Below are 115,343 nucleotides of genomic sequence, written 5' to 3' on the forward strand. Positions count from 1 at the left end.
GTGAGGGCCGGACGCTTTGCGACGATGGTCTGCTGCTTCTTGGCGTTCTTGATCAGGGCGCCCAGCTCTTTGGCGGACAAACCACTCAGGTCAATACTCATCAACTACTCCGGAATCTAAAAAGAACGGCGGGGTGTGGCCAGTCCCTGGCATCGGCAACAGCATACATTCTCATTTGCCGCATGCACAGCCAGTAGGAATAATCAATGGAAATGGGACAATTAAATGCCGGGGTCTTTCACCCGGCATCCGTCATCATTTCGCAAACTTCGCCATCAGCCCGGCGCGGTCCAGGCTTTCCGCTTCACTGGCCGTGCGTGCACGGTATTCGAACGTGCCGGCAGCCAGGCCACGTTCGGACACCACCACGCGGTGCGGCACGCCGATCAGTTCGATGTCGGCGAACATGTTGCCCGGGCGCAGGCCACGGTCGTCCAGCGCCGCATCCAGACCGGCAGCCTGCAGCTCGGCGAGCAGATCGGCGGCGGCAGCGGAAACGCTTTCGTCCTGCTTCGGGTTGATCACGCACACCACCACCTGCCACGGCGCCATCGCGTCCGGCCAGATAATGCCCGCGTCGTCATGGTTCTGCTCGATCGCCGCAGCGACGATGCGCGAAATACCGATGCCATAGCAGCCCATGGCCATGACCTGCGCCTTGCCGTTTTCATCGAGCACGGTGGCATTCAAGGCCTGCGCATACTGGCGACCGAGCTGGAACACATGGCCCACTTCAATGCCACGGGCCACGCGCAGTTCCCCGCCGTCGGCGGCGCGGTCGCCTTCCTTCGCGTTGCGGATATCGGCCACTTCCGGCTCGGGCAGGTCGCGGCCCCAGTTGACGCCGGCAATGTGGAAACCGACTTCATTGGCGCCGACGACAAAGTCGGCCATCGCTGCAACGTCGCGATCGGCCACGACGCGGATCGGCTGGGCGGGATTGAGCGGGCCCAGGAAGCCCGGCTCGCTGCCCAGGTGCGTGGCGATTTCCGCTTCACCGGCCATGCGGTAGCCCTGCAGGCCGTCCACCTTGCCCAGTTTGATTTCATTGACGTCGTGGTCGCCGCGCACCAGCGCCAGCACGAAGCCGGCCTCGGTCATTACCGCGATGGACTTCACCGTGCGCGAAAGCTCGATGCCGAGCAGGGCGGCCACTGCTTCGCAGGTCTTCTGGGTGGGGGTTTCCACCTTGCGCAGCGCCTCGCCGGCGGCCGCACGCGGGCCGGGGGCTGCGGCAACGGCCGCTTCCATGTTGGCCGCGTAGTCCGAACCGGTGGAGAACACCAGCGCGTCTTCGCCGGAGTCGGCGATCACGTGGAATTCCTGCGAGGCGTCGCCGCCGATCGCGCCGGAATCAGCCTGCACCATGCGGAAGTCCAGGCCCAGGCGGGTGAACACGCGGGCGTAGGCGGCCTTCATGTTCTCGTACTCGCGCACCAGGCACTCGTCGTCCAGGTGGAAGGAGTAGGCGTCCTTCATCAGGAACTCGCGCGCGCGCATCACGCCGAACCGCGGGCGGATCTCGTCGCGGAACTTGGTCTGGATCTGGAAGAAGTTGACCGGCAGTTGCTTGTAGCTGGACAGCTCCTGGCGCGCGAAATCGGCCGCGGCCTCTTCAGCGGTGGGGCTGTAGCAAAACACCTGGTCCTTGCGGTCCTTGATCTTGAGCAGCTGCGGTCCGAACTTTTCCCAGCGGCCGGTGGCTTCCCACAGCTCCTTGGGCTGGATGGTCGGCACCTGAAATTCCACGGCGCCGGCATTTTCCATTTCCTCGCGCACGATGCGCTCGACCTTGCGCAGCACGCGCAGGCCCAGCGGCGACCAGATGTACAGCCCCGAGGCCAGCTTGCGGATCATGCCCGCGCGCAGCATCAGCCGGTGGCTGGTGAGCTCGGCATCGCTGGGGGTTTCCTTGGTGGTACGCAGGTGGAACTGGGAGAGGCGCATCGTCGGCTTCGCTGAACGGCGGAAACCTATATTCTGACACGACCCTCCCGTGTATGGCCTGTCAGGCCGCCGGCTTGCAGTACGCCTTGATGGCTGCTTCAGCCAGGCCCTTCTGGGCCGTGCGCTGGTCCGCGTCCAGCGCCTTGTCGGGCTTGCCGTCGCCGTCGGTGTCCTGCATCACATCGCCCTTGCCGTTGAGCAGGGTCAGGTTGTTGCGGGCATTGGTGCAGTCGGTCGACTCGGCGGGGGCCGCTGCCTTGGCCGTGACGGGGCCGGCGGCCGGGTCGCGGTTCTGGATCTGGCGCTGCTCGGCCTGCTGGCCGGTGGGCGGCTTCTCGGAATACTGGGTGACGCCATTGGCGTCTTTCCACTTGTAGACGTTTCCGGCGCTGGCCGTAGCGCTGGCGAGCAGCAGGCAGCACACGAGGGGCAGGGCACGCATGGCAACTCCGGGCAGCAAGGGGTCAGGTGCGCGATTGCAGCATTCCCGCCCGGCGCTGGCAAGCCTCCCCCCAAACCGGGCCGCAGCCACTAAACTGGCCGCATGGATCAGATGAAACCCCCGCCGCGCTCGCGCAGCATTTACCTGTTGCCCAACCTGTTCACCACGGCCGGCCTGTTCGCGGGGTTCTACGCGATCATCGCCGCCGCCAATGGCGACTTCGTCAATGCCGCCATTGCGGTGTTCGTGGCGGCGGTCATGGACGGCCTGGACGGCCGCGTGGCCCGGCTGACCGGCACCAGCAGCGAATTCGGCGTGCAGTACGACTCGCTGGCCGACCTGGTGAGCTTCGGCATGGCCCCGGCGCTGGTGATGTACCACTGGTCGCTGTCGTGGCTGAAGTTCGACGACCCGATCATGGGGCGGGTCGGCTGGGCGGTGGCGTTCCTGTATGCGGCCTGCGCGGCGCTGCGCCTGGCCCGCTTCAACACCCAGGTCAGCGTGGTCGACAAGCGCTGGTTCATCGGCCTGGCCAGCCCGGCGGCGGCCGGGTTGATGATGTCGTTCGTATGGGCCTTCGCCGACGGCGCGCTGGGCTGGGACGGCAATGAACTGCGCTACGTGGCGCTGGGCGTGACCCTGATTGCCGCCCTGCTGATGGTCAGCCGGATCCGCTTCTGGAGCTTCAAGGGTGGCGGCGAGAAGGGCCCGCGCGCCGACCGCGTGCCGTTCCTGGCACTGGCGCTGGTGCCGATCGCCATCGCGATCATGGTCATCGACCTGCCGCGCGTGCTGTTCGCGATGGGCGTGATCTATGCGCTGTCCGGCCCGGTCAGCTGGATCTGGCAGCGCACCCGCAAGTCGGCCGAGCCGACCGCGTGAGCGCGCCGGCCGCCCCGCCACTGTGGACCCCCGCCCAGCAGTCCTGGCTGCAGGCGATGGGGTACACGGTGTTCGTGGACGGCAGCGTTGAAGCGGCCCCCGAACCGGTGGTAGAGCTGGGCGCAATACCGGTAGAGCCGGGCCCTGCCCGGCTGAACGAAGCCAATCCCCGTCAGGACGCAATCCCCACCCGCGACCCGGGTCCGGCCACCCCCCCACGCCGCAACGCGCCGCCGGCCGAAGCTCCCGCCGCGCCCACGCCCACCCGCACCGGCACCCGCCGCCCGGCCGTCCGCATGCCGCCGCCGCTGCAGATCGCCCTGCTGCGCGCGTCCGGCTGCAATCCGAACGATCCTGACACCCAGGCGTTGATGGCCAGCTGGAACCTGGACGAGCTGCGCGGCAACGCGGCCGCCAAGCGCGCGCTGTGGCCGCAGTTGAGGGCACTGCGCAAGCGGGGCACCGCGTGAGCGCGGTCAGCTCGCCGCGCCCGCCGGCGCTGCGCGCACTGCGCGAGGCCGATCTTGATGCGGTGATGGAAATCGAACTGCGCGGCTACCCGTTCCCGTGGACGCGCGGCATCTTCGTGGATTGCCTGCGCGCGGGGTATCCGGCGTTGGCGATGGAAAATGATGGGGTGCTGGTCGGCTATGGCGTGCTCAGCATCGCTGCCGACGAAGCGCATGTACTCAATGTCTGCATCGATCCGTACAGCCAGACCCGTGGCCTGGGGCGGAGACTGTTCCGCGCGCTGGTGAAGCTGGCGCGCGACCACGGCGCGCAGCGCGTGTTCCTGGAAGTGCGCCCGTCCAACACGCCCGCGGTGGCGCTGTACCACAGCGAAGGATTCAATGAGATTGGCCGTCGGCCGCGGTATTACCCGGCCAAGGACGGACGCGAAGATGCGCTGGTGATGGCGATGGAACTGGTGGACGACGACATCACGGTGATGCCGCCGTTGTGATCGGCGCAGCCACGCAGGGCGTGGCTCTACCCGAAGGTGGCGACAAACGCCGCCACCCCGATTCCTGATTACAACTTCGCGCGCTGCGCAACCAACCCTTCCAACTGCGTGGTCCATTCGACCAGGCGCACGCGCTCCTGCTCGACCACGGCGGCCGGCACCTTGTCGGTGAACTTGGAGAGCTTCATCGCGCTCTTCTCCTTCTCCGATTCCACCCGGCCGATTTCCTTGTCCAGGCGGGCGCGTTCGGCGCCCAGGTCGACCAGGCCTTCCAGCGGCACCAGCAGCTTCAGCTCGCCGACGATGGCGGCGGCCGCCGGCGGGGTGTCCGCGTCGGCAGCCAGCCATTCGATGCGTTCCAGCTTGAGCAGGAACGACAGCGACGAGGTGAAGCGCGCAACACGGTTGCGGTCCTCTTCACTGCCACCCTGCAGCAGCAGCGAGACCTGCTTGGCCGGCGGCAGGTTCAGTTCACTGCGCACGCGGCGCAGCGCGTTGACCATCGACTTCAGCCATTCCACGTCCGCTTCGGCGCGCGCGTAGTCCCCGGCGAATTCCCCGGCGGTCGGGTAGGCGCGCAGCGAAATGGTGTCCGCGTCCAGGCCCAGGCGCGGGGCGACCTGGCGCCACAGCTGCTCGGTCACGAACGGGGTCAGCGGGTGCAGCAGGCGCAGCAGCGCTTCCAGCACGTACAGCAGGGTGTGGCGGGTGCTGGCCGCATCCTCGGCGTTGTCGCCGTTGAGCGCCGGCTTGGTCAGTTCCAGGAACCAGTCGCAGAACTCGTTCCAGGCGAACTCATACAGCGCCTGCGCCAGCAGGTCGAAACGGTAGTTGGCGTAATGCCCCTGCGCTTCGGCCGACACGGCTGCCAGTCGCGCCAGGATCCAGCGCTCGGCGTCGGTACGCGGTTGCGGCACGCCGTTGAACTGCGCACCTTCGGTGTTCATCAGGGTGAAGCGGCTGGCGTTCCACAGCTTGTTGCAGAAGTTCTTGTAGCCCTCGGCGCGGCTCATGTCGAACTTGATGTCGCGGCCATGGGTGGCCAGCGCGGCGATGGTGAAGCGCAGCGCGTCGGCCCCGTGGGCGATGATGCCGTCCGGGAAATCCTTGCGGGTCTGCTTCTCGATCTTCGGCGCGTCCTTGGGCTTCATCAGCCCGGTGGTGCGCTTGGCGACGAGGTCGTCGATGGAAATGCCGTCGATGATGTCCAGCGGGTCGAGCACGTTGCCCTTGGACTTGGACATCTTCTGGCCCTGCGCATCGCGGATCAGGCCGGTGATGTAGACGTCCTTGAACGGGATCTTCCCGGTGAAGCTGTCGGTGGCCATGATCATGCGCGCCACCCAGAAGAAGATGATGTCGAACCCGGTGATCAGCACCGAGGACGGCAGGTAGCGCTCGAAACCACGCTCGGCCATGGCCTGCTCGTTCGGCCAACCCAGGGTCGAGAACGGCCACAGCTGCGAGGAGAACCAGGTCTCCAGCACATCGCTGTCCTGGCGCAGCACCACGTCCGCGCCCAGCCCGGCGCGCGCGCGCGCGTCGGCTTCGTCGCGGCCCACGTAGCAGGTGCCGGCCTCGTCGAACCATGCCGGAATGCGGTGGCCCCACCAGAGCTGGCGGCTGATGCACCAGTCCTGGATGTTTTCCATCCAGTGGCGGTAGGTGTTGATCCAGTTGGCCGGGACGAACTGGATCGAACCGTTCTCCACCAATTCCAGGCCGCGCTTGGCCAGCGCGTCCATCTTCACGAACCACTGGTCGGTCAGGTACGGCTCGATCACCTGCTGGGTGCGGTCGCCACGCGGCACCTGCAGCTTGTGCGCCTTGGTTTCGACCAGGATGCCCAGCGCTTCCAGCTCGGCCAGGATCACCTTGCGCGCTTCGTAGCGGTCCAGGCCGCGGTACTTCTCCGGGGCGTTGTCGTTGATCGCCGCCACCGGAGTGAACAGGTTGATCATCGGCAGGTTGTGGCGCAGGCCGACCTGGTAATCGTTGAAGTCGTGCGCCGGGGTGACCTTGACCACGCCGGTGCCGAACGCACGGTCCACGTACTCGTCGGCGATCACCGGCACGCTGCGCCCGGTCAGCGGCAGGGTGACGCTGCGGCCGATCAGGTGCGCGTAGCGCTCGTCTTCCGGGTGCACCATCACGGCGGTATCGCCCAGCAGGGTTTCCGGGCGGGTGGTGGCCACGACCAGGTACGGGCGGGTTTCGCGCAGCGTCTCGACGCCGTCGACGTCGCGCTCGACGTGCTCGTAGCTGGCACCGTCTTCCAGCGCGTAGGCGATCGACCACAGGAAGCCGTCTTCCTCCACGCTTTCCACTTCCAGGTCGGAAATGGCGGTCTTCAGCACCGGGTCCCAGTTGACCAGGCGCTGGCCACGGTAGATCAGGCCCTGCTCATGCCAGCGCAGGAACGCCTCGACCACGGCTTCGGACGGCTGCGGGTCCATGGTGAAGGTGCTGCGCGACCAGTCGGCCGAGGTGCCCATGCGGCGCATCTGGCGCTCGATGATGTCGCCCGACTGCGCCTTCCATTCCCACACCTTCTCGATGAAGCCCTCGCGGCCCAGCGAGTCGCGGCTTTCGCCGTTGCCGGCCAGCGCCAGGTTGCGCGAGACCACCATTTCAGTGGCGATGCCGGCGTGGTCGGTGCCCACCTGCCACAACGTGTCGTAGCCGCGCATGCGGTGGTAGCGCACCAGCGCGTCCATCAGGGTCTGCTGGAAGGCATGGCCCATGTGCAGCGTGCCGGTCACGTTCGGCGGCGGCAGCAGGATGGTGTACGGCTCGCCCTTGCCGGACGGCTTGAAGTGCCCGGCCTTCTCCCAGGCGTCGTACAGCGCCGTTTCGAAGGTCTTGGGGTCGTAGCTGGAGGCAAGTTGGGTCATGCGGGGGCAACCAGGAGGCAATGAATAAAGGATCAGGGCGCCGGCCGGCCCGATCAAGGGCGCCGGCACGGGCTTACATGTCGTACTTGTTCAGGGTGAAGTCCAGCGCCTTGTACTGGCGCCAGCGCTCGCGCAGCGGTTCGCGCGCGGCCGGGTCGGCCGGCACCACTTCCAGCACCCGGTCGCAGGCGCCCAGGTACGGGTCGTCGCGCAGGTTGATCACCAGCGGCCGCGACGGGGCCGTGCTGCCGGGTACCGCGATCAGCACCAGGGCTTCTTCCTCGTCGGCGTCTTCCCCGGCGATCTGGTGCGGAATGTAGGCATCGTCGTCGAACGACCACAGCAGCTCGTCCAGCTCCTCGGCCTGGGCCTGGTCGCGGGCCAGCACCAGGGTCTGCAACCCGGCGTCGTTGGCCTTGCGGGCCAGCTCGCAGACCAGGCGCAGCGGTTCGGTCAGGAACCGCGGCTTGGCGATCAGGTAGAAATCAGCCCGCGACATGGGCGCGGCCGGCCTGGTCCAGCAGCCACTGGGTCAGCAGGCCGACCGGGCGGCCGGTGGCCATGCCACGCTTGCCTTCGTCGCTGGCCACGCCGGCGATGTCCAGGTGCGCCCAGCGCTGGCCTTCGGTGAAGCGCGACAGGAAGCAGCCGGCGGTGATCGCACCGGCCCAGCGGCCGCCGATGTTGTAGACGTCGGCGAAGCTGGAATCCAGCATCGGCTGGTACTCGTCCCACAGCGGCAGGCGCCAGGCGCGGTCGAACACGTGCTCGCCGGCGGCCAGCAGCTCGTTGGCCAGGTCGTCGTGCTTGGTCATCAGGCCGGCGGTCTGGTGGCCCAGCGCGACCAGGCAGGCGCCGGTCAGGGTGGCCACGTCGACCAGTGCGGCCGGCTCGAAGCGCTGCGCGTAGGTGAGCGCGTCGCACAGGATCAGGCGGCCTTCGGCGTCGGTGTTGCCCACTTCGATGGTCTTGCCCGACATCGAGGTGATCACGTCGGACGGACGGTAGGCATTGCCGTCGATGGCGTTTTCCACCGCCGGCACCACCACCACCAGGTTCAGCGGCAGCTTGGCGGTGACCGCAGCGACGAAGGTGCCGATGACGTTGGCGCCACCGCACATGTCGTACTTCATTTCCTCGATGCCGCCCTGGGTCTTCAGGTTCACGCCACCGGTGTCGAAGGTGATGCCCTTGCCGACCAGCACGTACGGCTTGGCGCTGCCGCCGTTGTTCCACTTCAGCACCACCATGCGCGGGCGGTTGGCCGAGCCACGGGCCACGGCCAGCAGCGAGCCCATGCCGAGGGCTTCCATGGCGGTTTCGTCCAGGATCTCGGCTTCGGCGCCGGCGTGGGCCTGGGCGAAGGCGACCGAGGACTCGGCCAGGTAGGCCGGGGTGCACAGGTTCGGCGGCAGGTTGCCCAGCTCGCGGGCATGCTGCACGCCGGCGGCGATGGCCTGGCCCTGCAGCAGCGCCTGGGCGTCGGTGCCGGCGATGGCCAGCGTGGCCAGGCCCGGGGCCTCCGGCTTCTTGGTGCCCAGGGTGGCGGTGTAGCGGTAGCTGGCGTGGTCGGCGGCGATCACGGCCTGGCGGATGTTCCAGGCGGCGTCGCGGCCCTTGATCTCCAGCTCGGAGAGGGTGAACAGCGCGTGGCGGACGACCCCGCTCTTCAGCGCCCGGCTGGCGTCGCCGACCGCCTTGAGGTACTGCGGCACGCCGAACTTGGCCGGTTCGCCCAGCCCGACCACCAGCACGCGCGGGGCGGACACGCCGTCCACGTCATGCAGCAGGGTGGTGGCGCCGGTCTTGCCGCTGACATCGCCGCGGGCGACCAAGGCGGCCAGGCGGCCACCGGAAGCGGCGTCCAGGGCCTGTGCCGCCGGGCTCAGGGTCTGGTCGGCGTAGGCGCCGACGATGACGCAGTCGACCTCGGCCGATGCCGGGGCTGCGTGATTCAGGGTAAATTCGAGGGCCATTGATCAGATTCCGTTGGCAAATCCGTACAATCGCGAGCTGTTTACGTCCCGTCAGTAGACTGGGCAGCCACGCGAACGAATCCGAGAGTTTAAACCACCGCCCCATGTCGAAGCTCGATCGCTATCTCCTGCGTGATTTCGTCCAGAGTTTCCTGGCCACCCTGATCGTCCTGCTGGTCGTAAGCGTCGGTGGCGTGCTGGTGGACATCCTCGGCAACATCGCCGACGGCCGCCTCCCGGCCAAGCTGCTGTTCTCCCAGCTGGGCCTCCAGTTCATCGTCTACATGCCGCTGATCCTGCCGCTGGCGCTGATGCTGGGCATGCTGCTGGCGGTTGCGCGGCTGTACCGGGACTCGGAAATGGCGGTGCTGACCGCCATCGGGGTCGGGCCCAAGCGGCTGTTGCGCCCGGTGCTGATGCTGGTGCTTCCGGTGGTAGGGCTGGTGGGCCTGTGCTCGATGTGGCTGGGGCCCTGGGCCGACCGGACCAGCGAGCAGATGATCGAAAGCGCCAACCGCAGCCTGGTCATGGCCGGGCTGGAGTCGGGCAAATTCACCATGCTGCCCAACGGCGGGGTGGTCTACCTGTCCTCGGTGAGCCCGGACGGCAGCGGCCTGGGCCGGATCTTCCTGCAGCGTTCGCGCGGGGACCGGATCGAGGTGGCGTCGGCCGCCAGCGGCAAGATGTTCTTCGAAGGCGACCGCCAGCGCTACCTGCAGCTGGACGACGGGCACCAGATCGAGGGCCCGGCCAACGGTGGACTGGACTACCGCCTGATGCGCTTCGCCCGCAACGACGTGGCCCTGCCCGACGGCGCCGTCACCCGCGACGAGAAAGACCCGGAGTTGCTGCCGACCACCCAGCTGTTCGGCGACGCGCGCCCGGAGGCGCAGGCGCAGCTGCATTCGCGCATCACCCCGCCGCTGATCGCGCTGGCATTCGCGCTGATGACCGTGCCGCTGGCGCGCAGTTCGCCGCGCCAGCAGCGCTATGGCCGCATGATGCTGGCCTTCCTCGCTTACATGGTCGGCATGAATCTCATGTTCATTGGTACCCGCTGGATCGCCGACGGCAAGCTGTCGGGCACGGTGGGGCTGTGGTGGTTGAGCCTGCCGCTGCTGGCGCTGGCGATCTGGATGTACCTGCGTGACGGCAAGCTGTCGCGCCCGCGGAGGACCGCATGAAGCTTCTTCCGATGCGGTTCGACCTGTACCTGGGCCGGGCGGTGTTCAGCACCGTCCTGATCACCTGGGCCGTGCTGGTCGGCCTCGACGTGGTCATGGCCTTCTCCGGCGAGTTCAAGGACGTGGGCAAGGGCGGTTACACGCTCGGCCATGCGGCGGCCGGGGTGCTCTACACCGTGCCGCGCCGGGCCTACACGTTCTTCCCCACCGCGGCGGTGATCGGCGCGCTGATGGGCCTGGGCCAGATGGCCGCGACCTCCGAACTGACCGCGCTGCGCGCGCTGGGGCTGTCGCGCAAGCGGCTCAGCGCCTCGGTAGCAATCGCCCTGTCGCTGATGACCGCGGTGATGGTGGTGAACGGCGAAACGCTGGCGCCGTGGGCCCAGCAGCGCTCGGACAGCATCAAGGCCAGCGCGAAGTCCGGGCAGAGCCTGGCGTCCTCGCGCTATTCCGGGGTATGGGTGCGCGAAGGCGACACCTTCCTCAGTGCGGGCAGCGGCGACGAGCAGCTGTTGCCGGGCGCCGGCACGCGCCTGGTGCTCAACGACGTGCGTCTGTACAAGATTGCCGAAGACGGCAAGATCGCATCGCTGACCCACGCCGAATCGGTGGTGCATGACGCCAGCGGCTGGACGTTGAACAAGGTGCGTCGCGACACGTTCAATGAACGCTCGGCCACGCGCACCACGGCCGAGTCGGAGAAGTGGGATTCGCAGCTGGATGCGGGCGCGCTGGCAACGGGCTTCTCCAAGCCGCGAAACCTGGCCGCGCGCGACCTGCGCACCAGCATCGAGTACCGCAAGCGGAACGGACTGGACGCGCGCGATTACGAAGACATCTACTGGAGCCGCTGGTTCTACCCGCTCAACGTGCTGGCGCTGTGCCTGGCAGCGGTGCCGTTCGCCTTCGGTTCGCTGCGCAGCGGCGGCATGGGCAAGCGGTTGTTCCTGGGCATCCTGTTCGCACTGGGCTTCTGGCTGCTGCAGCTGTTCTTCGGGCGCATGGCCGGCGCGTTGAAGTTCGATTACCGCATCGCGTACGCGCTGCCGCCGATCGTGATGCTGGTGGTGTCGGGGATGTTGTTCCGGCGGAAGTCGGGGTAACCCCGGCCGTTGGCCGGACCACGTACCCCGTTACCGTTTCGGATTGCGTCGCAACCGTGTACCGCTTGCACGGTCGTGCCAGGTAAGACGTTCCCGGTCGACCCAGGCCCACCAGAATCCCAATCCGCCCAGCGCGGTTGAGACGGTGCTGACTGCATAGCGGATCCACAGCTGCCGCACCGTCGGCGCGCTGCCATCGGCGCCCACCACCTGCAAGCGCCACGGCCGCATCCCCAGCGTCTGCCCGCCGCGGCGCCAGCTCATCGTGGCGTACAGCCCGGTGACGACCCAGCAGCACACCCACAGCGCCCATTGCAGCGCACTGAACGGCGCGATGTTCTCCCGCGCCGCATGGCCCACCGCATAGCCGGCGGTGAACAGCGCGCCTGCCAGCATCCACAGCGCGAGCGCGGGGAAGATGTCATACACCAGCGCCAACAGCCGCCAGTGCAGCAGCGCGCTCGGGCGGGGGGTGTCGGTGGCGGCAACGGTCGGCGTGCTCATGCGCCGAGCATACCTGCGTATCCTGTGCGCATGTCCACCCCTTCAACACCCGCCGCGCGCCGCCAGCTGGTGCAGCACCTGCCCGAACTGCGTGCCGACGACGCCGCCTCGATCCGCCACTTCCTCGACGCGATCTGGGCCGAGCAGGGCTTGGCCCGGGCCAGCCTGGACAGCTATCGGCGCGACCTGGAAGGGCTGGCGCGCTGGCGCGACGGCACCGGCGGTGGCCTGGCCGGCATCGACCGCGCCGGCCTGTTCGATTACCTGGCCTGGCGCGCGAAGCACGGCTGGTCGCCGCGCAGCAATGCGCGACTGCTGTCGGCGCTGCGTGCGTTCTACGGCGACGCCCTGCGGCGCGGGCTGCGCAGCGAAGACCCCAGTGCGCTGCTGGACCCGCCGCGGCTGCCGCGGCTGCTGCCCAAGGCGCTCGCCGAAAGCCAGATCGACGCGCTGCTGGCCGCGCCCGACGTGGAGCAGCCACTCGGCCTGCGCGACCGCGCCATGCTCGAACTGATGTACGCCGCCGGCCTGCGCGTGAGCGAGCTGGTGGACCTGCCGGCCAACGCGGTCAACCTGCGCCAGGGCGTGCTGCGGGTGACCGGCAAGGGCAGCAAGGAACGGCTGGTGCCGCTGGGCGAGGAATCCCAGCACTGGCTGGAGCGCTACCTGCAGCAGGCGCGGCCGCAGATCACCGGCACCCGCAGCGTACCGGCCGCCCGCGACGGCAGCGTGCCGCTGTTCCTTGAACTGTCACTGCATCCGCTGAGCCGGCAGCAGTTCTGGGCGCTGGTGAAGAAGTACGCCGTGCTGGCCGGGATCGACCCGGTGCGGATCAGCCCGCACGGCCTGCGCCACAGTTTCGCCACCCACCTGCTCAACCGTGGCGCGGACCTGCGCGCGCTGCAGATGCTGCTCGGCCACAGCTCATTGTCCACCACCCAGATCTACACCCTGGTCGCGCGCGAGCATCTGCAGAAGCTGCACGCGAAGCACCATCCGCGCGGTTAGCGCCGCCTCAGGCGTTGGATTCACCCGGTCGCCAGTCGCGCGCCAGGCTGATGGCGCGGGGCTGGCCAACGCGGGGCGGCTTCGGCGGGGCATCGCCGGTGGGCAGCGGTCGGGCGAGAAACGCCGTGAAGCGGTCGGGGTTGTCGGGGTCGACCAGCCTGTCGGTGGCCACGCGCCCGCTCGGGCCGTCGCTGTTGGTCAGCATTTCCCGCCGCAGGTAGCGCACCACGCTCCATTCGGCGCTCATGCCCGATCCGACCGGCGCACGCGCCTGCAGCGTGTCGAACACCGCTGCCACCACCTCGGACTGACTCCGGGCGGGATCGGCGTCTGCGAGGAGGTCGGCGGTGGCCAGGACTTCCGCGCGCAGGTCCTTCAGCGAATTCAACTGGCCGTTCCAGACCGCATCGGCCAATGCCGCAAGGGCGCGGTCCTGGAACTGTTCGTTGGACGTGACCGAGGTCCTGGAACTGGTCGAGGTGCGCGATGCCAGCGACTCCAGCGATCCCGAGAGGCTTCGCGCCGCCGGCACCGGCGACGGGTTGCTGATGCGGGTCAGCATGTCGTGCATGGACCGGCTGTGTGCCATCGGCGACGCGTTCTGGTACAGCGTCTGGCGCAGGTCGGTGAGGTAGCGGGTGCGGTTGACCAGCTGCGGTTCGGATACCTGGTCCCGCCGCCATGCCTGGGTCAAACGCGCCTCCCGGTTCTGGATCGCCACCAGGGCGGTCCTGAAGCGATTGCCGTCGTGGGGCGAGCGGACACTCAGCTCCACCTTGGCCGACGTGCTGCCAAGCTGTGCCTTGAACCAGAGCAGGGAGGAGGGAATGCGCATGCGGCCGGGAATCGATTCGGGGGAAGGAATCATCGCCGGCCCCGCCGGCGGCGACTTCCAGAAATCCCTCGGCCTCACAGGCTTCGCCCGGGCGGCTGTGCGAGAATCCGCCCACTCTCTCCCGTGGATGTTCAGATGCGTCGAGTTCTTACCGTGGCCCTGTTCGGTGCGCTCAGCCTGACCGCGTGCGCCCAGCCGGCCGCCCCCGGTGCCACGCCGGCCGCCAAGCCTGGCGCCAACGCTGCCGCTCCTGCCGCCGCAGCCAATCCCAATGCCGACCAGACCGTGCGCAGCGCGCTGGCCGGGCTGGACCCGAAATTCAAGCCGGACTACATCGGCGCCGCGCCGTTCCCGGGCTTCCGCGAAGTGCTGGTCGGCGGCCAGGTGCTGTACGTCTCCGACGACGGCCGCTACCTGATGCAGTCGCAGCCCTACGACATCCAGAACCGCGCCCCGGCCAGCAGCGCCGGCCTGCTGGCCTACCGCAAGGCGCTGCTGGACAAGGCGCCGCGCGGCGATCGGATCGTGTTCGCCGCGCCCAATCCCAAGCACACCCTGACCGTGTTCACCGACATCGAATGCGGCTACTGCCGCAAGATGCACCAGGACATCCCGGAACTGAACAAGCTGGGTATCACCGTGGAATACCTGGCCTTCCCGCGCATGGGCCCGGCCAGCAAGGACTTCACCGACATGATCTCGGTCTGGTGCGCGACCGACCGCCGCCAGGCGCTGACCCATGCCAAGCAGGGCCAGCCGGTCGCGCCGAAGAACTGCACCAGCCCGGTGGCGATGCAGTACGACCTCGGCCAGCAGGTCGGCGTGAGCGGCACGCCGGCGGTGTTCGCCGCCGATGGCACCCAGTTGGGCGGTTACGTGCCGCCGGCACAGCTGGTCAAGGCGCTGGAGCGCCAGGCGCGCTGAGCCTGGCACGCCCCGGCGGTTGATACAGGGGCACGCCCCTGCCGTTGTGCAGCCAGCTGGCATTGGAGCTTGCCCGGTCGGATTCGACCGGGGCAACCCGATTGGAAAGCGTGAGAAGGGCGCAGTGGCGTAGCGGCAGGGTGGTCAGGTCGGGCGTGGTTGTCCTGCTGCCGTCGCACCAGGTCGGCTCCCAGCGGCGGGCCGCCTGCCAGTTCCTGATCGTCTTGATGGAAATGGGTTTGAGCAGCGTCCGGATTTCGATTTTGTCCCGGGCGCGCGCATTGCCGAATACAGCGGCCACGCGCAGAAGTACCGTTGGGGTTCGCAAGCTGGGCTACCACACTGGTGAGCAGGGTGGCTCATTATTCGTCGGCAACGCTCGCTGACGACTTCCATGATTCGATCAACGATTACGCCGAATCGCGCCCGAGGCCATGGCGGCCCCGGGCGCGACCTGCTCTTTACTTCAAGCCGTTGCTGATCGTGTTCACCAGCGTGCCCTGGGTGTCATCGCCGCTGAACTCCCAGAAGAACGCGCCGCCCAGGCCCTGGGTCTTCACGTAACCCATTTTCTCGGTGACCATCGCCGGGGTGTCGAAGCTCCAGAACGTGGTGCCGTTGTAGCTCCAGGTGGCGCGTGCATTGGCGTCGGTGAAGATCGGATGGTTGAGGTTCTTCAGCACCTTCCAGTCTTCAATGCCCGCTTCGTACGTACCCGCCGCTGCGCTGCCGCTCTGGTACAGCCCGTTGTTGACGTTCGGCACGTTGGTCCAGCCGCGACCGTAGAAACCGATGCCCAGGTTGAGCTTGCTGGCCGGCACGCCACGCGCGATGAAGGCTTCCATCGCATCGTTGCTGTTGTACAGCTTCGTATCGCCGGTCGACGGATCCGACGGCGAATCGAACAGCGCCGAATGGTGGCCGGTGATCGGGTCGAACGCACCGTGGAAGTCGTACGTCATCACGTTGATGTAATCGAGATAGCCGTGATACGCCGCCGGGTCGGTCACCCGGATCTTGTCGATGCCCGCGCCGACCGCCACGGTCAGCAACAGGCCCGGGCGCACCGCATCGAGCTGGCGGCGGAACTCGGCCATCAGCGCGGTGAAGTTGGCGTTGTCGGCCGCAGTACCGCAGCTCAAGCCGCACGCGACCGGGTACTCCCAGTCGATGTCGATGCCATCAAACACCCCGGCCGCCGCGCCCACGCCACCAGCACCGTCGGTCACCGGCAGGTTGCCTTTGATGTAGGCGTCGATGCACGACGCCACGAAGGCCTGGCGGTTGGCCGGCTGCGCCGCGCTGGAGAAGCCGCGCGACCAGGTCCAGCCACCGAGCGAGATCAGCACCTTCACGTTCGGATGCTTGGCCTTGAGCTGCTTGAGCTGGTTCCAGTTGCCACGCAGCGGCTGGTCCCACGTATCGGCGCTGCCGCTGACGCTTTCACCGGCCTGGAAGGCCTTGGTGTAGTCGGCGAACGCGTCGCCGCCGGCACCGGTGTTCGGGTCCGAAGGCTGGGTGACGCCCACTTCGCAGCGGTTGTTGCGCACGTTGCCGAACGCGTAGTTGATGTGGGTCAGCTTGCTGGCCGAGCCGCTGGTGTCGATGTTCTTGACCCGGTAGTTGCGGCCGTAGATGCCCCACTGGGTGAAGTAGCCGATCACCCGCTTGTTGCCACCGCCGCCACCGCCCGCTGCGGTGGTGACGCTGATCGACGCGCTCTGCGCCGAGGCGTTGCCGGCGTTGTCGCGCGCACGCACCCGGTAGGTGTAGGCGGTGCTGGCGGTCAGCCCGCCGTCGGTGTACTGGGTGGCGCTGGGCGAACCGACCAGGGCGCCGTTGCGGTATACGTCATAGCCGGCCACGCCGCTGCCGCCGCTGTTGTCGGTGGCTGCGGTCCAGGCCAGGTTGACCGTGGTGGCGGTCTTTGAGGGCGAGGACAGCCCGCCCGGCACGCTGGGCGCGGTGGTGTCATTGCTGGCCGCGTTGACGGTCACGCTCACCGTGGCCGAAGACGTCACCGCATTGTTGTTGTCGGTGGCCACTGCCTTGAAGGTGTGGGTGCCGGCCGAGGCATTGGCCCAGGTGACGCTGTAGGGCGCGCTGGTGTCGATGCCGAGCGAAGTGCCGCCCCGGAAGAATTCGACCTTGCTCACGCTGCCGTCGGCGTCGCTGGCGTTGGCGCTCACGGTAATGCTGCTGCCGGCGCTGAAGCTGGCGCCGTTGGCCGGCGAGGTCAGGCTGACGCTGGGGGCCTGGTTGCTGCCGCCGCTGTCGCAGGCGGCCAGGTTGGTGTAGTACGGCGCGCCGGCCGGATGGTCGGGCGGGGCGTTCCAGATGTCCTGGTTGGCCCGGTAGAGGATGCCGCCTTTCTGCAGCGTGCTGCCTGCCAGGTAGATCGCATTGCCGTTCCACTCGGGCACTCCGGTACAGCTCGCGGCAAGCGCGACGCCGGGGGCGAGGGTGGCCGAGGCCAGCGCAAGCGCCAGCAGCCAGCGAGGGGATAACGATGTCACCGTACTGCGCGCAATCGGGTCAGCCATGGTCGTACTCCGATCAAGGGTGGCGCTGGGCGGCGGGGTGCCGCCCAGCGGTGCAGCACGTCCGGGGCCGGTGAGAGGGGTCGGCAACAGCAGTGGGGGCGGACGGGATCCCGCCGGGCGTCGGGCTGGGCGGGTCGTGGCAACGTTGTCATGGATCGGCGGGCCATTCCGTGCGCCAGCGCAAAGTTCGGGCGGCTGGTCGGTGAACCGGGACGGGCCGGCGGCAGCCCGGCAGCGACCACCCGGGGGCGTCGGACCGGTACAATAGTGGGCCCCGTCTCCAACCACGGTTCCCCGGACATGATGGTCCTCGAGGGCGCATCCGCCCTTTCGCCGTTCCGCCGCGAACGGCTTGAAACCCGCCTGCAGTCCCTTGCCGCCGACGTTCGCATCACCGGTGCCTGGCACGTCTACTTCATCCAGACCGAGGGCGAGGCCACGCCGGACCCGGCGATCCTGAGCCGGATCCTGGAAGCCCAGCCCGCGCTGGCACCGCAGGAGGCCGGGGCCGTCACCCGCTTCGTGGTGCCGCGCCTGGGCACGCTGTCGCCGTGGTCGAGCAAGGCCACCGAACTGGTGCGTGGCGCCGGGCAGCCGATCCGCCGCGTGGAACGCGGCCTGCGTATCGACCTGGCCGGCTGGCCGGCCGATGCCGACGCCCGCGAGGCGCTGGTGCGCGCGCTGCACGACCCGATGACCCAGTCGGTGCTGGACGCCGCCGCCCAGGCCCAGGCGCTGTTCACCGCGCCGGCCCGTGGCGAGCTGGAGCGCGTGGCGCTGGACGACCTGGAAGAGGCCAACCGCCGGCTCGGCCTGGCCATGGCCCAGGACGAGATCGACTACCTGCGACAGCGCTTCGGCGAACTGGGCCGCAAGCCGTCGGACGTGGAACTGATGATGTTCGCGCAGGCCAATTCCGAGCACTGCCGGCACAAGATCTTCAATGCCAGCTGGACCATCGACGGCGCGGACAAGCCGCACTCGCTGTTCCGGATGATCAAGAACACCCACCAGCAGACCCCGCAGCACACGCTCAGCGCGTACAGCGACAACGCGGCGGTGGTGGCCGGTTTCCCGGCCGCGCGCTATCGCCCGGACCCGGCCAGTGGCCAGTACCGCAGCGAGCCGGTGGTGGATTCGGCGTTCTGCATCAAGGTGGAAACGCATAACCACCCGACCGCGATCGCTCCGTTCCCGGGCGCCTCCACCGGCGCCGGCGGCGAGATCCGCGATGAAGGCGCCACCGGTCGCGGCGGCAAGCCGAAGGCCGGCCTGACCGGCTTCTCGGTTTCGCACCTGCGCATTCCGACCCTGCCGCAGCCGTGGGAAGCGCCGCGCGCGCTGAACCCGCGCATGGCGCCGGCGCTGGACATCATGCTGGAAGGCCCGCTCGGCGGCGCCGCCTTCAACAACGAGTTCGGCCGCCCCAACCTGCTCGGCTACTTCCGCAGCTTCGAGCTGCCCGAGGGCGAGGGCCTGACCCGCGCCTACGACAAGCCGATCATGCTGGCCGGTGGCCTCGGCGCGATCGACCAGGTCCAGGTCGAAAAGCTCAAGCTGCAGCCCGGCGACGCGGTGATCGTGCTCGGCGGTCCGGCCATGCTGATCGGCCTGGGCGGCGGTGCCGCCAGTTCGGTGGCCTCCGGCGAAAGCGCCGAAGACCTGGACTTCGCCAGCGTGCAGCGCGACAACCCGGAAATGGAGCGCCGTTGCCAGGAAGTGATCGACCGCTGCGTCGCGCTCGGCCTGGACAATCCGATCCGCTGGTTCCATGACGTCGGCGCCGGTGGCCTGTCCAACGCCATTCCCGAGCTGCTGCACGACTCCGGCGTGGGCGGTGTGATCGACCTGGGCAAGGTGCCCACCGACGATCCGTCGCTGTCGCCGATGCAGCTGTGGTGCAACGAATCGCAGGAACGCTACGTGCTCGGCGTGCCGCAGGCGCGCCTGGCCGAGTTCGCCGCGCTGTGCGCGCGCGAGCGTTGCCCGTTCGCTGCGGTGGGCGTGGCCACGGCGGAAGAGCGCCTGGTGGTCGCCTACGGCGCCACCGTCGGCAACATTCCGGCCGATGCGCCGATCGACCTGCCGATGGACGTGCTGTTCGGCAAGCCGCCTAAGATGCACCGCGACACCGCGCACCCGCCGGCACCGCGCTGGCCCGCGCTGAAGACCCACGGGCTGGACCTGCATGAAGCCGGTCTGCGCGTGCTGGCGCACCCGTCGGTCGCCTCGAAGAACTTCCTGGTCACCATCGGCGACCGCAGTGTCGGCGGCCTGACCGCGCGCGAACAGATGATCGGCCCGTGGCAGCTGCCGCTGGCCAACGTCGCGATCACCCTGGCCGGCTTCGACACCCTGGCCGGTGAAGCAATGGGCATTGGCGAGCGCACCCCGCTGGCCCTGCTCGATGCGGCGGCCTCCGCACGCATGGCGGTCGGTGAAGCGATCACCAACCTGTGCGCGGCCCCGGTCGATGCGCTGGAAACGGTGAAGCTGTCGGCCAACTGGATGGCTGCGGCCGGCCACAATGGTGAAGACGCGCTGCTGTACGACGCGGTGCGCGCCGTGGGCATGGAACTGTGCCCGCAGCTGGACCTGAGCATTCCGGTCGGCAAGGACTCGCTGTCGATGCAGGCGCAGTGGCACGACGCCGGCCAGGCACACAAGTCGGTGTCGCCGGTGTCGCTGGTAATCTCCGCGTTCGCCCCGGTGGCCGACGCCAGCACCCAGCTGACCCCGCTGCTGGACCGCGACACCGACAGCGAGCTGTGGCTGATCGGCCTGGGCGCGGGCAAGCAGCGCCTGGGCGGTTCGATCCTGGCCCAGGTGCATGCCGACCACAGCGCGCTGCCGGCCTTCGCCGGTGCCGTGCCGGACCTGGACGACCCGCAGCGCCTGCGTGGCTTCTTCGAACTGATCCGCGACGCCCGCCAGGCCGGCCTGCTGCTGGCGTACCACGACCGCAGCGACGGCGGTGCGTTTGCCGCCCTGTGCGAGATGGCCTTCGCCTCGCGCCAGGGCCTGGACATCACCCTGGACGCCTGGGGCGATGACCCCTTCCGCAGCCTGTTCAATGAAGAACTGGGCGCCGTGGTGCAGATCGCGCGCGAAGACCGCGCCGCGTTCGCCGACCTGGTCGAGCGCCATGCGCTGACCGAATGCGCACAGCGCATCGCGCGCCCGACCACCGCACCGGTGGTGCGGGTCTCGCTGCAGGGCGAAAGCCTGGTCGAGTGGCGCTGGGAAGCGCTGTTCGACGCCTGGTGGTCGGTCACCCACGCCATGCAGAAGCTGCGCGACAACCCGGACAATGCCGACCAGGAACGCGCCGTCGCGCGCAGCTTCACCGCGCCGGGCCTGAAGCCCAAGCTCACCTTCGACCTGTCTGAAGATGTGGCGGCGCCGTTCATCAACACCGGCGCGCGTCCGCGCGTGGCGGTGCTGCGCGAGCAGGGCGTCAACGGCCAGATTGAAATGGCCAACGTCTTCGAACGTGCCGGCTTCGACAGCTTCGACGTGCACATGAGCGACCTGATCGAAGGCCGCGTGCAGCTGTCCGACTTCACCGGCCTGGCCGCCTGCGGTGGCTTCAGCTACGGCGACGTGCTCGGTGCCGGCCGCGGCTGGGCCACCTCGGTGCTGGAGCGCAGTGCACTGCGCGATGCGTTCGCCGCGTTCTTCGCGCGCGAGGACAGCTTCGCGCTGGGCGTGTGCAACGGCTGCCAGATGATGAGCCAGCTCAAGGACATCATTCCCGGTGCCGAACACTGGCCGCAGTTCCGCCGCAACCGCAGCGAGCAGTTCGAAGCGCGCACCGCGTTGCTGGAAGTGGTGGAGTCGCCGTCGATCCTGCTGCGTGGCATGGCCGGTTCGCGCCTGCCGGTGGCAGTGGCGCACGGTGAGGGCCAGGCGGTGTTCGCCAGCCCGGTCGACCAGGCGGCGGCACGCGTCTCGCTGCGCTACGTGGACGGTGATGGCAACGTTGCCAGCCAGTACCCGCTCAACCCGAACGGGTCGCCCGACGGCATCACCGGCCTGACCAGCAGCGACGGCCGCGTCACCATCATGATGCCGCACCCGGAGCGCACGCCGCGCGCAGTGAACCTGAGCTGGCGTCCGGCGGACTGGAACGGTGACTCGCCGTGGCTGCGCATGTTCCGCAACGCAAGAGTATGGTGCGGCTGAGTGCGTGTGATGACGCAGTGAGCACCATGTGAAAAAACCGCCGACGTTGTCGGCGGTTTTTTTTTACGCGCGATTTCAACCCGTGTCGAAGCAACGAGTTACAGCGCGTTACATGCGTGAATGCGTGTGATGAAGAATGCTCACATCGATCTAACAAAACACGTTGATGAATAGTCAGATCTGTGACGACTCTCGCGTTCGCACAGTTTTTGACGTCAAAGTCTTGACGCCACCAAAACCCTGCGTTAACACTGAGGTCTCATTTCGACAGCGTTCAGTTCTGCAGTAACCCCACGGATGGCGCGTTCTCTGTTCGTTGCACACGCCGTTCGGCACTTCACGCAGTAATCCAAAAAATTCAAGCACACGCCCCCAGGGGACGTTGGACCACGGTGTCCGGCGTTGGCGTCGCTTTGCCTAAAACCAGTCCAACCAGGAGTCGCATCGATGAATCGGATTTATCGCAAGGTCTGGAACAAAGCACTGGGGCAGATGGTGGTTGCCTCCGAATTGGCCAGCAGCCAGACCCCGGGCGTGGTGATCGACCAGCGACGGTCTGCCGACGCACGCGGTGCGTCGGTGTTGTCCGCCGCCATTGCGTTGACGCTGGGACTCGGCATGAGCGGCGCGATATCCGATGCGCATGCGCAATCGGTGGAAGTGGGCGGCAACACGAACTGCGTGGTGCTCAACAGCAACGTGATCGACAGCTGCGTGGTTGACGGCAACGCCACGGCGTCCGGCACCAATGCGGTGGCGATCGGCAGCAACAGCACGGCCTCGGCCGCCAACAGCGTGGCACTCGGCGCCGGCTCGCGTGCCGCACGCGCCAACACGGTGTCGGTGGGTGACGCCGGCAAGGAACGCCAGGTGACCAATGTCGCCGCCGGCACCGCCGCGACCGACGCGGTGAACAAGGCACAGCTGGACACGGTGGCGGCGACCGCTGCCGGTGCAACCCGCTATTTCAAGGCCGACGGCGCTGGCGACAACAGCGACGCGGCCAGCATCGACGGTGACGGCGCGCTCGCTGCCGGTGCCGACGCCAACGCCGACGGCGACGGTGCGATCGCACTCGGCCACAACAGCCAGGCGCTGGCCAACGCCACCACGGCAGTGGGCACCGATGCGGTGGCTGCGGGCCTCGGCGGTAGTGCATTCGGCCAGAACAGCCTCGCCATCGGCGACGCGACCGTGGCTGTCGGCCAGAGCGCGATGGCGTTCGGCCTCGGCGATGTCGCGCTCGGTGCGTCCGCCTTTGCCGCCAGCGAAAACGGCGCAGCTACGGCGATCGGTGGCCTGGCCGAAGCCAGTGCCGACGGTGCCACCGCGATTGGTGGCGGCGCATTGGCCATCGGCGCGGGCAGCACCTCGCTCGGCCGCGGCGCCGGCAGCGGCGGCGAAGCCTCGATTGCGGTGGGTGCGTTCAGCACCGCCGTGGCCGACTTCAGCGCGGCCCTGGGCTCCAACTCCGCTGCCGTTGCCGTGGGCAGCGTCGCGCTGGGTGCAGGCTCGTACGCGGATCGCGTCGACACCGTCTCGGTCGGCAACAACAACGGCCTGGAACGCCAGATCACCCACGTCGCCGCCGGCACCGAAGCCAGCGACGCGGTGAACAAGGCCCAGCTCGACGAAGTGGGCGACGTGGCCGCCACCACCGCGAAGTACGTGCAGGTCACCGGCAGCGCCGACAGCGATGCCGGCGCATTTGCCGATGGCGACAACGCCACCGCCGTGGGTGAAGCCACCAACGCACTTGGCAACGGCACCACCGCGCTCGGCAGCGGTGCAACCGCCGTTGCGCAGGACGCCACCGCCGTCGGTTACAACGCACTGGCCAGCGGCCAGAACAGCGCCGCCTTCGGCACCAACGCGCAGGCCAACGGCCCGGGCAGCGTCGCCGTGGGCGGCACCGCCGTGGACGAAGACGGCAACCCGCTGATCACCAACGGCGGGGTGCCGGTCGATACCGGTGCCACCAGCGCCGGCGTCGGCGGCACCGCGGTGGGCGCCAGCGCCGAAGCCTCCGGCTTCGCCGCGTCCTCCTACGGCGTCGGCGCGTATGCGGCCGGTGCGCAGTCGTCCGCGTTCGGTGCGGTCGCCAATGCGACGGGCGACTACGCCACGGCGGTCGGCACCCAGAGCGTGGCCGCCGGTACCAGCAGCACCGCCATCGGTGGTCCGGCCGACCTGATCCCGGGCCTGGGCTTCTTCGTGCAGACCCAGGCCAGCGGCGAAGCCGCCACGGCGGTCGGCGCCGGTGCGATTGCCAGCGGCGACTACGCGGTGGCCAACGGCACGCTGAGCGAAGCCTCCGGCACTGAAGCGACGGCCGTGGGCTACTTCGCCTATGCGCCGGGCGAGGGCGCCTCCGCGCTCGGCGCGGAAAGCTGGGCCAGCGGCGAGCTGAGCACGGCAGTTGGCTTCTACAGCACCGCACGCGGTGCCAACAGCGTCGCGCTGGGTGCCAACTCCACCGCGGTGCGCGACAACACCGTGTCGGTCGGCGATGTCGGCAGCGAGCGCCAGGTCACCCACGTGGCCGCCGGTACCGAAGACACCGATGCGGTGAACAAGGCGCAGCTGGACAGCGTGGCCGCCACCGCCGATGAAACCGCCAAGCGCTTCAAGGCCAATCCGTCGCAGGACAGCGACGTGGGTGCGTTCGCCGACGGCGACGGCGCCCTGGCTGCCGGCGAAGCCAGCAACGCGTTCGGCGCGGGTGCGACCGCGGTGGGTAATGGCGCGTCGGCACTCGGCGATGACAGCGTCGCGGTCGGCCGCAACGTCGCCGCCACCGGCACTGGCAGCGTCGCCATCGGCGGCCTTGGCCAGGCCTACGACCAGTACAACCAGCCCATCGTCGACGGCGATGGCAATGCCGTCACCGTGGGCACCACCGCTGCACAGGACGCAGTTGCGGTCGGTGCCGGTGCGCAGGCCACCGGTGCGCAGAGCAACGCGTTCGGCAACGGCGCACAGGCGCTGGGCGACAACAGCCTGGCCCAAGGCTACAAGTCGCGCGCGACCGGCGACTACAGCACTGCACAGGGCGACAACGCGTTTGCCAGCGGCGTGGAAAGCACCGCCACCGGTGCGTACGCATGGGCCACTGCTGAGAGCGCCACCGCGTTCGGCGCCAGCGCCTGGGCTACCGACGCCAATGCCACTGCGGTGGGCTACGCGGCCTGGGCCGACGGCGCCGGTGCCACCTCCGTGGGCTACAACAGCTGGGCGCGCGGCAGCAGTTCCACCGCACTGGGTCGCGGCGCCTTCGGCTACGGCGACAACAGCGTCGCGGTCGGCTACCAGGCGCTGGGCAACAGCATCAACACCATCGCCATCGGCACCAATGTCGTGGCCGGTGGCGAAAGCGCCATCGGCATCGGTGCCGGCAGCAACGCCAGCGCCTCCAACGCAGTGGCGCTCGGTGCAGGTTCGCGCGCGGATCGTGCGTACACCGTCTCGGTCGGCAACGACGACCAGCAGCGCCAGATCACCCAGGTGGCCGCCGGTACCGAAGGCACCGACGCGGTCAACGTGGACCAGCTGACCGCCGCCACGGACAAGTTCCAGGCCACCGGTGACGGCGTGGCCGTGGCCGGCGGCGCTGAAAGCGTGGCGGCCGGTTCGAATGCCGCCACCGATGGCGACTACGCCACGGCGGTGGGCTCCAGCAGCTTCGCCAGCGGCAGCGGTGCGTCGGCAGTCGGCAGCGGCGCGTTCGCCCTCGAGACCAATGCCACCGCGGTCGGTTTCAACGCGCTGGCCACCACCGCCAATGCAACGGCGAGCGGCGCCAACGCGCAGGCCACCGCCGAGTACGCCACCGCCAGCGGCGCTGAAAGCCTGGCCTCGGGCGAGCAGAGCACCGCCAGCGGTGCGGCCAGCGTGGCCTCCGGCGCAGGCAGCCTGGCCGGCGGCGCACTTTCCGAAGCAGCCGGTGAGGAATCGGTCGCGCTCGGTTACTACAGCACCGCCAGCGGTTCCGGGGCCACGGCAGTGGGCGCGGAAAGCGTGGTCAGCGGCACCCTGTCGGCCGGTTACGGCTTCGCCTCCGAAGCCACCGCCGGCTACACCACCGCCATTGGTGGCTACGCCGCCGCCACGGCCTTCAACGCGACTGCGCTGGGCAGCTTCGCCCAGGCCACCGGGTCGAACAGTGTCGCGCTCGGCGGCGATGCCGTCGCCAGCGGTTCCTACAGTACCGCCACCGGCCAGGGCAGCCTCGCCAGCGGCACCAACAGCGTGGCCGTCGGTGGCGCGCTGTTCGGCCTGCTGCCGACCGAAGCCTCCGGCAACTACTCCACCGCCGTGGGTGGTGGTGCGTGGTCGCCGGGCTTGAACAGCACGGCGCTGGGTAACGCCGCCACCTCCGAAGGCGAAAACAGCGTGGCGCTCGGTGCGGACTCGATTGCCGACCGCGACGACAGCGTGTCGGTGGGCAGCGCCGGCAGCGAACGCCAGGTCACCAACGTGGCCGCCGGTACCGAAGGTACCGACGCGGTGAACCTCGACCAGCTCAACGCGGTCGCCGACGCGGCCGCCACCACCAGCAAGTACTTCCAGGCCAGCGGCAGCGATGCCAGCGACGCCGGTGCGTTCGTCGACGGCGACGATGCACTGGCCGCCGGTGAAGCCAGCAACGCCATCGGCAACGGCGCCACCGCGCTGGGCGCCGGCAGCACCGTGGTCGCAAACGAAGCCACCGCGGTCGGCTTCAACGCCACCGCCACCGCCGACAACGCGGTAGCACTGGGCAGCAATGCCGCCAGCAGCGGCGCCGGTGCCGTTGCAGTGGGCGACCTGAGCAATGCCAGCGGCAACGCCTCGGTCGCCATCGGCGGCGGCGCGCTGTCGCAGGGCTTTGGCGGCGTGGCGATCGGTGCCGGTTCCGAAGCCAGCGGCCTGGCCGCAACGGCGGTCGGTTACGGCGCCTGGGCGCTGGGTCGCGAGACCACCGCGATCGGCAACTTCGCCACCGCTGACGGCTGGGCCGCCAGTGCGTTCGGTGCAGGTGCCACCGCCGGCTTCTTCGGCACCGCCATCGGTACCTACAGCCAGGCCTCTGAAGTCGCCACCGCGGTCGGCCAGGGCACCTTCGCCGACATCGCCGGTGCGGCGTTCGGCGTGCAGGCGCGCGCCGGTACCTACGGCGTGGCACTGGGCAACAACGCAGCGACCGCCGACTCCAGTGTAGCCGTCGGCTTCAACGCGCTGGCCGGCGCCGATGCCAACAGCGCCAGCCAGGGCGTGCAGACCACGGCGGTCGGCAGCGAAGCCTGGGCCACCGAAGACGGTGCCACCGTGGTCGGTTACAACAGCTATGCGCAGGCGGTGAACTCGAGCGTGCTCGGCAGCAACACCTGGACCACCAAGGACGCTGAAAACAGCGTCGCGCTGGGTGCCGGCACGCTGGCCGATCGTGCCAACTCGGTCTCGGTCGGTGCCGCGCAGGCCTGGACCGATGCCGCCGGTGTGGTGCATGACGCCATCGATCGCCAGATCACCAATGTCGGTGCGGGTACCGAAGACACCGATGCGGTCAACCTGGCGCAGTTGAAGGAAGTGGCAGCGGTGGCTGAAACCACCAGCAAGTACTTCCAGGCCAGCGGCAGCGACGACAGTGATGCCGGTGCCTTCGTCGACGGCGACAACGCGCTCGCCGCCGGTGAGGCTTCCAACGCGATCGGCAACGGTGCCAGTGCACTCGGCAGCGGCGCCAACGCCCTGGCCGACAACGCCACTGCAGTGGGCTTCAACGCGCTGGCCACGGCCGAAGGCGCCGCAGCGCTGGGCAGCGAGGCCCAGGCGACCGGCGAGAACAGCGTCGCGGTCGGTAACGGTGCCGCCGCCAGCGAGATCGGTGCCAGCGCCATCGGTGCCGGTGCGCAGGCCTCGGGCGCCTACAGCAGCGCCAGTGGCAGCGAAGCAATTGCGTCGGGCCAGCAGGCCACCGCGAACGGCTTCCGCGCCACTGCATCCGAAGCCGGTGCATCGGCGTTCGGCAGCTACAGCGAAGCCAGCGGCCAGCTGTCCTCGGCACTGGGTTACGGTTCAATCGCCTCCGGCGCCAGCGCCGTTGCGGTCGGTGAGTACAGCGAAGCGACCGGCGATGAGAGCGTCGCCATCGGCGGCAGCACGTTCTTCGGCTTCATTCCGGCGCGTGCGTCGGGCACCGGTGCCGCGGCCTTCGGTGCCGGTGCCTGGGCCACCGACGACTACGCCACCGCGATCGGTTGGAATTCGTGGGCCGACGCCGTCAGTGCCACCGCTCTGGGCGAAAGCGCTACCGCCACCGGCGTGAACAGCGTGGCGCTGGGTGCCGGTTCCAGTGCGGACCGCGACAACAGCGTCTCGGTCGGCACTGCCACTTCGCAGCGCCAGATCACCAACGTGGCAGCGGGTACGGAAGGCACCGACGCGGTGAACCTCGACCAGCTCAATGAAGTGGCCGACACCGCCGAGGAAACCAACCGCTACTTCAAGGCCTCCGGCAGCGGCAACGGCGATGACGTGGGCAGCTACGTCGATGGCACCTACGCCACTGCCGCAGGTGAAGCCTCCAACGCGTTCGGCACCGGCGCTTCGGCCTACGGCAGCGGTTCGCTGGCGTCCGGCCGCTATGCTTCGGCGTCGGGTTACAACGCGTCGGCCACCGCCGATTCGGCCACGGCGGTCGGTGGTGCGCTGTACTACGAAGATGCCAACGGCAACGTGCTGCTGGACAAGGCGACCAGCGCCAGCGGCACCGGCGCCACCGCGCTGGGTGCCGGCGCGCAGGCGGACGGGGCGTTCAGCACCGCCAGTGGCGCGGGTTCCACCGCAGCGGGGGTGCAGTCGTCCGCCTTCGGCTACAGCGCCGAAGCGGGCAGCGACTACAGCACCGCCGTCGGTGCGTTCAGCGCGGCCAGCGGCGTGCGCACCACGGCCGTGGGCTACGGCGCAGAAGCCAGCGGCGATTACGCCACTGCGTTCGGCTGGGGCAGCACCGCCTCCGGTGCGTACAGCATCGCCATCGGCAACAGCGCACAGGCCAGCGGCGCCAACAGCTTCGCCAGTGGCGCCAGTGCCTGGGCCACCGCTGCGCAGACCACCGCGGTCGGACAGCTGGCGTGGGCTACCTCGGCCGGCTCCACCGCCCTCGGCCAGGACAGCTACGCCTACAGCGGCATCAACGCCACCGCCCTGGGCAAGAGCGCCTGGGCCAACGGCACCGGCAGCGTGGCGCTGGGCGCAGGCTCGCGTGCCACCGAAGCCAACGTGGTCTCGGTTGGTGGCGGCAACGGCACCACCGGTCCGGCCACGCGCCGCATCACCAATGTGGGCGCGGCGGTGAATGCCACCGATGCGGTGAACAAGGCGCAGCTGGACAGCGTCGCTGCAACCGCCGATGCGGTGGGGCAGCGCTTCCAGGCCAGCGGCACCGGCGTGGCCAGCGCCAGCGGCACCGATGCGCTGGCGGCCGGCTCGGCAGCCACCGCCAGCGGCACCCGCAGCAGCGCACTGGGCACCGCCGCCACCGCGTCGGCCACGGGCGCCACCGCGGTGGGTGCCGATGCCAAGGCAAGCGGCACCAACAGCACGGTGCTCGGCCGTTTGTCCTCCACCAATGCCACCAACGCGGTGGCGATCGGTAACGGCGCGTTCGTCAGCAACGGCGCCGGGGGTGTCGCACTCGGTGCCGGCGCTGCCGCGTCCGGGGCGAACTCGCTGGCGCTGGGTGCGGGGTCGCGTGCCACTGAAGCCAACGTGGTCTCGGTCGGTGGCGGCAACGGTACCGATTCGCCGGCCACCCGCCGCATCGTCAATGTCGCGGCCGGTCGTGTCGCCGCCGGCAGCACCGACGCGGTCACCGGTGGCCAGCTCAACACCACCAACCAGCGCGTGGGCGCGGTGGAAACCCGGGTCGGCGACATCGACGACCGCATCGGGTCGGTGGAGAACGCCACGGTCAATGCGCTGAGCTACGACGACAGCAGCCGCGGCACGCTGACCCTGTCGGGCATCGAAGGCACCACCGTGGACAACGTCGCCAACGGGTCCATCACCAGCAGCAGCCGCCAGGCCATCAACGGCGGGCAGCTGTTCCAGGCACTGACCGACACCGCCAGCTTCCTCGGCGGCGGCGCCAGCGTCGGCATGCAGGGCGTGTTCGTGGCGCCGAACTACGTGATCCAGGGCAGCACCTACAACAACGTAGGCGATGCACTGGGCGCGCTCGACGCCAAGGTCAGCGACCTCGACCAGCGCATCGCCGGTGGCGGCAGCAACGCGGCACGTGCGCGCACCGCGTCGGTGTCCACCGCCAGCGTGGCGGCCGCGCCCGAAGCGGCTGACACGGCGGCGACCACCGCGGCCAGCGCGGACACGGCCCGCGTGGCCAGTGCGGATGCGCCGGTGGTGCAGGGCACGCCGACCGCGACCAGCTACGGCAGCTCGCAGCCGGTCGCCGCCGCACTGCCGGTCACCTCGGTGGCCATGGGCGAAGGCGCCATCGCCAGCGGCGCTTCGGCGACCGCGATCGGGCAGGGGGCCAGCGCCACGGCCGCCAACTCGGTGGCATTGGGCCAGGGCTCGGTCGCCGACCGCGCCGACACGGTCTCGGTGGGTGCGGTGGGGGCCGAACGCCAGGTCACCAACGTGGCCGCCGGCAGCGCCGCCACCGACGCGGTCAACAAGGGCCAGCTCGATGGCGGGGTTGCCGCGGCCAACAGCTATACCGACCAGCGGTACAGCGCGATGGCCGACACCTTCGACATCTACAAGGGCGAGATCGACGAGCGCCTGCGTCACCAGGACCGTCGCATCGACCGCCAGGGTGCGATGAACGCGGCCATGCTCAACATGGCCACCAGCGCCGCCGGCATCCGGACGCAGAACCGGGTCGGTGTCGGCGTCGGCTTCCAGAGCGGCGAGTCGGCGTTGTCGCTGGGTTATCAGCGCGCCATCAGCGACCGCGCCACCGTCACCCTGGGTGGTGCGTTCAGCAGTGATGACAGCTCGGTGGGCGTGGGTGCCGGCTTCGGCTGGTAACCCGCGCATGCAATGCAAGGCCTGAGGGGGCGGGTCACGGGAACCCTGGCCAGGGCCGGCCGGGGTTTCCGCATGGAGTGTTGGCCTGAACAGTCGTTTGATCCATGACCTTGAAGAGGATTTCAACGTGACCAATAAGCAGAACCTTCGCATCAACGTGCTGGCAGCCGCCGTGCTGTCGCTGTCCGTGGGCGCCAGCGCCTATGCCGCCGGGTTGCCGGTCAAGGAGCCGGCGCGCCAGGCCAGCACCGCCCAGCAGAATTCCGAACGCATCATCGTCAAATACCGCACCGGCACCGCCGCTGCCGCCGACCGTTCGGCCAAGCTGGCCGCGGTGACCTCGGCGGTTTCGCGCGCCAGCCTCGGCGCCACTGCCTCGCGCAGCGCCGCAGCCAGCCCGCAGCTGCTGCGCCGGCTCGGCACCGGGGCGGACGTGATCCGCCTGCAGGGCAAGCTCAGCCAGGCGGACCTGCAGAAAGTGCTGAAGGAAATCCAGGCCGACCCGTCGGTCCAGTACGCTGCCGCCGACGTCAAGCTGCAGCGCGCCGACACGCGCGCCAAGGAAACCCCGCAGCTGGTGCCGAACGACCAGTACTACGCGCAGTACCAGTGGCACCTGCACAGCGCCACCGGTGGTGTGAATGCACCGGCCGCGTGGGACGTGGCGCAGGGCGAAGGCGTGGTGGTGGCGGTGCTGGATACCGGCATCCTGCCGCAGCATCCGGACTTTGCGGCCGGCACCCTGCTGGAAGGCTATGACTTCATCAGCGACGCGGAAACCTCGCGCCGTCCCACCGATGAACGCGTCCCGGGTGCGCTGGATTACGGCGACTGGGTCGAGAACGACAACGAGTGCTACGCCGGTTCGCTGGCTGAAGACAGCTCCTGGCACGGCACGCACGTGTCCGGCACGGTCGCCGAAGCGACCAACAACACGATCGGCATGGCCGGCCTGGCCTACAAGGCCAAGGTGCTGCCGGTGCGCGTGCTCGGCAAGTGCGGTGGCTACCTGTCCGACATCGCCGACGCGATCACCTGGGCCTCCGGTGGCACGGTTGCCGGCATTCCGGCCAACCCGAACCCGGCCGAAGTGATCAACATGAGCCTGGGCGGCGGCGGCGCGTGCGACCCGGCGTACCAGGATGCGATCAACGGCGCCGTGTCGCGCGGCACCACCGTGGTGGTGGCGGCCGGCAACCAGGCCTCCAACGCCTCCGGCTACCGCCCGGCCAGCTGCGCCAACGTGATCGCGGTCGGTGCGACCCGCATCACCGGCGGCATCGCCTCCTACTCCAACTTCGGCGCGGCGGTGGACCTGTCCGGTCCGGGCGGTGGCGGCGGCGTGGACGGCAACCCGGGCGGCTACGTCTGGCAGGCCGGCTACAACGGCCTGACCACCCCGACCTCCGGTGCCTACAGCTACATGGGCATGGGCGGTACCTCGATGGCTTCGCCGCACGTGGCCGCCGTGGCCGCGCTGGTGCAGGGCGCGCTGGCCTCGGCCGGCAAGGACCCGCTGACCCCGGCGCAGCTGGAAACGCTGCTGAAGCAGAGCGCACGCACCTTCCCGGTGACCATCCCGGCCGCGACCCCGATCGGCAGCGGCATCGTCGACGCCAAGGGCGCGCTCGACAAGGCCCTGGAAGAGCCGTGCACCGAGGACTGCGCGCCGGATGCGACGCCGCTGACCAACCGCGTGGCGGTCACCGGCCTGAGCGGCGCCGGCGGCAGCGAAACGCTGTACAGCTTCGAAGCGGCGGCCGGCAAGACGGTGAGCTTCCTCACCTACGGTGGCAGCGGCAACGTCTCGCTGTATGTCAGCGCCGGCGAAGAGCCGTCCGCGACGGACTTCGACGCCAAGTCGGCGCGTCCGGGCAACAGCGAAACCGTGCGCTTCACCGCGCCGGTGGCGGGCACGTACTACATCAAGCTGGTCGGCGAATCGGCCTTCAGTGGCGTGAGCATCCAGGCCGTTCAGTAACGGCCCGGTAATGCCTGCGGGAGCCCGTCCTGTGACGGGCTCCCGTTTTTCTGTCGGCCACCACCGCATGTGGCCCTACGGCGAACTGGTAAAGTCGGCAGGTCGCCAGGAGAGCTTTCGTGAATGCGGTAACCCACGATCTTGCTGAAGAGTCGTCCACCGATGCGGAAGCCCGCATCGTGGCGCTGTTGCTGCGCAACGGGCGGCTGAAGGAAGCCGACCTGGCTCGCGCGCGCCCGCTGCAGCGCGAATCCGGCGGCAGCCTGCTGCCACTGCTGGTGCGGCTGGGCCTGGTGTCCGAACGCGACCACGCCCAGGCCTGCGCCGAGGTGCTGGCGTTGCCGTTGCTGGAAGGCAAGGCGGTGCCCGAAGCGCCCCCCGAATCCCTGCTCGACGCGCTGCCGCTGTCGCTGCGCTTCCTCAAACAATTCCACGCCTGTCCGCTGGCCCTGCACGACGGCGTGCTCGACCTGTGGCTGAGCGATCCGCAGGAGCCCTACACCGCCGACGCAGTGCAGCTGGCGATGGCGGTGCCGGTGCGCCTGCATGTCGGGCTGCGCTCGGAGATCGACGACGTGATCGAGCGCTGGTTCGGCCAGGGCCGCAGCGCGATGGGCGCGATCATCGAAACCGCCGACGGCGAAGGCAGCGCGGTCGACGATATCGAACACCTGCGCGACCTCGCCTCCGAAGCCCCGGTGATCCGCCTGGTCAACCTGGTGATTCAGCGTGCGGTGGAACTGCGCGCCTCGGACATCCATATCGAACCGTTCGAAAACCGCCTGAAGGTGCGCTACCGCGTCGACGGCGTGCTGATCGAAGGCGAAAGCCCGCCGGCCAATCTCACCGCCGCGGTGATCAGCCGCATCAAGATCATGGCGCGGCTGAACATCGCCGAACGCCGCCTGCCGCAGGACGGCCGCATCATGCTGCGCGTGCAGGGCAAGGAGCTGGACCTGCGCGTGAGCACCGTGCCTACCGCACACGGCGAAAGCGTGGTGATGCGCCTCCTCGACCGCGACACCGTGGTGTTCGACTTCCACCGGCTCGGCTTCACCGACGCGTTCCTCCCGCAGTTCCGCAAGGTGCTCGACCAGCCGCACGGCATCCTGCTGGTCACCGGACCTACCGGTTCGGGCAAGACCACCACGCTGTACACCGCGCTGAGCCAGCTCAACACCGCCGACGTCAAGATCATCACCGTCGAAGACCCGGTCGAATACCAGATCGAAGGCATCAACCAGATCCAGGCCAAGCCGCAGATCGGCCTGGATTTCGCCAGCGCGCTGCGCAGCATCGTGCGACAGGATCCGGACATCATCATGATCGGCGAAATGCGCGACCTGGAAACCGCGCGCATCGCGATCCAGTCGGCGCTCACCGGCCACCTGGTGCTGTCCACCCTGCACACCAACAACGCCGCCGGCGGCATCACCCGCCTGCTCGACATGGGCGTGGAAGACTACCTGCTGACCTCCACCATCAACGGCATCCTGGCCCAGCGGCTGGTGCGCAGGCTGGAGCCGCAGCATGCACTGCGTTACCTGGCCTCGCCCGAAGAGATCGAACGCTTCGACCTGCGCAGCCTGCAGCCGGAAGGCGAGATCTACCTGTACCGTGCGCAGCCCTCCGCGCTCGCGCCCACCGGCTACCTCGGGCGCACCACGATCATGGAATTCCTGGTGATGAACGACGAGCTGCGCCGCGCGGTGATGCGCCGCGCCGGCATGGGCGAAGTGGAGCAGATCGCACGCGCGGCCGGCATGCGCACCATGTACGAAGACGGCCTTTCCAAGGCGCTGCAGGGCTACACCACGATTGAAGAAGTGCTGCGCGTGACGGAGGAAAGCTGAGCATGCCGCAGTACCGCTACAAGGCCCTCAACGCGCACGGTGAGCTGTTCGACGGCCAGATGGACGCCGCCAGCGAAGCCGATGTCGCCGCGAAGCTGCAGGACCAGGGGCACCTTCCGATGGAAGCGCGCCTCGCCGGCGAGGGTGGGGCGGGCAGTACCTCGTGGACCGCGCTGCTGCGGCGCAAGCCGTTCGACGGCGCCGCGCTGGTCCAGTTCACCCAGCAGCTGGCCACCCTGCTCGGCGCCGGGCAGCCACTGGACCGTGCGCTGACCATCCTGCTGGAACTGCCCGAAGACGAACGCAGCCGGCGGGTCATCACCGACATCCGCGACGTCGTGCGCGGCGGTGCGGCCCTGTCCACCGCGCTGGAACGCCAGCACGGGTTGTTCTCGCGGCTGTACATCAACATGGTGCGTGCCGGCGAAGCCGGTGGCAGCCTGCACGACACCCTGCAGCGGCTGTCGGACTATCTCGAACGCAGCCAGGAACTGAAAGGCCGCGTGATCAACGCATTGATCTACCCGGCGATCCTGTTGGCGGTGGTCGGTGGCGCGCTGCTGTTCCTGCTCGGGTATGTGGTGCCGCAGTTCGCGCTGATGTACGAAAGCCTGGACGTGGCCCTGCCGTGGTTCACCCAGTGGGTGCTCAACGCCGGCCTGGTGGTGCGCGAGGGCTGGCTGGCGATGATCGTGGTGCCGGCGCTGGCGCTGCTGGTGGTCGAGCGCAAGCTGCGCCAACCGGCCGCACGCCTGGCGCTGGATGGCTGGCTGCTGCAGCGCAAGGGCATCGGCGGGCTGATCGGCAAACTTGAAACCGCGCGCCTGGCACGCACACTCGGCACGCTGCTGCGCAATGGCGTGCCGCTGCTGTCCGGGCTGGGCATCGCGCGCAACGTGCTGGGCAACCGCGCGCTGGCCGCCGATGTCGATGTCGCCAGCGACGACGTCAAGAACGGCAACGGCCTGTCCGCCGCGCTCGGCAAGGGCAGGCGTTTCCCGCGGCTGGCGCTGCAGATGATCCAGGTGGGCGAGGAATCGGGCGCGCTGGATGTCATGCTGCTCAAGACCGCCGACACCTTCGAACAGGAAACCGCACGCGCCATCGATCGCCTGCTGTCGGCACTGGTGCCGGTGATCACGCTGGTGCTGGCCTCGGTGGTCGGCCTGGTGATCGTCGCCGTGCTGGTGCCGTTGTACGACCTCACCAATGCCATAGGCTGAAGGAGCTTCCATGATCCACCGTCGCACCCGTTCCCACTTCGCGTCGCCGCGCAACCAGTCGGGCATGAGCCTGCTGGAAATCATCATCGTCATCGTGCTGATCGGCGCGGTGCTGACCTTGGTCGGCAGCCGCGTGCTCGGCGGCGCCGACCGCGGCAAGGCCAACATCGCCAAGTCCCAGGTGCAGACCATGGCCGGCAAGATCGAGAACTACCAGCTCGACACCGGCAAGCTGCCGGCCAAGCTCGACGACCTGGTCACCCAGCCCGGTGGCAGCAGCGGCTGGCTGGGTCCGTACGCCAAGCCCGCTGAACTCAACGACCCGTGGGGCAATGCGCTGGAGTACCGCGCACCCGGCGAAGGCCAGCCGTTCGACCTGATCAGCCTGGGCAAGGACGGCAAGGTCGGTGGCAGCAGCTACGACGCGGACATCAAGTACGAGTAAGCGCGCTTGGGCCGTTCCGCAGCACCGTGCAGTCCTCGCAGGCGACGCGCCGCGCCGCAGCGTCGGGCCGTGCGCGGCGTTTCGCTGCTGGAAATGCTGCTGGTGGTGGCGCTCATCGCGATCATCGGTGCGGTCACCGCCACGGCCATGAATGGTGGCATCGACGGCATGCGCCTGCGCAATGCGGGCAAGGACATCGCCAGCCAGCTGCGCTACACGCGCACCCAGGCCATTGCCACCGGTGAACGCCAACGTTTCCTGATCGACCCGCAGGCGCGCACCTGGGAAGCGCCCAACGGGCGCCATGGCAGCCTGCCGGCCGCCATCGAGGTGCACTTCCGCGGCGCCGGCCAGGTCGCCGGCGTGGCCAGCGGCAAGGCCGGCATCGCCTTCCACCCGGACGGCGGCTCCAGCGGCGGCAGCATCGAGCTGGGCGTGCGCGACGCGCTGTGGCGCATCGACGTGGCCTGGATCACCGGCGAGGTGCGCTCCGGGCCGGTGCGGGGTGCGCAATGAAACGACAGCGCGGTTACTCGCTGCTGGAAGTGATCGTCGCCTTCGCGCTGCTGGCGCTGGCGCTGACCCTGCTGCTGGGCAGCCTGTCCGGCGCGGCGCGCCAGGTGCACGGCGCCGACCTGCGCACCCGCGCCACCCTGCATGCGCAGTCGCTGCTGGCCGCGACCGGGATCGAGGCACCGCTGCAGGTCGGGCGCACCCAGGGCGACTGGGAGGACGGCCGCTATCGCTGGGACCTGCAGGTCGAACCGTATGTCGACCCGCGCGTCGATACGCTGCAACCGGCCGCGGCCACCCTCGCCACCGGTCCCACCCTGGCCCAGCTGACCCTGCAGGTACGCTGGGGCGAGGGCAATGGCGAGCGCCTGCAGTGGCGGTCGCTGCGGCTGCTGCCCACCACCCCGGACGCAGCGCGATGAGCCGTAGTGCTGCCCGTGGCTTCACCCTGATCGAAGTGCTGCTGGCCACGGTGCTGCTGGTCGGCGGCCTGGCGCTGGCGTTCGCCACCGTGCGTTCGGCGATGAACATCGCCCAGCGCGGCGAGCGCGTGGCCGCGCAGAACGAGCGCATGCGCGCGGTGGAAGGCTTCCTGCGGCGGCGCTTGAGCATGGCCCTGCCGACCGCCGCCGAACCGCCCGATCCCACCCGCGAACCGCTGTACTTCCTCGGCGAACCGCAGCACATGCTGTTCGTGTCCGAACTGCCCGGCTACCTCGGTCGTGGCGGTTCGTACGTGCATGAGCTGCAGGTCAACCGCAGCGGCAATGACCTGCGCCTCGATGTGGCGCTGACCCTGGTGCAGAACGGCGAACGCATCGCCGAAACGCCGCCGCGCCCGCCGGAAATGCTGGCCGACGCCCTGCGCGAGGTGGCGTTCCGCTACCGCGGCATCGACCCGCAGAGCGGCCAGCTCGGCGAGTGGCAGACCCGGTGGGAGGACACCCGGCGCTTGCCGCTGCTGGTGGAAGTCCGCATCGTGCCGCTGCAGGGACCGGCGTGGCCGCCGATGGTCGCCGCGCTGTCGCAGGCGCGCGAGGCACGCCGATGAGGCGCACGCGCGGTGCCGCACTGGTGCTGGTGCTGTGGCTGATCGCGCTGCTCACCGCCGTGGTTGGTGCGTTCGCGCTCAGTGCGCGCATCGAACACCTGCAGCAACGGGTGATCGGCGACGATGCGATCGGCCAGGAACACGCCCGCGCCGGACTGGAGTACGCGCTGTTCCGCATGCGGCCCTCCGCGCTGCAGCCGTCCTGGCAGGCCGACGGCCGCCGCTACCGCTGGGAATTCGACGGCCGCCGCATCGACCTGCGGGTGGTCGACGAGAACGGCAAGATCAATCTCAACCTGGCCGACACCGCCCTGCTCGGCGGTTTCCTGCGCGCGCTGGACGTGGAGCCCGGGCGGGCCCAGCAGCTGGCCGGCGCGATCGCGGACTGGCGCGATCCCGACAACCTCAAGCAACCCGGCGGCGGTGCCGAAACAGCCGACTACCAGGCGGCCGGCCTGCCGTATGGCGCGCGCAACGGGCGCTTCGAGACCCTGGGCGAACTGCAGCGGGTCCTCGGCATGGATCCGGACCTGTATGAACGGATGGAACCGATGCTGACCCTGTACAGTCGGCAGTCGCGTCCGGATCCCCGTTTCGCGGCCGGGCCGGTGCTGACCGCGCTCGGGCTGGACGCCGAACCGCTGCTGGCCGAGCGCGAGCGCAGCGAGGCGGCGGGCGACGAAAACGTGACCGGCGCGCTTGCCAGTGGCAGCGGCACCTATAGTATCGAGAGCCGCGCGACGGACCCGCGCGGCCGGGTGTCGGTGCTGCGCGCGGTGGTACGCATGGGCGCGGCGGGCACGCCCGGAACGACATACACGGTACTTCGCTGGGAACAGGGAATGGCAGCTCGATGACGGTTTGGCGGGACAGTCTGGAACAGGCACGGGGACGGCTCGCGCCCGGCGTGGGCACTGGCCTGCGCTGGTGGCGGCGTTCGCTGCTGGCCTGGTTGCCGCTGCGCTGGCAGTGGGCGATGGGCTGGTCGCAGTCGCGGTTGCTGCTGTCGCGGCATGCCGAGCAGCTGGTGCTGCGCCGCGACACCGCCGAGCAGGTCCAGGCGGTGGCCGAACTGCCGTGGCCGACCGCGCCCGCCGATCTGGAGCGGGTGCTCGACGCGCGCCTGCGCGGACTGCCCCGGCACTGGGTATTGCCGGCCTCCGCGGTGCTGCGCCGCCCGCTGCGCCTGCCGGCCGCTGCCGCGCCGCGCCTGCGCGACGTGGTCGGTTTCGAGATCGACCGGCAGACCCCGTTCGAAGCCAGCCAGGTGCATTACGACGTGCGCGAACTGGGCACGCTGCCCGACGGCCAGCTGCAGGTGGAGCTGGTGGTCATTCCGCGCCAGGCGCTGGAGCAGTGGTCGCAGCAGGCCGGCACCTGGGCGCAGCAGCTGGCCGGGGTGGATGCCGACGATGGCCACGGCCAGCCGCTCGGCGTGAACCTGCTGCCGGCGACCCAGCGCCAGCTCACCCGCGACCCGATGCGGCGCTGGAACCTGCTGCTCGGCTGCGCCGCCGTGGTGCTGTTGGCGCTGGCCGCGACCCAACTGCTGGACAACCGCCAGGCCGCCGCCGAGCGCCTGCGCGAGCAGGTCGACGCGTCCGCGCGCGATGCCCGCCGCGTGGCCGCGCAGCGCCAGCAGCTGCAGGAGCTGGTCGACGGCGCCGCATTCCTGGAAGCCAAGCGCAGCGAGCACGCCAGCACCGTGGAGCTGTGGAACGAACTCACCCGCCTGCTGCCCGACGGCACCTACCTGGAAAAGCTGTCGGTGGAAGGCAACACCCTGCAGCTGATCGGCCTCAGCCGCGAAGCCTCGCAGCTGGTGCCGCTGCTGCAGGACTCGCCGTTGTGGCGCAAGGTCAACCTGACCGGCGTGCTGCAGGCCGACGGTGGGGCCGGTGGCCGCGACCGTTTCACTCTCACCGCCGAGCTGCAGCCGCTGCCCGGCGCACCGGACCCGGCCGCACCCGCCGCTGCCACGCCCGCCCCGGAGGTTGCCGATGGCAATGCCGCCGACACGCCGTGACCGCTGGCTGGCGCTGGGCCTGCTGCTGGCCGCGTTGGCGCTGGCCTACCTGCTGCTGGTGCACCCGTGGTTCACCCGCCCGCTGCTGGACATCAACCGCGACATTGCCGACACGCAGGAGCGCGAGCAGCGCGTGGACGCGCAGCTGCAGCAACGCGGCCAGGTGCAACAGCGGTTGCAGGAGGTGGAAGCAGCCCTGCAGGGGCGACCCGGCTTCCTGCGCGAACCCACCGCCGAATCGGCCGCGGCTGCGCTGTCCAGCCGCCTGCAGGACGCGGTCGCCTCGGCCAGCCCGGGCAACCGCAGCTGCACCATCAGCAACCGCTCGCCGCTGACCGATACCGCGCGCGACGCGCAGTTCCCGCGCGTGGCGCTGCAGGTCCGGCTGCGCTGCGGCGTGCCGGAAATGGCGGCGGTGCTGCACACGCTTGAAACCGGCAGCCCGCGCCTGTTCGTGAACAACCTCAACCTGCTGGCGCAGCGCTTCCAGGCCTCGCCGAATGAAAGCGGCACCGGCCTGGACGTGTCGTTCGAGCTGGTCGGCTACCTCAAACCCGGTGCCGGCACCGAAGCGATTGCCGCTCCGGCTGCGGCAGCGCCCGGCCCGGCCCCGGCCGGGCTGGAACCGGTAGGCTCGGCGATGGCCGCACCGACCGACCCCGGCGTTGCGCAACCGGTTGACGAGGGCACGATCATTGAAGATTGAACTGGCCTCCCTGCGCAGCTGGTGGCTCGGCGGCGTGGTCGCCTGGGCCGCCGCGATCTGGATCGCCACGCTGTTCGGCGTGGGCGGCCGCATCGCGCCGCCCGACGCCGGCGACCGCGTGCCGCCGGCATTGCCCACCTTGGCGCCGGCCGCGCCGGAACGGCTGGCCTCGGCCGAGTCCTACGCCGCCATCGGCGCGCGTCCCTTGTTTGCCGAAGACCGCAAGCCACGGCCGTACCTGCTCGGTGGCAGCGATGCCGGCAGTACGTCCAGCGCGGTCACCCTGACCGGTGTCCTGCTGACCTCCGAATTCGGCATGGCCATCCTCACGACTGACCAGAAGCAGTCGCTGCGCCTGCGCCTCAATGGCGAGGCAGTGAATGGTTGGCAGTTGGTGGCGCTGGAACCGCGCAGTGCCACCGTGAGTGGTCCCGGCGGCACCCAGACCCTGGAACTGGTGACCTTCAGCGGCCAGGGTGGCGAGCCGCCGACCGTGCTGGGAACGGCGGCCGGCGCGGGGCAGGGCAACGGCGTTCGCCCGCCGGCGCCGCCGCCGACCTCCAACCCGATGCCGCGCGTGCCACCGGCCTCCGCGCAGGCCGCCGAAGCGGCTGCGAACGCGGCCGCAGCCGCTGCTTCCGCCGCCGCTGCGGCGCAGACGCCGAACGCGCAGCCGCCCGCGCAGGGACCGAGCGAACAACAGATGCAAGCCATCCGCGCCCGCATCCAGGCGCGCCGCCAGCAATTGCAGCAACAGCAACAGTCGCAGCAGCCGCCGCCAGGCGGCTCCGGCCAAACCAAATAGAGTGAAAGCATGACATTGCGTCTTTTCTCCCTGTCGTTCGCCGTCGCCCTGCTTGCAGGCTGCGCTTCCGTGCCTGCCCCCGAAGTGCAGCGCAATGCGATCCTCACCGGCAAGCACCAGGTCGTGGCCGGCGACGGTTCGCGTGACGGCGTGGACGCGCAGCCGCTGGGCGACGGTGCCCCGCAGCCGGTGATCCGCCGTGGCAGCGGCACCATGATCAACCGCAGCGCGGCGGCGGCACCGTCGCCGGCGTTGTCGCAGGCGAGCACCGGCACCGCCACCTTCAACTTCGAAGGCGAGTCGGTGCACGCGGTGGTCAAGGCGATCCTGGGCGACATGCTCGGCCAGAACTACGTGATCGCCCCCGGCGTGCAGGGCACCGTGACCTTGGCCACGCCCAAGCCGGTGTCTTCGGCGCAGGCGCTGAACCTGCTGGAAATGGTGCTGGGCTGGAACAACGCGCGCATGGTCTACAGCGGCGGCCGCTACAACATCGTGGCCGCCGACCAGGCGCTGGCCGGCACCGTGGCGCCGAGCACCGCACCGGCCGCCAACGCGCGCGGCTTCGAAGTGCGGGTGGTGCCGCTGCAGTACATCTCGGCCACTGAAATGAAGAAGGTGCTGGAGCCGTACGCGCGGCCCAACGCGATCGTCAATGTCGACGGCGGCCGCAACGTGATCACCCTGGGCGGCACCCGCGCGGAGCTTGAGAACTACCTGCGCACGGTGGAGATCTTCGACGTGGACTGGCTGTCGGGCATGTCGGTGGGCGTGTTCCCGATCCAGACCGGCAAGGCCGAGCAGGTGGCCGCCGACCTGGAAAAAGTGTTCGGTGAAGAGAGCAAGACCCCCAGTGCCGGCATGTTCCGTTTCCTCCCGCTGGAAAACGCCAACGCCGTGCTGGTGATCACCCCGCAGGCGCGCTACCTGGACCAGATCCAGCAGTGGCTGGAGCGGATCGACACCGCCGGTGGCAGCGCGCGGCTGTTCTCCTACGAGCTGCGCTACATCAAGGCCAAGGACCTGGCCGAACGCCTGGCCGAAGCCTTCGCCAGTGAAAACGGGCGCGGGGGGCGGAGCTTCGACACCTCGCTGGCGCCGGGCGCGACCATCCAGAACCTGAGCAGCCAGGATGGCACCGGCGGCTCCAGCCTCAACAGCGGTAACGCCAGCACCGGTGGCACCAACCGCACCGGCGGCATGGGCGAAGGCACCATGAGCCTGCCGCAGCGCCAGTCCGGCAACGCCAGCTTCAACCTGGAAGTGCAGGGCGATTCGGTCGGCGTTTCCGCGGTCGAGGAAACCAACACGCTGCTGGTGCGCTCCACCCCGCAGGCCTGGCGGTCGATCCGCGAGGTGATCGAAAAGCTCGACGTGATGCCGATGCAGGTGCACATCGAAGCGCAGGTGGCCGAAGTGGCGCTGACCGGCGACCTCAGCTACGGCGTGAACTGGTTCTTCGAACAGGCGGTGCAGACCGGCAAGACCGAAAGCGGCATCGACCTGCCCAGCGCGCTGGGCCGTTCGATCTGGGGCAGCATTTCCGGCCGGGTCGGCGACACCGGGCTGGGCTGGACCTTCCTCGGCAAGAATGCGGCGGCGGTGGTGACCGCGCTGGACAAGGTCAGCAACCTGCGCCTGCTGCAGACCCCGTCGATCTTCGTGCGCAACAATGCCGAAGCCACCCTCAACGTGGGTACCCAGATCCCGATCAACTCGGTGTCGGTGAACACCGGCGTCGGTGGCGACAACACCTACAGCCAGGTCCAGTACCTGGACACTGGCGTGATCCTCAAGGTGCGCCCGCGCATCACCCGCGACGGCGTGGTGTTCCTGGACATCGTGCAGGAGGTCAGTTCGGCCGGCGCAATTCCGTCCGGTTGCGACCCGACCCGCACCACCTGCAACCCGCCGATCAACACCCGCAAGATCTCCACCGAAGCGGCGGTGCAGAGCGGCGACACCATCATGCTGGCCGGGTTGATCACCAACAACGACGAAACCGGCGCCGACGGCGTGCCGGGGCTGAGCCGGATCCCGGTGCTCGGCGCCCTGTTCGGCAAGAAGACCCAGGTCAGCGGGCGTTCGGAGGTGATCGTGCTGCTCACCCCGACCATCGTGCGCAACGCGCAGGAGTCGCGGAACCTGACCGACGAATACAGCAACCGCTTCCGCGCGATGGAGCCGTTCCCGGCCCGCCCGAAGCGCTGAACCGGCGGCGGCCGCGCGGTTGGCGGCCGCGCCTGCTACGCTGCGGGCACGACGCCGCGCAGAGGGGAAGGGATGGGGACGATCGTGTTGCTGCCGATCGCGGTCGATGACAGCGCCCTGGACCGCTGCCTGGCCGCGCTGGACGCCGGCAGTCCGCCTGGAACGCCGGTATGGCTGGCCGACGACGGCCAGGCCGGGCCGCGCGCGCAGGCGGTGATCGAACACTGGCTGGCGCACACCCCGCTGCGCGCCGAATACACCCGCCGCGCGCGCCCGATCGGCGAAGTCGCCCACCTGGATGAAATGCTGCGCGCCTGCGAAGGCAGCGACGTGGTGGTGCTGGCGCCGGACGCGGTGCCCGCGCCGGGCTGGCTGCAGCAGCTCGATGCGTGCTTCGCCCGCGATGCTTCGATCGGCTCGGCGACGCCGTGGTGCAACGCCGGCGAAACCGCCGCATGGCCGCGACTGGGCGAGATCGATCCGGTTCCAGAGAACCTGGACGCGATGGCCCAGGCCTGCGCGGCACTGCCCAGCCTGCACCCGGAGCTGCCCTCGGCGGTGACCCATGCGGTGCTGCTGCGGGCCAACGCGCGGCGCAAGGCGGGCGGCCTGGACATGCACAGCTATGCCTCGTGGAACGCGGCGCTGGTCGACCTGAGCCTGCGCATGGCCGGACTGGGCTGGCGCAACGCACTGTGCGAAAACGCCTTCGTGGCGCGCGAACGCGAGGCGCAGGCGCAGGACGGCGACATGGAGGCGTTGGGCACGCGCTGGCCGGCCTGGCAGCCGCGCCTGGCCGGGTTCCTGATGGGCGACCCGCTGCTGCAGCTGCGCCAGGACCTGCAGCGCCTGCACCAGCAGGCGATAATGCCGCGTTCCCAGGGCGATCTGTTCGCGTCGCCCGCCCCGCCCCCGGAGTCGTCGGTTTGAATCCCTGCATTGCCGTTGTGATCGTCAGCTACCAGAGCGCCAGCACCCTGGACGCCTGCCTGGCGCGGTTGCGCGCCGCCGCCGAGGTCGCCGAGATCCGGGTGGTGGACAACAATTCCGACGACGGCACGCTGGACATCGTGCAGCGCCATGCCAGCGCGGATCCGCGCGTGCGCTTCATCGCCAACCCGGACAACCCCGGCTTCGCGGCGGCCAACAACCAGGGCGTGGCCGACAGCCATGCGCCGTGGCTGGCCTTCATCAACCCGGACCTGATGGTCGGCCCCGATACGCTGGCGCTGCTGCGCGCGCGCGGGGAGTCGCTGGGCGACTGCGTGCTGGGCGTGGAGCAGGTCGACGAGCAGGGCCAGCCGGATGCGGCGGTGCGCCGTCGCGATCCGGACTTCGCGGCGATGCTGCGCCATCCGGGGCAGGGCGCGCGGCTGGCGATTGCGGCCGATCCGTCGCAGACCCTGCAGGTGGTGCCGGCGCTGTCGGGGGCCCTGCTGCTGATGCCCCGCGCGCTGTTCGAGCGCATCGGGGGCTGGGACGCGGGTTACCGGCTGCATGCCGAAGACCTGGACCTGTGCCGGCGCGCGCGCGAGGCCGGTGCGGTGGTGGCGATCGCCAACGATCTGCAGGTGGTGCATGTGCGCGGGGTGTCGAGCCGGTCGCGGCCGTTCTTCGTGGAGTGGCACAAGCACCGGGGCCTGTGGCGCTACTTCCGCAAGTTCGAGGCGCCGCGCCGCAACCTGGCGGTGCAGGTGGCGGTATGGGGGGCGATCTGGGCCCACGCCGTCGCGCAGGTGCCGAGGCTTCTGCGCTAGGTACCCGCCGATGGTGGGTACATGTTCCCGGGTGCATACTGCCCGGCATGATCATCCAATCGCTGCTCGACACCGACCTGTACAAATTCACCATGATGCAGGCGGTGCTGCACCAGCACCCCGGCGCGCAGGTGCAGTACCGGTTCAAGTGCCGCACGCCCGGCATCGACCTGGCGGCATACATCGACCAGATCAACGCCGAGATCGACCACCTGTGCACGCTGCGGTTCACGGCGGACGAGCTGGATTACATGCGCGGGCTGCGCTTCGTGAAGCCGGACTTCGCCGACTTCCTCGGCCTGTTCCACCTGGACCGCAAGTACATCGACCTGCGTGCGTCGCAGACGGTGCCGGGCGAGATCGAGCTGGACATCACCGGTCCGTGGCTGCACACGATCCTGTTCGAGGTGCCGCTGCTGGCGATCATCAACGAGGTCTGGTTCCGCAACACCAGCACGCCGGATTTCGCCGAGGGCGAGCGCCGCCTGCAGGCCAAGACCGCGCTGCTGCGCGACACGCCGGGCTTCGAGCTGTGCCGCATCGCCGACTACGGCAGCCGCCGCCGTTACTCGCGCGACTGGCATGCGCGCATGCTGCCGATGATGCGCGAGGCGTTGGGCGAACAGTTCGTGGGCACCAGCAACGTGCATTTCGCGCGGCTGTACGGGATGACGCCGCACGGCACGATGGCGCACGAGTACCTGCAGGCATTCCAGGCGCTGGGGCCGCGGCTGCGCGATTCGCAGGTGGCGGCGCTGGAGTCGTGGGCACGGGAGTACCGGGGCGACCTGGGCATCGCGCTGTCGGACGTGGTCGGGCTGGAGGCATTCCTGCGCGACTTCGACATGTACTTCTGCAAGCTGTTCGACGGGGTGCGGCACGATTCGGGCGACCCTTTCAGCTGGGGCGACCGGATGCTGGCGCACTTCAAGGAGCGGCGCGTGGACCCGCGCAGCAAGGTGCTGGTGTTCAGCGACGGGCTGAACATCGAGAAGGTGATGCGCCTGTTCGATTACTTCCGTGGCCGCTGCCAGGTGGCGTTCGGGGTCGGCACGCACCTGACCAACGACCTGGGCCCGACGCCGCTGAACATCGTGATCAAGATGGTCCGCTGCAACGGCCAGCCGGTGGCCAAGCTCAGCGATTCGCCGGGCAAGAGCATGTGCGACGACCCGGGCTACCTGGCGTACCTGCGCCAGGTATTCGAGTTGCCGCCGGAATAGAAAAAATTATTCGAGCGCGTACCGCGCCACGAACAATGCGGCCACCAGCCACACGGCCGGATGCACTTCCCGCCAGCGCCCGGTGCCGGCTTTCAACGCGGCATAGGCAATGAATCCGAACGCCAACCCGTTCGCGATCGAGTAGGTGAACGGCATTGCCAGCGCGCACAGCGCGGCAGGTACGGATTCGGTGAGGTCGTTCCATTCGACATCGACCAGCTCGCGCAGCATCAGCCCGGCAACGAACAGCAGCGCGGGCGCAGTGGCGTAACCGGGCACCATGCCGGCCAGCGGGGAGAACAGCAGGGCGGCGAGGAACAGGGCGGCCACCACCAATGCGGTAAGCCCGGTCCGTCCACCGGCCTGGACGCCGGAGGCGCTCTCGGCAAAGGCAGTAGTGCTGCTGGTGCCCAGCAGGGAGCCGGCGACAATCGCAGTGCTGTCGGCGAGCAGGGCGCGGCCAAACCGCTTCTGCGAACCGGGCAGCTTGAGCAGCCCGGCGCGGCCGACGACGCCATACAGGGTGCCGGTGGCGTCGAACACTTCGACCAGCACGAACACGAGCACGACCTGCAGGAGCACGGCGAGTGGTGCGCCGCCGTCGTGGTGGAGCAGGCCGGGCAGGTCGAGTTGGAGGAAGGTGGGGGCGAGGCTGGGCGGCAGGGAGACGATGCCGTGGTACTGGACGTTGCCGAGCAGCCAGGCGGCACCGGTGACGGCGAGGATGCCGATCAGGATGGCCCCTTTGATGCGGCGTGCTTCAAGGATGGAAATCAGCAGGAAGCCGGCGAGGGCGAGCAGGGGCGGGGCGGTGTTGAGCGGGCCGAGCGCGACCAGGGTGTCGGGGTTGGCGACGATGACGCCGGATTTCTGCAGGGCGATGATGGCGAGGAACAGGCCGATGCCTGCAACAATCGAGGCGCGCAGGGAGGCGGGAATGCCGGCCACGAGCCAGGCGCGCACGCCGGTCAGCGAAAGGGCGAGAAACACGAGGCCGGAAATGAAGACGGCGGCGAGCGCCTGCTGCCAGGGCAGGCCGGCGGCGCCGACGACGGTGAATGCAAAGAACGCATTCAAACCCATGCCGGGTGCCATGCCGACCGGGAAGTTGGCGGCAAACGCCATCACCAGCGAGCCCAGCGCGGCGGCCAGGCAGGTGGCAACGAACACGGCGCCCGGGTCCATGCCGGTGGTGGACAGAATGTCGGGATTGACGAAGACGATGTAGGACATCGTCAGGAACGTGGTCAGCCCGGCCAGCAGTTCGGTGCGCACGGTGGTGCCGTGCTTTTCGAGCTGGAACAGGCGTTCAAACAGTTTCATGGTGGGGGATCCATTGGAAAAGCAGAGCAACAGCAACAGCCCTCGTCTGGGGGCTTCACTGGTTAGGGCCGTCGGGGGTGGGTTTGCGGACGCCGTGAATCCGTCCATGGAGGCTAAGTCGCGGCATCCATGCCGCTCATTCCCCCGCAAACCCACCCCCGCCGACCCTCCGATAGTGCGGCGGTGAGTCGCTGAAACGCGGTAGCGCCGGGCTCTGCCCGGCTGCTCTTTCCAACCGCACGCGACAATTTATCGGGGCGGGCGGCGGGTAGCCCCCGGAGGGACGCTAGAAAACATGGATGTTTTCTAGCAGCCTACATGGACGTATTCACGGCGTGTCCCGGAGCGGGGCTGCCCGACGGCCGCCCCCAGCTCGTATGAATCGAAACGCCGCGCTTTTGCCGTTGCCGTTGTTTCCAACACACAAAACAAAACGGCCGCGCGAGCGCGGCCGTTTCACTGTTACTTCAGCGCCTTGAAGCGCAGGCGCTTCGGGGCGGCGTCGTCGCCCATGCGGCGGCGCTTGTCTTCTTCGTACTCGCGGTAGTTGCCCTGGAAGAACTCCACGTGCGAGTCGCCTTCGAACGCCAGGATGTGGGTCGCGATGCGATCCAGGAACCAGCGGTCATGCGAAATCACGAACGTGTTGCCCGGGAACTCCAGCAGCGCATCTTCCAGCGCACGCAGGGTTTCGATATCCAGGTCGTTCGACGGTTCGTCGAGCAGCAGCACGTTGCCACCCTGCAGCAGGGTCTTGGCCATGTGCAGGCGGCCACGCTCACCACCGGACAGCGAACCCACCAGCTTCTGCTGGTCCTGGCCCTTGAAGTTGAAGCGGCCGATATAGGCGCGCGACTGGATCTCGACACCGTTGATGTTGAGGATGTCCAGGCCACCCGCGATTTCCTGGAACACGTTGTGGTTGCCTTCCAGCGCGTCGCGGCTCTGGTCCACGTACGACAGCTGTACCGTCGGACCGACCACGATCTCGCCCGAATCCGGCTTTTCCTGGCCGGTGATCATCTTGAACAGCGTCGACTTACCCGCACCGTTCGGACCGATGATGCCCACGATCGCACCCGGCGGCACCAGGAAGTTCAGGTCGTCGAACAGCAGGCGGTCGCCGAACTTCTTCGACACGTTCTTGAATTCCATCACCGAGTTGCCCAGGCGCTCGCCCGGCGGGATGAAGATTTCATTGGTCTCGTTGCGCTTCTGGTAATCGACCGACTGCAGCTCTTCCAGGCGGGCCAGACGCGCCTTGCCCTTCGTGCGGCCACCCTTGGCGTTCTGGCGCGACCACTCCAGTTCCTTCTGGATCGCCTTCTGGCGAGCCTTTTCCTGGTTGTCTTCCTGCTTCAGGCGCTCTTCCTTCTGCATCAGCCAGTCGGTGTAGTTGCCCTTCCACGGAATGCCGCGGCCGCGGTCCAGTTCCAGGATCCACTCGGCGGCGTTGTCCAGGAAGTAGCGGTCATGGGTCACCGCCACCACCGTGCCGGTGTAGCGCGCCAGGAACTGTTCCAGCCATTCCACCGACTCCGCGTCGAGGTGGTTGGTCGGTTCGTCGAGCAGCAGCATGTCCGGCTTCTGCAGCAGCAGGCGGCACAGCGCCACGCGGCGCTTTTCACCACCCGACAGCTTGCCCACGATCGCGTCCCACGGCGGCAGGCGCAGCGCGTCGGCGGCCACGTCCAGCTGGTTTTCCAGGGTGTGCGCATCGCCGGCGGCCAGGATCGCCTCCAGGCGCTCCTGTTCCTTGGCCAGCTTGTCGAAATCGGCGCCTTCCTCGGCATAGGCCAGGTACACCGCGTCCAGCGCGGCCTGGGCCTGCAGCACCTCGCCCACGCCTTCCTCGACCGCTTCACGCACGGTCTTGGTCGGGTCCAGCTCCGGTTCCTGCGCCAGGTAGCCGACCTTGATGCCGGCCTGCGGGCGGGCTTCGCCCTCGAAGTCGGTATCCACGCCGGCCATGATCTTCAGCACCGTCGACTTGCCGGCGCCGTTCAGGCCGAGCAGGCCGATCTTGGCACCCGGGAAGAACGACAGCGAGATGTCCTTGATGATCTGCCGCTTGGGCGGGACCACCTTGCTGACGCGGTTCATGGTGTAGATGTATTGCGAGGACATGAGCTCTCCGAAGGCGCAACCCTGCGCCCGTTCCGGCAGGAACAGGAACAGAAGGAAAAAGGATGGCGTCAATTATAGCCGGAAGCGCCGCCAGCCGCCGAACGGCCCGTGGGGCGGGGCTTGCCACTGCCTGAATGGGGCATCATCGAACGCGAAATGGAAACCGTTTCCAGCCGGAAACCGTTCAGATGCCGTCAGCATGATAGGAAGCGTCAATCCACCAAGCGAGGCCAATCATGCGTATGAATCGAATTGTGGTCGGAACCGTGGCCTCGCTGCTGGCACTGGGCAGCATTGCCCCGGCCTTTGCCGACGACCACCGTGGCCGTGGCCACGACAGGCACGAGCGTCACGAGGATCGTCGTGAACGCCATGAAGACCGTCGCGAGCGTCGCGAGGACCACCGCGAGTGGCGCGAAGACCGTCGCGAAGCCCGCCACGACCGCCGCTACTACGACAACCACCGCTACTACCGTCCGGCCCCGCCGCCGCGCGTGGTCTACCGCCCGGCGCCGCCGCGCCCGGTCTACGGCGGCTATGGCTGGGCCCGTGGCCACCGCTACAACGAGTACTACCGCGGCCCGGTCTACGTGGTCAACGACTACAGCCGCTACTCCGTGCGCCGCCCGCCGTACGGCCACCACTGGATCCGCGACGACCGCGGCAACCTGCTGCTGGTCGCCATCGCCACCGGCATCATCGCCGACTACATCATCAACCGGTAATCCCGGGGCAGCCACGCAGGGCGTGGCTCTACCGGCGGGACACGGGTAGAGCCACGCCCTGCGTGGCTGACGCGGACCCCACCCCAAGCGCGCCCTCACCGGCGCGCTTTTTCGTTCCAGCCCCGGTTCCGCCTTACAATCACAGGCCCGCTGTTCCCCCCTTCTGCCTGGAGTAAGCGATGTTCCCGCGTGACGTCCGCATCGAAACCTACGATCCCGAACTGGCCAAGGCCATTGCCGCCGAAACCCAGCGTCAGGAAGACCACGTCGAGCTGATCGCCAGCGAGAACTACACCAGCCCGGCCGTGATGGAAGCCCAGGGCAGCCAGCTGACCAACAAGTACGCCGAAGGCTACCCGGGCAAGCGCTACTACGGTGGCTGCGAATACGTGGACATCGCCGAACAGCTGGCGATCGACCGCCTCAAGCAGCTGTTCGACGCCGACTACGCCAACGTGCAGCCGCACAGCGGCTCGCAGGCCAACCAGGCGGTGTACTTCGCGCTGCTGCAGCCGGGCGACACCATCCTGGGCATGAGCCTGGCCCACGGCGGCCACCTGACCCACGGGGCCAAGGTCAATGCCTCGGGCAAGCTGTTCAACGCCGTCCAGTACGGCGTGAACGAGCAGGGTCTGATCGACTACGACGAAGTCGAGCGCCTGGCCTTGGAGCACAAGCCGAAGATGGTCGTGGCCGGCTTCTCCGCCTATTCGCAGGTGGTGGACTGGGCGCGCTTCCGTGCCATCGCCGACAAGGTCGGTGCTTACCTGTTCGTGGACATGGCGCACGTGGCCGGCCTGGTCGCCGCTGGCGTCTATCCGAGCCCGCTGCCGCACGCCCACGTGGTCACCTCGACCACCCACAAGACCCTGCGCGGCCCGCGCGGCGGCATCATCATCGCCAAGGGCGCCGGCGAAGAGATCGAGAAGAAGCTGCAGTCGATCGTGTTCCCGGGCATCCAGGGCGGTCCGCTGATGCACGTCATCGCGGCCAAGGCCGTGGCCTTCAAGGAAGCGCTGGAGCCGGGCTTCAAGGCCTACCAGCAGCAGGTGGTCAAGAACGCCCAGGCGATGGCCACCACCCTGATCGCGCGCGGCTACAAGATCGTCTCCGGCGGCACCGAAAACCACCTGATGCTGGTCGACATGATCGGCAAGGACGTGTCCGGCAAGGACGCGGAAGCCGCCCTCGGCAAGGCCCACATCACCGTCAACAAGAACTCGGTGCCGAACGACCCGCGGTCGCCGTTCGTGACCTCGGGCCTGCGCCTGGGCACCCCGGCGGTGACCACCCGGGGCTACACCGAGCAGGACTGCGTGGAACTGGCCAACCTGATCGCCGACGTGCTCGACGCCCCGGCCGATGCCGCGGTGATCGCCCGCGTCCGCGACGCGGTCAGCGCCCAGTGCCGCAAGTACCCGGTCTACGGCTGATGTACCTCCCGGCAGCGGCGCCAGGCGTCGCTGCCGGGAACCATGAACCACGTCCCGATTTGTACGCTGGAGTCTTCTCAGGTACCGTTGCGACGCTGCCGTGACCACGGCATGACGTTTTCCTGATGCAAGGCGTTCCATGTACTGTCCGTTCTGCCAGCATGCCGATACCCGGGTGATCGACTCGCGCGTCTCCGAAGACGGCGCGACGATCCGCCGTCGGCGCGAGTGCGAGGCCTGCAACGAGCGCTTCAGCACCCTGGAAACCATCGAATTGAAGCTGCCGGCGATCGTCAAGAGCGACGGCAGCCGCGAGCAGTTCGACGCGCGCAAGCTGCGGGTCGGCTTCGACCGCGCGCTGCAGAAGCGCCCGGTCCCCGAAGACAAGATCGAACTGGCGGTGCGCGCGGTGATGCAGCAGCTGCGCATGTGCGGCGAGCGCGAAATCCCCTCGATCAAGGTCGGCGAGTTCGTCATGAACGAACTGCGCAAGCTTGACCATGTCGCCTATGTCCGGTTTGCCTCGGTCTACCGCAGCTTCGAAGACGTCGCCGATTTCCGCGAGGAAATCGAAAAGCTCGAACGCGAGCTGCCGGCCAGCACCGAACAGCTGCAGCTCCTCGGCGACGTGATCGCCCTGACCAAGAAAAAGAAAGGGTAGAGCGGGGCTCTGCCACGCTGATCCAGGGCTCTGCATTACCATCAGGTAATGAGCACCTTCACCACCCTCGACCACCTGCACATGGCGCACGCCCTGCGCCTGGCCGAACGCGGCCGCTTCACCACCCGGCCCAACCCCATGGTGGGTTGCGTCATCGCCCACAACGACCGCGTGGTCGGCGAAGGCTGGCACCAGCGCACCGGCGGCCCGCACGCGGAAGTGTTTGCCCTGCGCCAGGCCGGTGAGGAAGCGCGTGGCGCCACGGCCTACGTCACCCTGGAACCCTGCGCCCATTACGGACGCACGCCACCCTGCGCCCTCGCACTGATCGAAGCCGGCGTCTCGCGCGTGGTCGCCGCCATGCGCGATCCGTTTCCGAAGGTCGACGGTGGCGGTTTCACCCTGTTGCGCGAGGCCGGCATCGAGGTCGCTGAAGGCCTGATGGCCGCCCAAGCGCGTGAGCTCAACCTCGGATTCCTGTCGCGCTTCGAGCGCGGCCGGCCCTGGCTGCGGGTCAAACTCGCCGCCAGCCTGGACGGGCGGACCGCCATGGCCGACGGCAGTTCCAAATGGATCACCGGCGCCGCTGCCCGCGAAGATGTGCAGCATTGGCGCGCACGCGCCGGCGCGATCCTGACCGGTGCCGACACCGTACTCGCCGACGACCCGCAGCTCACCGTACGCCTGGCCGACACCGAGGTGATCCCGCCGCTGCGGGTGGTGCTGGACTCCCGCCTGCGTTCGCTGGAATGCGCCCGCGTGCGCGAGGGTGGGGCGCCCACCCTGTACCTGCACGACGCATCGGTAAGCGCGCCGGACGCTGCCGATGCCGAATTCGCCAGCGTGCCCAGCGTTGACGGCCGCCTGGACCTGGCCGCTGTGCTGGCCCTGCTGGCCGACCGCGGCATCAATGAAGTACACACCGAGGCCGGCGCCACCCTCTGCGGCGCACTGCTGGCCGGCGGCTGGGTGGACGAACTCCTGCTCTACCAGGCGCCGACCCTGTTGGGCGAACAGGGCCGGCCGCTGCTGACCGGTCTGGGCATCCACGCCATGGAACAGCAGCGTCGGCTGCGGCTGGTAGACCAGCGTCAGGTAGGCGACGACCTGCGGTTGCTGCTGCGTCCTTGGTGAACCCGTCGCACGGAATTACGCCGCAGCCGCACCGAGCGCTGCCAGATGCTGCACGGTCTGTGGATACGCCTCGACAAGCCGGATCAGTGTCGCAGCCTGCGCATTGGGCCGTGCACGCCCCTGCTCCCAGTTCTCAAGGGTCCGCGCGTTGGTCCGCAGGTACATGGCGAAAATCGGTCGCGACATGTTGAGCTTCTCGCGGATGGCGATCAGCTCGGTCGCCGCCAGTGGCGGTAGTTCAGCCAGTTTTACCGCGTGCGTGCGCAGGGTAGCCTTGCCTTCCCGCGCCTGGGCGAGCTCCTCCATGCCCTCGACCAGCTCAGCGAAAATATCTCGTTTCATGTCGGGCTCCTCGCCTTTCGCTCCAGATCCAGCAGCCTCGAAAGAAGCTGCCGTTGTGCCGGATCCAGGTCGTCCTGGATGCCTTTGCCGTACACCGTGAACAACCAGAACTGCGCACCTTCGGGCCACCAGTAATAGATGACCCGCAGGCCACCACGCTTGCCACGCTGGCGGCCCTCGTCAGCACATCGGACCTTCCGCAGCCCACCCGTACCCACGATCAGATCGCCGCGCTCCGGTTGACGCATCAGGCACTGCTGCAGCTCTCGAAAGCCTGCGTCATCAAGGTGATCTGCCCGGTTACGGGCGAATCCAGTCAGTTCCACAAACACGGCATGCATAAGTGTACGTTATCTGCGTATGGTTTCCAGTGAACGATACGCAAGGCTCTGAGTTCGTTCCCGGCCGCGGGTCACATCCATGGCCCGCCGCCGAACGCAGAATTGATCGAAAATCGCAGATCGATAGGCAAAAAAAACGGGCCCCTTGCGGGGCCCGTCGATCAGGGCGCGATTGGGTGCAGCCCGATCAGCAACTCAGAAGCTGGCGCGCACGCCCACCGAGTACTGGGTCACGTCGTCGTAGTACTGCACTTCGCCGACGATGCCCCAGTTGCGGGTGAAGCTGACCTGGCCGCCGACGGTGCCGATCCACACGCCGTCCATGTCGCTGCCGTCGATGTAGCCGGCCTTCAGCCAGGCTTCGGTGGCGCGCGAAGGCTTGCCACGCAGGCCCAGCGAGCCGCGGCCTGCGTTGGTGTGGAACTTCACGGTGTCGGTTTCAACGCCGTCGTCGAACTTGACCTCGTTGTTGATGCGGGTCCAGGCCGCGTCCGCCGTGAAGTCCAGGCGGTCGGTCAACGGCATGTGGTACCCGATGCCCAGCTCGGGCTGTTCCAGCGTGTTCTTGAGGCGGAACGCGCCGATGTCGTCTTCCAGGTGGTAGGTCTTGGAGGTGGTGCTGTAGCCACCAAACACGTAGACCTGCTCGGCGATCGCGAACGAACCGCGGATGTAGCCACCGTCCAGCTTGGGGTTGCTGCCCGGGTTGCTGATCTGCTGCTGGGTCCAGCCGCCTTCGACCCAGGTGTAGCTCATGCTGTCTGCCGCGGAGGCGGCGAGTGGGGCGGCGGCCAGCAGGGCGGCGGCCAGTGCGATGATCTTGCGCATTCGAATTCCTTGGAAAATGAGGTCCATTTCAGCCGACCCATCGTGGGCGGCAGCGCGGCGGTCATCGCCGGGCGGCGCGCATATTAACAAAAGTTTCACAGAAAGCGGCCGCTCAGCCAGCGCTGTTACAATGCGCAGGCCGGTTCGCCGGTATACAAACGTCTTCAGGGCGGGGTGCGATTCCCCACCGGCGGTAGGTGCGCAAGCACGAGCCCGCGAGCGCTTCCGGCCCTGCCGGAAGGTCAGCAGATCCGGTCCGATGCCGGAGCCGACGGTATAGTCCGGATGAAAGAAGACGGTGCCACAGGGCCTTTGCGGCCCTGCGCCCGCCTGTTTGCCTTGCGGCGTTTTTCGCTCACTTTTCGCGGAGAACGTTAGTGTTTACTGGAATCATCGAAGGCGTCGGCCACCTGGCCGCTCGCGATCCCCTTGGCGGCGATGTCCGCTTCACCTTCCATGTTGGCAGCCTGCCGTTCGAGCACGTGCAGATGGGCGAGAGCATCGCCATCAACGGCGTGTGCCTGACCGTGGTCGCCTTCGACGCGACCTCGTTCGCGGCCGATGCTTCGACCGAGACGCTCGGCCTGACCACGCTGGGCCAGCTGGCCCCCGGTGCTGTGATCAACCTGGAACGGGCCATGCGCCCGACCGACCGCTTGGGCGGCCACCTGGTCAGCGGCCATGTCGACGGCCTGGGCCAGGTGCTGTCCATCCATGAGGATGCGCGCGCCCAGCGTTGGCGCTTCGCCGCCCCGGCCGGACTGCTGCGCTATATCGCGAAGAAGGGCTCGATCTGCGTGGACGGGGTCAGCCTGACCGTCAATGAAGTGGACGATGCCGGCTTCGAGGTCGCGCTGATTCCGCATACCGTGGCCAACACCGCCTTCGCCGCCACCGGCGTGGGCAGCGCGGTGAACCTGGAAATCGACCTGGTCGCCCGTTATGTCGAACGTCTGATCGCCCTCCCGGCACAGGAAGCCCGCGCATGAATTTCGCCCCCATCCCCGAGATCCTCGAGGACATCCGCCTCGGCCGCATGGTGGTCATCGTCGACGACGAAGACCGCGAGAACGAAGGCGACCTGATCATGGCCGCCGAGCTGGTCAAGCCGTCGGACATCAACTTCATGGTCACCCACGGCCGTGGCCTGGTGTGCCTGCCGCTGACCCGCGAGCGCGCCGCCGACCTGGGCTTGGCGCCGATGGTGCAGGCCAATACCGCGCAGTTCCAGACCAACTTCACGGTCAGCATCGAGGCCGCCGAAGGGGTCACCACCGGCATTTCCGCCTACGACCGCGCGCACACCATCCGCACCGCAGTGAAGCCCGACGCCAAGCCGGCCGACCTGCACCAGCCGGGCCACATCTTCCCGCTGATCGCCCAGCCGGGCGGCGTGCTGACCCGCGCCGGGCACACCGAAGCAGGCGTCGACCTGGCGATGCTGGCCGGGCTGGAACCGGCCGGCGTGCTGGTGGAGATCCTCAACCCGGACGGGAGCATGGCGCGCCGCCCGGAGCTGGAAGTGTTCGCCCGCGAGCATGGCCTGAAGATGGGCTCGATCGCCGACCTGATCGCCTACCGGCTGGCGACCGAGAAGACGGTCGAGCGCGTCGACGAGCGCGACATCGACACCGAGTTCGGCCCCTTCAAGCTGGTCACCTACCGCGACCGGATCGCCCACGACCTGCATTTCGCCCTGGTCCGTGGCACCCCCGACACCGAGCCGACCCTGGTCCGGGTCCAGGTGGAGAACCCGCTGGCCGACCTGCTGCACTGGCGCCGCGATGATTTCGGCGTGGCCGCCACCGACGCCCTGCGCGCCATTGCCGCCGCCGAACGTGGCGTGATGGTGGTGCTCTCGGCCCCGCGCGACACCAACAGCCTGCTGGCCCGCCTGCGCCAGCAGCCGCAGCCGGTCACCCCGGGCAAGGACAAGGACGTGAGCCAGTGGCGCCGCAACGGTGCCGGCGCCCAGATCCTGTCCGACCTCGGCCTGGGCAAGCTACGCGTGCTCGGCACCCCGCGCCGCCAGATCGGCCTGGCCGGCTACGGCCTGGAAATCATCGACACAGTAACCCCGTGAACCACGGAACCCCGGCGACCTGCCTCCACGGGGTGTCCCAACCGCGTAGCGACACGCCATGCGTGTCCTCGCGGACCCAAACCGCTCGCGTACAGCCGGGCAGAGCCCGGCTCTACGTTAGAATATCCCCCCAAACAGGATTTCCCCCTCGACCATGAGCCACTACGAAGGCGACCTTCGCACCCCCGAAGCGGCCCGTTTCGCCATCCTCGCCAGCCGCTGGAACGCCCGCATCACCGACGTGCTGGTGGCCGGTGCGCGCCAGAGCCTGGCCGGCAACGGCATCGAGGAAGCGGCCATCGACGTGATCCGCGTCCCGGGCGCCTGGGAACTGCCGCTGGTTGCCGCCCGCCTGGCCGCAGCGCATGAACATGCCGCGATCATCGCCCTGGGCTGTGTGATCCGTGGCGACACCCGCCACTACGAACACGTGGCCGATGGCTGCGCCGAAGGCCTGATGCGCGTGCAGCTGGACTTCGGCGTGCCGGTGCTCAACGGCGTGCTGGCCGTGGAACGTGCCGAGGACGCCGAAGCGCGCGCCGGTGGCAGCCACGGCAACAAGGGTGAGGAAGCCGCACTGACGGCGTTGGAAATGGTCAATCTTCTGGAGCAGTTGCCGTGAACAAACCAAACCCGGGCAAGCCCTCCGGCAAGCCAGTCCGCCGCGATGGCATCGACCCCGTGCTGCGCTCGCGCGCGCGCCGTCGCGCCCTGCAGGCGATCTACGCGTGGCAGATCTCCGGCGGCAACGCGCAGTCGGTGATCGCCCAGTTCGCCCACGAACAGGCCCGCGAAATCGCCGACCTGGCCTACTTCGAAGCGCTGGTGCACGGCGTGCTCGACCACCGCAAGAGCTTGGACGAGGCGCTGGATCCGTTCGTGGACCGCGGCATCGACGAGGTCGATGCGATCGAGCGCGCTGCGCTGCGCGTGGCCGCCTATGAACTGCTGTACCGCCAGGACGTGCCGTACCGCGTGGTGATCAACGAAGCGATCGAGTCGACCAAGCGCTTCGGTTCCGAACACGGCCACACCTATGTCAACGGTGTGCTGGACCGCGCGGCGGTCGAGTGGCGCAAGACCGAAAGCGGACACTGAGCCGCGGCCCGGGCATGCCATGTCCCTTGCCGAATTCTCCCTGATCGAACGCATCCGCACGCGCACCCGCGCGCGTGCCGACGTGGTGCTTGGCATCGGCGACGATGCCGCGCTGCTGCAGCCGCGTGCCGGCGAGCAGCTGGTGGTGACCGCCGACACCCTTAACAGCGGCGTGCATTTCCCGGCCGAAACCCCACCCTACGACATTGGCTGGAAAACCCTGGCGGTGAACCTGTCCGACCTGGCCTCGATGGGCGCGCGCCCGTCGTGGTGCGTGCTGGCGCTGTCGCTGCCGGACGCGGAAACGGCGTGGGTGGATGCGTTTGCCGACGGTTTCTTCGCCCTGGCCGACCTGCATGACATCGTGCTGGTCGGCGGCGACACCACGCGTGGCCCGCTGTCGCTGTCGGTCACCGCGATGGGGCAGGTCGCCGCGGGCACGGCACTGCGCCGCGACGCCGCCCAGGTGGGCGACGACATCTGGGTCAGCGGCACGCTCGGCGATGCCGCAGTCGCGCTGCGCGCGTGGCAGGCCGGCACGCTGGACGTGCGCTCCCCGGCCGGAGACGCCCAGGTCGATTACCTGCGCCAGCGCCTAGCCCGGCCCACGCCACGGGTGGCACTGGGCACTGCGCTGGTGGGCATTGCGCGTGCCGCAGTGGACATCTCCGACGGCCTGCTCGCCGACCTTGGCCACATCTGCGAGCGCAGTGGGGTCGGTGCGCAGATCGATCCCGAACAGCTGCCCATTTCCGCAGCCGCGCGCGCCCGCATCGGCCTGGCCCATGCACGCGATGCCGCGCTGCGCGGCGGCGACGACTACGAACTGTGTTTCACCGCTGCGCCCGCACAACGTGCAGCGCTGGCTGAGCTGGCCAGCCGTCTGGCGCTGCCGCTCACCCGTGTCGGCGTCATCGTCGCCGGCAACGGCGTCAGCACCGGCAGTGAATCAACTGGCCCAAGCGGCTACGAACACTTCAACGAGCTGTAACCCAACGGCGCCGCCCCCACGTAGAGCGGAGCTCTGCTCCGCTGCTCTTCACGCAGGCGGCAACACCTTCCCCGGATTGAGGATCCCATCCGGATCCAGTGCCTGCTTGATCGCCCGCATCGCCGCCAGCGTGGCCGGGGTGAACGCCTGGGCCATGAAATCGCGCTTGGCCAGGCCGATCCCATGTTCGCCCGACAGCGTGCCGCCCAGCGCCAGCGTGAGTTCGAAGATCTTCGGCAGCGCGGCGTGTGCGCGTACGTTTTCGTCGGCGTCGTCGGGGTGGTACAGGATGTTGACGTGCAGGTTGCCGTTGCCGGCATGCCCAAAGGTGACGATGGTCAAGGCGTACTGCTGCGCCAGCGCCTGCACCCCGGCGACCAGGTCGGGAATGCGCGACACCGGCACCACCACGTCTTCGTTGATCTTGCCCGGCGCGATGCTGCGCAGCGCCGGCGACAGCGCCTTGCGCGCCGCCCACAGTTTCTCGCGCGCGCTGCCTTCCATCGCCACGTCCAGCGCCAGGATGCCGTCGCCTTCGGCAGCGGTGGCCAGGGCCTGCAGCAGGTAGGGCAGGGTGTCGTGGTCGCCATCGGCTTCGACCAGCAGCATCGCGCCGGCGGGCGGCACCTCGGCGCCGTTCCGGCGCAGCAGCTCCAGGCTGCGTGCGTCCATGAATTCCAGGCGGGTCGGCACCACAGGCTGCGCCATCAGCCGCGACACCGCGGCGGCGGCCGCATTGGCATCGCGGTACAGCACGCGCAACCCGGCCTGGGTCACCGGCAGCGGAGTCAGTTTCAGGATGGCTTCCACGATCACCGCCAGCGTGCCCTCACTGCCCACCAGCAGATGGGTCAGGTCGTAGCCGGTGGCATCCTTGGTGTAGGCGCCGCCGCACTGGATCAGCTCACCGGCACCGGTCACCGCGACCAGGCCGAGCACGTTGTCGCGGCTGGTGCCGTACTTCACCGCGCGCGGGCCGCCGGCATTGCACGCCAGGTTGCCGCCGATGCTGCAGATGTCCGCGCTGGATGGGTCCGGCGCCCAGAACAGGCCGTGTTCCACCAGCGCGTGCTGCAGGTCGCCGTTGAGCACGCCTGGTTCCACCACCGCGCAGCGGTTGCCCGGCTGGATCTCCAGGATGCGGTTCATGCGTGCCAACGACAGCACGATGCTGCCAGTGACCGGCACCGCCGCCCCGGTGGTACCGGTGCCGGCGCCGCGCGCCACGATCGGCACCGCGTGCGCGCGGCAGGCCTGCACGATGGCCACCACCTGCTCGCGCGTGGTGGGGAGCGCAACGCCGGTCGGCAATGCATGCCGCCACGAATTGTCCTGCGCATGCGCGGCCAGGGCAGCCGCATCGGTACGCCAGCCGTCCTCGCCGAGCAGCGCCAGCATCACTCCAACAAACTCAACGTTCACGTAGCGACACGCCATGCGTGTCCCACGTAAAACCTCACCATTCGAACCACCATCAACAATCCTCCAACCGGAACGCATCCCGCAACCAGTTCAACCGCGGCGGCTCGCCACTGGCCTCCACCACATCGAACCGGCACGGCCCGCGCGCCAGCTCCGGGTGCGCCAACAGGAACAGCTGCGCCGCCAGCACCAGCTTGCGCCGCTTGCGCAGGTCTACCGACGCCGCGCCGCCGCCGAAACGTGCATCGGCGCGGTAACGCACTTCAACGAACACCGTGGTGACGCCATCACGCATCACCAGATCCAGCTCACCGCCCTTGTAGCGCACGTTGCGTGCGAGCGGGCTCAGCCCGGCGCCGCGCAGATGGGCGAGCGCAGCGGTTTCCACCGCCGCACCCCGCTGTGCCCGCGCCGTCGCCACGGCACACTCAGTTGCTGGCCACCGGCATCGGGCGGCCGCCGCTGAAGGTCGACCATGCCGGCACCCGCAGCACGTTGCCGTTGCTGTCCAGGAACAGGGTGCCGGTGGCGCCGGCCAGGCCGCCTTCGTTGGCGACCTTGTCCAGGTACGCGCTGATCTTCCACGCGTCGAAGCCGAACGCGAACAGGCGCCCGGCCGCCCCGCGCGCGGTCGGCAGCATCTGCCCGGCGGTGGCGGCCGAGGGCAGGCCGGCCACGCCCCGCACGTTCCAGGCTTCGTTCGGGTAGACGATGCCGTCCAGCGCCACATCTTCTTCCGGCTTGCCGGTGCCCAGCGTGAGCTGGGAGGTGCCCACGCGGGTGGCGCCGCCCACGCCGGCCAGGGCCAGCTGCGGGGCCAGCGCGCGCGCCTGCGGCGCCTTCACCGCCAGCAGCACGCCGTCGACCGCGCCGGCGGCCCGCACCTGCGCGCCGATATCGCCGACCGCATCGTTCACGCCCACCGTCGCCAGCACCTGGCCGCCGCGCTGGGTGAAGCGCTCGCGGAACGCCGCAGCGGTGCGGCGGCCATTGTCGTCATTGCTGTGGATCACCAGCACCTTGCTGCGCTCGCGGCCGCGCAGGAACTCGGCGGCGATGATGCCGTCGTCTTCCGGGGCCAGCGAGAAACCGGCGCTGCCGGCCGGCGGGCTGCTCTTGCCGCGGTTCAAGGCCAGTACCGGCACCGGCAGCTGGGCGCGGCCGAATACCGCGTCCACTTCGTCGCGGCCGAGCGGACCGACGATGAAGTCCGCACCGGCGCCGACCGCCTTGTCGTACGCGGCAATGGCACCGTCCGGGGTGCCGGCGGTATCGATGAACTGAATGTCCGGGCGCTGCCGGCTTTCGCCGTAGTAGCCGCTGAGCAGGCCGTCGCGCACCGGCTGTGCGGCGGTGGCGAGGCGGCCGCTGAGCGGCAGCAGCACCGCCATCTTCACCGGCGGCCGGTAGCCGTCGGCCATCGCCGGCGCACGCTTGCTCGTATCGAACTGGGCCACGCCGTCGCGGTCGAATGGGCGCGGCAGCGGCAGGCCGCGTGCGATCAGTGCGCGCCCGGCAAAGTTGTACAGCGGCTCGTTGGCCGGCAGCGCGGCGGCGCGGGCGCGCAGGGTGGCATCGTCGAGGGTACCGAGCAGCCCGGCAATGGCCTGCTGGTTGTCGGCGCGGGCCTGGCCGCTGAGCGCGGCGTGCGCGCGGGCGCGCTCGGTGGCAGCGCCGATCGCATCGCCGGTGGCCTGCAGCGCGTTGGCGCGGGCCAGCTGCCAGCGCGTGCGCAGCGGGGCGGCCACGGTGTCGGAGGATTCCTTGAGGAAGGTCAGCGCCTGCGCCGGCTGCTTGTCGGCCAGGGCCAGCTCGGCGCTGGTCAGGTGGAAGCGCTGCAGGCTGGCGCCGCTGAGCTGGCGCGCGGTGACCTGGGTCAGCAGGGTGCGGGCGCGGGCATTGTCGCCGGCCTCGTGCCAGGCGAAGGCCGCATCGGCGAGCACCGCGCTGCGCGCGTTGCCGCGCAGCGTGTTGGCCAGCGCCTCCAGCTGCACCGCGGCGTCACGCGGCTTGCCCTGGTCGATCAGCGCCAGGGCCTGGCCCTGCGCCGGCGAATCCGGGGCGCTGGTCAGGCTGGTCGTGGCGCAGCCGGCGAGCAGCAGCAGCGACAACGACAGGGCGGAGATCCGTGCGGCGGGCTTGTTCATGATCAGGTCCATTCGATGGGGTCTCGTACACGTTAGGATTCTACCCTTGACCTGTGAGTGCCGTTGCGATGAGTGCTGTCCCCACGCTGTATGTCGTTGCCACCCCGATCGGCAACCTGGCCGACCTGACGCCCCGGGCCCAGGAGGTCCTGCGTTCGGTGGCCGCGATCTGCGCCGAGGACACCCGCCGCAGCGGCCAGCTGCTGGCCCATTTCGGCATCCAGCAACCGCTGGTGGCGCTGCACGACCACAACGAGGAGGCGCTGGCCCAGCGCATCGTGGCGCGCCTGCAGGCCGGCGAATCGCTGGCGCTGGTGAGCGATGCCGGCACCCCGCTGGTCAGCGACCCCGGCTACCGGCTGGTGCGAGCCGCGCGCGCGGCGGGCATCCGGGTCAGCCCGGTGCCGGGCGCCTGCGCGGCGATTGCCGCGCTCAGCGTGGCCGGCCTGCCCAGCGACCGCTTCACCTTTGAAGGCTTCCTGCCGGCCAAGGGCTCGGGTCGACGCGAGCGCCTGCAGGCCCTCGCGGGGGAAACCCGCACCCTGGTGTTCTACGAATCCTCACACCGCATCGCGGAGTCGCTCGCGGACATGGCTGCCGCATTCGGCGCGGACCGCCCCGCGGTGCTGGCGCGCGAGCTCACCAAACTGTTCGAAACCGTGCTCGACGGTGATCTGGCGGGGCTGCTCCAGCAGGTGGAAGCCGACGACAACCAGCGCAAGGGCGAGTTCGTGGTGATGGTGCAGGGCGCGGCGAACGATGAAGAAGCGCAGCTGGCCGAAGGGCGCCGCGTGTACGCCAAGCTCAGCGAACACCTGCCGCCGTCGACCGCGGCCAAGCTGGCAGCGGAATTGACCGGCGCCCCGCGAAAGGCGTTGTACGGGTCGTAAACGCCAGCTGCTTTCCCATCCGTATCCAGATCCCAACTCGCGACGTAACGGTTCGTAGGTCCGGCCGCTGGCCGGACACCGCGCAACGCGCGGCTCAATATTCCGAAGCCGCAATCCGAACGGTGTTAAGATGTGTTTGGCGAAGCAGGCCAGGCAGTCGCGTCATCCCCGTCAAACGGGATGCCGAGGAAAGTCCGGGCTCCGCAGGGCAAGGTGCCAGGTAACGCCTGGGCGGCGCGAGCCGACGGAAAGTGCAACAGAAAGATACCGCCTACGTTCCCCTCGGGGAGCCGGTAAGGGTGAAATGGTGCGGTAAGAGCGCACCGCGAGTCTGGTAACAGACCGGCACGGCAAACCCCACCTGGAGCAAGACCAAATAGGGTCCTCATGGCGCGGCCCGCGTCGGGACCGGGTAGGTTGCTTGAGCGTCACGGTGACGTGGCGCCTAGAAGAATGACTGTCCACGACAAAACCCGGCTTATCGGCCTGCTTCGTCTCTCTTCTTTCGATATCACCCGTCCGGCGTCTTGAATGCCGGACGGGTGGCTTCGGTATGTTTAAACGTCGGGAATTTGGCCGCGAGCGTCAGGACAGCGGATTCGGATGCTTGAGCCGCGCTGTGCGCGGTGTCCGGCCAGCGGCCGGACCTACGAATTGTTACGTAACGACCGTGGATACGGACACGTCATTTCGTGCAGATCATTTTCGCGCCACGCCCCCCATCCTTCCGGTATTCCGCGGCCGAAATGAACTGCGAAAACGCCTCGCACTACACCACCACGGTGGTGTACGCGTTCACGTCCACGCTGTCCGGCACGTCCAGCAGGAAGCGCTCGAACGTCTTCACGTCGCCGATCAGCTGGGCGTCCTGTTTGATCCGCAGGAAATCGCCGCGGGTGTCCACGAATTCGTTGGTCAGGTACACCTTGTAGTCCGGGCCCGGGGCCATGCGGCCGTCGAAGGCGATCTGAGCGGCGCTGACGCTGACTGCTCCATCCGCCCAGTGCACCGGGTCGCTGCCTCTCAAGGTGCGCTCGAAGCGGGCGCTGTAGTCGCTGTTGCCCATGGCCTCGGCTACGAGCGCGGCGCTCGGCCCGTCGGGGGCGGTCAGGATCGGCAGCAGGTACACGCCGGTCCCGAATCCCACGGCAAGGGTCAGGACGTGGGTGGCAAGCAGCAGGGTCAGTCGGCGATTCATGAGGGCTCCGGTCAGGTAAGGCGCAGTGCGCCGGCGGTGCGGTTGCACCGGTACCGGACAAGAGCGGGGAGGCAGGTGGACGGATGCGCGGGGCGCGCTGCCCGTTCACCCGCCAGCGGGCATCGGCACCGGCGCGTCGGGCCCGACGGTCAGTGCGGTTTCGCCGATGCAGGCGCCGGACGGGTCGAACCGACGCTCACGGATGAACCCATGGCCATCAGCGTCCAGCGCGATCACCGTGCTGGCGCGGGTGCCGTACTCCGGGCTGCGGATGAACGCCGAGGACAACCAGCGCTCGCGTTCCAGGCCGATCCCGGTATCGGGCAGGGTGCTGTCGTCGGCACGGGTCTCGTCGGCCAGTGCCGCCCACAGCGGGGCCAGGTCCTCGCGGCCGGCGTCGATCCAGGCCTGCATCGCGGCGTTCAGGCGCAGTGTCTTCGGCCACGGCGCGTCGAGCGGTCCGTTGGACATGCCGTGGACGCCGGGCGCCAGTGCCTGCTTCAGCAGGGGGTGGTTGCCCAGGAACTGGCAGCTGTCGCGGTCGGCCAGCAACAGGTTGAACGGCGCGAAGATCGCCGCATCGCGGGTGAGCGTGTCCACGAAGTCGGCGGCCGGGGTGGTCGCGCGCAGGTAGTCCGCCACCAGGGCGCCGCGCGACGGGCCAGCCTGCAGCGCCAGCGGGTCGCGCACGTTGGTCACCACGGCCATGCGGCCGCCGGCACCGACACCGGCCCAGGTGCCGCCCGAGCGCAGGTCGCGCCCGGCCAGCAGGCCGCGGTCGGGTGCGGGCCAGGCGGCCAGCGCGGCGGTCGGGCGCTGGTGGAATTCATCGCGGTTGCCGGCCATCAGCAACTGCCAGCGGGGGTGGGCCTTCCAGGCCAGGGCGAGCAGACACATGGCCCGCATTGTGCCGAATCTGCGCAGTCACGGGTTGGTCGCGACCACGCGGCTACTGAATGCGCGCGGAGGTTTCACGCCGCCTCCACAGGCCTGAACTTCCACCCAATCTCAAAAATTGAGACGAAACAGCAACTTGTGGATAAGCCTTGAACAAGTCTCTAAACATTGCTGCAAGCCCTTGATGTCCAAGGCGATTTCCCGTCCGCAAAACTGTTGACAACCCCATGACCGCTGCTAAGGTGGGCAACAGAGGAGAAACCGGGTTTTTTGTGGTTTTTCGTGGTTCAATGTTTCACCGGGCGAAGGAAAGGTGCACGCGTCGTGTTTCAGGGCGAGACGGCCATCACAGTTGACGACAAAGGACGCATGGCGGTTCCCACCGCGCATCGTGACCTGGTCGCGCGCGTGAGCAACAACCGGCTGGTCCTGACCTACAACCCCTTCGAGTCCGGCTGCCTGTGGCTGTACGCCGAGCAGGAGTGGGAGCGGGTCCGCGACGACGTCATGGCCAAGCCCAACACACAGCGCGTCGTGCGCCTGCTGCAACAGAAGCTGGTCGGTTCGGCCGCGCATCTGGAGCTGGACGGCAACGGTCGCATCAGTATTCCGGCCAGCCACCGTGGTGCCGTTGGCATTGAAAAGAAGGCGGTGTTGCTCGGCATGGGCGACAAATTCGAATTGTGGAGCGAGCAGGCTCATCGCGCATTGATCCAGCAGACGTTGTCTGACACGGATCTGGGCGACGGGTTGCTCGATTTGAAGTTGTGAGCCGGGGTGCCCGGGTGCGCGGAGGCGCGCAGACCGGTCACCTTCCGGTGTCGCAGTCGCCGGCGGGCCACCTGCCGGTCCTGTACACGCAGGTCCTGGACGGCCTGAGGGTGATCGAAAACGGAACGTATCTCGATGGCACGTTTGGTCGTGGCGGCCATGCCCGCGGCGTGCTCGAGCAACTCGGTCCCGGAGGCCGGCTGCTGGTCATGGACAAGGATCCCGAAGCGATTGCGGTAGCCGAGCGCGATTTCGCGCCGGACCCGCGCGTGGCGATCTTCCGTGGCAGCTTCGCCGACCTGCTGCACTGGAACGAAACCGCCGAAGGCCTGGACGGGGTCCTGTTCGACCTGGGCGTGTCCTCGCCGCAGCTGGACGTGGCCGAGCGCGGTTTCAGCTTCGGCAAGGACGGTCCGCTGGACATGCGCATGGACCCGGACAGCGGCGAAAGCGCGGCGCAGTGGCTCAACCGCGTCGAAGAGCGCGAGCTGATGGACGTGCTGTGGACCTATGGCGAAGAGCGCCAGGGCCGCCGCATCGCCCGTGCCATCATCGCCCGCCGCGACAAGCAGCCGTTCTCCCGCACCGCCGAACTGGCCGAACTGATCGCCTCGGTGATGCCGCGTGGCAAGGACAAGATCCACCCGGCAACGCGCAGCTTCCAGGCCATCCGCATCCACATCAACCGCGAACTGGCCGACCTTGAAGCCGGCCTGGACGCGGCGATGGCGCGGCTCAAGCCCGGTGGCCGGCTCGCCGTGATCAGCTTCCACTCGCTGGAAGACCGCATCGTCAAGCAGTTCATGAACCGCCACGCCAAGGCGCCGCCGAGCAACCGCCGGCTGCCCGAGCTGGCCGCGTTCGTGCCGACGCTGGACCTGGTCGGCGGTGCCATCAAGGCCGAGGACGACGAGCTGGCGGTCAACCCGCGCTCGCGCAGCGCCGTGCTGCGCGTGGCCGAAAAGCGCGCGGTGGCGGCATGAGCCGCCTGCTGCTGGTCGTGCTGCTGGCCTGCACCATCGCCTCGGCGATCGGTGTGGTGTTCATGCGCCACCGCCATCGGCAGACCTTCGTCGAGCTGTCGCGCGTGGAGCGCGCCCGCGACGAACTGAACATCGAGTTCGGCCGCCTGCAGCTGGAACAGGCGACCCTGGCCGAAGCCACCCGCGTCGACCGTGTGGCGCGCGAGCGGCTGGGCATGAAGTTCCCGGAAGCGGCCGACGTCGTGGTGGTGCGGCCATGAACAAGACCGGCCGCAACCGTGCCCGCAACAGCTTCAACCTGCGCCAGCGCCTGAAGTGGGTCGGACTGGCGCTGGGCCTGTGCTCGGTCTCGCTGGTTGGCCGCGCCGCCTACGTGCAGCTGGTCAACAGCGACTTCTACCAGCGCCAGGGCGAAGCGCGTTACCTGCGCGAACTGCCGATCAACACCTCGCGCGGCATGATCACCGACCGCAACGGCGAGCCGGTGGCGGTGTCGACCCCGGTCGCTTCGATCTGGGTCAATCCGCAGGAACTGATGCGCGCCCCGGACCGCATTCCCGAGCTGGCTACGGCGCTGGGCATGCCGCTCGATGAGCTCTCCACCAAGCTCAGCCAGAAGGCCGACAAGGAATTCATGTACCTGCGCCGCCGGATCAACCCGGACGATGCAGAGAAAGTAGTAGCACTGAAGATTCCGGGCGTGGCCTCGCAGCGCGAGTTCCGTCGCTTCTACCCGCAGGGTGAGGCGATGGCGCACGTGCTCGGCTTCACCAACATCGACGACCGCGGCCAGGAAGGGCTGGAGCTGGCCTTCGACGAATGGCTGCGCGGCAAGGCCGGCGCCAAGCGCGTGATCCGCAACCGCAAGGGCGACACGGTCGAGAGCGACCTGCTGCGCGCCGCCGAGCCGGGCAAGGACCTGACCCTGAGCATCGACCGCCGCATCCAGTTCCTGGCGTTCAAGGAACTGCGCAACGCGCTGATCGAGAACAAGGCTGCGGGCGGCTCCATGGTGATCATGGACGTGGCCACCGGCGAAGTGCTGGCGATGGTCAACCTGCCGACCTACAACCCCAATTCGGTGGGCGGCGCCGCGCCGGACACCCGTCGCAACCGCGCGGTGACCGACCTGGTCGAGCCCGGTTCGACCATGAAGCCGCTGACCATCGCCTCGGCGCTGCAGTCCGGCGTGGTCACCAAGGACACCACGGTCGACACCAACCCGGGCTACATGGCGATCGGCCGCTATACGATCAAGGACGTACCGCGCAACAACGGCGTGCTCAACGTCACCGGCGTGATCACCCGCAGCTCGAACATCGGTGCGGCCAAGATCGCCGCCAAGATGCCCGACCAGGTGTTCTACGACCATGTGCACAGCTTCGGCTACGGCACCTCGCCGCACAGCGGCTTCCCGGGCGAGTCGGCCGGCGTGTTCCCGCGCCCGGCGCGCTGGAGCGGTTCGTCCAAGACCACCATGTCCTACGGCTATGGCCTGAACGTCACGCCGCTCCAGATCGCCACCGCGTACTCGGCACTGGGCAACGGCGGCAAGCTGATCGCGCCGACCTTCGTCAAGGGCCAGCGCAACGAAGGCAAGCAGATCATCGACGAGAATGTCGCGAAAGAAGTCGTGGCGATGATGGAAACCGTGGTCACCCAGGGCGGCGCCAAGCAGGCGGCGGTGCTGGGCTACCACGTGGCCGGCAAGACCGGCACCGCGCGCAAGGCCGGCCCCGGCGGCTACGAGCGTGGCCATTACAACGCGCTGTTCGCCGGCGTGGTGCCGGCCAGCAACCCGCGCTTTGCTACGGTGATCGTGATCAACGACCCGCAGGCCGGCAAGTACTACGGTGGCCTGGTGTCGGCCCCGGTGTTCCACAACGTCATGGAAGGCGCGCTGCGCCTGATGGACGTGCCGCCGGACGATATCGACTCCTGGCTGGCCGCGCAGCAGTCCGGAAAGATGGGCCACGCCGCTGCCTCGCTGCCGACCCCGCCGCCGGCCGAAGCCGTGGTCGCCCCCGACGCCGCCGCCGAATTCGATGCCGCGCTGCCCAGCGCGCACGCCACGTTGCCGCCCGCGCAGGGAGGCACGCAATGAGCCAGATGATGTTGCTTTCGCAGTTGCTTCCCGATGTGGTGCTCAGCCACGACCCGTCGATTACCGGCCTGGTCCTGGACAGCCGCGCGGTCCGCCCCGGCAACGCCTTCGTGGCGATTGCCGGCTTCGGCGCGCACGGGCTGGGCTTCGTCGACCAGGCCCGCGCCGCCGGTGCGGCCGCGATCCTGTTCGATCCGCCGGCCCCGGCCGAGCTTCCGGCCCCGGCCGACGCCATTGCCGTTCCCGGGCTGCGCAGCCGCATGGGTGGCATGGCCGACCAGTTCCATGGCCACCCGTCGCGTGCGATGACCATGGTCGGGGTGACCGGCACCAACGGCAAGACCTCCACCGTGCAGCTGCTGGCCCAGGCCTGGCACCTGCTCGGTACCCCCAGCGGCAGCATCGGCACGCTCGGCGTGGGCCTGTACGGCAACGTGGTGCCGACCGGCTTCACCACCCCGCTGGTGCTGCAGATGCATGAAGTGCTGGCGCAGCTGCGCGACCAGGGCGCGCGTGCGGTGGCGATGGAAGTCAGCTCGCATGCGCTCGACCAGGGCCGCGTGGATGCCGTGCATTACGACGTGGCGGTGTTCACCAACCTCACCCGCGACCATCTCGACTACCACGGCGACATGGCCCGGTACGGCGCCGCCAAGGCCAGGCTGTTCCACCGCGCCGGCCTGAAGGCGGCGGTGGTCAACCTGGACGACAGCTTCGGCAGCGAACTGCTGCGCACCGTCGACGCGGGCGTGCAGCAGATCGGGGTCAGCTCGCGCGGCGCGCAGCACGCCACCCTGCGTGCCGACTCGCTGCGCCTGGACGGCCGCGGCATCGCCTTCGACCTGGTGGTCGACGGCGCGCGCCACCCGGTGCAGTCGCCGCTGCTGGGCCGCTTCAACGTGGACAACCTGCTTGGCGTGGCCGGTGCGCTGTTCGCGCTGGGCCACGCACCGGCCGACATCGCCGTGCTGCTGTCGCAGCTGCAGCCGATTGCCGGGCGCATGAACCGGCTCGGCGGCACCGACGGCCAGCCGACCGTGGTGATCGACTACGCACATACCCCCGACGCGCTGGAACAGGCGCTGTCCAGCCTGCACGGGCACCTGGCCGGGCGCCTGTTCTGCGTGTTCGGCTGCGGCGGCGAACGCGATACCGGCAAGCGCCCGCAGATGGCGGCCATTGCCGAGCGCCTGGCCAACGTGGTGATCGTCACCGACGACAACCCGCGCGGCGAAGACGGCGACGTCATCGTGGCCGACATCGTGGCCGGCCTGGCCCGCCCGGCTGCGGCCACGGTGCAGCGCGACCGCGCCGCGGCGATCGCCACGGCGATCGGCCAGGCGGGCGAGGGCGACATCGTGCTGATCGCCGGCAAGGGCCACGAGCCCTACCAGGAAATCCACGGCGTGCAGTACCCGTTCAACGACACCGAGGTGGCGGCCCGCGTGCTGTCGCAGCGGCATGGGGGCGCACGATGAAGCGCACCCCGCTGTCGCTGATCGCGCATTGGGCCGGTGGCGAGATCCATGGCGAAGACACCGCCATCGACGCCATCAGCAACGACACCCGTACCCTCGCACCGGGCAGCCTGTACGTGGCCCTGCGCGGTGAGCGTTTCGATGGCCATGACTTCGCCGCCGATGCGGTGGCGCGCGGCGCCAGCGCGATGCTGGTCGAACGCCTGCTCGACGTGGCCGTGCCGCAGATCGTGGTCGGCGACAGCGAGCATGCGCTTGGGCGCATCGCCGCCGGCATGCAGCGCGACCGCAGCGCCGCGGTGTTCGCGATCACCGGCAGCAACGGCAAGACCAGCGTCAAGAGCCTGCTGCTGGCGATCCTGGAGCAGGTGGCGCGCGAGCGCGGTGCGGTGGTGTATGCCAACCCGGGCAACCGCAACAACGAGATCGGCCTTCCGCTGGCGGTGATCGACGCCCCGGAAGACGCCGACTTCGCCGTCTACGAGATGGGCGCCGGCAAGCCGGGCGACATCGCCTACCTCACCGACATCGCGCGCCCGCAGTACGCGCTGGTCAACAATATCGCACCGGCGCACCTGGAGCGGATGGGCAGCCTGCAGGGCGTGGCCAGCACCAAGGGCGCGATCTACGCCGCCCTGCCGGCCGACGGCGTGGCAGTGATCAACGCCGACGACGCCTATGGCGCCTGGTTCGAACAGCACGTGGTCGGCCAGCCGCCGCGCAGCCGGGTGCTGCGCTATGCGCTGGACCACAGTGCCGACGTCACCGCGCAGGCGATCAAGCCGGCCGCCGACGGCAGCCAGTTCACCCTGGTCGCCCCGACCGGCGCGGTCAGCCTCACGCTGGCCCTGCCGGGTCGCCACAACATCAGCAACGCGCTGGCCGCGGCCTCGCTGGCGCTGGCCGCCGGCATCGGCCTGGACAGCATCGCCGCCGGCCTGGCCCGCGCCGAACCGGTGCCGGGCCGCCAGATCGCGCACCGCCTGCCCAGCGGCGCGGTGCTGATCGACGACAGCTACAACGCCAACCCCGGTTCGCTGGCGGCGGCCATCGACGCGCTGGCCGCGTCGAAGGACGAGGCCTGGCTGGTACTGGGCGACATGCGCGAACTCGGTCCGGATGGTGAGGCCCTGCACGCGCAGGCCGGCCGCCGTGCACGCGAGGCCGGGCTGAAGCGCCTGTACACGCTGGGCACGCTGAGCACCGCGGCATCGCAGGCGTTCGGCGAAGGCGGCCGCCACTTCCAGAGCCACGACGCGCTCGCCGCAGCGCTGGCTGATGAACTGCATGCTGGCGTGCGCTGCCTGGTCAAGGGCTCGCGCGGCAGCGCCATGGACAAGATTGTGAAAGCGCTGCTGGCGCGAGGAGAGGAAACCCCCCATGTTGCTTGAACTGGCTCGATGGCTGCAGCAGTTGGAGAGCCTGTTCGGCTTGTTCGGCTACCTGACCCTGCGCGGCATTCTCGCTGCGCTTACCGCGCTGTTCCTGTCGCTGTGGCTGGGCCCGGCGATGATCCGCAAGCTGGCCCAGTTCAAGGGCGGCCAGCCGATCCGTACCGACGGCCCGCAGACCCACTTCTCCAAGGCCGGCACGCCGACCATGGGCGGTTCGCTGATCCTGCTCACCATCACCCTGTCGGTGCTGCTGTGGGCCGACCTGCGCAACCGCTACGTGTGGGTGGTGCTGGCGGTGATGCTGTGCTTCGGCGCGATCGGCTGGTACGACGACTGGATCAAGATCGTGCGCCGCGACCCGAATGGCCTGAAGTCGCGCTGGAAGTACCTGCTGCAGTCGATCTTCGGCCTGGCCGCCGGCCTCTTCCTGTTCTACACCGCCGACGTGCCGGCCGCGCTGACCTTCTACATCCCGATGTTCAAGTCGGTGGCGCTGCCGCTGGCCGGGATCAGCTTCGTGGCGATCGCCTACTTCTGGATCGTCGGCTTCTCCAACGCGGTCAACCTGACCGACGGCCTGGACGGGCTGGCGATCATGCCGACCGTGCTGGTCGCCTGCGCGCTGGGCGTGTTCGCCTACGCCTCGGGCAACGTGGTGTTCTCCAACTACCTGCAGATCCCGCAGATCCCGGGCGCCGGTGAACTGGTCATCATCTGCGCGGCCATCGCCGGCGCAGGCCTGGGCTTCCTGTGGTTCAACACCTACCCGGCCATGGTGTTCATGGGCGACATCGGCGCGCTGGCGCTGGGCGCGGTACTGGGCACCATCGCCGTCATCACCCGCCAGGAGCTGGTGCTGGTGATCATGGGCGGCGTGTTCGTGATCGAAACGCTGTCGGTGATGATCCAGGTCGCCTCGTTCAAGCTGACCGGCAAGCGCGTGTTCCGCATGGCGCCGATCCACCACCACTTCGAACTCAAGGGCTGGCCGGAGCCGCGCGTGATCGTGCGCTTCTGGATCATCTCGGTGGTGCTGGTGCTGATCGGCCTGGCCACGTTGAAGGTCCGCTGATGAACGACCTGTCGCGCCAGGCAACCCGCCTTGAAGCCATCGGGGGCCACTTCGACAAGTGGCTGCTGGGCGCGATCATCGCGCTCACCGGGCTGGGCGTGGTGATGGTCGCGTCGAGCTCGATCGCATTGATGAGCAGCCCGTTCTATTACCTCAACCGCCACCTGATCTTCCTGGCGGTGGGTATCGTGCTGGCCGGCATCGCCATGCGCACCGAGCTCAAGAGCATCGAGCAGTACAACCAGATGCTGCTGCTGGGCTGCTTCGCGCTGCTGGTGGTGGTGTTCATTCCGGGCCTGGGCAGCAGCGTCAACGGCGCCCGCCGCTGGATCAACCTGGGCTTCTCCAAGTTCCAGACCGTCGAAGCGGTGAAGGTGCTCTACATCGTGTGGCTGTCCAGCTACCTGGTGCGCTTCCGCGACGAGGTCAATGCGACCTGGCCGGCGATGCTCAAGCCGCTCGGCGTGGCCGGCGCGCTGGTGGTGCTGTTGCTGCTGCAGCCCGACTTCGGTTCCTCGACCCTGCTGCTGGCGATCACCGCCGGCATGCTGGTGCTGGGCGGGGTGAACCTGCCGCGCATGTCGATGCCGATCGTGTTCGGGCTGGTGGCGATGAGCGCGCTGGCGATCATCGAACCGTACCGCATGCGCCGCATCACTTCGTTCTGGGACCCGTGGGCCGACCAGCAGGGCGACGGCTACCAGCTGTCCAACGCGCTGATGGCGGTGGGCCGTGGCGAGTGGACCGGCGTCGGCCTGGGCAACTCGGTGCAGAAGCTGTACTACCTGCCCGAAGCGCATACCGACTTCATCTTCTCGGTCACCGCCGAGGAGCTGGGCTTCGTCGGCACCTGCCTGATCGTGGCGCTGTACGCGCTGCTGGCCGGGCGCGCCTTCTGGATCGGCATGCGCTGCGTGGAAATGAAGCGCCATTTCTCCGGCTACATCGCCTTCGGCATCGGCCTGTGGGTGAGCATGCAGAGCTTCGTCTCGATCGGCGTGAACCTGGGCATCCTGCCGACCAAGGGCCTGACCCTGCCGCTGATCTCCTCGGGCGGCTCGAGCATCCTGATGACCTGCGTGGCGATGGGCCTGCTGCTGCGCGTGTCCTACGAACTGGACCGCGCCGAGCGCCGCCAGGCGGTGCGCATGGGCGCGGCCGACCTGGACGAGGCCGCACCGGTCGAAGCAGCGGCCAGCGCCAGCGCGGTGGCTGCGGCCCTGCAGGAACGCGAGCCGCGCGCCGCCGCGCACCGCGACAGCGCCCCGCGCGGCACCAGCCGCATGCAGCAGCGCATTGAACCGACCCTGGGGAGGATGGGATGAACGCCTCTTCTTCGCAGCGTCCGGTGATGATCATGGCCGGCGGCACCGGCGGCCACATCTTCCCCGGCCTGGCCGTGGCCCGGGTGCTGCGCGCGCGCGGCATCCCGGTGACCTGGCTGGGCAGCGACGGCGGCATGGAAACCCGGCTGGTGCCGCAGCACGACATCCACATCGACACGCTGGCGATCAGCGGCCTGCGCGGCAAGGGCAAGCTGGCCCTGCTGACCGCGCCCGGGCGCCTGCTGCGCGCGGTGCGCTCGGCCGGCTTCCTGATCCGCGACCGCCAGCCGCGTGCGGTGATCGCCTTCGGCGGCTTCGCCTCCGGTCCCGGTGGCCTGGCCGCGCGCCTGCACGGCCTGCCGCTGCTGGTGCACGAACAGAACCGCGCGCCGGGCCTGACCAACCGCGTGCTGTCGCGCTTCGCGCGGCGGCTGCTGACCGGCTTCCCGGGCAGCTTCGCGCAGCGCGAGGAAGCGGTGGGCAACCCGGTCCGCGCCGAAATCGCCGCGATCGCCGCGCCGGAACAGCGCCTGGCCGACCGCCAGGGCCCGCTGCGGCTGCTGGTGCTCGGGGGCAGCCAGGGCGCCCGCGCGCTCAACAACGCGGTGCCGCAGGCATTGGCCGCGCTGGGCGACAGCGTGTCCGTGCAGGTGCGCCACCAGAGCGGCGAAAAGCTGCACGCCGAAGCGCTGAAGGCCTACCAGGACGCGGGCGTCAGCGCGCAGGTGGAACCGTTCATCGCCGACATGGCCGAGGCCTTCGGCTGGGCCGACCTGGTGGTGTGCCGTTCCGGTGCCTCCACCCTGGCCGAGCTGTGCGCGGTCGGCGTGGGCAGCGTGCTGGTGCCGTTCGCCGCCGCGGTCGACGACCACCAGACCCGCAATGCCGAGTACCTGGTCGAGCGTGGCGCGGCCGTGCTGCTGAAGCAGGACGACGCGCTCGCCCCTGCACTGCAGGGCGTGCTGCGCGAGCTGGCCACGAATCCCGGCCGACGCATGCAGATGGCCGTGGCCGCGCGTGCGCTGGCCAAGGTCGATGCCGCAGAGCGCATCGCCGACATCATCCTCGAGGAATCCAAATGAACACCGCTACGCGAGGCCGCGCATGATCCGCCGCCTTCACGACACCAATGACCTGGTGCGCGCTTTCCCGCGCGTGCATTTCGTCGGCATTGGCGGCACCGGCATGAGCGGCATCGCCGAAGTGATGCTGACCCTGGGCTATGAAGTGTCCGGTTCGGACAACGCCGACAACGCCGCGACCCGTCGCCTGGCCAGCCTGGGCGCGCGCGTGATGCGCGGCCATTCTGCGGCCAACGTGCTGGGTACCGACTGCGTGGTGGTGTCCAGCGCGATCCGTGAAGACAATCCGGAACTGATGGAAGCGCGCAGCCAGCGCATTCCGATCATGCAGCGTGCGGCGATGCTGGCCGAACTGATGCGCTTCCGCCGCGGCATCGCGGTGGCTGGCACCCACGGCAAGACCACCACCACCAGCCTCACCGCGGCGGTGCTGAGCGAAGGCGGGCTGGACCCGACCTTCGTGATCGGCGGCCAGCTGCTGGCGGCCGGTGCCAACGCCAAGCTCGGCGGTGGCCAGTGGCTGGTGGCCGAGGCCGACGAAAGCGACGGCAGCTTCCTGCGCCTGAACCCGCTGGTCTCGATCATCACGAACATCGACGCCGACCACCTGGAAAACTACGGCAACGACTTCGGCCGCGTGCAGGCCGCCTTCGCCGAATTCCTGCAGCGCCTGCCGTTCTACGGCCTGGCCGTGCTGTGCATCGACGACCCGGAAGTGGCCGCACTGGCCGCGCAGACCCCGCGCCACGTCATGAGCTACGGCATGAGCAGCAACGCCGACGTGCGCGCCGAGGACGTGGTCCAGGACGGCCCGCGCATGCGCTTCACCCTGCGCCTGCCGGAAGGCAGCAGCCATCCGGTGACCCTGGCCCTGCCGGGCGCGCACAACGTGCTCAACGCCCTGGCCGCTGCTGCGGTGGGCTGGCAGCTGGGTGTGGCGCCGGACGCCATCGCGCGCGCGCTGGAAAGCTTCGCCGGCATCGGCCGCCGCTTCAACGACCTGGGCATCGTCACCACCAGGACCGGTGCGCGCGTGCGGGTGATCGACGACTACGGCCACCACCCGCGCGAGCTGGCGGCGGTGTTCGCTGCCGCCCGTGGCGGCTGGCCGGACCAGCGCCTGGTCGTGGCCTTCCAGCCGCACCGCTACAGCCGCACCCGTGACCAGTTCGACGCGTTCGCCGCGGTGCTGTCCGAAGTGGACGCACTGGTGTTGAGCGAGGTCTACCCGGCCGGCGAAGCGCCGATTCCCGGTGCCGACTCGCGCTCGCTGGCGCGCGCCATCCGCGCGCGCGGCCGCAGCGAGCCGGTCGTGGTCGGCGTAGCGGCCGAACTGCAGAACGTGCTGCCCGATGTCCTGCAGGACGGCGACCTGCTGCTGATGATGGGCGCCGGCGATATCGGCCACGTGGCCCACGTCGTCGCTACCGAAGGTTTTGGCGAGGGCCCTGCCGCATGAACACGCCTGTCTTCCCGCCGCTGCGCGTCACCGATCCGGCCCTGTTCGGCCGTGTCGCCGTGCTGCTGGGCGGCACCTCCAGCGAACGCGAAGTGTCGCTGGATTCCGGTCGCAACGTGATCGAGGCGCTGCGCGCGCGCGGCGTCAATGCGATCGCCGTGGACGGCATCCCGGCGCTGACCCTGGCGCTGGTGGAAAAGCGCTTCGACCGCGTCTTCAACATCCTGCACGGCCACAACGGTGGCGGTGAGGACGGCATCGTGCAGGGGCTGATGGAAGCCTTCGGCGTGCCGTACACCGGTTCGGACGTGCTCGGCTCCGCACTGGGCATGGACAAGATCCGCACCAAGCAGGTCTGGCTGTCGCTGGGCCTGCCGACTCCGCAGTACCGCAAGGTCACTGCCGAAACCGTCCACGCGCACGCGGCCGAACTCGGCCTGCCGGTGGTGGTCAAGCCGGCCAACGAAGGCTCCAGCGTGGGCATCAGCCGGGTTACCGACGACGCCGGCCTGGACGACGCGGTGGCGCTGGCTGCGCGCTACGACGGCCAGCTGCTGATGGAGCAGATGGTGGTCGGCGACGAACTCACCGTGGGCATCCTCGGCGACCAGGCGCTGCCGTCGATCCGGATCGTGCCCAAGGGCCAGTGGTACGACTACAACGCCAAGTACCTGGCCGACGACACCCAGTACCTGTGCCCGGGCCTGGACGGCGACGACGAACTCGAGATCCGCCGCATCGCGCTGGAGGCGTTCCGCGCCGCCGGCTGCCGCGGCTGGGGCCGGGTCGATGTGATGCGCGACCGCGCCACCGGCCGTTTCTACCTGCTCGAAGTGAACACCGCGCCGGGCATGACCAGCCATTCGCTGGTGCCCAAGGCGGCGGGCCAGGCCGGGATCGGCTTTGAAGAGCTGGTCTGGCGCGTACTCGAACAGACCGTGGAGACCCGCCACGCATGAACGCGGCGCTGCGCATCTTCGTCTGGTTGCTGGCCCTGTCGCTGGTGGCGCTGCCCGTGGTGGCGGTGCTCAACGGCTGGGTCGGTGCCGAACGCTGGCCGTTGGCCAAGCTGCGCGTGCACGGCGAGTTCAAGCGGGTCCCGGCCGAACAGCTGCAGCAGGTGGTGCTGCCGTATGCGCGCTCGGGCTTCTTCGCGGTCAAGCTGCAGGACGCCCAGGACGCGATCGAAACGCTGCCGTGGGTGGAAAGCGCGCAGGTGCGCAAGCAGTGGCCCGACGTGCTGGAAATCACCCTGGTCGAGCACAAGCCGTTCGCACGCTGGGGCAAGGACCGCCTGCTGTCCGAGCAGGGCAAGCTGTTCGCCACCCCGCAGAAGCTGCAGGACCTCAAGCTGCCCGACCTGGACGGTCCGGACACCCAGACCCAGGAAGTGGTCGCGCTGTACAACGACGCGCGCGCGCTGTTCGCACCGGCCGGGGTCGACGTGACCCGGGTCAGCATGGATGCGCGCGGCAGCTGGTCGCTGCAGCTGAGCAACGGCACCGAAGTGGTGGTCGGCCGCGATGACGCGCGCTCGCGCCTGCAGCGCTTCGTGCGCGTGCTGCCGCAGCTGGCCAACCAGCAGGTGCCGATCGAGCGCGCCGACCTCCGCTATACCAATGGTTTCACGCTGAGCTGGGGTACCCCGGCCGCGGCCGCGCCGGCCAATGTGGCGCACAGCACGCAGGACAGGACATGAATCGCAAGGGTGACAAATCGCTGATCGTCGGCTTGGATATCGGCACCTCCAAGGTAGTCGCACTGGTCGGCGAGTATTCGCCGGGCAATCCGATCGAGGTGATCGGTATCGGCTCGCATGAGTCGCGCGGGCTCAAGCGCGGCGTGGTGGTGGACATCGAATCGACCGTGCAGTCGATCCAGCGCGCGGTCGAAGAGGCCGAGCTCATGGCTGGCTGCGAGATCCGCTCGGTGTATGCCTCGATCTCGGGCAACCACGTGCAGTGCAAGAACTCGCCGGGGATCGTGCCGATCCGCGACGGCGAAGTGACCTGGGGCGACCTCGACCGCGTGCTGGATGCGGCCAAGGCGGTGGCCATTCCGGCCGACCAGAAGATCCTGCATGCGATCCCGCGCGAGTACGTGCTGGACGACTCGCAGGAAGGCATCCGCAACCCGGTCGGCATGACCGGCGTGCGCCTGGAAGTGCATGCCCACCTGGTGGTATGCGCGCAGTCGGCGGCGGCCAACATCAGCAAGTGCGTGCAGCGCTGCGGCCTGCAGGTGGACGACCTGGTGCTGTCTTCGCTGGCCTCCAGCGTCGCGGTGCTGACCGCCGACGAGCGCGAACTGGGCGTGGTGCTGGTCGACATGGGCGCTGGCACCACCGACCTGGCCGTGTTCGTGCAGGGCGCCATCTGCCACACCGCCTCGCTGCCGATCGCCGGCGACCACGTCACCAACGACATCGCGCACATGCTGCGCACGCCGACCCCGGAAGCCGAGCAGATCAAGGTGCGCTATGCCTGCGCGCTGGCCCAGCTGGCCACCGCCGAGGAAAGCATCCAGGTGCCCAGCGTCGGCGACCGTCCGCCGCGCCGGATGCCGCGCCACGCGCTCGCCCAGGCGGTGCAGGGCCGTTACGAAGAGATTTTCGAGATGGTGCAGGCCGAACTGCGCCGTTCCGGCTTCGAGGAACTGGTGCGCGCCGGCATGGTGCTCACCGGTGGCGCCTCGAAGATGGAAGGCGTGGTCGAACTGGCCGAGGAAATGCTGCAGATGCCGGTACGCGTGGGCATTCCGCAGCACGTCACCGGGCTGGGCGAAGTGGTCGGCAATCCCGTGCACGCCACCGGCGTGGGCCTGCTGCTGATGGGCAGCCAGACCGAACACCCGCGCCGTCCGTCGCTGCCCACCGGGCGCGCGGGCAGCATGTTCAACAAACTCAAGACATGGTTCCGGGGCGAGTTCTGACGCCCCGGGGCGATACCGCCGGTTGACCATCGGCGTGCTTCAAACCGGGAAACATTCCGGTGCACCACACCGCTACATACATAACCCACACAGCCGCAACGGCAACATGCAGCGCAATGGCAGGACGCCAAAGCGCCCATGCCAACCAGAAGCGGATATAACGAGGACACGGACATGGCGCATTTCGAACTGATTGAGAAGATGGCACCCAATGCGGTGATCAAGGTGATCGGCGTGGGCGGCGGCGGCGGCAACGCCGTGGCGCACATGGTCAGCACCAGCGTGGACGGCGTGGAATTCATCACCGCCAACACCGACTCGCAGGCCATCAAGAATTGCGGTGCCAAGCTGCAGCTGCAGCTGGGTACCAACGTCACCAAGGGCCTGGGCGCAGGCGCGAATCCGGAAGTGGGCCGCCAGGCCGCGCTGGAAGACCGCGAGCGCATCATGGACGCCCTGCAGGGCGCGGACATGGTGTTCATCACCGCCGGCATGGGCGGTGGCACCGGTACCGGCGCTGCGCCGGTGGTGGCACAGCTGGCCAAGGAAATGGGCATCCTGACCGTGGCCGTGGTCACCAAGCCGTTCCCGTTCGAAGGCCGTCGCCGCATGCAGGTCGCGCTGAAGGGCATCGAGGAACTGAGCCAGCACTGCGACTCGCTGATCACCATTCCGAACGAAAAGCTGATCACCGTGCTCGGCCGCAACGCCACCATGATCCAGGCCTTCCGCGCCGCCAACGACGTGCTGCAGGGCGCCGTGCAGGGCATCGCCGACCTGATCGTGCGTCCGGGCCTGATCAACGTCGACTTTGCCGACGTGCGCACCGTCATGTCCGAAATGGGCCTGGCGATGATGGGTACCGGCACCGCCCGCGGCGATGACCGCGCCCAGGCCGCCGCCGAAGCCGCCATCCAGAACCCGCTGCTGGACGATGTGAACCTGGCCGGTGCCAACGGCATCCTGGTGAACATCACCGCCGGCGCCGACTTCACCATGGCCGAGTTCGACGAGATCGGCCGCACCATCGACGGCTTCGCCTCCGAAGACGCCACCGTGGTGGTCGGTACCGTGCTGGATCCGGACATGCAGGACGAGGTCCGCGTGACCGTGGTCGCGACCGGCCTGAACCGCGCCGTGGCCGCCAAGTCCCAGCGTCCGGGCGAGCGCGCACCGATCAAGCTGGTCCGCAACGCCACCACCGGCCAGCCGGAGTTCGGCGACTTCGACAACGGCGCCGACGCGGTGTCCAAGGCCGTCGGCGGCATGGGCCTGGGCCTGCGTCGTCCCAGCGCCGACACCGTGGCTGCCTCGGCACCGGCGTCCTCGGGTCCGGCCACGGCCGAACTGCCCAACGATTACCTGGACATCCCGGCGTTCCTGCGCCGCCAGGCGGACTGAGGATCGCCAGCCGGGGCCTTGTCCTCCCCGGTGAGCGCCTCCATGTCCCTTGCTGCCGGGCCAGGATGGGCCCGGCAGTCTGCCGTCTCCGGTTCAGAAAGGAGCGGTGGTAGTGCGTGTTATTCTTGTTTGTCACTGCCGCGCTGACCGCGCGCTTCCCCCGGTTGCCCCCATGATTCCCCAACGCACCCTCAAGAACACGATCCGCGCCACGGGCGTTGGCCTGCACAGCGGTGACAAGGTCTACATGACCCTGCGCCCGGCGCCGGTCAATCACGGCATCGTGTTCCGGCGCGTGGACCTGGACCCGGTGGTGGAAGTGCCGGCCCGTGCCGACCTGGTCACCGAAGTGACCCTGTGCACCGGCCTGACCTGCAACGACGCCAAGATCCAGACCGTCGAACACCTGATGTCGGCCCTGGCCGGCCTGGGCGTGGACAACATCATCGTGGAGCTGTCCTCGGCCGAGCTGCCGATCATGGACGGTTCCTCCGGCCCGTTCGTGTTCCTGCTGCAGTCGGCAGGCATCGCCGAACAGGACGCGCCGAAGCGCTTCATCCGCATCCTCAAGACGGTGGAAGTCACCGACGGCGACAAGGTCGCCCGCTTCGAGCCCTATGAAGGCTACAAGCTCGGTTTCACCATCCAGTTCGACCACCCGATGATCCCGGCCAAGCAGTCGCGCGCCGAGATCGAGTTCTCCACGGCCGCCTACACCAGGGAAATCGCCCGCGCGCGCACCTTCGGCTTCATGCGCGACCTGGAGTACATGCGCGAGCGCAACCTCGGCCTGGGCGGTTCGATGGACAACGCCATCGTGCTCGACGAATTCCGCGTGCTCAACGACGACGGCCTGCGTTATGCCGACGAGTTCGTGCGCCACAAGATCCTCGACGCGATCGGCGATCTCTACCTCGCCGGCGGCCAGGTGCTGGGCGCCTACGAAGGCTTCAAGTCCGGCCACGCGCTCAACAACAAACTGGTGCGCGCCCTGCTGGCCGATGCCAGCGCCTGGGAGTGGGTCAGCTACGAGGCTCCGAGCAGCGACGTGCCGGTGGTGTACGGCGTCCCCGCTTACGCGTAAGTGCTTGAAAACGTTTAAAAACGAACGGCGCCCTCGGCGCCGTTCTGCATTCCGGGCCGCGCCCGGATGTGATGTTGATGTCAATGAACCGTCTACGTACCGTGGTCACATTTTTGTGAACCCGATCCCGTTTCCGACCAACTTTAACGTTTATTTAATAAAAGAATAACGACTGGTCGACCCGGCGCGGCTACGATGGCCGCCGGCTCCCTGCCAGATTCACACCTTTGTGACGACGACGGGGAAGGGGCGGGACGCCCCGATGCCTGCGGGTCGTGGATCAGTCCACGTCCTTCAGACAGGCCAACGCGTCGCGTAGCCCTTTGTGCGTGGCGGCTGAAACTGCGTGGGGGCCATTCCTGTTGTCGATCGCTGGGGAGCGTGGAGGAGGGGCAGCCGCGGTTTTGACGGTCACCTTGGTGACCTTCAGCCCGATGGAACGGGCCGCGTCGATCAGCTGTGCTTCGGCAAGCCGCACCTTGGCATGCCACACGGCGGAGTCGACGACAAAAACGAGGTGTTCGCCGTTTACATTCGCCAGCCGGCAACGGGTGGCCAGGGTGGGCGGCAGATGGGGGCGCAACTGACGGTCCAGCGTGTCGAGCCACAGCGCACGACGCAGCGGGTTGCTGGTTTTGCCATCCATGACTGCATCCAGCGCCGGCTTCGGGGCGGATGCGGGACGGGCACTGGATTTCGGCTCAGACATGAAAACTCACTGATGGCATTCAAAAAGATCGTAATCAAAACGCGTGAAGGACAGGCCAAGACGCCGCTTGCGCGTTTGCGTTTCTACTTCGAGGACAGGCCCCGCGCCCTGCTGGGCAGCGTGCTCGGCCTGGGTTGCCTGATCGGCTTCGGTGCCGGCCTGGGCGGCAGCATGTTCAATGATTCCCGGCTCCACGCCAAGGTCGCCCAGCAGGAACGCGACCTGGCCAAGGCCCAGCAGGACGCGCAGACCCAGGTCAACGCGCTGGCCGCCCGGATGGGCGAGCTGCAGGCGCAGGCGACCCGGCTCAACGCGCTCGGCGAGCGCCTGACCCAGATGGGCAAGCTGGAAGACGGCGAGTTCGATTTCAACGAGACCCCCGGCCTCGGTGAAGGCGAACCCGGCCCGACCCAGGACATCCCGGTCAGCGCGGTCAACGCCGACTTACAGGTGCTGGAGCAGCGCTTCGCTGCTTCAGGCCGCCAGTTGTCGGTGATGGAGTCGCTGATGTTCGACCATCAGCTGGACCAGAACGCGGTGCCGGGTCGCATGCCGATCCGCAACAGCTACATCACCTCCAGCTTCGGCGGTCGCGCCGACCCGTTCGGTCGCGGTCGCGGCAACCACAAAGGCATCGATTTCCATGCCAAGGTCGGCGACCCGGTGATGTCCGTGGCCGACGGCGTGGTCAGCTTCGCCGGCGTGAAGGGCGGCTATGGCAACGTGGTCGACGTCGACCATGGCAACGGCTACGTGACCCGCTACGCGCACAATTCGCGCCTGGTGGTGAAGGTTGGCGCGCTGGTCCGGGCCGGGCAGGAAGTGGCCAAGGCCGGTTCCACGGGCCGTTCCACCGGTGCCCACGTGCACTTCGAGGTCTGGGAACGCGGCCAGGTGGTCAACCCGCGCAAGTTCCTGGGCGACGGCGGCAACACCCCGGTCGGGCGGGTCTCCCGCGGCTGAGGGCTGCATCTGGCGGATCGCGGGCGCTTGAAACCAAGTGCCCTCGTCCCAAGCTACAATGGGTGTTGCCATAGACAGGGCGCGATGCGCCCTGTTTCGTTTGCGGCGGGCGGTCCCAGGGGGAGCGCCGCCGTTGGGGCGTCTCATTCCAACCGGTTCCTTCAATGATCAACAGCCTGCTTACCCGCGTCTTCGGCAGTCGTAACGAACGCCAGCTGCGCCAGCTCAACCGCATCGTCGCCAAGATCAATGCGTTGGAGCCGGACATCGAAAAGCTCTCCGACGAGCAGCTCAAGGCCAAGACCCCGGAGTTCAAGCAGCGCATCGCCGACGGCGAAGCCCTGGACAAGGTCCTGCCGGAAGCCTTCGCGGTCTGCCGCGAGGCCAGCCGCCGCGTGCTCGGCATGCGCCACTACGACGTCCAGCTGATCGGCGGCATGGTCCTGCACCTGGGCAAGATCGCTGAAATGCGCACCGGTGAAGGCAAGACCCTGGTGGCCACGCTGCCGGTGTACCTGAACGCGCTGGAAGGCAAGGGCGTGCACGTGGTCACCGTGAACGACTACCTGGCCCGCCGCGACTCCGCGCAGATGGGCAAGCTGTACAACTGGCTCGGCATGAGCGTCGGCGTGGTCTACCCGGGCATGCCGCACAGCGACAAGCGCGAGGCCTATGCCAGCGACATCACCTACGGCACCAACAACGAATTCGGCTTCGACTACCTGCGCGACAACATGGCGCTGTCGCGTGCCGAGCGTTACCAGCGCGGCCTGCACTACGCCATCGTCGACGAGGTCGACTCGATCCTGATCGACGAAGCGCGTACCCCGCTGATCATCTCCGGCCCGGCCGACGATTCCCCGGAGCTGTACATCCGCGTCAACCGCGTGGTGCCCAGCCTGATCCGCCAGGAAGCCGAAGAAGGCGAGGGCGACTTCTGGGTCGACGAGAAGGGCAAGCAGGTGCACCTGTCCGAAGCGGGCATGGAGCACGCCGAGCAGCTGCTGGTCGACGCCGGCATCCTCAGCGCCGAAACCGAAGGCCTGTACGCGGCGCAGAACCTGACCGTGGTCCACCACCTCAATGCCGCGCTGCGCGCGCATGCCATCTACCAGCGCGACGTCGATTACATCGTGCGCGACGGTGAAGTGGTGATCGTGGACGAATTCACCGGCCGTACCCTGGCCGGCCGCCGCTGGTCCGACGGCCTGCACCAGGCGGTGGAAGCGAAGGAAGGCGTGCCGGTCCAGCGCGAGAACCAGACCCTGGCCAGCATCACCTTCCAGAACCTGTTCCGCATGTACAAGAAGCTGTCCGGCATGACCGGTACGGCCGACACCGAAGCCTACGAATTCCAGAGCATCTACGGCCTGGAAGTGGTGGTCATCCCGACCAACCGCCCGACCATCCGCAAGGACTCGCCGGACCAGGTGTTCCTCAACCGCAACGGCAAGTTCAACGCCGTGCTGGCCGACATCCAGGAATGCAACACGCGCGGCCAGCCCGTGCTGGTCGGCACCACCTCGATCGAAACCTCGGAAATGCTGTCCGAGCACCTGCGCAAGGCCGGCGTGCACCACGAAGTGCTCAACGCCAAGCAGCACGACCGCGAAGCGACCATCATCGCCAACGCCGGCATGCCCGGCGCGGTGACCATCGCCACCAACATGGCCGGTCGCGGTACCGACATCGTGCTGGGCGGTTCGCATGAAGCGGAGCTGCACGCGCTGGGCGAAGACGCCACTGCCGAGCAGCGCGCCAAGGTCAAGGCCGACTGGCAGGTCCGCCACGACCAGGTCAAGGCGGCCGGCGGCCTGCACATCGTGGGCACCGAACGCCACGAATCGCGCCGTATCGACAACCAGCTGCGCGGTCGCTCCGGCCGCCAGGGCGACCCGGGTTCCTCGCGCTTCTACCTGTCGCTCGAAGACAACCTGATGCGCATCTTCGCCTCGGACTGGGTCCAGAAGGCGATGCGCATGATGGGCATGAAGGAAGACGACGTCATCGAAGACCGCCTGGTCAGCCGCCAGATCGAAAAGGCGCAGCGCAAGGTCGAAGCGCACAACTTCGACATTCGCAAGAACCTGCTCGACTTCGACGACGTCAACAACGACCAGCGCAAGGTCATCTATTCGCAGCGCGATGAACTGCTCGACGCCGAGTCGGTCAAGGACAACGTCGACGGCATCCGCGGCGACGTGATCTTCGACATCGTGGCGCGCTTCGTGCCGCCGAACTCGATCGACGAACAGTGGGACCTGGCCGGCCTGGAAGCGACGCTGGCCTCCGAGCTGGGCCTGCAGATGGACGTCACCGGCCTGCTCAAGCAGCACGAAGAGCTCGACGCCGAAGCCATCGCCAACAAGGTGCAGGCACGCGTCGACGAGCACTTCGAGCAGAAGGAAGCCGGCGTCGGCGAAGAGACCATGCGCGCGCTGGAAAAGCACGTCATGCTGACCGTGCTGGACCAGAGCTGGAAGGAACACCTGGCCCGCATGGACTACCTGCGCCAGGGCATCTACCTGCGCGGTTACGCGCAGAAGCAGCCCAAGCAGGAATACAAGAAGGAAGCCTTCGAGCTGTTCTCGGAAATGCTGGAGAACGTCAAGCGCGAAGTGGTGACCCTGCTGGCACGTGTGCGCATCCGCAGCGAAGAAGAAGTGGCGGCGCTGGAAGCGGCCGAACGCCAGCAGGCCGAAGCGCGCCTGCTGCAGTCGCAGTTCCAGCACCAGAACGTGGGTGGCTACGGCGCCGACGAGGAAGCAGCCGACGTGGAAGCGCAGCGCAACGGCGTGGCCCAGGTCTCGCGCGACGAGCCCAAGGTCGGCCGCAACGACCCGTGCCCCTGCGGCAGTGGCAAGAAGTACAAGCACTGCCACGGCCAGCTGACCTGATCCAGGAAACCCCGCGAAAGCGGGGTTTTTTTATGCCATCCTGACCGCATGCCATCCCCCAGACGATCGATCCACGTCGTGGCTGCCGTCATCACCGATGCCCGCGGCCGCATCCTGCTCAACCGTCGCACCGAAAACCGCGACATGGCCGGCCTGTGGGAATTCCCCGGCGGCAAGCGCGAGACCGGCGAGAGTTCCGAGCAGGCGCTGGTCCGCGAGCTGCGCGAAGAGCTGGGGATCGAGGCCGAGATCGGCGACTGGATCATGGACGTGCCGCAGGCCTACCCGGACAAGCACCTGCGCCTGGAAGTGCGGCATGTGCGCAGCTGGAAGGGCTCACCGCGCGGCCGCGAGGGCCAGGCGATCACCTGGGTGGCCCCGGACAAGCTGTCGCGCTACTCCATGCCCCCCGCCGACCTGCCGGTCGTGGCTGCGCTGCGCCACCCGGACCGCTACCTGATCACCCCCGAGCCGGACACCGACGAGGACGCCGCCCACCAGGACTGGTACGCGCGCCTGGCGCGCGCGCTGGACGCGGGGGTCCGCCGGGTGCAGCTGCGCACCCCGACCAGCCCGGCCCGCATCCAGCTGGCCGAGCAGGCCGTGTCGCGCCACCGCAGCGGGGTGCAGTGGCTGCTCAACCGCGACATCGAGCTGGCCCGCCGGCTGGGCGTGGGCGTGCACCTGGGCGGCGAGCAGCTGCTGCAGCTGGAGGCGCGGCCGTTGCCCGCCGAGCAGCTGGTGGCCGCCTCCTGCCACGACCTGCCGCAGCTGCAGGCCGCGCAGCGGCTGGGCTGTGACTTCGCCGTGCTCGGCCCGGTCCAGGCCACCACCAGCCATCCGGGCACCGCCCCGATCGGCTGGGAGGCCTTCGAAACCCTGCGCGCCCAGGTATCGCTGCCGATCTACGCCCTCGGCGGCCTGCACCCGGACGACATCACCCAGGCCCGCCGCCACGGCGCCCAGGGCATCGCCTCGATCAGCGCGTTGTGGCCGACATGACCACCGCGTAGCGACACGCCACGCGTGTCCCACGCACTGCCCGAACTACAACGTAATCCAGAAACACCCATACGCCCGCCGCAACCCGAACACGGTCCGCGCCGGCGTCGCACTGTTCCCCAGGGTCTGCTCCAACCGCAACCCGATGGGGCGCGGCCGCGAAACCGGCGCCACTGTCGCCACCGCCTCCACCAGGCTCGCATTCGGATCCACCGGCACCGGCGTCGGCACTGCCGCCACCTCCGGATACACCGGCGCGATATCGATCAACGGCCGCTGCACCACCGACTCCAGCCGCCCGATGATGCTGTTGGCGGTGGCATCGGAAACATTGCCCCACAGGTAGATCGAGGACAGCCGATTCACGTCCTGCTGGCTGACCGCATCGCGGATCTGCCCGGTCAACTCGCTCAGCCGGCGAGCGCACCCGGCGCGGTAGATGCCGGTGTTACCGACCGAAGCCGCGCGCGGCGGCATCCGCGCGCTGGCACCCAGCGAATCGCAGCTGCGGTCGGTGAACACGGTTTCGCCCTGCGCGGTGGTGCAGCGGTTCACGCGCTGCGCCTGTGCCTGCGCCCAGGGGGCCCAGCACAGCAGGCAAAGCGACAACAGCAGCGGGGCGACCAGTTTCATTGCAGCAGCGTAGCGGCGAACGCGTTATCTGCAAGCGATTCGGCGTGACCCGTTCAGCGGCCCAGCAACTTCAGCACCTGGGTGGTCGGCTTGGCCAGGTTGAGGGTGTAGAAATGCAGCCCCGGTGCGCCGCCGGCGACCAGCCGTTCGCACAGCTGCGCCACCACTTCAGCGCCGAACGCGCGTACCGACTCGGCGTCATCGCCATAGGCCTGCATGCGCTTGCCGATCCAGCGCGGGATCTCCGCACCGCACTGTTCGGAGAAACGACGCAGCTGGCTGAAGTTGGAGATCGGCATGATCCCCGGCACGATCGGCACCTGCACGCCGAGCTTGCGTACCGCGTCGACGAAGTGGAAATACGCGTCGGCGTTGTAGAAGTATTGGGTGATGGCCGCATCGGCACCGGCGTCGATCTTGGCCTTGAAGTACGTCAGGTCGCGCAGCGCGTCGTCCGACTGCGGGTGCGTTTCCGGATAGGCGCCGACCTCGATGTGGAATGCGTCGCCATGCTCGGCACGGATGAAGGCGATCAGTTCGCTCGCATAACGCAGGTCGCCGGGGTGGCCCATGCCCGAGGGCAGGTCGCCGCGCAGCGCGACGATGCGCCGGCAGCCGATGGCGCGGTACAGCTTGAGCAGCTCGCGGATCTCCTCGCGGCTGCCGCCCACGCAGGACAGGTGCGGCGCCGCCTCGAAGCCGTGGTGCTGCTTGAGGTGGCGCACGGTTTCGGACGTATAGCTCAGGGTCGAGCCGCCGGCGCCGAAGGTGCAGGACACATACTCGGGCGCGTAGGACGCCAGCTTGCCTGCGGTGCGGTCCAGCTGGGCGCGCTGTTCGTCGGTCTTGGGCGGGTAGAACTCGAAGCTGAGGGCGGTCATGGGCGGCAGCGGCGGCGGGCGTGAGGCCATCATATCGCTCCATCGCGATGAATGTAAAATCGTGCGCAGCGGTTACCCTGTGCGCCTGTTTTCACGCTTCGACGCCATGACCATCGTCCTTACCGAGTTCGCCCGTCCCCGCCTGTTCCCGCGCGTGCCGCGTGGCAATACCATCCAGGACTGCACCGCCGAGCAGTTCCAGGCGCACCTCAACGCGCACGCGCCGTTCAAGGTGCTCGATGGCTACGCGCCGTTCTGCAAGCTGCATGTGTACGAAAACTGGACCAGCACCCGCTGCCTGACCGTCCCGGTCACCGACGCCAACCGCCACCAGCTGCGCAGCGGCTACGAGGCGCGCAACCGTGATGAGCTGCCGGTACTGGTGCGCTGGTTCGAAGGGGTGGAGTCGCCGCGCGCGAACTATCTGGTGGTGATCCTGTACAGCGCGGAGCAGCTGGCGAAGGAAGGCTCGCCGATTGAGGCCGACTGGGGCATTGTGGGTTGCATCTACACCGCCGAGCCGGAAGAGGTGCCGATGGCGCCGATCACCATGATGCGCAATGCGCTGGGGGTGGAGGAGGGCGGATCCGGCGTGCCGCTGGATCGCGAGGCGTACCAGCGCGCGGTGGCGTTCTGGGAGAACAACGCGAATTGGCGGCCCTGACGTTCACACCGCGGTAGAGCCACGCCCTGCGTGGCTGCAATGTCGAACGAAGACACGTTACCGCGCAGCCACGCAGGGCGTGGCTCTACCGGCCAATGCTGACAACCTGCCCTGCCGTCAACGCAATCAAATCCCCCGGCGCCAGCGCCACCTCCAGGCCGCGCCTCCCAGCACTGACATGCATCGTCTCCAGCGCCTGCGCGCTGGCGTCGATGAACGTCCGGTGCTTTTTCTTCTGGCCCAGCGGACTGATCCCTCCGACCAGGTAGCCGGTCGCGCGCTGCGCACCCGCCACATCGGCCATCTCGCACTTCCGGCAGCCCGCGGCATCAGCCAGCGCCTTCAGGTCCAGGCTGCCGCTGACAGGGACGATCGCCACCAGCAGCTCATGCTTTTCCGTGCTGGCCAGCAGGGTCTTGAACACCTGCGCAGGGTCCAGACCGAGTTGCTGCGCGGCCTCGCCGCCGTAAGAAGCGGCGTTGGCATCATGCTGATAGGACAGCACGCGGTGCGCGATGCCGTGCTTGCTGAGCAGGTTGATGGCCGGGGTCATGGCAGGTCGCATTGCCGGGAAAAGCACATCGTAACGAGGTGGCGCCGGCCTGGCTTGACCCAGGCTACCGCTGGAGTGGCCGCACGGAAAAAGCGGGCGCCAGTGACGCCCGCTTCGAGTACTTCGTTCGAGTCTCAGTACGAGTCGAACGCGGCAAGCCTCGTTTCGCACTGCGCACTGTCCGCACCGGCATGTTGCTTCCTTGCCGCAGCTACGGCCAGGTCCTCGGCAGCACTGGAGTTGGCGGCGGTGATCCTGTAGGTGCCCGAGTCGGCCGAGGACGCCTCCAGCCGTGCGCCGTCGGCATCCCATACGGCGCAGTAGTACGACGTTCCGGAACCTGCAGCCGGCGACGTGGTCGCTGCCGGTGCTGGCGCAGGTGCCGTCGTTGTCGACGTTGGTTCCGAAGCTGCGGTGCTTGATGTCCCGGTCACCGGATCGCATTGGGCTTTGGTCAGAGTGACCTTCCCCTTCTTGTAGCGCGTGGCGGCAGCCAGTGCGCCCGCCTCCGCTGCCTTCAGGTCGGCAGCTTTGATGAGGTATTTCCCATCTTCATTGCTGCTTCCTTCCACCTTCGAGCCATCGGCGCCGGAAAACACCATGCACCGATATTCAGCAGCGTGGACGGGGGACGTGTAGAAGGCACCGCACAGTGCCAGCAGTGCGGGAAGTACGAACTTGATATTCATGGAAATCTCCGGAAAGCATCCAGATATTCCCCCGCGCGCCGATCATCCCGGGCCCGATGTGAGGGTTGGGTGCAATCGGGATGAAAGCCGCTTAACGAAAACGGGCGCCCTAAGGCGCCCGTTTGAATCCCGGATGCCGCCGACCACCGGTCGGCAACCCATCCGGTAGCGCCGGGCGCTGCCCGGCACCCCCATCAGTAGCGGTAATGCTCCGGCTTGAACGGACCTTCCACCGGCACGCCGATGTAATCGGCCTGGTCCTGGGTCAGGGTGGTCAGCTTCACGCCGATCTTCTCCAGGTGCAGGCGCGCCACTTCCTCGTCCAGCTTCTTCGGCAGCAGGTACACCTTCTTCTCGTAGCTGTCCTTGTTCGCCCACAGGTCGATCTGCGCCAGGGTCTGGTTGGCGAACGAGTTGGACATCACGAAGCTCGGGTGGCCGGTGGCGCAGCCCAGGTTCACCAGGCGGCCTTCAGCCAGCAGGAAGATCGCGTTGCCGTTCGGGAACACGTACTTGTCCACCTGCGGCTTGATGTTGATGTGCTGCACGCCCGGGAAACCGACCAGCGCATCGACCTGGATCTCGTTGTCGAAGTGGCCGATGTTGCAGACGATGGCCTGGTCCTTCATCGCGCTCAGGTGTTCGATGCGGATGATGTCCTTGTTGCCGGTGGTGGTGACGTACAGGTCTGCACGGCCCAGGGTCGACTCGATGGTGTTGACCTCGAAGCCTTCCATCGCCGCCTGCAGGGCGCAGATCGGGTCGATCTCGGTGACCACCACGCGCGCGCCATAGGCACGCAGCGAGGCGGCGCAGCCCTTGCCCACGTCGCCGTAGCCGCAGACCACGGCGACCTTGCCGGCCAGCATCACGTCCATCGCGCGCTTCAGGCCGTCGGCCAGCGACTCGCGGCAGCCGTACAGGTTGTCGAACTTGCTCTTGGTGACCGAGTCGTTGACGTTGATCGCCGGGATCAGCAGGGTGCCGGCCTGGGCCAGCTGGTACAGGCGGTGCACGCCGGTGGTGGTTTCCTCGGAAACGCCCTTCCAGTCCTTGACCACGCGGCCCCAGTAACCCGGGCGCTCCTTGGCCACGCGCTTGAGCAGGTTCTTGATGACCTGTTCTTCGTGCGAGGACGCCTTTTCGTCGACCCAGGTGCTGCCGTTCTCGAGCTCATAGCCCTTGTGGATCAGCAGGGTGACGTCGCCGCCGTCGTCGACCACCAGCTCCGGGCCGGTCAGGGTGCCGTCGGGCAGGGTGAAGGTCAGTGCGTCCAGGGTGCAGTCCCAGTACTCCTCCAGGGTTTCGCCCTTCCAGGCGAACACCGGGGTGCCGGACTTGGCGATCGCCGCGGCGGCGTGGTCCTGGGTCGAGAAGATGTTGCACGAGGCCCAGCGCACGTCGGCACCGATGTCCTTCAGGGTTTCGATGAGCACCGCGGTCTGGATGGTCATGTGCAGCGAACCGGTCACGCGCACGCCCTTCAGCGGCAGGGTGGCGGCGTGCTTGCGGCGGATCGACATCAGGCCCGGCATTTCGTGCTCGGCGATATCCAGTTCCTTGCGGCCCCAGTCGGCCAGGGAGATATCGGCAATCTTGTAATCGCCTTCGGTGGAGAAGGTCTTGGCAACAGCGTTCATGGAAGCTCCGGTATGTGACGATGAATTGTCTTCGCCGGGCGCCGTTGGAACCAGCCCTGCCACCGAGCCTGGCCGTGCGGATCGGGTCCGGCAGCGGTCGCAGCGCCCCTCGGTGGAGGGGAATGCCCAGTATATCGCGGCGCACCGCCCGGGCATGAATCGGCGCCCCGACCCAACCAACGGCAGGGGGGCAAACCACGCCCCGCTGTTAAGGTCCAAGGTTTGCACAGGATGGGGCTCGAACATGACAGGCACACACCGCAGCGCACGACTGATCGTGGGCATGGCCCTGCTGGCGGTCGCACCGCTGGCGCTGGCCGCGCCGGCGACCAGGGCAACCACGCCGCAGGCGGCGGTCGCCGCCAAGGTCGGGCAGGGCTACCAGCTGCCCTCGGCGGCGCTGCAGGCGGTAGTCGACGCGCCGCGTGCGCCGAGCCTGAGCCTGTCGCCGCGCCGCGACCTCGCCGCCATGCTGCAGAGTCCGCCGCTGCCGTCGATCGAAACCGTCGCCCAGCCGGAACTGAAACTGGCCGGCGTGCGGATCAATCCGGCCACCCATTCGGCCAGCCGTTTCAGCTTCGTCGACAAGCTGTGGTTGATGACGATCGCCGATGGCAAGGAACGCCAGATCACCGGGCTGCCGCAGCCGTTGTCGATCGCTTCGCTGGCCTGGTCGCCGGACCAGCAGTACCTGGCCTTCAACCAGGTGCATGCCACCAGCGGTACCAATGAACTGTGGATCGTGGACGTGGCCAGCGGCAGCGCGCGGCGCCTGCTTGGCGACCTCAACACCGTGTTCGGCGACGGCTACGCCTGGCTGCCGGACAGCCGCGGCCTACTGGCCACCCTGCAGCCCAAGGGCCAGGGCCCGGCACCGGTGGCCGGTGGCATTCCGACCGGCCCGGCGATCCAGCAGACCCAGGCCGACGCCGGCGTACGCGCGATCCGCACCTACCAGGATCTGTTGAGCAACGAAGCCGACGCGCGCCTGTTCGACCATTACGCCACCTCGCAGCCGGTGCGCGTCGCGCTCAACGGAACGACCACGCCGTTGTCCAGCGCCGGCGTCTACCTCGACCTGGATGTGTCGCCGGACGGTCGCCACGTGCTGGCCGAACGCGTGCAGCGTCCTTACTCCTACCTGGTGCCGGCCGATGATTTCGCGCGCCGCATCGAAGTGTGGAACGCGGCTGACGGCAAGCTCGAACACACCGTGGCCAACCTGCCGCTGGTGGAAGGCCTGCCGACCGGCAATGACGCGGTGCCGACCGGCGTGCGCAACGTGAGCTGGCGCGCGGATGCCGAGGCCACCCTGGTCTGGGCCGAGGCCCAGGACGGCGGCGACCCCAACCGCGAGGCCAAGGTACGCGACGCAGTGCTGATGCAGGCGGCGCCGTTCGAGGCACCGCCGGTGACCCTGGCCCAGCTTGGAAGCCGCTATGCCGGCATCCAGTGGGGCCGTGGCGACCTCGCCCTGCTCAACGAGTCGTGGTGGAAGTCGCGCGTGGTCAAGCAGTGGCGGATCGCGCCTGACCAGCTCGACCAGGCGCCGCAGCTGCTGTCCGAGCGCTCCTCGCAGGACCGCTACAACGACCCGGGGCGCCCGGCGCTGGTGCGCGACGTGAACGGTCGTGCGCGGCTGCAGACCAGCAGCGATGGGCGCAGCATCTTCCTGCTGGGCCTGGGCGCTTCGCCGGAGGGCGACCGCCCGTTCGTCGACCGCTTCGACCTGGAAAGCCGCCAGGCCACCCGCCTGTTCCATTCACAGGCGCCGGACTACGCGCTGCCGCAGGCGCTGCTCGACCAGGAAGGCACCTCGCTGTTGCTGACCCGTGAGTCGCCGGACGTGCCGCCGAATTACTTCGTACAGTCGCTGGCCGATACCGGCGCGGCGCCGCGCGCGCTGACCCGTTTCGAGCACCCGCTGCCGCAGCTGCGCGGGGTGAGCAAGGAGCAGATCCGCTACAAGCGCAACGACGGGGTCGACCTGACCGCTACGCTGATGCTGCCGCCGGGCTACACCGCGAAGAAGGACGGCCCGTTGCCGATGCTGATGTGGGCCTACCCGGGCGAGTTCAAGACCGCTGCGGCGGCCAGCCAGGTGACCGATTCGCCGTACCGCTTCAACGCGATCAGCTACTGGGGTCCGCAGGCATTCCTGGCCAAGGGCTACGCGGTGCTGGTCAGCCCCTCGATGCCGATCATCGGCGAAGGCGACAAGGAACCCAACGACACCTACCTGCCGCAGCTGGTCGCCAACGCCGAAGCGGCGGTGGACGAGGTGGTGCGGCGTGGCGTGACCGACCGCGACCACATCGCGATCGGCGGACATTCCTACGGCGCGTTCATGACCGCCAACCTGCTCGCGCACACCCGCCTGTTCAAGGCCGGCATCGCCCGCAGCGGCGCCTACAACCGCACGCTCACCCCGTTCGGCTTCCAGGCCGAGGAGCGCAACTTCTGGCAGGCCCAGGACGTGTACCTGAAGATGTCGCCGTTCAATTTCGCCGACAGGATCAAGGACCCGATCCTCTTCATCCACGGCGAGGACGACAACAACTCCGGCACCTTCCCGATGCAGAGCGAGCGCATGTTCGCGGCAGTGAAGGGACTGGGCGGCACTTCGCGGCTGGTGATGCTGCCGAACGAGTCGCACCATTACCGCGCGCGCGAGTCGTTGATGACGATGCTGGCCGAGAGCGAGCGCTGGCTGGAGCAGACGATTGGAAAGCCAACACCCCGGTAGTGCCACGCCCTGCGTGGCAATCCCCCACCAACACATGCAATTGAAACCATTTGCGCGGCACGGATCGCCGCGCAATCTGGGTTACGCTTGATGCGATTCCGTTCCCGAGGCCAGTGCGTCGCAGATGAACGAGTACCGCAGCAGCATCGTCTTTGCCACCCCCGACATTCCCCTGCGTGACGATGTGCGCCGTCTAGGTGCTCTGGTCGGCGACCTGCTTGCCGAGCAGGTGTCCACGCAGTTCTTCGATGATGTGGAACAGGTGCGCACCCGCGCGATCGCGCGCCGCGAAAGCGACGCGCCGCTCTCCGACCTCAACGAGGCATTGGCCGGGCTGTCGCCGGAACGCGCCGAATCGATGGTGCGTGCGTTCAGTACCTACTTCCAGGTGGTCAACATCGCCGAGCGCGTGCATCGCATTCGCCGGCGTCGCGACTACCAGCGCGCCGGCACCGCTGCACCGCAGCCGGATGGCCTGCAGGACGCGCTGCAGCAGCTCAAGGCGCAGGGCGTGAGCCTGGAGGAACTGGCGCAGTGGCTGCCGCGAATCGACATCGAACCGGTATTCACCGCGCACCCGACTGAAGCGGTGCGCCGCGCGCTGCTGGAAAAAGAACAGCTGATGGTGGCCAGCCTGGTCGACAACCTCGACGGCCAGCGCACCCCCGGCGAAGCCGCCGCCGATGCGGCGCGCTTCCGCATGGCGCTCACCGCGTCATGGCAGACCACGGATTCCTCGCCGGTGCGGCCGACCGTCGATGACGAACGCGAACACGTCGGCTTCTACCTGGTGCAGGTGCTGTACCGGGTGATCCCGGTGCTGTACGAATCGCTGCAGCAGGCGCTGCTCGATACCTATGGCGAGAGCATCCCACTGCCACGCCTGCTGCGATTCGGCACCTGGGTGGGCGGCGACATGGACGGCAACCCGAACGTGGACGCCGGCACCATCCGCAACACGCTCGATGCGCAGCGCCAGGCCGTGCTCGGCCGGTACCAGAAGGACCTGCTGCAACTGGCCAGCCTGCTCAGCCAGTCCACCGAGCGGATCGCGGTCAGCGACGCCCTGCAGGCCCGGGTCGCGCACTACCAGCAGCTGCTGCCGAAGGTGGTGTCGCGCCCGCGCCACGCCGACATGCCGTACCGCCTGCTCAACGACCGCATGCGTGCGCGCGTGCAGGCCACGCTGGACGATGCCGAAGGTGCCTATGCCTCGCCGCAGGAACTGGAAGACGACATCACCCTGATCCTCGACAGCCTGCACGCCAACAAGGGCGACCACGCCGGTGGCTTCGCGGTGCGCCGCCTGCTGTGGCGGGTGCGCACCTTCGGCTTCCACCTGGCGCGGCTGGATGTGCGCCAGGAGTCGAGCGTGCATGGCCGCGCGCTGGCGAGCGTGCTGGACGGGCAGGAGGCGTGGGACGCCGCCGACGCAGTGACCCGTGCGCGCCGTCTGGCGCCATTCGCGAGCGGCGAACAGAGCCTGCCAGCGAGCACGGAAGAGGGCGGCCAGCGGTTGGACGCGGTGTTCGCCGCACTGGCCGATGCGCGCCGACGCCACGGTGCGGATGCACTGGGCAGTTACATCATCTCCATGGCGCACGACCGCAGCGACGTGCTGGCGGTGCTGGCGCTGGCCCGGCGCGGCGGACTGGTCGACGACAGCGGCGCGGTGCCGCTGGACATCGCACCGCTGTTCGAAACCGTGGACGACCTGCAGCGCGGCACCGACACCCTGCGCGACCTGCTGGCCGATCCGGTCTACCGCGCGCACCTCAGCGCGCGCGATGACGTGCAGATGGTGATGCTGGGGTACTCGGACAGCGGTAAGGACGGCGGCATCGCTGCGTCGCGCTGGGGACTGCAGCGCGCCCAGGTGGAGCTGCTGGAGGTGGCCGCCGTGAGCGGCATCCGCCTGACCTTCTTCCATGGCCGGGGCGGCTCGATCAGCCGCGGCGGCGGCAAGACCACCGACGCGGTGGACGCCTCGCCACGCGGCAGCATCGACGGCCGCCTGCGGGTCACCGAGCAGGGCGAGGTGATCCACCGCAAGTACGGCATCCGCGCGCTGGCGTTGCGTTCGCTGGAGCAGTCCACGGGTGCGGTGCTGCGTTCGAGCCTGCGTCCGCGCGCGCCCGAGCCGCGCGAAGCGCAGTGGCGGCCGGTGATGGACCGGGTCGCGGAGAAGAGCGCCGAGGCCTATCGCGCATTCGTGGGCCAGCCGGACTTCATGCAGTACTTCCGCCATGCCACGCCGATCGACGTGATCGAGCGGATGACGCTGGGCTCGCGCCCGTCACGGCGCCTGGGCCAGGACGCGGCGCTGGGCAACCTGCGCGCGATTCCGTGGGTGTTCGCCTGGAGCCAGGCGCGCGCGGTGATTCCCGGCTGGTACGGGGTGGGCAGCGGGTTGCAGGCGGCGATCGATGCGGGCCACGAAGCGACCCTGCAGGAGATGGCGCGCGACTGGCCGTTCTTCAGCACCTTCCTGGACGACATCGCGATGGTGCTGTCCAAGGGCGACATCACCATTGCCGAGCAGTTCTCGCAGTTGGCGGGGCCGCTGCATGACACGTTCTTCCCGCAGATCCAGCGCGAGCTGGCGTTGACCGGCCGCCTGATCCTCGCCATCTCCGGCCAGGATGCATTGCTGCAGCACGACCAGCGGCTGGCGTTGTCGATCCGCCTGCGCAATCCCTACATCGACCCGATCAGCGTGCTGCAGGTCGACCTGCTGCGCCGCTGGCGCGAGAGTGGCGGGGAAGACGACGAAGTGCTGCGCGCGCTGGTGGCCTGCGTCAACGGCGTCTCGCAGGGCGTACAGAACACCGGTTGACCCTGGCCGTGGGCAACACCCGGTAGTGCCGGCCGCTGGCCGGCTCCACGCACCTGCCGGCAGCATCCGGAAGAGCCGGCCAGCGGCCGGCACTACACTTCCGGGCTGGGCGGGTTTGACGCGAGCAGCTCCCGCTGGCGCTGCTCCATCTCCGCGCGCAGCTGCCGGCGCAGCAATGCCGCCGCATGACGCCTGCGCTGGTTGCTGCTCTCCAGCTCCAGCGGCGGTACCGGGGTCGGCCGGCCGTCGTCGTCGACCGCGACCATGGTGAAGAAGCAGCTGTTGGCGTGGCGCACGCTGCGCTTGAGGATGTCCTCGGCCACCACCTTGACCCCTACTTCCATGGACGAGGTGCCTGTGTAGTTCACGGAGGCCAGGAAGGTGACCAGCTCACCCACCGCGATCGGTTCGCGGAAGGTCACCTGGTCCACCGAGAGGGTGACCACGTAGCGGCCGGCATAGCGGCTGGCGCAGGCGTAGGCGACCTGGTCGAGCAGGCGCAGGATCGCGCCGCCGTGGACCTTGCCGGAGAAGTTGGCCATTTCCGGTGCCATCAGCACGGTCATGGTGAGCTGGTGGGATTTGATTTCGTCAGCCATGGGTTCAAAAGAGAAGGGCCGCTTTCGCGGCCCTTCGTCTTATTTCAGCTTCGCATCCGCACGCAGGGCGGCGGCGCGGTCGGTCTTCTCCCAGGAGAAGGCCGTGGCGTTGACCGTGTCACCGGCAGCGTTGAGGTAGCTGAAGTCCTTCGGCTTGCGGCCGAAGTGACCGTAGGCTGCGGTCTGCTGGTACATCGGGTGGATCAGGTCCAGCATCTTGATGATGCCGTACGGGCGCAGGTCGAAGTGCTTGCGGATCAGCTTCTCGATCTTGTCATCGCTGATCTTGCCGGTGCCGAAGGTGGTGACCGAAATCGAGGTCGGCTCGGCCACGCCGATGGCGTAGGAAACCTGCACTTCGCAACGGTCGGCCAAGCCGGCGGCCACGACGTTCTTGGCCACGTAACGCGCCGCGTAGGCAGCCGAACGGTCGACCTTGGACGGATCCTTGCCCGAGAACGCGCCACCACCGTGACGGGCCCAGCCGCCGTAGGTGTCGACGATGATCTTGCGGCCGGTCAGGCCGCAGTCGCCCACCGGGCCGCCGATCTCGAACTTGCCGGTCGGGTTGATGTGGAACTTGGTGCCCTTGTGCAGCCACTTGGCCGGCAGCACCGGCTTGATGATCTCTTCGCGGACGGCCTCGATCAGGTCCTTCTGCTTGATCCCCGGGGCGTGCTGGGTCGACAGCACCACCGCGTCGATGGCGGCCACTTCGCCGTTTTCATAGCGCAGGGTGACCTGGCTCTTGGCGTCCGGGCGCAGCCACGACAGCGCCGAGTTGCGCTTCTTGCGGATCTTGGCCTGCTGCTCGACCAGGCGGTGCGACAGGTGGATCGCGGCCGGCATGTAGCTGTCGGTCTCGTTGGTGGCGTAGCCGAACATCAGGCCCTGGTCGCCAGCGCCCATTTCTTCGGGCTTCTTGCGGTCCACGCCCTGGGCGATGTGCGGCGACTGCTTGCCGATCAGGTTCAGCACGCCGCAGGTGGCGCCGTCGAAGCCGACGTCGGAGCTGTCATAGCCGATGTCCAGGATCACCTTGCGGGTGACCGCTTCCAGGTCGATCCAGGCGGAGGTGGTGATTTCACCGGCCACGATCGCCACGCCGGTCTTGACCATGGTTTCGCAGGCCACGCGGGCGCGCTGGTCCTGGGCAAGGATCGCGTCCAGCACCGCATCGGAAATCTGGTCGGCAATCTTGTCCGGATGGCCTTCGGAGACCGATTCGGAGGTGAACAGGTAGCTGGACATCAGGCGTAATATCCTTTGATTCGGATGGAAAGATGGGCGCGAATGATACACGGCAAGTCGCGCCATTGCATTGTGGCCCAGCGGGGGTTGCCCGTGGTTAAGCCGGCGTGCCCACCGGCAGGGGCCGGTGCAGCGCGATTGGCCCCCAGCGTCGGGGCCCAGTGTTCCACCAGCGTGACAGCCAGGCGGCCCGTCGGGCGGGCTTCTGGCGGGGCGCCGTCATCGGCCTGCCGCCGGACGGTCACGAGGTTGCCGCATGCCGGGCGCAGGCTGCGGGCCATTCAGCCGCCCCGGAGCAAGTGCCATGCACGATCTCGAGCCGCGTCTGCAGTTGCGTGAGGCCGCCTGGTGGGAGGATGGCCCCGCCGTCGATCCGCCCGCCGCCGCAGGCCGTTCAGTAGGAGCGCCGCCCGCGGAAGACGCCCCCTTTCCCTGGCGACGGACCATTTTCCTGTCCGACGTGCATCTGGGTGCGCGCCACTGCCACGCGGCCGAACTGGCCCGGTTCCTGTCCCGGCTGCGCTGCCAGCGCCTGTACCTGGTGGGCGACATCGTCGACCTGTGGTGGCTGGCGCAGCGCCGTGCCAGCTGGGGGGCGGCGCACAGCGCGGTGATCGAGGCGCTGCACGCGCTGCGCCGGGCGGGAACCGAGATCGTGTACATCCCGGGCAACCACGACGCTTCGCTGCGCCAGCTGTGCGGGCTGATGCTGCCGGCGATGCGGGTGCGGCGCCGGGCGATCCACACCACCGCAGACGGGCGAAGGCTGCTGGTGGTGCACGGCGACGACTACGACGGGGCGACCCATTTCGGCGGGCTGCAGGAGCGCTTCGGCGACTGGCTGTACTACCGGATCCTCACCGGCAACCGGCTGCTCAATGCGGCGCGGGGCCGGCTGGGCCTGCGCTACTGGTCGCTGTCGGCGTTCCTGAAGAAGCGCAGCAGCGCGGCCGAGGCCTACATCGAGCGGTTCGTGCAGGCGGGCCTGGCAGATGTGCGCCAGCGTGGGCTGGACGGGATCGTGTGCGGGCATATCCACCGCGCGGCGCTGGTCGAGCGGGACGGTCTGGTCTACGCCAACGATGGGGATTGGGTGGAAAGCCTGACGGCGCTGGCGGAGGATGCGGATGGGGGGCTGCGGTTGATGGATCATGAGGGACAGACGTTGGTGCAGCTGGTGGGGTCGAGGCACGTTGCGGGGTGACTGCGGGACACGCCCCTAGACCCCGCCGCTCCCGTACCATCGGCCGATGGATTCCCTGAGCCAGATCGTTCTCGGCGGCGCGGTCGCCGCCGCCATCGCCCCCGCCGGCCATCGCCGCGCCGCCCTGTTGGCCGGTGCGGCGCTCGGCACGCTGCCGGACCTCGACGCGCTGCTGCTGGCCTTCACCGCCGCCGACCCGGTGGCGCTGATGACCGAACACCGCAGCTACAGCCATTCGCTGCTGGTGCTGCCCTGGGTGGCGGCGCTGATCTGGTGGCTGTTCAAACGCTACGGCCACGGCCGGGTGGCGCAGGCACCGGCGCGCTGGTTCTGGGCGATCCTGCTGGCCTTGATCACCCACCCGCTGCTGGACGCGTTCACCGTGTACGGCACGCAGCTGTGGTGGCCGTTCACGCCGCCGCCGACGATGTGGTCGAGTGTGTTCATCATCGATCCGCTGTACACGGTGTGGCTGCTGCTGGGCTGCATCGTGGCGTGGTTCGCGCGCAGCCGGCCGCTGGCGCAGAAGGCGCTGCTGGCGGGGCTGGTGCTGAGCACGGGGTACCTGGGCTGGTCGCTGCTGGCCAAGCAGCAGGTGGAGCGCGAGGCGGACCGTGCGCTGGCGGCGATGGGGCTGGGCGCCGCGCCGCGCTTCTCGGTGGCGACGCCGTTCAATACGCTGCTGTGGCAGGTGGTGGCAATGACGCCGGGCGGCTACGTGATAGGCGAGCGCTCGGTCGTCGCCGACGAGGGCCCGATGACGTTCCGCGGCTATCCGTCGAACGTGCAGGCGCTGCGCCAGGCGGTGCACATCCCGGCGGTGGCACGCCTGAACTGGTTCAACCGGGGCTTCATGCGCGCGCAGGTGGTGGACGACCGGCTGCAGCTGAGCGATCTGCGCATGGGGCTGGAACCGGATTACACGTTCACGTTCGCGGTGGCGCGTGCGGAGGGCGAACGCTGGGTGGCGATCGTGCCGGAGCAGCTGCGCCCGGCCTACGAAGGCGAACAGGGCAGGGCTCGCGCGAAGCGCCGCTTCGGAACCCTGTGGGAACGCATCTGGCAAACGCCCCCACAAACCGATAATCCTGCCGAAGCGCCGGGCTCTGCCCGGCCGTAGAGCGGGGCTCTGCCCCTCTGCCCTCAATACACCGTAGCGCGCGCCTGCACGAACGAGAAAAAGAACACGGCGTTCGGATCGTTCTGCACCAGCGAGAACTCGCGGCGCATGCCGTCGACGGTTTCCTGGTCGACCAGGCCGGCTTCGAGCAGCGGGTCGGCAGCCGACAACAGCAGCTGTTCCCAGAAGGCGATCATGGTCTTGCGCCGGGCCGGTTCGCGGTTGTCGAGGTGGATGGTCTTGATCTCGGTATGCACGTCGCGGAAGCCACCAGCGAGCAGCAGGTTGCCGAGCTTGGCGCCGACGAAGGGGTCGCCGCCGTGGTCGTACTGGAAGTCGTTGAAGGCCATCCAGTAGCGCCAGATGTGCGGGGAATACGGGTCGAGCAGGAACGAGGCGTTCATGACTTCGGTGACGTACACGGGGGAGCCGGGCACGAGCACGCGGCGCACTTCGCTTAGGACGCGGGCGGGGGAGGGCACGTGTTCGAGGACCCAGCACAGGAAGGCGGAGTCGAATTCGCGGGCGCCGAACGGGAGGTTGCCGGCGTCGCCCTGGAGGAGGCTGTAGCGTTCGCTGCACCAGGGGGTCTTTTCGAGGTTCTGGCGGGCGGTGGCAAGCTGGGCGTCGCTGAGGTCGATGCCGGTGACGTGCAGGTCGGGGAAGCGGCGCAGGAGGATTTCGGTCTGGGCGCCGACGCCGCTGCCGACTTCAAGCAGGCGCTGGGCGCCGCTGTAGTCGATGCTGTTGAAGATGGTGGATTCGAGCAGGCGGGCCTGGGTGACGAGGCGGTGCTGTTCGGTGTTGGAGAAGCCGTGGAGGTAGGTGGGGGCGGCAATCGGGGTCATGGCGGTCACATCGATCAGGCGGCGGACGACAGGGGTTCGCCTGCGGCGAGGGCGTTGAAGTAGTCGGTGGTGAGGGCGATCTGGCCGGCGGGGTCTTCGGCGCGGTTGACGATGGCGCGGAAGGCGGCATTCTCGGGGCGGTCCCTGGCGTACCAGCCGAGGTGCTTGCGGGCGATGCGGACGCCCTGGGGCTCGCCGTAGAAGGCGTGCAGGGCATGCAGGTGGCCGAGCAGGATGTCGCGGACTTCTTCGATGGTCGGCGGGGGGAGCAGGGTGCCGGTGGCGAGGTAGTGGGCGACTTCGCGGAAAATCCAGGGGCGGCCCTGGGCGGCGCGGCCGATCATGACGGCGTCGACGCCGGTCTGGGCGAGGACATGGGCGGCTTTCTGCGGGGAGTCGATATCGCCGTTGGCGATGACGGGAATGCGCAGGGCGGCCTTGATGGCGGCGATGGTTTCGTATTCGGCGCTGCCGGTGTAGTGCTGGTCGCGGGTGCGGCCGTGCACGGCGAGGGCGGCGATGCCGCTGTCTTCGGCGATATGGGCGATGCGGGGGCCGTTGCGGTGGTCGCAGTCCCAGCCGGTGCGGATCTTGAGGGTGACGGGTACGTCGACGGCGCCGACGACGGCGCTGAGGATGCGGGCGACGAGGTCTTCGTCGCGCATGAGGGCGGAGCCGGCCCAGGCGTTGCAGACCTTCTTGGCGGGGCAGCCCATGTTGATGTCGATGATCTGGGCGCCGTGGTCGACGTTGTAGCGGGCGGCGTCGGCGAGCTGCTGGGGTTCGGTGCCGGCGATCTGGACGCTGATGGGGTCGGGTTCGCCGGCGTGGTCCATGCGGTGCAGGGACTTGCGGGTATTCCAGAAGCGGGGATCGGAGATGGTCATTTCAGACGCAGCGAGGCCGGCGCCGAGCTGTTTGCACAGCAGGCGGAACGGTTTGTCGGTGACGCCGGCCATGGGGGCGAGCACGACATTGGGCTGGATGTTGTAGGGACCGATCTGCATGGCGGCATTGTAGTGCCGGCCGCCGGCCGGCAACCAAGCATTCCCGGCCCTGTTCAGGCCGATCCGGAAGGCCCTGATGCCGTACCGGCATCAGCAGATGCTTGACGGTTGGTTCCGTCGTCCCCAGTGCTGTTGGATTGTGGTTGGTTCACCTGCGCGTAAAGCCAGAGCCAGAGCCAGTGCGTCGGCTCTGCGGGGTCGCCTGGCTGGGCAGGTCGGTATGGGTTCGTGGGGGACGCCGTGAACCCTTCCATGGGGGCTAAGTCGCCGCATCCATGCGGCTCATTCCCCCACAAACCCATACCGACCTACCCTCGAGACCGTATGGGTGACGGTGGGGAAGGCCAAGGCCAAGGCCAAGGCAAAGGCAAAGGCATAAAAAAACCGGCGCATTGCGCCGGTTTTTGGTTTTACGGTTGCTTGCTCTTTTAGACGTCTGCCGGGGTGAAGTGCGGCATGGCTACTGCTGCGCCTTCCTTTTCGGTGGACTTGCCGGCGAACTGGTTCGCGAAGCGGACGTGGCGGGCGAATGCTGCGTCGGGGTCCTGGGCCAGGGAGGCGACCAGGGCGCCGTTGAAGGCGTCGCCGGCGCCGGTGGTGTCGGCGACCTGGACCTGTTCGGCGCCTACGCGGTAGTAGGGCTGGGTGTCGCCGCGCAGGGTTTCTTCGGCGTGGGAGACGAATACGCCGACGGCGCCGAGGGTGACGACGACGGTGCCGTTGCCGACCAGCTTGCGGCACAGGGCGTGCAGGCTGGCGCCGTCGAGGGCGGCGACGTCGTCGGCGTCGATGCGCTCGCCGACGTGGCGGCCGAGCAGGGCGGCGAACTCGGTTTCGTTGGGGGTGAGGATGTCGGCGAGCTTGAGCAGGCCGATGCTGGAGGGGGCGTCGGCGGGGGCGGCGTTGAGCACGGTGGTGACGCCGGCGTCGCGGGCGATGGCCAGGGCCGCTTCGATGGTTTCGACCGGGGACTCGAGCTGGGCCAGGACGACCTTGGCGCCGCCGAGCAGGCTGCGCTGCTGTTCGATGTAGGCGGTGCTGAGGGCGGCGTTGGCGCCGGGGCCGATCACGATGGTGTTGCGGCCGCGGGCATCGACGTAGATGCCGCCGGTGCCGGTGGGCTCGGTGCTGGCTTCGGCGCTGAGGGCGAAGCCGTCCTGGTCGGCCAGGCCACGGGCCATGGCGCCGCCGGCGTCATCGCCGAGGGCGCACAGGAAGGTGGTCGGGGCGCCGGCGCGACGGGCGGCCACGGCCTGGTTGAAGCCCTTGCCGCCGGGGCCGGTGCTGTAGCGGCCGGCAATGGTCGCGCCCGGGGCCGGGAGCGACTCGCAACGCCAGACATGATCCACGTTGAAGGAACCGACAACGACGACACTGCTACTCATAAAGTTTGTTTCTCTAAAGCGGATATCAGCTGAAATGCGTCAGCACGCCGGCGATGGTGGCCGTCATGAAGGTGGCGATGGTACCGCCGAGCACGGCGCGCAGGCCGAACTTGGCCAGGTCGTGGCGGCGTTCCGGGGCCAGACCACCAATACCACCGATCTGGATGGCGATCGAGCTGAAATTGGCGAAGCCGCACAGGGCGTAGGTGGCGATCAGGCGGCCTTCGGCCGAGAGCGACACGCCGGGGACCTGGCCGTTGACGATTTCCGAGAGCTTGGAATAGGCGACGAATTCGTTGATGACGACCTTCTGGCCGATCAGCGAGCCGACGGTGGTGGCATCGGCCCACGGGGTGCCGATCACCCAGGCGATCGGGGCCAGCAGGTAACCGAAGATGGTGGAGAGGTCGGTCGGGCGGCCGATCATGGCCTGCAGGCCGGTGACTTCGCCGAACCAGGTCAGCGGGGCGTTGAGCAGCGCGATCAGGGCGATGAAGGCCAGCAGCATGGCGCCGATGTTCAGGGCCAGCTTGAGGCCGTCGCCGGCACCGGCGGCGGCGGCGTCGATGATGTTGCTGGAGGTCTTTTCGACTTCCATCTTGACCGTGCCACGGGTCAGCGGGGTGCCGGTCTCGGGCACCAGCAGCTTGGCCACGACCAGGGTGGCCGGGGCGGCCATGATGCTGGCGGCCAGCAGGTGCTTGGCGTAGAAGGCCTGCTGCACTGGGTCGCTGCCGCCGAGCATGCCGACGTAGGCGGCGAGCACGCCGCCGGCGATGTGGGCCATGCCGCCGATCATCATGGTGATCAGTTCGGACTGGGTCATCTTCGCGATGTACGGGCGCACGGTCAGCGGGGCTTCGGTCTGGCCGATGAACACGCTGGCGCAGACGCTGGTGGTTTCGGCGCCGGACACGCGCATCACCTTGGTGATCGCCCAGGCCATGGCCTTGACGATCTGCTGCATCACGTTGAGGTGGTACATGACCCCCATCAGCGCGGAGAAGAAGATGATGGTCGGCAGCACCTGGAAGGCGAAGATGAAGCCGAACTTGCTGGTGTCCATCAGGCTGCCGAAGATGAAGCCGGAGCCTTCGTTGACGAAGCTCAGGATCTTGACGAAGCCCTTGCCCAGCGCGTCGAACACGTCGCGGCCACCCGGTGCGAGCAGCACGATGGCGGCGAACGCGACCTGCAGCACGATGCCGGTCAGCACCAGGCGCCAGTCGACGGCGCGCTTGTTGTTCGAGAACAGCCAGGCAATGCCGATCAGCACTGCCAACCCAAAGAGGCCGAAGCCAATCCTGCCCAAACCTTCGACCATGAGACTCCCCCTGGGGCGCCGCGAAAAACGGGAAGCCTAGAGCAGCGGCAGGGGCGGAGCAAGGAAAAGCGGTGTGTGGGAGGCGATTGGCCGCGATCGGGCAAGCAACGGCAAGGGGGGCGGCCGGCCCGGCTACACTGTCAGGCCACGTCCGGGCAGCGTTCCGGCGCAGCCCAACGCGTTCAGTTTTCCCTTTTCCGCAGGAGAATCACATGCATTACCGCCGCCTGGGCTCGTCCGGCCTGAAGCTGTCGGCCCTTTCGTTCGGGGCCTGGGTCACCTTCGGCGACCAGATCGGCCGTGACGAGGCCCGCAACCTGGTCGCCTGCGCCTGGGACCACGGGATCAACTTCTTCGACAATGCCGAGGGCTATGCGCGCGGCCGCGCCGAGCAGGTGATGGGCGATGTGATCGCCGACCTGCGCCTGCCGCGCGACGGGTTCTGCGTGTCCAGCAAGGTGTTCTTCGGCGCGGTGGACGACCCGCGGCCGACCCAGCACGGGCTGTCGCGCAAGCACGTGACCGATGCCTGCCATGCCGCGCTCAAGCGCCTGCGGGTGGACTACCTGGACCTGTATTACTGCCACCGCCCGGACCTGGACACGCCGATCGGCGAGACGGTGCGGGCGATGGACACGCTGATCCAGCAGGGCAAGGTGCTGTACTGGGGCACCTCGGAGTGGTCGGCCGCGCAGATCCAGGAGGCGGTGGACTTCGCCCGCGCCCACACCCTGCACCTGCCGACCATGGAGCAGCCGCAGTACAACCTGCTGCACCGCGAGCGGGTCGAGCGCGAGTACGCGCCGCTGTATGCCGACCCGGGCCTGGGCACCACGATCTTCTCGCCGCTCGCCTCGGGCCTGCTCAGTGGCAAGTACAACAGCGGGTTCGATCCGGACTCGCGGCTGGGGCAGGGCCAGATGGGCTGGCTGAAGGACCTGGTGCTGGGCGATGCGGCCGAGCAGCGGCTGGACAGGGTGCGCGCCTACACCGCGCTGGCCAGTGAGATGGGCCACGCCCCGGCGCAGCTGGCGATTGCCTGGTGCCTGCGCAACCCGAACGTCTCCAGCGTGATCCTCGGCGCCAGCCGGGTCAGCCAGCTGGAGCAGAACCTGGGCGCGCTGGACCTGCTGGAGCAGGTGTCGGAAGCAGACTGGGCCAAGGTAGAGGCCACCTTCCGGTAGAGCCACGCCCTGCGTGGCTGACGCGGCGCCTGATGACACGGTGCAGCCACGCAGGGCGTGGCTCTACCGATAGGCTGCATCTATCGAAAACGCGAAATCGATCATAAATATCTTCAATCAAAACGAGAATGGTTGTTGATTGTCAACTGAGAATCATTATCATTTGACTCGTCCCTCGCACGAGTCCAGACAATGAACACTCAAGCCGCTGTACTGCTGCGCCCCGAAACCCTGACCCTGCGCGACCGCCCGGTCCGCGCGGTCCCGGCCGAAGAAGTGATCGACAGCGAGGCCCTGCTCAAGGGTCGCCGCGAAATCCTGATCCAGCACGGCGACCGCTTCTATCGCCTGCGCCACACCAGCAACGACAAGCTGATCCTCACCAAATAACGGCCCGCCTCCCCCACGGGGTGCGTCCGCGCGGCCGCGCGACGCCCCCTGGCCCGCCGTCCTGCACCGCTCTCTCCCCCTCGGCACGTCGCCTGCGACCTTCGGGTCCCGGCGCCGGTCGGGGGTCTCCTTCCGTGCCCAGCCGACCCTGCCAACCCATGATCCGTCCGACTGCCCTGAGTATTGCCGTCTGCCTCGCCCTGCCTGTCGCCGTGCAGGCCGCCGCCCCCGCCAGCCCCGACGCGGGCACCGCCGCGCGCGACTTCGACCGCGTGCAGGTCACCGCCACCCGCACCGAACGCGCGCTCAGCGACGTCGCCGCCACGGTGGACGTGATCGACCGCGAGCAGCTGGACAACCACCTGGTGCGCGACATCAAGGACCTGGTGCGCTACGAGCCGGGCATCTCGGTGACCAGCAGCCCGGCCCGCTTCGGCCTGGGCGGCTTCCGCATCCGCGGCCTGGACGGCAACCGCGTGCTGATCCAGACCGACGGCATCGCCATGCCCAAGGCCTTCAGCATCGGCAGCTTCTCCGACGCCAACCGCAACTTCACCGATCTGGAAACGCTCAAGCGGGTCGAGATCGTGCGCGGACCGGCCAGCGCGCTGTACGGTTCGGACGCGCTCGGCGGGGTGGTGGCCTTCGTCACCAAGGACCCGGCCGACTACCTCAAGGACGACAAGCACAGCTATGTCGGCCTGAAGTTCGGCTACGACGGCGAGTGGAACGGCCTGCTCGGCAGCGCTACCGCCGCGTTCGGTGGCGAGCGCTGGAGCGGCATGGTCAACGTCAACCATCGCCAGGGCCAGGAAACCGAAAGCATGGGCGATGTGCGCAGCAAGGACCGCACTCGCACCGCCGCCAATCCGCAGGACCGTGACGGCCGCAGCGTGCTCAGCAAGCTGGTGTACGCGCCCAGCGACGACCAGCGCTTCCGCCTGACCGTGGAAGGCAACGAGGACAGCGTGGACACCGACGTGCTGTCGGCGATCGACCGCACCACCACCACCGGCATGCAGGCGCGCGACCACCAGACCCGGGCACGGGTGTCGTTCGCCCACGAGATGGACAACGTGGGCGCCGCCTTCGCCGACAGCCTGTCCTGGCAGCTGTATCGGCAGGACAGCGAGACCACCCAGCGCACCGACGAGGCGCGCGCCAACCGCAGCACCCGCCACCGCGAGTTCAACTTCGACCAGCGCGTGTACGGCCTGCAGGCTGCCTTCCACAAGGCGCTCGAAACCGGCAGCGTGGAGCATGCGCTGACCTACGGCTTCGACGGCACCTGGACCGAAACCCGCCAGAAGCGCGACGGCTACCAGGTGCTGGCCAACGGCCAGGTCAGCACCACCATCCTGCCCGATGCGTTCCCGGTCCGCGATTTCCCGATCAGCAAGACCACCGAGCTGGGCCTGTACGTGCAGGACGAAATGCGCTTCGCCGACGGCCGCCTGTCGCTGGTGCCCGGCGTGCGCGTGGACCACTACGAACTGCGCCCGGACGTGGACCCGATCTTCGCCGCCGACAACCCCGGCATGGCCGTGTCTGACCTGACCAAGACCAGTGTGTCGCCGAAGCTCGGCATGGTCTGGCGCTTCGCCGACGACTGGTCGCTGTTTGCCGGCTACTCGCACGGCTTCCGCTCGCCGCCGTACAACGACGTCAACCTGGGCTTCACCAACGTCATGTTCGGGTATACCGCCATTCCGAACCCGGACCTGAAGCCGGAAACCAGCGACGGGCTGGAACTGGGCCTTCGCTTCCTGAGCCCGGCCGCGTACGTGAGCGTGAGCGGCTACTACAACGACTACAAGGACTTCATCGAGTCGCAGCGCCAGGTCGGCGTCAACGCGCAGGGCCTGATCGTGTTCCAGTCGCAGAACATCGCCGACGCGGAAATCTACGGTGCCGAGCTCAAGGCAGGCGTCGACTTCGGCGAGCTCAGCGCAGCGATGGCGGGCTGGTCGTTGAATGGCGCCGTGGCCTGGTCGCGCGGCACCGACAAGACCGCAGACGTGCCGCTGGCGTCGATCGATCCGCTGCGCGGCACGCTGGGCGTGGCCTACGACCGTGACAGCTGGGGCGTGGAACTGGCCGGCACCTTCGCCCAGCGCAAGGACCGCATGCCCGTCGCTACCGCGTTCCGCCCGGCCGGCTATGGGGTGCTCGACCTGATGGCGCACTGGGACTTCGCGCCGGGCGCCAAGATCAACGTCGGCGTGTTCAACCTCGGCGACCGCAAGTACATCGACTACTCCTCGATCACCTCCACGCTGGCCACCAACAGCACGGTGATCGACCGCTACACCAACCCTGGCCGGAACGTCTCGGCCAGCCTCGCCGTCAGCTGGTAGCCCCTCATGAGCCGAGCCCTTTCCGCACTGCGAACCCCCGACCGGTACCTGCGCCCTGGCCAGCTGCCTTCCCCGGAACAGCTGGCGGCACTGGGCACGGTGCTGTGCCTGTACCGCCCCGAGAGCAGCGAGCTGGGCGGCTGGAAACACGCCGTTTCCGCGCACGCCTGCCAGGGCATGGACAGCGAAGGCATCCGCGAAAGCCTGTGCTTCGCCGATGCCCGCGGCCGCTGCTGCTGGCGGTTGTACCTGCTGCCCGACAGCGACTTCCTGGCCTGGGACCGGCTGGTGTCGGCGTTCCCGGCTCGACCGGAACCGGCCAACGACGGCGGCGTTGCCGAGCGCCTGTGGCGGCGCCTGGCCACCCGGCTGGGCGGCGAACCGTGGCGGATGTGCGCGCTGCGCCTGCACGCCGGCGACGCGCCGGGCCTGGCCGCCAGCGTGGCCTCGCTGTCGGCGCTGGGCGCCACCGCCGCGCGCCGCATCGCGCGCGTCGAGGGTGCCGACGGCGAGCTGTGGGTCGATGATTCCAACGTGGTACCGCTGCTTCACCTTTCTTCCATTCGACATTCCTGACGAGACTTCGTAGATGAAATTCCAGACAGCCAGCGCGTGGTTGCTGCTTGCCGCCAGCGGCATCGCCCACGCCCAGCCCTCCGACCTGCAGCGCGACCACGCCAGCATCCTGGCGATGAAGGGCGAGTACATCGTCGACTTCGCGTTCGACGAAACCGTGCTGCTCAAGCCCGGTTACGAGCGCGCGCCGGCCGTGCGCAGCGGTGGCAACGAAGTGGTGATCGTGGTCGAAGACAGCCCGAAGCGGATCGTGCTGCAGCACCTGCTGGTGGACGGCAAGAGCGGCCATGTGACCAAGCACTGGCGGCAGGACTGGGTGTATGAAGCACCGAACCGTTTCGAGTTCAGCGCCGACCAGACCTGGCACGTGCGCACGATCGACCCGGCGGTGAACGCGGGCGCCTGGACCCAGTGCGTGTACGAAGTGAGCGATGCCCCGCGCTATTGCGGTACCGGCCGCTGGGACTACAGCAACAACGTCGCCACCTGGACCAGCGACCTCAGCTGGCGCCCGCTGCCGCGCCGCGAGTACACCCGCCGCAGCGACTACAACGCGCTGGCCGTGGTCAATCGCCACACGCTCACGCCCAACGGCTGGACCCACGAGCAGTTCAACACCAAGATCCTGCGCGGCGCCGACGGCAGCCAGCAGGAGATCGCCCGCGAGTTCGGCTTCAACGACTACAACCGCACCACCGACGTGGACTTCAAACCGGCCTACGACTACTGGACTGCCACCGCCGACTACTGGGCCAAGGTCCGCGCGCACTGGAACGGCTTCCTCGGCCAGGCCCCGGGCGTGCACCTGAAGACCAAGCTGGACGGCATGGCGATGATCATCCCGCTGTTCACCCAGGCCCAGGACCTGCAGGACGGCAAGAAGGTGAACGACGCGCAGATCGACGCCGTGTTCAAGCAGTGGGTGGAAAAGGCGCCGGCCGTCATTCCTTGAACATCAGGAACGCTGCCACCACGATCAGCCCGAACGCCGCGTAGTGGTTCCACTTCAACGGCTGGTCCAGGTAGAACGCGGAGAACACCGCGAACACCACCAGCGTGATCACTTCCTGCATGCCCTTCAACTGCGGGGCCGAGTACACCGCGCTGCCCAGCCGGTTGCCCGGCACCTGCAGGCAGTACTCGAAGAACGCAATGCCCCAGCTGACCAGGATCACCATCATCAACGGCGCGCTCTTGTACTTGAGGTGCCCGTACCAGGCGAAGGTCATGAAGATGTTGCTGCCCAGCAGCAGCAACACGGGATACAGATAAGCGGTAAACGACGGGCCGGGCATCGGAAGATCTCAGGTAGGAACAACAAATCGTAGTGCCGGCCGCCGGCCGGCTCCAAGCGGGATCGGCTGCGCGAGGAGCCGGCCAGCGGCCGGCACTACGCGCCCAATCCCAATCACGCCTCGCGGAGGGCCAGCGCCGGCGGCGTATGCAGGATCCTGCGCGTACCCCACCAGCCCGCCAACATGCTCAGCGCCACGCCCAACGCACCTCCGAGCAGCAGCGCACCCCATGGCGGGCTGAGCTGCAATTCGAACACCTGCTTGGCCACCACGCTGCCCAGCAGCGCCGCCGTGCCCACCGCCAGCAGCGAGGACAACAGCCCCAGCGCCCCGAACTCCACCAGCACCGCCCCGCGCAACTGGGCGCGGGTGGCACCCAGCGTGCGCAGCACCGCGCTGTCGTACCGGCGCTCGCCCGCCGTGGCCTGCAGCGCGGCCAGCAGCACCAGCACCCCTGCCAGCAGGCTGAAGCCCATCACCAGCTGCACCGCCTGGGTGACCCGGTCGACCACCTCGCGCACCCGCTGCAGGATGCTGTCGATGTCCAGCAGCGAGATGTTCGGGTAGTCGCGGGTCAGCCCGGCCAGCGCCGGCGCCTGCGCACGCGGCAGGTGGAAGGCGGTGATCAGGTTGTACGGCGCATCGCCGACCGCGCCCTCATTGAGCAGCAGGAAGAAGTTGACCCGGAACGAGTCCCAGTCGGCCTTGCGGATGCTGGTCACGGTGAAGCGACGCTCCAGCTCGCCCATCTGCAGGGTCACCGTGTCGCCCAGCTTCATGCCGTAGCGCTCGGCCCAGCCTTCCTCGATGGAGGCTTCCGCCGCCGTGCTGCCGGCCGCCCAGTACGTGCCCGACAGCAGCGTATTGGCCGGCGGGAAGTCGTGCCGCCAGGAGAAATTCACCGGGCGGTTGGCGTCGTCGTCATCGTTGCTGTTGTCTTCGCGCGCCTGGCGCTGCGGCGGCCGGTCGTTGACCGCCAGCAGCCGGCCAGTACTGAACGGCTCGATCCCCGGCGCCTGTACGCCCAGGCCGTTGAGCGCATCCAGCACCGCCTTGCGCTGCTCGGGCTGGATGTTCATCAGGAAATAGTTCGGGGTGTCGCTGGGCAGGCGGTCGCGCCACTGCGCCAGCAGGCCCGGGCCGATCACCGAGAGCAGCAGCAACGCGCACAGCGACAGCGACAGCCCCACCAGCTGCATCACCGCCAGCCTGCGGCGCCGGGTCAGCGCGGCCAGACCGAGCTTCCAGCGCCCGCGCAGGCGCGGCTGCAGGCCGCGCAGCAGCCACAGCAGCGCCGCACCGGCGGCGCCGGCCAGCAGTGCCAGCGCGGCCAGCCCGCCCAGTACCCACGCCGCCAGCCGTACGTCGCCGGTGGCCTGCACGGTCAGCGCCACCGTAGCCGCCAGCGCAGCCGCGTAAACCAGCAGCGAGCTCGGCGGCATCGCGGCAAAGCTGCGGTTGAGCACGCGCATCGGCGGCACCCGGCGCAGCCGCAGCAGCGGCGGCAGGCCGAAGCCCAGCAGCAGCACCAGCCCGATCCCGGCGCCGGTCAGCGCGGGCGTGGCCTGCGGCAGCGGCAGCCGGCCGGGAATCAGCCCGCCCAGCGCCTGCACCAGCCCGGCCTGCGCGGCCATGCCAAGCCCGA

The 115,343-nt window shown here is 68.5% G+C and carries 93 protein-coding genes, 1 other RNA gene, 3 pseudogenes and 2 riboswitches (2 of these 99 cut by a window edge); of the genes and pseudogenes, 63 read left to right on the forward strand and 34 right to left on the reverse strand.

Annotated features, from left to right (window positions below):
• The 3 genes and pseudogenes from PDM28_RS03040 to PDM28_RS03050 all read right to left on the reverse strand — a co-directional run.
• Positions 1-101: pseudogene (locus PDM28_RS03040) on the reverse strand (H-NS histone family protein); its annotated part reaches 271 nt to the left of the window's first position; the annotation flags it as partial.
• 154 nt (positions 102-255) lie between these two features.
• Positions 256-1,947 carry a proline--tRNA ligase gene (locus PDM28_RS03045; RefSeq protein WP_311183790.1) on the reverse strand — a complete coding sequence of 564 codons (1,692 nt, stop codon included), beginning with the start codon at positions 1,945-1,947 and terminating at the stop codon, positions 256-258.
• A gap of 61 nt (positions 1,948-2,008) precedes the next feature.
• Positions 2,009-2,389: a DUF4124 domain-containing protein gene (locus PDM28_RS03050; protein WP_102946341.1), complete on the reverse strand. Its 381-nt coding sequence runs from the start codon at positions 2,387-2,389 to the stop codon at positions 2,009-2,011.
• A 102-nt stretch (positions 2,390-2,491) separates the two neighbouring features.
• Between PDM28_RS03050 and pssA the strand changes: the two genes are divergently transcribed.
• From pssA to rimI, 3 genes are read left to right on the forward strand one after another with little or no spacing between them, the layout of a single operon-like run.
• Positions 2,492-3,271, forward strand: a complete 780-nt coding sequence (gene pssA, locus PDM28_RS03055; protein ID WP_102946342.1) for a CDP-diacylglycerol--serine O-phosphatidyltransferase — start codon at positions 2,492-2,494, stop codon at positions 3,269-3,271.
• Positions 3,268-3,741 (forward strand): hypothetical protein, encoded by a 474-nt coding sequence (locus tag PDM28_RS03060; RefSeq protein WP_425507631.1) that lies wholly within the window; start codon positions 3,268-3,270, stop codon positions 3,739-3,741. Before pssA ends, PDM28_RS03060 begins: the two co-directional genes overlap by 4 nt.
• The gene (rimI, locus tag PDM28_RS03065) at positions 3,738-4,235 is read left to right on the forward strand and encodes a ribosomal protein S18-alanine N-acetyltransferase (protein ID WP_311183791.1); all 498 of its coding nucleotides are present in this window, start codon (positions 3,738-3,740) and stop codon (positions 4,233-4,235) included. The genes PDM28_RS03060 and rimI overlap by 4 nt, the downstream gene beginning before the upstream one ends.
• A 68-nt stretch (positions 4,236-4,303) precedes the next feature.
• Here the strand turns inward: rimI and PDM28_RS03070 are convergent, their stop codons facing one another.
• The 3 genes from PDM28_RS03070 to PDM28_RS03080 form a co-directional block, all read right to left on the reverse strand.
• The gene (locus tag PDM28_RS03070) at positions 4,304-7,129 is read right to left on the reverse strand and encodes a valine--tRNA ligase (RefSeq protein WP_311183792.1); all 2,826 of its coding nucleotides are present in this window, start codon (positions 7,127-7,129) and stop codon (positions 4,304-4,306) included.
• A 73-nt stretch (positions 7,130-7,202) separates the two neighbouring features.
• Positions 7,203-7,628, reverse strand: a complete 426-nt coding sequence (locus PDM28_RS03075) for a DNA polymerase III subunit chi (RefSeq protein ID WP_070207670.1) — start codon at positions 7,626-7,628, stop codon at positions 7,203-7,205.
• On the reverse strand, positions 7,615-9,105 hold the full coding sequence (locus PDM28_RS03080; RefSeq protein WP_311183793.1) for a leucyl aminopeptidase: 1,491 nt from the start codon (positions 9,103-9,105) through the stop codon (positions 7,615-7,617). Before PDM28_RS03080 ends, PDM28_RS03075 begins: the two co-directional genes overlap by 14 nt.
• A 104-nt stretch (positions 9,106-9,209) precedes the next feature.
• Between PDM28_RS03080 and lptF the strand changes: the two genes are divergently transcribed.
• Positions 9,210-10,289 carry an LPS export ABC transporter permease LptF gene (gene lptF, locus PDM28_RS03085; RefSeq protein WP_102946346.1) on the forward strand — a complete coding sequence of 360 codons (1,080 nt, stop codon included), beginning with the start codon at positions 9,210-9,212 and terminating at the stop codon, positions 10,287-10,289.
• On the forward strand, positions 10,286-11,392 hold the full coding sequence (gene lptG / locus PDM28_RS03090; protein ID WP_102946347.1) for an LPS export ABC transporter permease LptG: 1,107 nt from the start codon (positions 10,286-10,288) through the stop codon (positions 11,390-11,392). Before lptF ends, lptG begins: the two co-directional genes overlap by 4 nt.
• A 30-nt stretch (positions 11,393-11,422) precedes the next feature.
• Here the strand turns inward: lptG and PDM28_RS03095 are convergent, their stop codons facing one another.
• Positions 11,423-11,896 carry an RDD family protein gene (locus PDM28_RS03095; protein ID WP_311183794.1) on the reverse strand — a complete coding sequence of 158 codons (474 nt, stop codon included), beginning with the start codon at positions 11,894-11,896 and terminating at the stop codon, positions 11,423-11,425.
• Positions 11,897-11,926: 30 nt separating this feature from the next.
• Between PDM28_RS03095 and xerD the strand changes: the two genes are divergently transcribed.
• The gene (gene xerD, locus PDM28_RS03100; protein ID WP_311183795.1) at positions 11,927-12,904 is read left to right on the forward strand and encodes a site-specific tyrosine recombinase XerD; all 978 of its coding nucleotides are present in this window, start codon (positions 11,927-11,929) and stop codon (positions 12,902-12,904) included.
• A gap of 7 nt (positions 12,905-12,911) precedes the next feature.
• On the opposite strand, the gene PDM28_RS03105 is transcribed toward xerD, so the two are convergent.
• On the reverse strand, positions 12,912-13,772 hold the full coding sequence (locus PDM28_RS03105) for a hypothetical protein (RefSeq protein WP_311183796.1): 861 nt from the start codon (positions 13,770-13,772) through the stop codon (positions 12,912-12,914).
• A 102-nt stretch (positions 13,773-13,874) separates the two neighbouring features.
• Between PDM28_RS03105 and PDM28_RS03110 the strand changes: the two genes are divergently transcribed.
• On the forward strand, positions 13,875-14,663 hold the full coding sequence (locus PDM28_RS03110; protein ID WP_311183797.1) for a thioredoxin fold domain-containing protein: 789 nt from the start codon (positions 13,875-13,877) through the stop codon (positions 14,661-14,663).
• Here PDM28_RS03110 and PDM28_RS03115 read toward each other — a convergent pair.
• Together PDM28_RS03115 and PDM28_RS03120 are read right to left on the reverse strand one after the other, a co-directional pair.
• Positions 14,635-14,964 (reverse strand): hypothetical protein, encoded by a 330-nt coding sequence (locus PDM28_RS03115; protein WP_311183798.1) that lies wholly within the window; start codon positions 14,962-14,964, stop codon positions 14,635-14,637. The two genes, PDM28_RS03110 and PDM28_RS03115, sit on opposite strands and share 29 nt — an antisense overlap.
• Positions 14,965-15,124: 160 nt before the next feature.
• The gene (locus PDM28_RS03120; RefSeq protein ID WP_311183799.1) at positions 15,125-17,206 is read right to left on the reverse strand and encodes a glycosyl hydrolase family 18 protein; all 2,082 of its coding nucleotides are present in this window, start codon (positions 17,204-17,206) and stop codon (positions 15,125-15,127) included.
• A 300-nt stretch (positions 17,207-17,506) separates the two neighbouring features.
• On the opposite strand from PDM28_RS03120, the gene purL reads away from it, so the two are divergent.
• The 17 genes from purL to pncB all read left to right on the forward strand — a co-directional run bounded on the left by purL (position 17,507) and on the right by pncB (position 46,221).
• A complete protein-coding gene (gene purL, locus PDM28_RS03125) occupies positions 17,507-21,391 on the forward strand; it encodes a phosphoribosylformylglycinamidine synthase (protein WP_311183800.1) in 3,885 nt (1,294 codons plus the stop codon).
• A 447-nt stretch (positions 21,392-21,838) separates the two neighbouring features.
• Positions 21,839-30,427 (forward strand): ESPR-type extended signal peptide-containing protein, encoded by an 8,589-nt coding sequence (locus tag PDM28_RS03130; protein ID WP_311183801.1) that lies wholly within the window; start codon positions 21,839-21,841, stop codon positions 30,425-30,427.
• 127 nt (positions 30,428-30,554) lie between these two features.
• Positions 30,555-32,408, forward strand: coding sequence for a S8 family peptidase (locus PDM28_RS03135; protein ID WP_311183802.1), 1,854 nt, complete (start codon positions 30,555-30,557; stop codon positions 32,406-32,408).
• 119 nt (positions 32,409-32,527) lie between these two features.
• Positions 32,528-34,261 (forward strand): type II secretion system ATPase GspE, encoded by a 1,734-nt coding sequence (gene gspE / locus PDM28_RS03140; RefSeq protein WP_102946355.1) that lies wholly within the window; start codon positions 32,528-32,530, stop codon positions 34,259-34,261.
• Positions 34,262-34,263: 2 nt separating this feature from the next.
• Complete coding sequence (gene xpsF, locus PDM28_RS03145) at positions 34,264-35,484, forward strand: type II secretion system protein XpsF (RefSeq protein WP_311183803.1); 1,221 nt, start codon at positions 34,264-34,266, stop codon at positions 35,482-35,484.
• Positions 35,485-35,494: 10 nt separating this feature from the next.
• Positions 35,495-35,929: a type II secretion system major pseudopilin GspG gene (gene gspG, locus PDM28_RS03150; protein WP_102946357.1), complete on the forward strand. Its 435-nt coding sequence runs from the start codon at positions 35,495-35,497 to the stop codon at positions 35,927-35,929.
• Between the two features lie 93 nt (positions 35,930-36,022).
• Entirely contained in the window at positions 36,023-36,445 is a 423-nt protein-coding gene (xpsH, locus tag PDM28_RS03155; RefSeq protein WP_311184632.1) for a type II secretion system protein XpsH, read from the forward strand.
• On the forward strand, positions 36,442-36,864 hold the full coding sequence (gene xpsI, locus PDM28_RS03160; RefSeq protein ID WP_311183804.1) for a type II secretion system protein XpsI: 423 nt from the start codon (positions 36,442-36,444) through the stop codon (positions 36,862-36,864). Before xpsH ends, xpsI begins: the two co-directional genes overlap by 4 nt.
• Positions 36,861-37,493, forward strand: a complete 633-nt coding sequence (locus PDM28_RS03165) for a type II secretion system protein J (protein ID WP_311183805.1) — start codon at positions 36,861-36,863, stop codon at positions 37,491-37,493. The genes xpsI and PDM28_RS03165 overlap by 4 nt, the downstream gene beginning before the upstream one ends.
• Positions 37,490-38,350 carry a type II secretion system minor pseudopilin gene (locus PDM28_RS03170; RefSeq protein WP_311183806.1) on the forward strand — a complete coding sequence of 287 codons (861 nt, stop codon included), beginning with the start codon at positions 37,490-37,492 and terminating at the stop codon, positions 38,348-38,350. The genes PDM28_RS03165 and PDM28_RS03170 overlap by 4 nt, the downstream gene beginning before the upstream one ends.
• Positions 38,347-39,519, forward strand: a complete 1,173-nt coding sequence (locus PDM28_RS03175) for a PilN domain-containing protein (protein ID WP_311183807.1) — start codon at positions 38,347-38,349, stop codon at positions 39,517-39,519. Before PDM28_RS03170 ends, PDM28_RS03175 begins: the two co-directional genes overlap by 4 nt.
• Positions 39,494-40,225, forward strand: a complete 732-nt coding sequence (gspM, locus tag PDM28_RS03180; protein WP_102946362.1) for a type II secretion system protein GspM — start codon at positions 39,494-39,496, stop codon at positions 40,223-40,225. Before PDM28_RS03175 ends, gspM begins: the two co-directional genes overlap by 26 nt.
• Positions 40,215-41,030 (forward strand): hypothetical protein, encoded by an 816-nt coding sequence (locus tag PDM28_RS03185; protein ID WP_311183808.1) that lies wholly within the window; start codon positions 40,215-40,217, stop codon positions 41,028-41,030. The genes gspM and PDM28_RS03185 overlap by 11 nt, the downstream gene beginning before the upstream one ends.
• Before the next feature lie 9 nt (positions 41,031-41,039).
• A complete protein-coding gene (gspD, locus tag PDM28_RS03190; RefSeq protein WP_311183809.1) occupies positions 41,040-43,241 on the forward strand; it encodes a type II secretion system secretin GspD in 2,202 nt (733 codons plus the stop codon).
• A gap of 72 nt (positions 43,242-43,313) precedes the next feature.
• A complete protein-coding gene (locus tag PDM28_RS03195; protein WP_102946365.1) occupies positions 43,314-44,171 on the forward strand; it encodes a glycosyltransferase family 2 protein in 858 nt (285 codons plus the stop codon).
• Positions 44,168-44,998, forward strand: a complete 831-nt coding sequence (locus PDM28_RS03200; RefSeq protein WP_311183810.1) for a glycosyltransferase family 2 protein — start codon at positions 44,168-44,170, stop codon at positions 44,996-44,998. Before PDM28_RS03195 ends, PDM28_RS03200 begins: the two co-directional genes overlap by 4 nt.
• A gap of 47 nt (positions 44,999-45,045) precedes the next feature.
• Positions 45,046-46,221 carry a nicotinate phosphoribosyltransferase gene (gene pncB / locus PDM28_RS03205; protein ID WP_311183811.1) on the forward strand — a complete coding sequence of 392 codons (1,176 nt, stop codon included), beginning with the start codon at positions 45,046-45,048 and terminating at the stop codon, positions 46,219-46,221.
• A gap of 6 nt (positions 46,222-46,227) precedes the next feature.
• Here pncB and PDM28_RS03210 read toward each other — a convergent pair whose 3' ends face one another.
• Positions 46,228-47,544, reverse strand: a complete 1,317-nt coding sequence (locus PDM28_RS03210; protein WP_311184633.1) for an NCS2 family permease — start codon at positions 47,542-47,544, stop codon at positions 46,228-46,230.
• Positions 47,545-48,006: 462 nt separating this feature from the next.
• Positions 48,007-49,671 carry an energy-dependent translational throttle protein EttA gene (ettA, locus tag PDM28_RS03215; protein ID WP_070207759.1) on the reverse strand — a complete coding sequence of 555 codons (1,665 nt, stop codon included), beginning with the start codon at positions 49,669-49,671 and terminating at the stop codon, positions 48,007-48,009.
• A gap of 236 nt (positions 49,672-49,907) precedes the next feature.
• On the opposite strand from ettA, the gene PDM28_RS03220 reads away from it, so the two are divergent.
• From PDM28_RS03220 to ribD, 4 genes are all read left to right on the forward strand, one after another.
• Positions 49,908-50,396 carry an RcnB family protein gene (locus tag PDM28_RS03220; RefSeq protein ID WP_311183812.1) on the forward strand — a complete coding sequence of 163 codons (489 nt, stop codon included), beginning with the start codon at positions 49,908-49,910 and terminating at the stop codon, positions 50,394-50,396.
• 179 nt (positions 50,397-50,575) lie between these two features.
• Positions 50,576-51,829, forward strand: a complete 1,254-nt coding sequence (gene glyA, locus PDM28_RS03225) for a serine hydroxymethyltransferase (protein ID WP_311183813.1) — start codon at positions 50,576-50,578, stop codon at positions 51,827-51,829.
• 139 nt (positions 51,830-51,968) lie between these two features.
• Positions 51,969-52,490 (forward strand): transcriptional regulator NrdR, encoded by a 522-nt coding sequence (nrdR, locus tag PDM28_RS03230; protein WP_070207761.1) that lies wholly within the window; start codon positions 51,969-51,971, stop codon positions 52,488-52,490.
• A 48-nt stretch (positions 52,491-52,538) separates the two neighbouring features.
• On the forward strand, positions 52,539-53,624 hold the full coding sequence (gene ribD, locus PDM28_RS03235; RefSeq protein ID WP_311183814.1) for a bifunctional diaminohydroxyphosphoribosylaminopyrimidine deaminase/5-amino-6-(5-phosphoribosylamino)uracil reductase RibD: 1,086 nt from the start codon (positions 52,539-52,541) through the stop codon (positions 53,622-53,624).
• Between the two features lie 15 nt (positions 53,625-53,639).
• Here the strand turns inward: ribD and PDM28_RS03240 are convergent, their stop codons facing one another.
• The 3 genes from PDM28_RS03240 to PDM28_RS03250 form a co-directional block, all read right to left on the reverse strand.
• A complete protein-coding gene (locus PDM28_RS03240) occupies positions 53,640-53,966 on the reverse strand; it encodes a helix-turn-helix domain-containing protein (RefSeq protein WP_102946372.1) in 327 nt (108 codons plus the stop codon).
• On the reverse strand, positions 53,963-54,298 hold the full coding sequence (locus PDM28_RS03245; protein ID WP_216362404.1) for a hypothetical protein: 336 nt from the start codon (positions 54,296-54,298) through the stop codon (positions 53,963-53,965). The genes PDM28_RS03240 and PDM28_RS03245 overlap by 4 nt, the downstream gene beginning before the upstream one ends.
• 204 nt (positions 54,299-54,502) lie before the next feature.
• Positions 54,503-55,135: an outer membrane beta-barrel protein gene (locus tag PDM28_RS03250; protein WP_102946374.1), complete on the reverse strand. Its 633-nt coding sequence runs from the start codon at positions 55,133-55,135 to the stop codon at positions 54,503-54,505.
• Positions 55,136-55,291: 156 nt separating this feature from the next.
• Positions 55,292-55,436, forward strand: a riboswitch (FMN riboswitch).
• A gap of 76 nt (positions 55,437-55,512) precedes the next feature.
• Between PDM28_RS03250 and PDM28_RS03255 the strand changes: the two genes are divergently transcribed.
• The 5 genes from PDM28_RS03255 to thiL all read left to right on the forward strand — a co-directional run bounded on the left by PDM28_RS03255 (position 55,513) and on the right by thiL (position 59,307).
• A complete protein-coding gene (locus tag PDM28_RS03255) occupies positions 55,513-56,124 on the forward strand; it encodes a riboflavin synthase (RefSeq protein WP_102946375.1) in 612 nt (203 codons plus the stop codon).
• A complete protein-coding gene (gene ribB / locus PDM28_RS03260) occupies positions 56,121-57,218 on the forward strand; it encodes a 3,4-dihydroxy-2-butanone-4-phosphate synthase (RefSeq protein ID WP_311183815.1) in 1,098 nt (365 codons plus the stop codon). Before PDM28_RS03255 ends, ribB begins: the two co-directional genes overlap by 4 nt.
• A 154-nt stretch (positions 57,219-57,372) precedes the next feature.
• Positions 57,373-57,840 carry a 6,7-dimethyl-8-ribityllumazine synthase gene (ribH, locus tag PDM28_RS03265; protein ID WP_070207766.1) on the forward strand — a complete coding sequence of 156 codons (468 nt, stop codon included), beginning with the start codon at positions 57,373-57,375 and terminating at the stop codon, positions 57,838-57,840.
• Positions 57,837-58,316, forward strand: coding sequence for a transcription antitermination factor NusB (gene nusB, locus PDM28_RS03270; RefSeq protein WP_102946377.1), 480 nt, complete (start codon positions 57,837-57,839; stop codon positions 58,314-58,316). Before ribH ends, nusB begins: the two co-directional genes overlap by 4 nt.
• 19 nt (positions 58,317-58,335) lie before the next feature.
• A complete protein-coding gene (gene thiL, locus PDM28_RS03275; RefSeq protein ID WP_102946378.1) occupies positions 58,336-59,307 on the forward strand; it encodes a thiamine-phosphate kinase in 972 nt (323 codons plus the stop codon).
• Between the two features lie 48 nt (positions 59,308-59,355).
• Here the strand turns inward: thiL and PDM28_RS03280 are convergent, their stop codons facing one another.
• The 3 genes from PDM28_RS03280 to PDM28_RS03290 form a co-directional block, all read right to left on the reverse strand.
• Positions 59,356-60,705, reverse strand: a complete 1,350-nt coding sequence (locus tag PDM28_RS03280) for an FAD-binding oxidoreductase (RefSeq protein ID WP_311184634.1) — start codon at positions 60,703-60,705, stop codon at positions 59,356-59,358.
• Positions 60,706-60,781: 76 nt separating this feature from the next.
• The gene (locus PDM28_RS03285; protein WP_311183816.1) at positions 60,782-61,150 is read right to left on the reverse strand and encodes a YraN family protein; all 369 of its coding nucleotides are present in this window, start codon (positions 61,148-61,150) and stop codon (positions 60,782-60,784) included.
• A 7-nt stretch (positions 61,151-61,157) separates the two neighbouring features.
• The gene (locus PDM28_RS03290) at positions 61,158-62,876 is read right to left on the reverse strand and encodes a penicillin-binding protein activator (protein ID WP_311183817.1); all 1,719 of its coding nucleotides are present in this window, start codon (positions 62,874-62,876) and stop codon (positions 61,158-61,160) included.
• A 68-nt stretch (positions 62,877-62,944) separates the two neighbouring features.
• Here PDM28_RS03290 and rsmI point away from each other — a divergent pair, with 68 nt between their 5' ends.
• Both rsmI and rnpB read left to right on the forward strand, forming a co-directional pair.
• Positions 62,945-63,766, forward strand: a complete 822-nt coding sequence (gene rsmI / locus PDM28_RS03295) for a 16S rRNA (cytidine(1402)-2'-O)-methyltransferase (RefSeq protein ID WP_070207771.1) — start codon at positions 62,945-62,947, stop codon at positions 63,764-63,766.
• Between the two features lie 141 nt (positions 63,767-63,907).
• Positions 63,908-64,263: RNase P RNA component class A (gene rnpB / locus PDM28_RS03300), an RNA gene on the forward strand.
• A gap of 272 nt (positions 64,264-64,535) precedes the next feature.
• Here the strand turns inward: rnpB and PDM28_RS03305 are convergent.
• Both PDM28_RS03305 and PDM28_RS03310 read right to left on the reverse strand, forming a co-directional pair.
• Complete coding sequence (locus tag PDM28_RS03305) at positions 64,536-64,964, reverse strand: DM13 domain-containing protein (RefSeq protein WP_311183818.1); 429 nt, start codon at positions 64,962-64,964, stop codon at positions 64,536-64,538.
• Between the two features lie 105 nt (positions 64,965-65,069).
• Complete coding sequence (locus PDM28_RS03310) at positions 65,070-65,861, reverse strand: NRDE family protein (RefSeq protein ID WP_311183819.1); 792 nt, start codon at positions 65,859-65,861, stop codon at positions 65,070-65,072.
• A gap of 324 nt (positions 65,862-66,185) precedes the next feature.
• On the opposite strand from PDM28_RS03310, the gene mraZ reads away from it, so the two are divergent.
• The 15 genes and pseudogenes from mraZ to lpxC all read left to right on the forward strand — a co-directional run bounded on the left by mraZ (position 66,186) and on the right by lpxC (position 82,945).
• Positions 66,186-66,632 carry a division/cell wall cluster transcriptional repressor MraZ gene (gene mraZ, locus PDM28_RS03315; protein WP_070207774.1) on the forward strand — a complete coding sequence of 149 codons (447 nt, stop codon included), beginning with the start codon at positions 66,186-66,188 and terminating at the stop codon, positions 66,630-66,632.
• A gap of 14 nt (positions 66,633-66,646) precedes the next feature.
• A complete protein-coding gene (rsmH, locus tag PDM28_RS03320) occupies positions 66,647-67,615 on the forward strand; it encodes a 16S rRNA (cytosine(1402)-N(4))-methyltransferase RsmH (protein ID WP_311184635.1) in 969 nt (322 codons plus the stop codon).
• Complete coding sequence (gene ftsL / locus PDM28_RS03325) at positions 67,612-67,875, forward strand: cell division protein FtsL (RefSeq protein WP_068849221.1); 264 nt, start codon at positions 67,612-67,614, stop codon at positions 67,873-67,875. The genes rsmH and ftsL overlap by 4 nt, the downstream gene beginning before the upstream one ends.
• On the forward strand, positions 67,872-69,719 hold the full coding sequence (locus PDM28_RS03330) for a peptidoglycan D,D-transpeptidase FtsI family protein (protein ID WP_102946384.1): 1,848 nt from the start codon (positions 67,872-67,874) through the stop codon (positions 69,717-69,719). Before ftsL ends, PDM28_RS03330 begins: the two co-directional genes overlap by 4 nt.
• Positions 69,716-71,197: a UDP-N-acetylmuramoyl-L-alanyl-D-glutamate--2,6-diaminopimelate ligase gene (locus PDM28_RS03335; protein WP_102946385.1), complete on the forward strand. Its 1,482-nt coding sequence runs from the start codon at positions 69,716-69,718 to the stop codon at positions 71,195-71,197. The genes PDM28_RS03330 and PDM28_RS03335 overlap by 4 nt, the downstream gene beginning before the upstream one ends.
• Positions 71,194-72,588 carry a UDP-N-acetylmuramoyl-tripeptide--D-alanyl-D-alanine ligase gene (locus PDM28_RS03340; protein ID WP_311183820.1) on the forward strand — a complete coding sequence of 465 codons (1,395 nt, stop codon included), beginning with the start codon at positions 71,194-71,196 and terminating at the stop codon, positions 72,586-72,588. Before PDM28_RS03335 ends, PDM28_RS03340 begins: the two co-directional genes overlap by 4 nt.
• Positions 72,578-73,663, forward strand: coding sequence for a phospho-N-acetylmuramoyl-pentapeptide-transferase (mraY, locus tag PDM28_RS03345; RefSeq protein WP_068849228.1), 1,086 nt, complete (start codon positions 72,578-72,580; stop codon positions 73,661-73,663). The genes PDM28_RS03340 and mraY overlap by 11 nt, the downstream gene beginning before the upstream one ends.
• Positions 73,663-74,988: a putative lipid II flippase FtsW gene (gene ftsW / locus PDM28_RS03350; protein WP_311183821.1), complete on the forward strand. Its 1,326-nt coding sequence runs from the start codon at positions 73,663-73,665 to the stop codon at positions 74,986-74,988. Before mraY ends, ftsW begins: the two co-directional genes overlap by 1 nt.
• On the forward strand, positions 74,985-76,070 hold the full coding sequence (murG, locus tag PDM28_RS03355) for an undecaprenyldiphospho-muramoylpentapeptide beta-N-acetylglucosaminyltransferase (RefSeq protein WP_311183822.1): 1,086 nt from the start codon (positions 74,985-74,987) through the stop codon (positions 76,068-76,070). Before ftsW ends, murG begins: the two co-directional genes overlap by 4 nt.
• A gap of 22 nt (positions 76,071-76,092) precedes the next feature.
• A complete protein-coding gene (gene murC, locus PDM28_RS03360; protein ID WP_102946389.1) occupies positions 76,093-77,529 on the forward strand; it encodes a UDP-N-acetylmuramate--L-alanine ligase in 1,437 nt (478 codons plus the stop codon).
• A complete protein-coding gene (locus tag PDM28_RS03365; RefSeq protein WP_311183823.1) occupies positions 77,526-78,488 on the forward strand; it encodes a D-alanine--D-alanine ligase in 963 nt (320 codons plus the stop codon). Before murC ends, PDM28_RS03365 begins: the two co-directional genes overlap by 4 nt.
• Positions 78,485-79,162 (forward strand): annotated as a pseudogene (locus tag PDM28_RS03370) (cell division protein FtsQ/DivIB); the annotation flags it as partial. The gene PDM28_RS03365 and the pseudogene PDM28_RS03370, both read left to right, overlap by 4 nt.
• 62 nt (positions 79,163-79,224) lie before the next feature.
• The gene (gene ftsA / locus PDM28_RS03375; protein ID WP_070209161.1) at positions 79,225-80,460 is read left to right on the forward strand and encodes a cell division protein FtsA; all 1,236 of its coding nucleotides are present in this window, start codon (positions 79,225-79,227) and stop codon (positions 80,458-80,460) included.
• A 174-nt stretch (positions 80,461-80,634) separates the two neighbouring features.
• Complete coding sequence (gene ftsZ / locus PDM28_RS03380) at positions 80,635-81,861, forward strand: cell division protein FtsZ (RefSeq protein WP_102946392.1); 1,227 nt, start codon at positions 80,635-80,637, stop codon at positions 81,859-81,861.
• A gap of 172 nt (positions 81,862-82,033) precedes the next feature.
• On the forward strand, positions 82,034-82,945 hold the full coding sequence (lpxC, locus tag PDM28_RS03385; protein WP_311183824.1) for a UDP-3-O-acyl-N-acetylglucosamine deacetylase: 912 nt from the start codon (positions 82,034-82,036) through the stop codon (positions 82,943-82,945).
• Positions 82,946-83,225: 280 nt separating this feature from the next.
• On the opposite strand, the gene PDM28_RS03390 is transcribed toward lpxC, so the two are convergent.
• On the reverse strand, positions 83,226-83,654 hold the full coding sequence (locus tag PDM28_RS03390; RefSeq protein WP_102946394.1) for a DciA family protein: 429 nt from the start codon (positions 83,652-83,654) through the stop codon (positions 83,226-83,228).
• A gap of 12 nt (positions 83,655-83,666) precedes the next feature.
• Here PDM28_RS03390 and PDM28_RS03395 point away from each other — a divergent pair, with 12 nt between their 5' ends.
• From PDM28_RS03395 to PDM28_RS03405, 3 genes are all read left to right on the forward strand, one after another.
• A complete protein-coding gene (locus PDM28_RS03395; protein ID WP_102946395.1) occupies positions 83,667-84,617 on the forward strand; it encodes a M23 family metallopeptidase in 951 nt (316 codons plus the stop codon).
• Between the two features lie 164 nt (positions 84,618-84,781).
• Positions 84,782-87,514, forward strand: a complete 2,733-nt coding sequence (secA, locus tag PDM28_RS03400) for a preprotein translocase subunit SecA (protein ID WP_311183825.1) — start codon at positions 84,782-84,784, stop codon at positions 87,512-87,514.
• 48 nt (positions 87,515-87,562) lie between these two features.
• Positions 87,563-88,516, forward strand: a complete 954-nt coding sequence (locus tag PDM28_RS03405) for a Nudix family hydrolase (RefSeq protein ID WP_311183826.1) — start codon at positions 87,563-87,565, stop codon at positions 88,514-88,516.
• 45 nt (positions 88,517-88,561) lie between these two features.
• Here PDM28_RS03405 and PDM28_RS03410 read toward each other — a convergent pair whose 3' ends face one another.
• Complete coding sequence (locus PDM28_RS03410; protein WP_311183827.1) at positions 88,562-89,149, reverse strand: DUF4124 domain-containing protein; 588 nt, start codon at positions 89,147-89,149, stop codon at positions 88,562-88,564.
• 53 nt (positions 89,150-89,202) lie between these two features.
• The gene (gene metF / locus PDM28_RS03415; protein WP_311184636.1) at positions 89,203-90,030 is read right to left on the reverse strand and encodes a methylenetetrahydrofolate reductase [NAD(P)H]; all 828 of its coding nucleotides are present in this window, start codon (positions 90,028-90,030) and stop codon (positions 89,203-89,205) included.
• Between the two features lie 106 nt (positions 90,031-90,136).
• Here metF and PDM28_RS03420 point away from each other — a divergent pair, with 106 nt between their 5' ends.
• The gene (locus tag PDM28_RS03420; RefSeq protein ID WP_311184637.1) at positions 90,137-90,694 is read left to right on the forward strand and encodes a DUF3228 family protein; all 558 of its coding nucleotides are present in this window, start codon (positions 90,137-90,139) and stop codon (positions 90,692-90,694) included.
• An 85-nt stretch (positions 90,695-90,779) separates the two neighbouring features.
• On the opposite strand, the gene ybaK is transcribed toward PDM28_RS03420, so the two are convergent.
• From ybaK to ahcY, 3 genes are all read right to left on the reverse strand, one after another.
• Positions 90,780-91,247 (reverse strand): Cys-tRNA(Pro) deacylase, encoded by a 468-nt coding sequence (gene ybaK, locus PDM28_RS03425; protein WP_102946399.1) that lies wholly within the window; start codon positions 91,245-91,247, stop codon positions 90,780-90,782.
• A gap of 134 nt (positions 91,248-91,381) precedes the next feature.
• On the reverse strand, positions 91,382-91,936 hold the full coding sequence (locus PDM28_RS03430; protein WP_311183828.1) for a hypothetical protein: 555 nt from the start codon (positions 91,934-91,936) through the stop codon (positions 91,382-91,384).
• A gap of 194 nt (positions 91,937-92,130) precedes the next feature.
• Positions 92,131-93,576, reverse strand: coding sequence for an adenosylhomocysteinase (gene ahcY / locus PDM28_RS03435; RefSeq protein WP_070208734.1), 1,446 nt, complete (start codon positions 93,574-93,576; stop codon positions 92,131-92,133).
• A gap of 29 nt (positions 93,577-93,605) precedes the next feature.
• Positions 93,606-93,693: riboswitch (S-adenosyl-L-homocysteine riboswitch) on the reverse strand.
• A gap of 127 nt (positions 93,694-93,820) precedes the next feature.
• Between ahcY and PDM28_RS03440 the strand changes: the two genes are divergently transcribed.
• Both PDM28_RS03440 and ppc read left to right on the forward strand, forming a co-directional pair.
• Positions 93,821-96,322: a S9 family peptidase gene (locus PDM28_RS03440; RefSeq protein WP_311183829.1), complete on the forward strand. Its 2,502-nt coding sequence runs from the start codon at positions 93,821-93,823 to the stop codon at positions 96,320-96,322.
• 124 nt (positions 96,323-96,446) lie between these two features.
• A complete protein-coding gene (gene ppc, locus PDM28_RS03445) occupies positions 96,447-99,158 on the forward strand; it encodes a phosphoenolpyruvate carboxylase (protein ID WP_311183830.1) in 2,712 nt (903 codons plus the stop codon).
• A gap of 92 nt (positions 99,159-99,250) precedes the next feature.
• Here the strand turns inward: ppc and PDM28_RS03450 are convergent, their stop codons facing one another.
• A complete protein-coding gene (locus PDM28_RS03450; protein WP_311183831.1) occupies positions 99,251-99,757 on the reverse strand; it encodes an acyl-CoA thioesterase in 507 nt (168 codons plus the stop codon).
• Between the two features lie 39 nt (positions 99,758-99,796).
• A complete protein-coding gene (metK, locus tag PDM28_RS03455) occupies positions 99,797-101,008 on the reverse strand; it encodes a methionine adenosyltransferase (RefSeq protein WP_311183832.1) in 1,212 nt (403 codons plus the stop codon).
• Positions 101,009-101,312: 304 nt separating this feature from the next.
• On the opposite strand from metK, the gene PDM28_RS03460 reads away from it, so the two are divergent.
• Positions 101,313-102,212, forward strand: coding sequence for a UDP-2,3-diacylglucosamine diphosphatase (locus tag PDM28_RS03460; RefSeq protein ID WP_311183833.1), 900 nt, complete (start codon positions 101,313-101,315; stop codon positions 102,210-102,212).
• Positions 102,213-102,258: 46 nt separating this feature from the next.
• Positions 102,259-103,332 (forward strand): metal-dependent hydrolase, encoded by a 1,074-nt coding sequence (locus PDM28_RS03465; protein WP_311183834.1) that lies wholly within the window; start codon positions 102,259-102,261, stop codon positions 103,330-103,332.
• Positions 103,333-103,355: 23 nt separating this feature from the next.
• Here the strand turns inward: PDM28_RS03465 and PDM28_RS03470 are convergent.
• From PDM28_RS03470 to PDM28_RS03485, 4 genes and pseudogenes are all read right to left on the reverse strand, one after another.
• Positions 103,356-104,210, reverse strand: a pseudogene (locus tag PDM28_RS03470) (methyltransferase domain-containing protein); the annotation flags it as partial.
• Positions 104,195-105,187: a tRNA dihydrouridine synthase DusB gene (dusB, locus tag PDM28_RS03475; RefSeq protein ID WP_311183835.1), complete on the reverse strand. Its 993-nt coding sequence runs from the start codon at positions 105,185-105,187 to the stop codon at positions 104,195-104,197. The gene dusB and the pseudogene PDM28_RS03470, both read right to left, overlap by 16 nt.
• A gap of 428 nt (positions 105,188-105,615) precedes the next feature.
• Positions 105,616-106,572, reverse strand: a complete 957-nt coding sequence (locus PDM28_RS03480; RefSeq protein ID WP_102946407.1) for a ribokinase — start codon at positions 106,570-106,572, stop codon at positions 105,616-105,618.
• Between the two features lie 25 nt (positions 106,573-106,597).
• Positions 106,598-107,896, reverse strand: coding sequence for a NupC/NupG family nucleoside CNT transporter (locus PDM28_RS03485; RefSeq protein WP_311183836.1), 1,299 nt, complete (start codon positions 107,894-107,896; stop codon positions 106,598-106,600).
• 212 nt (positions 107,897-108,108) lie between these two features.
• On the opposite strand from PDM28_RS03485, the gene PDM28_RS03490 reads away from it, so the two are divergent.
• The 5 genes from PDM28_RS03490 (at position 108,109) to PDM28_RS03510 (ending at position 113,355) form a co-directional block, all read left to right on the forward strand.
• On the forward strand, positions 108,109-109,080 hold the full coding sequence (locus tag PDM28_RS03490) for an aldo/keto reductase (protein ID WP_311183837.1): 972 nt from the start codon (positions 108,109-108,111) through the stop codon (positions 109,078-109,080).
• Positions 109,081-109,272: 192 nt separating this feature from the next.
• Positions 109,273-109,470 (forward strand): hemin uptake protein HemP, encoded by a 198-nt coding sequence (gene hemP / locus PDM28_RS03495; protein WP_068849295.1) that lies wholly within the window; start codon positions 109,273-109,275, stop codon positions 109,468-109,470.
• Between the two features lie 158 nt (positions 109,471-109,628).
• Entirely contained in the window at positions 109,629-111,827 is a 2,199-nt protein-coding gene (locus tag PDM28_RS03500) for a TonB-dependent hemoglobin/transferrin/lactoferrin family receptor (protein ID WP_311183838.1), read from the forward strand.
• A 6-nt stretch (positions 111,828-111,833) separates the two neighbouring features.
• On the forward strand, positions 111,834-112,403 hold the full coding sequence (locus PDM28_RS03505) for a ChuX/HutX family heme-like substrate-binding protein (protein ID WP_102946411.1): 570 nt from the start codon (positions 111,834-111,836) through the stop codon (positions 112,401-112,403).
• A 13-nt stretch (positions 112,404-112,416) separates the two neighbouring features.
• On the forward strand, positions 112,417-113,355 hold the full coding sequence (locus PDM28_RS03510) for a DUF6607 family protein (protein ID WP_311183839.1): 939 nt from the start codon (positions 112,417-112,419) through the stop codon (positions 113,353-113,355).
• Here PDM28_RS03510 and PDM28_RS03515 read toward each other — a convergent pair.
• Positions 113,345-113,698 carry a DMT family protein gene (locus tag PDM28_RS03515; protein WP_070208963.1) on the reverse strand — a complete coding sequence of 118 codons (354 nt, stop codon included), beginning with the start codon at positions 113,696-113,698 and terminating at the stop codon, positions 113,345-113,347. The two genes, PDM28_RS03510 and PDM28_RS03515, sit on opposite strands and share 11 nt — an antisense overlap.
• Positions 113,699-113,811: 113 nt before the next feature.
• A protein-coding gene (locus tag PDM28_RS03520) for an ABC transporter permease (protein ID WP_311183840.1) crosses the window boundary here: on the reverse strand, positions 113,812-115,343 show its 3' portion. The gene runs 952 nt beyond the window's last position; the window shows 1,532 of its 2,484 coding nt (coding positions 953-2,484); its start codon lies beyond the right edge, outside the window; the stop codon is at positions 113,812-113,814.

It is taken from the genome of Stenotrophomonas aracearum (assembly GCF_031834615.1).
GTDB classification, from domain to species: Bacteria; Pseudomonadota; Gammaproteobacteria; order Xanthomonadales; family Xanthomonadaceae; genus Stenotrophomonas; species Stenotrophomonas aracearum.

Coding starts and splice junctions, on each gene's coding strand:
- PDM28_RS03220 (WP_311183812.1), top strand. CDS start 49,908: ATGCGTATGAATCGAATTGTGGTCGGAACCGTGGCCTCGCTGCTGGCA.
- purL (WP_311183800.1), top strand. CDS start 17,507: ATGATGGTCCTCGAGGGCGCATCCGCCCTTTCGCCGTTCCGCCGCGAA.
- nrdR (WP_070207761.1), top strand. CDS start 51,969: ATGTACTGTCCGTTCTGCCAGCATGCCGATACCCGGGTGATCGACTCG.
- pncB (WP_311183811.1), top strand. CDS start 45,046: ATGATCATCCAATCGCTGCTCGACACCGACCTGTACAAATTCACCATG.
- mraY (WP_068849228.1), top strand. CDS start 72,578: ATGTTGCTTGAACTGGCTCGATGGCTGCAGCAGTTGGAGAGCCTGTTC.
- ftsL (WP_068849221.1), top strand. CDS start 67,612: ATGAGCCGCCTGCTGCTGGTCGTGCTGCTGGCCTGCACCATCGCCTCG.
- PDM28_RS03510 (WP_311183839.1), top strand. CDS start 112,417: ATGAAATTCCAGACAGCCAGCGCGTGGTTGCTGCTTGCCGCCAGCGGC.
- PDM28_RS03175 (WP_311183807.1), top strand. CDS start 38,347: ATGACGGTTTGGCGGGACAGTCTGGAACAGGCACGGGGACGGCTCGCG.
- PDM28_RS03110 (WP_311183797.1), top strand. CDS start 13,875: ATGCGTCGAGTTCTTACCGTGGCCCTGTTCGGTGCGCTCAGCCTGACC.
- ribD (WP_311183814.1), top strand. CDS start 52,539: ATGAGCACCTTCACCACCCTCGACCACCTGCACATGGCGCACGCCCTG.
- PDM28_RS03490 (WP_311183837.1), top strand. CDS start 108,109: ATGCATTACCGCCGCCTGGGCTCGTCCGGCCTGAAGCTGTCGGCCCTT.
- PDM28_RS03430 (WP_311183828.1), bottom strand. CDS start 91,936: ATGAATATCAAGTTCGTACTTCCCGCACTGCTGGCACTGTGCGGTGCC.
- murG (WP_311183822.1), top strand. CDS start 74,985: ATGAACGCCTCTTCTTCGCAGCGTCCGGTGATGATCATGGCCGGCGGC.
- PDM28_RS03120 (WP_311183799.1), bottom strand. CDS start 17,206: ATGGCTGACCCGATTGCGCGCAGTACGGTGACATCGTTATCCCCTCGC.
- metF (WP_311184636.1), bottom strand. CDS start 90,030: ATGACCGCCCTCAGCTTCGAGTTCTACCCGCCCAAGACCGACGAACAG.
- PDM28_RS03340 (WP_311183820.1), top strand. CDS start 71,194: ATGAAGCGCACCCCGCTGTCGCTGATCGCGCATTGGGCCGGTGGCGAG.
- lpxC (WP_311183824.1), top strand. CDS start 82,034: ATGATTCCCCAACGCACCCTCAAGAACACGATCCGCGCCACGGGCGTT.
- PDM28_RS03505 (WP_102946411.1), top strand. CDS start 111,834: ATGAGCCGAGCCCTTTCCGCACTGCGAACCCCCGACCGGTACCTGCGC.
- PDM28_RS03290 (WP_311183817.1), bottom strand. CDS start 62,876: ATGAACAAGCCCGCCGCACGGATCTCCGCCCTGTCGTTGTCGCTGCTG.
- ppc (WP_311183830.1), top strand. CDS start 96,447: ATGAACGAGTACCGCAGCAGCATCGTCTTTGCCACCCCCGACATTCCC.
- ribB (WP_311183815.1), top strand. CDS start 56,121: ATGAATTTCGCCCCCATCCCCGAGATCCTCGAGGACATCCGCCTCGGC.
- PDM28_RS03305 (WP_311183818.1), bottom strand. CDS start 64,964: ATGAATCGCCGACTGACCCTGCTGCTTGCCACCCACGTCCTGACCCTT.
- PDM28_RS03420 (WP_311184637.1), top strand. CDS start 90,137: ATGACCATCGTCCTTACCGAGTTCGCCCGTCCCCGCCTGTTCCCGCGC.
- PDM28_RS03280 (WP_311184634.1), bottom strand. CDS start 60,705: ATGCTGGCGCTGCTCGGCGAGGACGGCTGGCGTACCGATGCGGCTGCC.
- PDM28_RS03335 (WP_102946385.1), top strand. CDS start 69,716: ATGAGCCAGATGATGTTGCTTTCGCAGTTGCTTCCCGATGTGGTGCTC.
- PDM28_RS03460 (WP_311183833.1), top strand. CDS start 101,313: ATGCACGATCTCGAGCCGCGTCTGCAGTTGCGTGAGGCCGCCTGGTGG.
- thiL (WP_102946378.1), top strand. CDS start 58,336: ATGTCCCTTGCCGAATTCTCCCTGATCGAACGCATCCGCACGCGCACC.
- ftsW (WP_311183821.1), top strand. CDS start 73,663: ATGAACGACCTGTCGCGCCAGGCAACCCGCCTTGAAGCCATCGGGGGC.
- PDM28_RS03440 (WP_311183829.1), top strand. CDS start 93,821: ATGACAGGCACACACCGCAGCGCACGACTGATCGTGGGCATGGCCCTG.
- xpsF (WP_311183803.1), top strand. CDS start 34,264: ATGCCGCAGTACCGCTACAAGGCCCTCAACGCGCACGGTGAGCTGTTC.
- PDM28_RS03165 (WP_311183805.1), top strand. CDS start 36,861: ATGAGCCGTAGTGCTGCCCGTGGCTTCACCCTGATCGAAGTGCTGCTG.
- PDM28_RS03515 (WP_070208963.1), bottom strand. CDS start 113,698: ATGCCCGGCCCGTCGTTTACCGCTTATCTGTATCCCGTGTTGCTGCTG.
- PDM28_RS03465 (WP_311183834.1), top strand. CDS start 102,259: ATGGATTCCCTGAGCCAGATCGTTCTCGGCGGCGCGGTCGCCGCCGCC.
- xpsI (WP_311183804.1), top strand. CDS start 36,442: ATGAAACGACAGCGCGGTTACTCGCTGCTGGAAGTGATCGTCGCCTTC.
- ftsZ (WP_102946392.1), top strand. CDS start 80,635: ATGGCGCATTTCGAACTGATTGAGAAGATGGCACCCAATGCGGTGATC.
- PDM28_RS03210 (WP_311184633.1), bottom strand. CDS start 47,544: ATGAAACTGTTTGAACGCCTGTTCCAGCTCGAAAAGCACGGCACCACC.
- PDM28_RS03095 (WP_311183794.1), bottom strand. CDS start 11,896: ATGAGCACGCCGACCGTTGCCGCCACCGACACCCCCCGCCCGAGCGCG.
- ftsA (WP_070209161.1), top strand. CDS start 79,225: ATGAATCGCAAGGGTGACAAATCGCTGATCGTCGGCTTGGATATCGGC.
- lptF (WP_102946346.1), top strand. CDS start 9,210: ATGTCGAAGCTCGATCGCTATCTCCTGCGTGATTTCGTCCAGAGTTTC.
- gspG (WP_102946357.1), top strand. CDS start 35,495: ATGATCCACCGTCGCACCCGTTCCCACTTCGCGTCGCCGCGCAACCAG.
- metK (WP_311183832.1), bottom strand. CDS start 101,008: ATGTCCAGCTACCTGTTCACCTCCGAATCGGTCTCCGAAGGCCATCCG.
- PDM28_RS03240 (WP_102946372.1), bottom strand. CDS start 53,966: ATGAAACGAGATATTTTCGCTGAGCTGGTCGAGGGCATGGAGGAGCTC.
- PDM28_RS03070 (WP_311183792.1), bottom strand. CDS start 7,129: ATGACCCAACTTGCCTCCAGCTACGACCCCAAGACCTTCGAAACGGCG.
- gspD (WP_311183809.1), top strand. CDS start 41,040: ATGACATTGCGTCTTTTCTCCCTGTCGTTCGCCGTCGCCCTGCTTGCA.
- PDM28_RS03500 (WP_311183838.1), top strand. CDS start 109,629: ATGATCCGTCCGACTGCCCTGAGTATTGCCGTCTGCCTCGCCCTGCCT.
- ahcY (WP_070208734.1), bottom strand. CDS start 93,576: ATGAACGCTGTTGCCAAGACCTTCTCCACCGAAGGCGATTACAAGATT.
- ybaK (WP_102946399.1), bottom strand. CDS start 91,247: ATGACCCCGGCCATCAACCTGCTCAGCAAGCACGGCATCGCGCACCGC.
- PDM28_RS03105 (WP_311183796.1), bottom strand. CDS start 13,772: ATGATTCCTTCCCCCGAATCGATTCCCGGCCGCATGCGCATTCCCTCC.
- ribH (WP_070207766.1), top strand. CDS start 57,373: ATGAGCCACTACGAAGGCGACCTTCGCACCCCCGAAGCGGCCCGTTTC.
- murC (WP_102946389.1), top strand. CDS start 76,093: ATGATCCGCCGCCTTCACGACACCAATGACCTGGTGCGCGCTTTCCCG.
- PDM28_RS03390 (WP_102946394.1), bottom strand. CDS start 83,654: ATGTCTGAGCCGAAATCCAGTGCCCGTCCCGCATCCGCCCCGAAGCCG.
- gspM (WP_102946362.1), top strand. CDS start 39,494: ATGGCAATGCCGCCGACACGCCGTGACCGCTGGCTGGCGCTGGGCCTG.
- PDM28_RS03170 (WP_311183806.1), top strand. CDS start 37,490: ATGAGGCGCACGCGCGGTGCCGCACTGGTGCTGGTGCTGTGGCTGATC.
- PDM28_RS03365 (WP_311183823.1), top strand. CDS start 77,526: ATGAACACGCCTGTCTTCCCGCCGCTGCGCGTCACCGATCCGGCCCTG.
- PDM28_RS03410 (WP_311183827.1), bottom strand. CDS start 89,149: ATGAAACTGGTCGCCCCGCTGCTGTTGTCGCTTTGCCTGCTGTGCTGG.
- PDM28_RS03050 (WP_102946341.1), bottom strand. CDS start 2,389: ATGCGTGCCCTGCCCCTCGTGTGCTGCCTGCTGCTCGCCAGCGCTACG.
- PDM28_RS03250 (WP_102946374.1), bottom strand. CDS start 55,135: ATGCGCAAGATCATCGCACTGGCCGCCGCCCTGCTGGCCGCCGCCCCA.
- hemP (WP_068849295.1), top strand. CDS start 109,273: ATGAACACTCAAGCCGCTGTACTGCTGCGCCCCGAAACCCTGACCCTG.
- rsmI (WP_070207771.1), top strand. CDS start 62,945: ATGAGTGCTGTCCCCACGCTGTATGTCGTTGCCACCCCGATCGGCAAC.
- PDM28_RS03080 (WP_311183793.1), bottom strand. CDS start 9,105: ATGGCCCTCGAATTTACCCTGAATCACGCAGCCCCGGCATCGGCCGAG.
- PDM28_RS03450 (WP_311183831.1), bottom strand. CDS start 99,757: ATGGCTGACGAAATCAAATCCCACCAGCTCACCATGACCGTGCTGATG.
- xerD (WP_311183795.1), top strand. CDS start 11,927: ATGTCCACCCCTTCAACACCCGCCGCGCGCCGCCAGCTGGTGCAGCAC.
- xpsH (WP_311184632.1), top strand. CDS start 36,023: ATGCTGCTGGTGGTGGCGCTCATCGCGATCATCGGTGCGGTCACCGCC.
- ettA (WP_070207759.1), bottom strand. CDS start 49,671: ATGTCCTCGCAATACATCTACACCATGAACCGCGTCAGCAAGGTGGTC.
- PDM28_RS03310 (WP_311183819.1), bottom strand. CDS start 65,861: ATGTGTCTGCTCGCCCTGGCCTGGAAGGCCCACCCCCGCTGGCAGTTG.
- PDM28_RS03130 (WP_311183801.1), top strand. CDS start 21,839: ATGAATCGGATTTATCGCAAGGTCTGGAACAAAGCACTGGGGCAGATG.
- PDM28_RS03075 (WP_070207670.1), bottom strand. CDS start 7,628: ATGTCGCGGGCTGATTTCTACCTGATCGCCAAGCCGCGGTTCCTGACC.
- PDM28_RS03395 (WP_102946395.1), top strand. CDS start 83,667: ATGGCATTCAAAAAGATCGTAATCAAAACGCGTGAAGGACAGGCCAAG.
- PDM28_RS03405 (WP_311183826.1), top strand. CDS start 87,563: ATGCCATCCCCCAGACGATCGATCCACGTCGTGGCTGCCGTCATCACC.
- pssA (WP_102946342.1), top strand. CDS start 2,492: ATGGATCAGATGAAACCCCCGCCGCGCTCGCGCAGCATTTACCTGTTG.
- PDM28_RS03485 (WP_311183836.1), bottom strand. CDS start 107,896: ATGGTCGAAGGTTTGGGCAGGATTGGCTTCGGCCTCTTTGGGTTGGCA.
- PDM28_RS03330 (WP_102946384.1), top strand. CDS start 67,872: ATGAACAAGACCGGCCGCAACCGTGCCCGCAACAGCTTCAACCTGCGC.
- dusB (WP_311183835.1), bottom strand. CDS start 105,187: ATGCAGATCGGTCCCTACAACATCCAGCCCAATGTCGTGCTCGCCCCC.
- PDM28_RS03480 (WP_102946407.1), bottom strand. CDS start 106,572: ATGAGTAGCAGTGTCGTCGTTGTCGGTTCCTTCAACGTGGATCATGTC.
- glyA (WP_311183813.1), top strand. CDS start 50,576: ATGTTCCCGCGTGACGTCCGCATCGAAACCTACGATCCCGAACTGGCC.
- secA (WP_311183825.1), top strand. CDS start 84,782: ATGATCAACAGCCTGCTTACCCGCGTCTTCGGCAGTCGTAACGAACGC.
- PDM28_RS03195 (WP_102946365.1), top strand. CDS start 43,314: ATGGGGACGATCGTGTTGCTGCCGATCGCGGTCGATGACAGCGCCCTG.
- PDM28_RS03045 (WP_311183790.1), bottom strand. CDS start 1,947: ATGCGCCTCTCCCAGTTCCACCTGCGTACCACCAAGGAAACCCCCAGC.
- lptG (WP_102946347.1), top strand. CDS start 10,286: ATGAAGCTTCTTCCGATGCGGTTCGACCTGTACCTGGGCCGGGCGGTG.